This is a genomic window from Clostridium fungisolvens (genome assembly GCF_014193895.1).
Taxonomy (GTDB): Bacteria; Bacillota; Clostridia; order Clostridiales; family Clostridiaceae; genus Clostridium_AR; species Clostridium_AR fungisolvens.
On record NZ_BLZR01000001.1, the window covers coordinates 4671382 to 4786724 of the forward strand.

Annotated in this window: 97 protein-coding genes and 1 other annotated feature (2 of these 98 only partly in view); of the genes, 27 read left to right on the forward strand and 70 right to left on the reverse strand. The window is 31.4% G+C overall.

Going from position 1 to position 115343, the window contains the following annotated elements; translation table 11 throughout:
- The 7 genes from bsdtw1_RS20720 to bsdtw1_RS20750 form a co-directional block, all read right to left on the reverse strand.
- Positions 1-2916 carry the 5' portion of a S8 family serine peptidase gene (locus bsdtw1_RS20720; protein WP_280514173.1) on the reverse strand. The gene continues 1092 nt to the left of window position 1, outside the view, so 2916 of the gene's 4008 nt are visible here — the first part of the coding sequence; it begins with the start codon at positions 2914-2916; the stop codon falls past the left edge of the window.
- Between the two features lie 102 nt (positions 2917-3018).
- Positions 3019-3708 carry an XRE family transcriptional regulator gene (locus bsdtw1_RS20725; protein WP_183279387.1) on the reverse strand — a complete coding sequence of 230 codons (690 nt, stop codon included), beginning with the start codon at positions 3706-3708 and terminating at the stop codon, positions 3019-3021.
- On the reverse strand, positions 3709-4074 hold the full coding sequence (locus tag bsdtw1_RS20730) for a DUF3783 domain-containing protein (RefSeq protein ID WP_183279388.1): 366 nt from the start codon (positions 4072-4074) through the stop codon (positions 3709-3711).
- Positions 4075-4137: 63 nt separating this feature from the next.
- Positions 4138-4650 (reverse strand): peptidylprolyl isomerase, encoded by a 513-nt coding sequence (locus bsdtw1_RS20735; protein WP_183279389.1) that lies wholly within the window; start codon positions 4648-4650, stop codon positions 4138-4140.
- A gap of 306 nt (positions 4651-4956) precedes the next feature.
- Positions 4957-5226: an STAS-like domain-containing protein gene (locus bsdtw1_RS20740; RefSeq protein ID WP_183279390.1), complete on the reverse strand. Its 270-nt coding sequence runs from the start codon at positions 5224-5226 to the stop codon at positions 4957-4959.
- Positions 5227-5357: 131 nt separating this feature from the next.
- Entirely contained in the window at positions 5358-6134 is a 777-nt protein-coding gene (gene murI, locus bsdtw1_RS20745) for a glutamate racemase (protein WP_371874740.1), read from the reverse strand.
- Positions 6135-6395: 261 nt separating this feature from the next.
- Complete coding sequence (locus bsdtw1_RS20750; RefSeq protein WP_183279392.1) at positions 6396-8483, reverse strand: glutamine synthetase III family protein; 2088 nt, start codon at positions 8481-8483, stop codon at positions 6396-6398.
- Between the two features lie 700 nt (positions 8484-9183).
- Between bsdtw1_RS20750 and bsdtw1_RS20755 the strand changes: the two genes are divergently transcribed.
- Together bsdtw1_RS20755 and bsdtw1_RS20760 are read left to right on the forward strand one after the other, a co-directional pair.
- Positions 9184-11091, forward strand: coding sequence for a type I glutamate--ammonia ligase (locus tag bsdtw1_RS20755; protein WP_183279393.1), 1908 nt, complete (start codon positions 9184-9186; stop codon positions 11089-11091).
- 169 nt (positions 11092-11260) lie between these two features.
- Positions 11261-12379 carry an HD-GYP domain-containing protein gene (locus bsdtw1_RS20760; RefSeq protein ID WP_183279394.1) on the forward strand — a complete coding sequence of 373 codons (1119 nt, stop codon included), beginning with the start codon at positions 11261-11263 and terminating at the stop codon, positions 12377-12379.
- 274 nt (positions 12380-12653) lie between these two features.
- On the opposite strand, the gene bsdtw1_RS20765 is transcribed toward bsdtw1_RS20760, so the two are convergent.
- The 3 genes from bsdtw1_RS20765 to carA all read right to left on the reverse strand — a co-directional run bounded on the left by bsdtw1_RS20765 (position 12654) and on the right by carA (position 17499).
- Positions 12654-12929, reverse strand: coding sequence for a YciI family protein (locus bsdtw1_RS20765; RefSeq protein WP_183279395.1), 276 nt, complete (start codon positions 12927-12929; stop codon positions 12654-12656).
- A gap of 277 nt (positions 12930-13206) precedes the next feature.
- Positions 13207-16416, reverse strand: coding sequence for a carbamoyl-phosphate synthase large subunit (gene carB / locus bsdtw1_RS20770; RefSeq protein ID WP_183279396.1), 3210 nt, complete (start codon positions 16414-16416; stop codon positions 13207-13209).
- A gap of 33 nt (positions 16417-16449) precedes the next feature.
- Positions 16450-17499, reverse strand: a complete 1050-nt coding sequence (carA, locus tag bsdtw1_RS20775; protein ID WP_183279397.1) for a glutamine-hydrolyzing carbamoyl-phosphate synthase small subunit — start codon at positions 17497-17499, stop codon at positions 16450-16452.
- A 1160-nt stretch (positions 17500-18659) separates the two neighbouring features.
- Here carA and bsdtw1_RS20780 point away from each other — a divergent pair.
- Positions 18660-19178, forward strand: a complete 519-nt coding sequence (locus tag bsdtw1_RS20780) for a hypothetical protein (protein ID WP_183279398.1) — start codon at positions 18660-18662, stop codon at positions 19176-19178.
- A gap of 209 nt (positions 19179-19387) precedes the next feature.
- On the opposite strand, the gene bsdtw1_RS20785 is transcribed toward bsdtw1_RS20780, so the two are convergent.
- From bsdtw1_RS20785 to hisS, 3 genes are all read right to left on the reverse strand, one after another.
- Positions 19388-20011, reverse strand: a complete 624-nt coding sequence (locus bsdtw1_RS20785) for a DNA-3-methyladenine glycosylase (protein WP_183279399.1) — start codon at positions 20009-20011, stop codon at positions 19388-19390.
- 202 nt (positions 20012-20213) lie between these two features.
- A complete protein-coding gene (gene tyrS / locus bsdtw1_RS20790) occupies positions 20214-21425 on the reverse strand; it encodes a tyrosine--tRNA ligase (RefSeq protein ID WP_183279400.1) in 1212 nt (403 codons plus the stop codon).
- Positions 21426-21771: 346 nt separating this feature from the next.
- Positions 21772-22039, reverse strand: a binding site (T-box leader).
- Positions 22040-22233: 194 nt separating this feature from the next.
- Positions 22234-23547, reverse strand: a complete 1314-nt coding sequence (gene hisS / locus bsdtw1_RS20795) for a histidine--tRNA ligase (RefSeq protein ID WP_183279401.1) — start codon at positions 23545-23547, stop codon at positions 22234-22236.
- Positions 23548-24150: 603 nt separating this feature from the next.
- Here hisS and bsdtw1_RS20800 point away from each other — a divergent pair.
- The gene (locus tag bsdtw1_RS20800) at positions 24151-24384 is read left to right on the forward strand and encodes a DUF2164 domain-containing protein (protein WP_183279402.1); all 234 of its coding nucleotides are present in this window, start codon (positions 24151-24153) and stop codon (positions 24382-24384) included.
- A gap of 208 nt (positions 24385-24592) precedes the next feature.
- Here bsdtw1_RS20800 and bsdtw1_RS20805 read toward each other — a convergent pair whose 3' ends face one another.
- Complete coding sequence (locus tag bsdtw1_RS20805) at positions 24593-25627, reverse strand: hypothetical protein (RefSeq protein ID WP_183279403.1); 1035 nt, start codon at positions 25625-25627, stop codon at positions 24593-24595.
- Positions 25628-25637: 10 nt separating this feature from the next.
- A complete protein-coding gene (locus bsdtw1_RS20810) occupies positions 25638-26654 on the reverse strand; it encodes a phosphodiester glycosidase family protein (RefSeq protein ID WP_183279404.1) in 1017 nt (338 codons plus the stop codon).
- A gap of 417 nt (positions 26655-27071) precedes the next feature.
- Here bsdtw1_RS20810 and bsdtw1_RS20815 point away from each other — a divergent pair, with 417 nt between their 5' ends.
- On the forward strand, positions 27072-28346 hold the full coding sequence (locus tag bsdtw1_RS20815; protein ID WP_183279405.1) for an MFS transporter: 1275 nt from the start codon (positions 27072-27074) through the stop codon (positions 28344-28346).
- A 105-nt stretch (positions 28347-28451) separates the two neighbouring features.
- On the opposite strand, the gene bsdtw1_RS20820 is transcribed toward bsdtw1_RS20815, so the two are convergent.
- The 6 genes from bsdtw1_RS20820 to bsdtw1_RS20845 all read right to left on the reverse strand — a co-directional run bounded on the left by bsdtw1_RS20820 (position 28452) and on the right by bsdtw1_RS20845 (position 32776).
- Positions 28452-29627 (reverse strand): ABC transporter permease, encoded by a 1176-nt coding sequence (locus tag bsdtw1_RS20820; RefSeq protein ID WP_183279406.1) that lies wholly within the window; start codon positions 29625-29627, stop codon positions 28452-28454.
- Positions 29620-30351: an ABC transporter ATP-binding protein gene (locus tag bsdtw1_RS20825; RefSeq protein WP_183279407.1), complete on the reverse strand. Its 732-nt coding sequence runs from the start codon at positions 30349-30351 to the stop codon at positions 29620-29622. Before bsdtw1_RS20825 ends, bsdtw1_RS20820 begins: the two co-directional genes overlap by 8 nt.
- Positions 30352-30368: 17 nt before the next feature.
- Positions 30369-30896 (reverse strand): DUF2812 domain-containing protein, encoded by a 528-nt coding sequence (locus bsdtw1_RS20830; RefSeq protein ID WP_183279408.1) that lies wholly within the window; start codon positions 30894-30896, stop codon positions 30369-30371.
- A 22-nt stretch (positions 30897-30918) separates the two neighbouring features.
- On the reverse strand, positions 30919-31242 hold the full coding sequence (locus bsdtw1_RS20835) for a PadR family transcriptional regulator (RefSeq protein WP_183279409.1): 324 nt from the start codon (positions 31240-31242) through the stop codon (positions 30919-30921).
- Positions 31243-31425: 183 nt separating this feature from the next.
- Positions 31426-32202, reverse strand: a complete 777-nt coding sequence (locus bsdtw1_RS20840) for an SDR family NAD(P)-dependent oxidoreductase (protein WP_183279410.1) — start codon at positions 32200-32202, stop codon at positions 31426-31428.
- Between the two features lie 133 nt (positions 32203-32335).
- Positions 32336-32776: a GNAT family N-acetyltransferase gene (locus bsdtw1_RS20845; RefSeq protein WP_183279411.1), complete on the reverse strand. Its 441-nt coding sequence runs from the start codon at positions 32774-32776 to the stop codon at positions 32336-32338.
- 557 nt (positions 32777-33333) lie between these two features.
- Here bsdtw1_RS20845 and bsdtw1_RS20850 point away from each other — a divergent pair.
- Entirely contained in the window at positions 33334-33492 is a 159-nt protein-coding gene (locus bsdtw1_RS20850) for a hypothetical protein (protein WP_183279412.1), read from the forward strand.
- A 135-nt stretch (positions 33493-33627) separates the two neighbouring features.
- On the opposite strand, the gene bsdtw1_RS20855 is transcribed toward bsdtw1_RS20850, so the two are convergent.
- Positions 33628-34500: an SDR family oxidoreductase gene (locus bsdtw1_RS20855; RefSeq protein WP_183279413.1), complete on the reverse strand. Its 873-nt coding sequence runs from the start codon at positions 34498-34500 to the stop codon at positions 33628-33630.
- A gap of 195 nt (positions 34501-34695) precedes the next feature.
- Between bsdtw1_RS20855 and bsdtw1_RS20860 the strand changes: the two genes are divergently transcribed.
- Positions 34696-35112, forward strand: coding sequence for a hypothetical protein (locus bsdtw1_RS20860; RefSeq protein WP_183279414.1), 417 nt, complete (start codon positions 34696-34698; stop codon positions 35110-35112).
- Positions 35113-35200: 88 nt separating this feature from the next.
- Here bsdtw1_RS20860 and bsdtw1_RS20865 read toward each other — a convergent pair whose 3' ends face one another.
- The gene (locus bsdtw1_RS20865; protein WP_183279415.1) at positions 35201-35836 is read right to left on the reverse strand and encodes an FMN-dependent NADH-azoreductase; all 636 of its coding nucleotides are present in this window, start codon (positions 35834-35836) and stop codon (positions 35201-35203) included.
- Positions 35837-36032: 196 nt separating this feature from the next.
- Here bsdtw1_RS20865 and bsdtw1_RS20870 point away from each other — a divergent pair, with 196 nt between their 5' ends.
- Positions 36033-36341, forward strand: coding sequence for a winged helix-turn-helix transcriptional regulator (locus bsdtw1_RS20870; RefSeq protein ID WP_183279416.1), 309 nt, complete (start codon positions 36033-36035; stop codon positions 36339-36341).
- A gap of 33 nt (positions 36342-36374) precedes the next feature.
- Here the strand turns inward: bsdtw1_RS20870 and bsdtw1_RS20875 are convergent, their stop codons facing one another.
- From bsdtw1_RS20875 to bsdtw1_RS20890, 4 genes are all read right to left on the reverse strand, one after another.
- Positions 36375-37448, reverse strand: a complete 1074-nt coding sequence (locus bsdtw1_RS20875) for an AI-2E family transporter (RefSeq protein WP_183279417.1) — start codon at positions 37446-37448, stop codon at positions 36375-36377.
- Positions 37449-37718: 270 nt separating this feature from the next.
- Positions 37719-39428: a hydroxylamine reductase gene (gene hcp / locus bsdtw1_RS20880; RefSeq protein WP_183279418.1), complete on the reverse strand. Its 1710-nt coding sequence runs from the start codon at positions 39426-39428 to the stop codon at positions 37719-37721.
- A gap of 366 nt (positions 39429-39794) precedes the next feature.
- Complete coding sequence (locus tag bsdtw1_RS20885; protein ID WP_183279419.1) at positions 39795-40712, reverse strand: pseudouridine-5'-phosphate glycosidase; 918 nt, start codon at positions 40710-40712, stop codon at positions 39795-39797.
- A 2-nt stretch (positions 40713-40714) separates the two neighbouring features.
- Positions 40715-41803, reverse strand: coding sequence for a PfkB family carbohydrate kinase (locus bsdtw1_RS20890; protein WP_183279420.1), 1089 nt, complete (start codon positions 41801-41803; stop codon positions 40715-40717).
- 292 nt (positions 41804-42095) lie between these two features.
- On the opposite strand from bsdtw1_RS20890, the gene bsdtw1_RS20895 reads away from it, so the two are divergent.
- Positions 42096-42815 carry an EcsC family protein gene (locus tag bsdtw1_RS20895; RefSeq protein WP_183279421.1) on the forward strand — a complete coding sequence of 240 codons (720 nt, stop codon included), beginning with the start codon at positions 42096-42098 and terminating at the stop codon, positions 42813-42815.
- Positions 42816-43057: 242 nt separating this feature from the next.
- Here the strand turns inward: bsdtw1_RS20895 and bsdtw1_RS20900 are convergent, their stop codons facing one another.
- From bsdtw1_RS20900 to bsdtw1_RS20935, 8 genes are all read right to left on the reverse strand, one after another.
- The gene (locus bsdtw1_RS20900; protein ID WP_183279422.1) at positions 43058-43741 is read right to left on the reverse strand and encodes a glycosyltransferase family protein; all 684 of its coding nucleotides are present in this window, start codon (positions 43739-43741) and stop codon (positions 43058-43060) included.
- Positions 43738-45327, reverse strand: coding sequence for a bifunctional glycosyltransferase family 2 protein/class I SAM-dependent methyltransferase (locus tag bsdtw1_RS20905; RefSeq protein WP_183279423.1), 1590 nt, complete (start codon positions 45325-45327; stop codon positions 43738-43740). The genes bsdtw1_RS20900 and bsdtw1_RS20905 overlap by 4 nt, the downstream gene beginning before the upstream one ends.
- A gap of 319 nt (positions 45328-45646) precedes the next feature.
- The gene (locus bsdtw1_RS20910; RefSeq protein ID WP_183279424.1) at positions 45647-47686 is read right to left on the reverse strand and encodes a methyl-accepting chemotaxis protein; all 2040 of its coding nucleotides are present in this window, start codon (positions 47684-47686) and stop codon (positions 45647-45649) included.
- A gap of 423 nt (positions 47687-48109) precedes the next feature.
- On the reverse strand, positions 48110-48412 hold the full coding sequence (locus tag bsdtw1_RS20915) for a PTS sugar transporter subunit IIB (RefSeq protein ID WP_183279425.1): 303 nt from the start codon (positions 48410-48412) through the stop codon (positions 48110-48112).
- A gap of 297 nt (positions 48413-48709) precedes the next feature.
- On the reverse strand, positions 48710-48949 hold the full coding sequence (locus bsdtw1_RS20920) for a hypothetical protein (RefSeq protein ID WP_183279426.1): 240 nt from the start codon (positions 48947-48949) through the stop codon (positions 48710-48712).
- A gap of 281 nt (positions 48950-49230) precedes the next feature.
- The gene (locus bsdtw1_RS20925) at positions 49231-49971 is read right to left on the reverse strand and encodes a MurR/RpiR family transcriptional regulator (protein ID WP_183279427.1); all 741 of its coding nucleotides are present in this window, start codon (positions 49969-49971) and stop codon (positions 49231-49233) included.
- Between the two features lie 98 nt (positions 49972-50069).
- Positions 50070-51086, reverse strand: a complete 1017-nt coding sequence (locus tag bsdtw1_RS20930; protein ID WP_183279428.1) for a homoserine dehydrogenase — start codon at positions 51084-51086, stop codon at positions 50070-50072.
- Between the two features lie 28 nt (positions 51087-51114).
- Positions 51115-52299 carry an MFS transporter gene (locus bsdtw1_RS20935; protein WP_183279429.1) on the reverse strand — a complete coding sequence of 395 codons (1185 nt, stop codon included), beginning with the start codon at positions 52297-52299 and terminating at the stop codon, positions 51115-51117.
- 221 nt (positions 52300-52520) lie between these two features.
- Here bsdtw1_RS20935 and bsdtw1_RS20940 point away from each other — a divergent pair, with 221 nt between their 5' ends.
- Positions 52521-53099 (forward strand): HDIG domain-containing metalloprotein, encoded by a 579-nt coding sequence (locus bsdtw1_RS20940; protein WP_183279430.1) that lies wholly within the window; start codon positions 52521-52523, stop codon positions 53097-53099.
- Positions 53100-53253: 154 nt separating this feature from the next.
- On the opposite strand, the gene bsdtw1_RS20945 is transcribed toward bsdtw1_RS20940, so the two are convergent.
- The 16 genes from bsdtw1_RS20945 to cysC all read right to left on the reverse strand — a co-directional run bounded on the left by bsdtw1_RS20945 (position 53254) and on the right by cysC (position 71834).
- Entirely contained in the window at positions 53254-54363 is a 1110-nt protein-coding gene (locus bsdtw1_RS20945; RefSeq protein ID WP_183279431.1) for an FtsW/RodA/SpoVE family cell cycle protein, read from the reverse strand.
- Positions 54364-54565: 202 nt separating this feature from the next.
- A complete protein-coding gene (locus bsdtw1_RS20950; RefSeq protein WP_183279432.1) occupies positions 54566-55915 on the reverse strand; it encodes a 6-phospho-beta-glucosidase in 1350 nt (449 codons plus the stop codon).
- A gap of 256 nt (positions 55916-56171) precedes the next feature.
- Positions 56172-56693, reverse strand: coding sequence for a DUF1648 domain-containing protein (locus bsdtw1_RS20955; RefSeq protein ID WP_183279433.1), 522 nt, complete (start codon positions 56691-56693; stop codon positions 56172-56174).
- A 251-nt stretch (positions 56694-56944) separates the two neighbouring features.
- Positions 56945-59140 carry a DNA topoisomerase III gene (locus tag bsdtw1_RS20960; RefSeq protein ID WP_183279434.1) on the reverse strand — a complete coding sequence of 732 codons (2196 nt, stop codon included), beginning with the start codon at positions 59138-59140 and terminating at the stop codon, positions 56945-56947.
- A gap of 170 nt (positions 59141-59310) precedes the next feature.
- Positions 59311-60216 (reverse strand): HD domain-containing phosphohydrolase, encoded by a 906-nt coding sequence (locus bsdtw1_RS20965; RefSeq protein ID WP_183279435.1) that lies wholly within the window; start codon positions 60214-60216, stop codon positions 59311-59313.
- Positions 60217-60293: 77 nt separating this feature from the next.
- Positions 60294-60755, reverse strand: a complete 462-nt coding sequence (locus bsdtw1_RS20970) for a hypothetical protein (RefSeq protein ID WP_183279436.1) — start codon at positions 60753-60755, stop codon at positions 60294-60296.
- A 228-nt stretch (positions 60756-60983) separates the two neighbouring features.
- On the reverse strand, positions 60984-62357 hold the full coding sequence (locus bsdtw1_RS20975; RefSeq protein ID WP_183279437.1) for an APC family permease: 1374 nt from the start codon (positions 62355-62357) through the stop codon (positions 60984-60986).
- A gap of 431 nt (positions 62358-62788) precedes the next feature.
- Positions 62789-63442: a YczE/YyaS/YitT family protein gene (locus tag bsdtw1_RS20980; RefSeq protein ID WP_183279438.1), complete on the reverse strand. Its 654-nt coding sequence runs from the start codon at positions 63440-63442 to the stop codon at positions 62789-62791.
- A 400-nt stretch (positions 63443-63842) separates the two neighbouring features.
- Positions 63843-65642, reverse strand: coding sequence for a GTP-binding protein (locus bsdtw1_RS20985; protein WP_183279439.1), 1800 nt, complete (start codon positions 65640-65642; stop codon positions 63843-63845).
- 16 nt (positions 65643-65658) lie between these two features.
- Positions 65659-66540: a sulfate adenylyltransferase subunit CysD gene (gene cysD / locus bsdtw1_RS20990; RefSeq protein WP_183279440.1), complete on the reverse strand. Its 882-nt coding sequence runs from the start codon at positions 66538-66540 to the stop codon at positions 65659-65661.
- A gap of 65 nt (positions 66541-66605) precedes the next feature.
- The gene (locus bsdtw1_RS20995; protein WP_183279441.1) at positions 66606-66920 is read right to left on the reverse strand and encodes a 4Fe-4S dicluster domain-containing protein; all 315 of its coding nucleotides are present in this window, start codon (positions 66918-66920) and stop codon (positions 66606-66608) included.
- A complete protein-coding gene (locus bsdtw1_RS21000) occupies positions 66904-68592 on the reverse strand; it encodes an adenylyl-sulfate reductase subunit alpha (protein ID WP_183279442.1) in 1689 nt (562 codons plus the stop codon). The genes bsdtw1_RS20995 and bsdtw1_RS21000 overlap by 17 nt, the downstream gene beginning before the upstream one ends.
- Before the next feature lie 20 nt (positions 68593-68612).
- Entirely contained in the window at positions 68613-69365 is a 753-nt protein-coding gene (locus bsdtw1_RS21005) for an ABC transporter permease (RefSeq protein WP_183279443.1), read from the reverse strand.
- Entirely contained in the window at positions 69322-70161 is an 840-nt protein-coding gene (locus bsdtw1_RS21010) for an ABC transporter ATP-binding protein (RefSeq protein ID WP_183279444.1), read from the reverse strand. The genes bsdtw1_RS21005 and bsdtw1_RS21010 overlap by 44 nt, the downstream gene beginning before the upstream one ends.
- A 16-nt stretch (positions 70162-70177) precedes the next feature.
- Positions 70178-71203: an aliphatic sulfonate ABC transporter substrate-binding protein gene (locus bsdtw1_RS21015; protein WP_183279445.1), complete on the reverse strand. Its 1026-nt coding sequence runs from the start codon at positions 71201-71203 to the stop codon at positions 70178-70180.
- 19 nt (positions 71204-71222) lie between these two features.
- Positions 71223-71834, reverse strand: a complete 612-nt coding sequence (cysC, locus tag bsdtw1_RS21020; RefSeq protein ID WP_183279446.1) for an adenylyl-sulfate kinase — start codon at positions 71832-71834, stop codon at positions 71223-71225.
- Positions 71835-72274: 440 nt separating this feature from the next.
- Here cysC and bsdtw1_RS21025 point away from each other — a divergent pair, with 440 nt between their 5' ends.
- The 3 genes from bsdtw1_RS21025 to bsdtw1_RS21035 all read left to right on the forward strand — a co-directional run bounded on the left by bsdtw1_RS21025 (position 72275) and on the right by bsdtw1_RS21035 (position 76186).
- Positions 72275-73300 carry a branched-chain amino acid aminotransferase gene (locus bsdtw1_RS21025; RefSeq protein ID WP_183279447.1) on the forward strand — a complete coding sequence of 342 codons (1026 nt, stop codon included), beginning with the start codon at positions 72275-72277 and terminating at the stop codon, positions 73298-73300.
- Between the two features lie 83 nt (positions 73301-73383).
- Positions 73384-75390, forward strand: a complete 2007-nt coding sequence (locus bsdtw1_RS21030) for an alpha/beta hydrolase family protein (protein ID WP_183279448.1) — start codon at positions 73384-73386, stop codon at positions 75388-75390.
- A 154-nt stretch (positions 75391-75544) separates the two neighbouring features.
- Positions 75545-76186, forward strand: a complete 642-nt coding sequence (locus tag bsdtw1_RS21035; RefSeq protein WP_183279449.1) for an exosporium glycoprotein BclB-related protein — start codon at positions 75545-75547, stop codon at positions 76184-76186.
- Between the two features lie 188 nt (positions 76187-76374).
- On the opposite strand, the gene treR is transcribed toward bsdtw1_RS21035, so the two are convergent.
- The 3 genes from treR to treP form a co-directional block, all read right to left on the reverse strand.
- A complete protein-coding gene (treR, locus tag bsdtw1_RS21040; RefSeq protein WP_183279450.1) occupies positions 76375-77085 on the reverse strand; it encodes a trehalose operon repressor in 711 nt (236 codons plus the stop codon).
- A 121-nt stretch (positions 77086-77206) separates the two neighbouring features.
- Positions 77207-78865, reverse strand: a complete 1659-nt coding sequence (gene treC, locus bsdtw1_RS21045; protein WP_183279451.1) for an alpha,alpha-phosphotrehalase — start codon at positions 78863-78865, stop codon at positions 77207-77209.
- Positions 78866-78945: 80 nt separating this feature from the next.
- Positions 78946-80376 carry a PTS system trehalose-specific EIIBC component gene (treP, locus tag bsdtw1_RS21050; RefSeq protein ID WP_183279452.1) on the reverse strand — a complete coding sequence of 477 codons (1431 nt, stop codon included), beginning with the start codon at positions 80374-80376 and terminating at the stop codon, positions 78946-78948.
- 490 nt (positions 80377-80866) lie between these two features.
- Between treP and bsdtw1_RS21055 the strand changes: the two genes are divergently transcribed.
- Positions 80867-81514, forward strand: coding sequence for a hypothetical protein (locus bsdtw1_RS21055; protein WP_183279453.1), 648 nt, complete (start codon positions 80867-80869; stop codon positions 81512-81514).
- Positions 81515-81715: 201 nt separating this feature from the next.
- On the opposite strand, the gene uppS is transcribed toward bsdtw1_RS21055, so the two are convergent.
- Both uppS and bsdtw1_RS21065 read right to left on the reverse strand, forming a co-directional pair.
- The gene (gene uppS, locus bsdtw1_RS21060) at positions 81716-82357 is read right to left on the reverse strand and encodes a polyprenyl diphosphate synthase (RefSeq protein ID WP_183279454.1); all 642 of its coding nucleotides are present in this window, start codon (positions 82355-82357) and stop codon (positions 81716-81718) included.
- Positions 82358-82459: 102 nt separating this feature from the next.
- The gene (locus tag bsdtw1_RS21065) at positions 82460-83347 is read right to left on the reverse strand and encodes a DMT family transporter (protein ID WP_183279455.1); all 888 of its coding nucleotides are present in this window, start codon (positions 83345-83347) and stop codon (positions 82460-82462) included.
- Between the two features lie 221 nt (positions 83348-83568).
- Here bsdtw1_RS21065 and bsdtw1_RS21070 point away from each other — a divergent pair, with 221 nt between their 5' ends.
- Positions 83569-84474, forward strand: a complete 906-nt coding sequence (locus bsdtw1_RS21070) for a Gfo/Idh/MocA family protein (RefSeq protein WP_183279456.1) — start codon at positions 83569-83571, stop codon at positions 84472-84474.
- A gap of 191 nt (positions 84475-84665) precedes the next feature.
- A complete protein-coding gene (locus bsdtw1_RS21075; RefSeq protein ID WP_183279457.1) occupies positions 84666-85439 on the forward strand; it encodes a MurR/RpiR family transcriptional regulator in 774 nt (257 codons plus the stop codon).
- A 135-nt stretch (positions 85440-85574) separates the two neighbouring features.
- Here bsdtw1_RS21075 and bsdtw1_RS21080 read toward each other — a convergent pair whose 3' ends face one another.
- Together bsdtw1_RS21080 and bsdtw1_RS21085 are read right to left on the reverse strand one after the other, a co-directional pair.
- Complete coding sequence (locus tag bsdtw1_RS21080) at positions 85575-87011, reverse strand: HAMP domain-containing sensor histidine kinase (RefSeq protein ID WP_183279458.1); 1437 nt, start codon at positions 87009-87011, stop codon at positions 85575-85577.
- A gap of 10 nt (positions 87012-87021) precedes the next feature.
- Positions 87022-87714: a response regulator transcription factor gene (locus tag bsdtw1_RS21085; protein ID WP_183279459.1), complete on the reverse strand. Its 693-nt coding sequence runs from the start codon at positions 87712-87714 to the stop codon at positions 87022-87024.
- 235 nt (positions 87715-87949) lie between these two features.
- On the opposite strand from bsdtw1_RS21085, the gene bsdtw1_RS21090 reads away from it, so the two are divergent.
- From bsdtw1_RS21090 to nifJ, 8 genes are all read left to right on the forward strand, one after another.
- Positions 87950-88252: a hypothetical protein gene (locus tag bsdtw1_RS21090; protein ID WP_183279460.1), complete on the forward strand. Its 303-nt coding sequence runs from the start codon at positions 87950-87952 to the stop codon at positions 88250-88252.
- A gap of 14 nt (positions 88253-88266) precedes the next feature.
- Positions 88267-88863, forward strand: a complete 597-nt coding sequence (locus bsdtw1_RS21095; protein ID WP_183279461.1) for a hypothetical protein — start codon at positions 88267-88269, stop codon at positions 88861-88863.
- 346 nt (positions 88864-89209) lie between these two features.
- Entirely contained in the window at positions 89210-90169 is a 960-nt protein-coding gene (locus bsdtw1_RS21100; RefSeq protein ID WP_183279462.1) for a CobW family GTP-binding protein, read from the forward strand.
- A gap of 412 nt (positions 90170-90581) precedes the next feature.
- A complete protein-coding gene (locus tag bsdtw1_RS21105) occupies positions 90582-91223 on the forward strand; it encodes a GTP-binding protein (RefSeq protein ID WP_183279463.1) in 642 nt (213 codons plus the stop codon).
- Positions 91224-91356: 133 nt separating this feature from the next.
- Positions 91357-92397, forward strand: coding sequence for a permease (locus bsdtw1_RS21110; protein WP_183279464.1), 1041 nt, complete (start codon positions 91357-91359; stop codon positions 92395-92397).
- 1 nt (position 92398) lies between these two features.
- Positions 92399-93142, forward strand: a complete 744-nt coding sequence (locus bsdtw1_RS21115; RefSeq protein ID WP_183279465.1) for a TIGR03943 family putative permease subunit — start codon at positions 92399-92401, stop codon at positions 93140-93142.
- A 435-nt stretch (positions 93143-93577) separates the two neighbouring features.
- Positions 93578-95290 (forward strand): methyl-accepting chemotaxis protein, encoded by a 1713-nt coding sequence (locus bsdtw1_RS21120; protein ID WP_183279466.1) that lies wholly within the window; start codon positions 93578-93580, stop codon positions 95288-95290.
- A 194-nt stretch (positions 95291-95484) separates the two neighbouring features.
- A complete protein-coding gene (gene nifJ / locus bsdtw1_RS21125) occupies positions 95485-99009 on the forward strand; it encodes a pyruvate:ferredoxin (flavodoxin) oxidoreductase (protein ID WP_183279467.1) in 3525 nt (1174 codons plus the stop codon).
- Between the two features lie 73 nt (positions 99010-99082).
- Here the strand turns inward: nifJ and bsdtw1_RS21130 are convergent, their stop codons facing one another.
- From bsdtw1_RS21130 to ltaE, 6 genes are all read right to left on the reverse strand, one after another.
- On the reverse strand, positions 99083-99250 hold the full coding sequence (locus bsdtw1_RS21130; protein ID WP_183279468.1) for a CDIF630_02480 family spore surface protein: 168 nt from the start codon (positions 99248-99250) through the stop codon (positions 99083-99085).
- 426 nt (positions 99251-99676) lie between these two features.
- A complete protein-coding gene (locus tag bsdtw1_RS21135; protein ID WP_183279469.1) occupies positions 99677-101995 on the reverse strand; it encodes an SH3 domain-containing protein in 2319 nt (772 codons plus the stop codon).
- A 215-nt stretch (positions 101996-102210) separates the two neighbouring features.
- Positions 102211-103227, reverse strand: a complete 1017-nt coding sequence (locus bsdtw1_RS21140; protein WP_183279470.1) for a dienelactone hydrolase family protein — start codon at positions 103225-103227, stop codon at positions 102211-102213.
- Positions 103228-103364: 137 nt separating this feature from the next.
- Positions 103365-104504 carry an amidase domain-containing protein gene (locus bsdtw1_RS21145; protein ID WP_371874741.1) on the reverse strand — a complete coding sequence of 380 codons (1140 nt, stop codon included), beginning with the start codon at positions 104502-104504 and terminating at the stop codon, positions 103365-103367.
- Between the two features lie 120 nt (positions 104505-104624).
- On the reverse strand, positions 104625-105521 hold the full coding sequence (locus tag bsdtw1_RS21150; RefSeq protein ID WP_183279471.1) for a M15 family metallopeptidase: 897 nt from the start codon (positions 105519-105521) through the stop codon (positions 104625-104627).
- Positions 105522-105929: 408 nt separating this feature from the next.
- Positions 105930-106964 carry a low-specificity L-threonine aldolase gene (gene ltaE, locus bsdtw1_RS21155; RefSeq protein ID WP_183279472.1) on the reverse strand — a complete coding sequence of 345 codons (1035 nt, stop codon included), beginning with the start codon at positions 106962-106964 and terminating at the stop codon, positions 105930-105932.
- A 163-nt stretch (positions 106965-107127) separates the two neighbouring features.
- On the opposite strand from ltaE, the gene bsdtw1_RS21160 reads away from it, so the two are divergent.
- Positions 107128-107388, forward strand: a complete 261-nt coding sequence (locus bsdtw1_RS21160; RefSeq protein ID WP_183279473.1) for a thioredoxin family protein — start codon at positions 107128-107130, stop codon at positions 107386-107388.
- 300 nt (positions 107389-107688) lie between these two features.
- Positions 107689-108681 carry an L-glyceraldehyde 3-phosphate reductase gene (gene mgrA, locus bsdtw1_RS21165; RefSeq protein WP_183279474.1) on the forward strand — a complete coding sequence of 331 codons (993 nt, stop codon included), beginning with the start codon at positions 107689-107691 and terminating at the stop codon, positions 108679-108681.
- Positions 108682-108840: 159 nt separating this feature from the next.
- On the opposite strand, the gene bsdtw1_RS21170 is transcribed toward mgrA, so the two are convergent.
- The 5 genes from bsdtw1_RS21170 to bsdtw1_RS21190 all read right to left on the reverse strand — a co-directional run bounded on the left by bsdtw1_RS21170 (position 108841) and on the right by bsdtw1_RS21190 (position 114136).
- Positions 108841-109917 carry an ABC transporter permease gene (locus bsdtw1_RS21170; protein ID WP_183279475.1) on the reverse strand — a complete coding sequence of 359 codons (1077 nt, stop codon included), beginning with the start codon at positions 109915-109917 and terminating at the stop codon, positions 108841-108843.
- Positions 109918-109919: 2 nt separating this feature from the next.
- The gene (locus tag bsdtw1_RS21175; RefSeq protein WP_183279476.1) at positions 109920-111056 is read right to left on the reverse strand and encodes an ABC transporter permease; all 1137 of its coding nucleotides are present in this window, start codon (positions 111054-111056) and stop codon (positions 109920-109922) included.
- A 1-nt stretch (position 111057) separates the two neighbouring features.
- Positions 111058-112002 (reverse strand): ABC transporter ATP-binding protein, encoded by a 945-nt coding sequence (locus bsdtw1_RS21180; protein WP_183279477.1) that lies wholly within the window; start codon positions 112000-112002, stop codon positions 111058-111060.
- 293 nt (positions 112003-112295) lie between these two features.
- Positions 112296-112952 (reverse strand): response regulator transcription factor, encoded by a 657-nt coding sequence (locus bsdtw1_RS21185; protein WP_183279478.1) that lies wholly within the window; start codon positions 112950-112952, stop codon positions 112296-112298.
- Between the two features lie 20 nt (positions 112953-112972).
- A complete protein-coding gene (locus bsdtw1_RS21190; protein WP_183279479.1) occupies positions 112973-114136 on the reverse strand; it encodes a sensor histidine kinase in 1164 nt (387 codons plus the stop codon).
- 153 nt (positions 114137-114289) lie between these two features.
- On the opposite strand from bsdtw1_RS21190, the gene bsdtw1_RS21195 reads away from it, so the two are divergent.
- Positions 114290-114715, forward strand: a complete 426-nt coding sequence (locus bsdtw1_RS21195; RefSeq protein ID WP_205245291.1) for a Fur family transcriptional regulator — start codon at positions 114290-114292, stop codon at positions 114713-114715.
- Between the two features lie 265 nt (positions 114716-114980).
- Here bsdtw1_RS21195 and bsdtw1_RS21200 read toward each other — a convergent pair whose 3' ends face one another.
- On the reverse strand, positions 114981-115343 hold the end of the coding sequence (locus bsdtw1_RS21200) for a Ger(x)C family spore germination protein (RefSeq protein ID WP_244638201.1). It continues 765 nt past the right edge of the window; only the last 363 of its 1128 coding nucleotides appear in the window; its start codon lies beyond the right edge, outside the window; it ends in the stop codon at positions 114981-114983.

Consider the following 115343-nt stretch of genomic DNA (forward strand, 5'->3'; position numbering starts at 1 on the left):
ATGAGATCCTAAGTTTGTGCCAAGCGGTAAGTATATTACCATTGGTCTTCTAAGGCTTATTGCTAAATTATACAGATATTTTACAGCTAATAAAACATCAACATTACCATACCTTCCAGGAGCCTGACCATATGCAAAATAGTAATCTAAAGAACCTTGAGGGGCCTCCCTAACCTTTACAACAGCCAATGTAGCTCCAGGTGCTGCACCTATAACTTCTGGATTCTTACCTCTTGCAGCTGCAAGTCCCGCCATGTGAGTACCATGCCCTATTTCATCCTTAGAAGGAACTATTGCATATGGATCACTTCCAGCTCTTTTAGCTTTTATTGCACTATTTATTTGCTGTTCTGTGTATTCTGTACCGAAAGGGAACCCTGTTGGTATTCCATTTGGAGTTTGTATAGTTTCATCCCATATCCTCAGTATCCTTGTAGTATCGTCCTCTTTTATAAATTCATCATTTAGATAGTCTATTCCACTGTCTATAATACCAATAATTACTCCTTCTCCATCTAGAGGAAGATAGACATTATTGTGGAATAAAGTAGCATCAGAAGCTTCTACTGGCGATATTGCGGACAAGGTAAATATTCTTCCTGTATCGATATTTATTACTTCTGGTACATTATTTACAATATCATTAATTTTACTTATTGGAGCTACGAGAACAGCATTGTATTCATCCAAAATCAGTACATCAGCATCACCATACTTTTTGATGGCATTTTTTATGTCGCCTTGATACTCTATTGCAAAATATCTATAGTTAGGGTTTAAAAATAAATTGCCATCTGGTCCAGCTATAGCATTACTTATATCTGTAGAACTACTACCATTTTGTGTGCTCTCCATTTGACTACCTTCTTGGCTCATACCAGGTGTAACTTGTAAACTTCCAGTCTGCTGATTTCCTATTGATCCAGTTGCACCAATCGCATTTTGATCTGCATTTTGCCCAATTGCTCCTTGGGGCATACCAGACTGCTGACCTACAAATGTTAAGCCAGTATTCCCTGTTATATTTGAATTGCTTATCTGGCTTCCAGTAGTTTGCTGATTATTCTGGCCTACTACTCCAACTGTGTTTTGTTGCGTAGCCTGAGATTCTACCGATCCTGTAGCAGTTTGTAGATTATTTGGGTTTGCACTTTCCTCGGCATTCTCTTGTCTACTTCCTCCATCTCTCATATAACCTCTCCCTTCGTGCGATGCTCTTAGTAAAGTTAAAGCATCATATGCACATATAGTGCCATATCCCCAACTAGGGTTAGGATAAGCAACATCTGTTCTTTCTCTTTTAGCTGATCTCATAATATAATATTTCAATCTATCACCAAATAGAAAAGGATCATTTCCCTTTACAACGCCCCATTGAAGTAACAGCGCACATATACCAGCCACATGAGGTGATGCCATAGATGTTCCTGTCTTAGAATCAAAACTTCCTCCCTCTACTGGAGCCAATATACCTTCCCCAGGTGCAGATATATCTGGTTTATTAAACGAAACATTTAGGAGTCTTCCCCTACCTGAAAAAGGCGATAAGTTGTTAGTTTTGTAGTCATAACTTCCTACTGATATAGCCGCCTCCACAGTAGCTGGTATTCCTAATGTGTTAAATACATTAGGTTGTAAAAACCTAGTGTTTGGATTTAAGGTCTCAGTAATTGGTAACCATATATCATAAAGCCCTCTATATTGATTTAAAGTTTTTAATGTTATAGTCCATTCACCTGCACTCAAGGATTCTCCTACAGGAACAAGACTTATGGTTATTTCTCCCGCAATGTCAAATGGCCTTGGTCCTGTATTATATACCAGACATCTATTGCCACCAACCGTTGTTTCCTTATATCCTTCACTTAAAATTATTTCACTAGTTCTTATACCAGATGGGGTGGTTAAAACAAGCGATAAATTACTAAGAAGTGGTTTATATAATTGTAATGTTAATGTTGGTTCTCCCTCTGAAACTGAAAGAGATATATTTATCTGCTCTCTAAGTTCTCCACCTACATGATGAGCTGCTTCTCCTTCATTACCTGCTGCTATAACTATAGCTATTCTTTCTAAAGTACAAACTGTCTGTATATACTGTTCAAACAAACTAGTACCATTATGTGCGCCATCATTAGTGCTTAAGCTAATATTTATAACTAAAGGTTTTTTTAGTTCATTTGATCGGTCAATTAAAAATCTTATTCCTCTCATTATTTGAGTACTTAAAGCATAGTTAGCAAATCCATAGCGAGTTGTTCTTACCATTGCTATAGAACTCTCATATGCTACACCGTAGTACTGTCTATCAATATTCCCTCCAGCACAAGCTATACCAGCAACGTGCGTTCCATGGCCTATTGGATCTGTGACATCAACTACAGATAGTGGATTACTTGAGCGCAGAGCTTGATTTATCATATTTCTATCATATACTTTTCCTTGAGCTGTAAGATCATATATATAGTCTATTCTTGTAGTTCCATCCTGGTTTCTGAATGCTGGATGAGTATAATCTATCCCTGTGTCTATAAAACCTACTAGCACACCTGCTCCAGTAACATTATATTCACTATATACTTGCGGAACACATGCCGCTCTGTTACTATTCGCATCTGAGGTGAACAGAACCTTTGGTAATTCTGCGTATTGAACACCTTCTAATTCAGAAATCTTATTAATATCCACAGCCTTAATTGTTACTATACCAAACCCAAACCCTAGATTTTCAAGTTTCCCTCCGATTTTATCCACAGATTGCACAACTTTATCCACATTATCCCCAAATAATACGACAACCTCTATACTACCTTGGTTTATCTTTTCATTCTCCGATATCTTTGATAGTTTTCCTATTAATTCATTTGGTACATTAGCTAATAGGTTAAGTGTTGCGTCAACTTTACCGCTATCTATAGTAAATTCCTCCTAAAAATATCTCCATATACTAAGTTATTCAAAAAATAATAGAGTAATGCACTGCATTACTCTATTACTTAATAAAAATTCCTTCGTATTTTATAAAACTATCTCTAGTCTGTCTAATTTTCCTATTAACTTTATGTCTTTAACATTAGCAGTCTCAGTTTTTACTGAGCCTTTATTACTTATCAAAAGGACTTTTGAGCTATCTAGTTTCTTAACCTGTCGTATAATCCTACTATCATTAAGCTCTATCAAGCATATAGAATTGTTTTCAATATCCTTAATGCTATGACAAAAAGCTAAGTCCCCTTCAGTTATTCTAAAACCTGCCATATCATCATTTTCGATTTTTAGATAAAACACCTTATCTACACTATGTCCCTCAATCTTATTTGAATGAAGCACCATTTCCTTGTATCCAGATGTTTTTGTCATAGAATAATCATAAATCGGAACATTCTTTAAAACTGAACCAAAAGCTTGATTCCAAACCTCATCTGTTTCGCCTTTAGGAGCAGCTTCAGATTTCTTAGGTTCGTAAACCTTTTTTACAATTTCTCTTTCTTTCTTCAAATCTTCATCTGTTACAACCATGTTGACATCATTTAGGTCTGTATTAAGTACCTTAGCAATCTTTTCTATAAGAGCTTCATTAAGTATTCTTTTACCCATTTCAACTTCATTTATAAACTTTTCTGCTACTCCTAGCTTTTTAGCTAATGTTTTTTGAGTAATGCCAGCATTAATTCTAGTCTGCTTTATCTTATCTCCTACCCTACTCAATTAAACTCTTCCTTTCTGCTTTTTATACCATTCTCGTTCTTCAATTAGGTGCTCAATTAAATAACTAAAAGTCCATTCACTAGAGGTTGGCGTAACCACCGCTAATATGGATTCCTTCACTATGGCTCTAACTATCTTTATATATTCCTGTAATTCTTTATCTTCAAAATTGTTAAATATCAGAACCTTTTCCTGCGGCAAGGCTTTGTCTACAGTCTCAAACTTTAAGCCCGAAATTAAGTCTTTAATTTTCATATCAACCATCTCAGTAGTTATAACTATTATCTTATTATTCGTAAGCTCTAACTGCTTTAATTCTTCTTTTTCTAGCCCATAGACTAAAATACATTTTTGGTTTTCTAACATTTTGGCTCACCTCCAGTTTAAACTGATATTATATATTTTATTTGGAACTGTTTTATCTATATATTATAGTGTTTCAGGTTCTCCAAGATCATCTGCGCCTTCAACAGTCACTTTTTCCATAACTTGATCTTCATATGGCTTATCGCTGTAATCTGTTTTTGTTGCCACAATACCATCAACTACATCAAGTCCCTCTGTTACTTTACCGAAAGCTGCATATTGGCCATTTAGGTGTGGAGCATCAGCTACCATTATGAAAAATTGACTTCCTGCTGAATCAGGATGCCCAGATCTAGCCATTGAAAGAACTCCCTTTGTATGTTTCAAATCATTCTTGAAACCATTAGCTGCAAATTCGCCTTTTATTGAATATCCAGGACCTCCAACACCTATACCTTGTGGATCTCCTCCTTGTATAACAAATCCTGGTATAACTCTATGAAAAATTACTCCATCATAAAAACCTTTTTTAATAAGAGATACAAAATTTTTAACAGTGTTAGGTGCAACCTCTGGATATAGTTCTGCTTTTATTACCCCGCCCTGTGCCATTTTTATTGTAACTATTGGATTCATAAATAATTCTCCTTTCAAAGTACGGAAATATAATCTATAGTATTGACATTATTTCCATGTTAAATTCTACATAGGTAAATTATATAATACTTTGTACTGTAATATCAATAATTCTATAGATAGATATACTGTATTGAGTAAACTGTCATTTAAGTCTTAAGTCTGTTCGCATAATTATATACAGATATAATTAATGTATAAATTCCTAAAGAATAAAAAAGTAATGGAGCATATTTAAGTTATCCCCCTTAAACATGCTCCATTACTCACGCAGTATTTTAAATTATATTATATTCAAATTTATGATTAATTAAATGTTGTTCCTCTAACAACTCTTGAATAATCCTTAAAATTTGACAAGTTTTTAACATTAATATGCGAAATAATAAAGTCTCTTCCATTCTTGTTTATTAAATCTGTAAATAAACAACATAAGAATGTGGTTGGAATTCTTTCGAATCCTTCAAAATCTAACTCGATGTCTTGACCTATATTCTCTTGAATAAACTCTCTTAGCAGTATAGCATCCTCAACAACAAAATTTCCCCCTAAAAACTCTCTAACATTAACTTTCATATGACACACCCCTTGATATATATTGATAAGAATTTATATTCTTTTTTTATAATTTTCAGATAATTCATCCTCTATATATAATATATCAAGAACTGATTATTTTGTCAATAATTTAACAAAGTTTTTTTACATTATTTTAAGAGTTTATAACTAAGTTCAATCACTTTATTTTCCTGAAGTGAGTTATATATGGTTATCTCTCCCTTTCTACCTTTATCCCCCAATATACCTCCCTTTCCAAGTCTCCTTCTAAGCTCCTTAGCAGTGCCTTCACTTCCATCAATTAGTAAAGCTTTATTTCCAAGAACCTTAGCTATAGCGTTTTTCACAAAAGGATAGTGTGTGCACCCTAAAACAACAGCAGATATAGTATCTTTGTCTATGTCGATAAACTTCTTGCTTAAGAAACTTATCAACTCATCTCCTTCAGTAATTCCAGATTCTATAAGCTCTACAAGTCCCGCACAAGGAAGTGGAATTATTTCAGCCTCTTGTGCATACTTCTTCATCAAAGTTTTGAATTTTTTCTCAACAAGAGTCATCGGTGTAGCCATAATTATTATTTTTCCATTGTTGCTTAATTCTACTGCTGGCTTAAGTGCAGGTTCAATGCCTATTATAGGAATATTTTTATAATAAGCTCTAAGATCTTCTATAGCAGCAGAAGTTGCTGTATTACAGGCTATTACTATAGCTTTAACTCCTTTACTTATTAAAAATTCCACAGCATTAAATGTAAGTTCCTTAACTTCATCAACTGTCTTCGTTCCATATGGGGCATTTATAGAATCTCCAAAATATATGTAATCTTCCCAAGGCATATACTCTATAGCCTTTTTCATTACGCTCAATCCACCTACTCCAGAATCAAAAAAACCTATTGGTTTTATACTTTCATTGTTACTCATACTCATCACTCCAACCTAATAGTTTCTAAAATTATTTTATTACTTTACAGCTAATAAATCTATACAAAGTCACAACTTTAATTACTAATTCATACATGTGAACAAAATACACGTCTACATTATGCTTTAAGTCTTTACTCATATATATCCACAGATATAATTGAATTATAAATTCTTAAGGAATAAAAAAAGTTCCCACAATATTAAACTACTGTGAGAACTCTTTTCTAATTTATATTCAAATAAATATATAATCTAATATTATACGTTAAATAGTAATTCACCGTAAGTTGGTAAAGGCCATACATCTTTATCAACTAAAGTTTCTAGTGTATCAGCAACAGCTCTTACAGCTTGCATCTTTTCGAACACATCAAACTTGTAGAAGTGAGCAACTGCATAAGCATCTCCATCTAAAGCTTGTGCTTTTTCAACTGATGCTTCTAACTCAGAAATATTTTTCTTTAGTGCTACTGCTAATCCATCTACTTCAGCTAAAAGCTCGCTTTGAACCCCTGCAGATACTCCAGCAGCCTTAACAGCACTTATTGATTTAGCTAAGCTTGTTTCAAACTTAATAACTGCAGGTAGTATTTGACGTTTAGCAATTTCAAGTGTTGTTTCAGCTTCTATATTTGTAGTCTTAGCATATATCTCTAAGTTTACATCATAACGAGCATGCATTTCTAGCTTGCTTAATACACCGTGCTTTTCCATTAATGCTATATTCTTTTCTGATATATATGCCTTTGTAGCTTCAACAGTTGTCTTTGTATTTGGAAGACCTCTCTTTTCTGCTTCAACTACCCATTCATCAGAATATCCATTTCCATTAAATACTATCTTACTATGCTCTTTAACAGTTTCAGTTAAGATAGCATTTATTTCAGCATCTAAATCTGTAGCTTTTTCAAGTCTATCAGCAACTTCTGAAAGAACTTCAGCTACTATTGTGTTTAATACAGTATTACAGTCAGCTATGCTTCCTGAAGATGGAACCATTCTGAACTCAAACTTATTACCAGTGAATGCAAATGGAGATGTTCTATTTCTATCTGTTGGATCTTTAACTAGTTTAGGTAGAGTTGCAACTCCTAAATCTAATTCTCCAGCTGATAATGATGAAGTAACTTCACCCTTTTCAATTTGTTCTATTAAATCTTGTAACTGATCTCCTAAGAACACTGATATTATAGCTGGTGGTGCTTCATTTGCACCTAATCTATGATCATTTCCAGGATTTGCAGCTGAAGCTCTTAATAAATCAGAATATTCATCAACAGCTTTTATAACTGATGTTAAGAATAATTGGAATTGCTTACTCTTATGTGGTGCATCAGTTGGATCAAGAAGATTTTGTCCATCATCAGTACTCATTGACCAGTTGTTGTGCTTACCTGAACCATTAACTCCTGCAAATGGTTTTTCATGAAGTAAACATACTAATCCATGTCTTAATGCAACCTTCTTCATAACATCCATAGTAAGTTGGTTAGTATCAGTTGCTACATTTGTAGTAGTAAATATTGGTGCTAACTCATGTTGTGCTGGTGCAACTTCGTTATGCTTAGTCTTTACTGAAATACCAAGCTTCCAAAGTTCCTTATCTAAATCCTTCATGTAGTCGGATATTCTTTCTTTTAAAGACCCAAAATAATGATCTTCTAACTCTTGTCCCTTTGGAGGCTTAGCTCCAAATAAAGTTCTTCCTGTATATATAAGATCTGGACGTTTGTCATATAACTTCTTGTCCACGATAAAGTATTCTTGTTCAGGTCCTACTGTAGTTGTCACTTTAGTTGCTGTAGTATTTCCTAGAGCTTTTAAAACTCTTATAGCTTCTTTTGAAAGAACTTCCATTGAACGAAGTAATGGAATCTTCTTATCAAGTGCTTCTCCAGTATATGAAACAAATGCAGTTGGTATATATAAAGTCTCATCCTTAACAAAAGCTGGTGATGTCATATCCCAAGCAGTATATCCTCTTGCAGCGCAAGTAGCTCTGCTTCCACCTGATGGGAATGAAGATGCATCTGGTTCACCTTTTATTAATTCTTTTCCTGAGAACTCTAATAGAACCTTACCATCCTCTGTAGGATTAATGAATGAATCATGCTTTTCTGCAGTAATGCCTGTCAATGGTTGGAACCAGTGTGTAAAGTGAGTAGCTCCTTTTTCAACTGCCCAATCCTTTAATGCCAAAGCTACAACATCTGCTACAGCTAAATCAACATTTGCCCCTTTTTCTATTGCCTTCTTTAATGCCTTATAAGTAGCTTTAGGAAGACGTTCTTTCATTATTGAATCATTAAATACATTTTCACCGTAAAATTCACCAAAATTGCTCATCGTAATAGCCCCTTTCGTATTCAAAACCTTTTTTTACACAAAACGTGCCTATCTTTTAATTTGCTATAGAAATTATAGCATCTTAAATATTGGCTAACAGCACTTTGGCTCTAATATGTATATAAATCGCTTATTTTTATAAAATTAATAATTTGTAATGCTTTACTTTTTTGTATTGACAAATTTATAACTTATTAGAGTTTTTTTTACTGGTTTTCTTGATTTTTTGTCAGCATTTCATTGACACTAGAGGTTTCCATATACTACAATTTTTTTATGATATAAAAATTAAGTAGCTTTTTTCATATTAATCTATTAAAGTTTAGCATCCTAAAGATATGAATATCATAAAAATTATATTATATAGGATCAAATTTAATATTACATTACACTAAATCGTTTGTATCACTAGCAATTACCTATAGAGTTCCTCTACGAAAACTTAATTTATACTTGTTCTAAAATCATGCACCTATGACCTTTAGGGTGTATAAATTAATAATTGAAGTTGGAACCCTATATCTAGGGCTTCATTACGAAAACAAAAGTTATTTCTTTAGTTTCCTCTATCGTTTTAAGAGGAGACTTTGAAAATATAAGCTCTATAACCAAAAGATATACCTATATCAAATTTAAAACGGAAGGAAGTGAACTTGTACTTACGTGCTATTATACATAACATCGATAAGTACAAAATATTATGGCAAAAGATCTTATTTATACTATTCCTAGTGATAAGCATAATAAAGAAGATTTATTAAATTTATTAAGTTCCCATCCAGAAATAAAGTTTGTATCAATAGTTGGTATCGACTTATCAGGTAACGATACAGATGAAAAGATTCCAGTAAGTCTATTTAAGGACGATATAGAGTCATTTTTAAACGGCACTGCTGTTCAAACTGACGGTTCATCAGTAGTTCTACCTGAAATAGCTACATTAAACAACGCTAAGGTAGATATGATTACAGACTTAGATGTAAATTGGTTTATTGATTATAACTATGAATTCTTAGATCCTGAAACTAACAAACCTGTTGGAACTTTAAGAATACCTTGCTTTCTTCATCATGAAGGAGTTGCTGTTGATTCAAGACATATATTAAAATCTGCAGTTGATACTTTCAAAACTACATTATTAGATATATTTATAAAAAAACCAGAAACTCTTAAACCTTTTGGAATAGTGTCAGATGATATAGACCAAATCGTAATAACTTCTGCTACTGAACTTGAATTTTGGGTAAAAACTCCTAATGATAAAGTTGAAACAGAAGAATTATCAACATCTCAGATATTACAAGAACAGTATTGGACTAGAACTAAGGGTGTTGTGAGAACAGCGCTAGAGCAAAGCTTAATTTTAATGGAAAGTTACGGCTTCGAACCAGAAATGGGTCATAAAGAAGTGGGTGGAGTTAAAGGTAAGTTTGATTCATCAGGTAACTTCAATCACGTAATGGAGCAGTTGGAGATAGATTGGAAATATTCAGATGCCTTACAATCTGCAGATAATGAGTTATTCATAAGAAATCTTGTAAAAGAGACCTTTAGAAGAAACGGCTTAGATGTTACTTTCCTTGCAAAGCCAATTGAAGGAGTAGCAGGAAGCGGAGAGCATACTCATCTTGGTGTTAGTGTTAAACTTAAAGATGGAAGAAGAATCAATCTTTTCGCTGCAACTAAAAATGACTTCCTAAGTGCTATAGGTTATGGCGCTATAATGGGACTTCTTAAAAACTATGAAATTGTAAATCCTTTTGTTTCTTCAACAGCCGATTCTTTGAGAAGATTAAAACCAGGTTATGAAGCTCCAGTTTGCATAGTTACTTCATTAGGGCACAGTCCTGAGGTCCCATCAAGAAACAGAACTATCTTAGCTGGTCTTGTAAGAGATCCTCATAGCCCTTTAGCAACAAGATTCGAACTTAGAGCACCAAATCCTCATACTAATACTTATTTAGCCATGAGCACATCCTATTTATCTATGTTAGATGGCATATTGTATGCTTTAGAAAATAACAAGACAGAAGGACAATTGCTTGCTGAACTTTCCAAAAGGGCTGGCGAAGATGCCGATTATTTAGAAAAAGATAGAGCGTACAGGGCTGAAGAAGATGTTTTTGAAGATTTCACTCAAGAAGAAAGAGATGAATTCTTCGGAAAAGCACCTGCTACTGTTTACGAAAACCTATTAGCTTTAGATAAATATCCTAAAAAGGTTGAAGTATTAAAGAGAAATGATGTATTCACTGATAAGCTTATAAATAGCTTTAGACTTGGAGTAACTAAGAGATGGACTACAGAAATAACTAGCAGAGTAATTTCTGAATATGCTAGTGAAATAAGAAGCTTTAAATCTCTACACTCACTTGATAAAGCACTAGACCTAGATATATCAAATTGGATGGCAATAAATGATTTGAGACACTATATAATGAAAGATAGCTACACAAACAAAAGTCTATTTACAAAGATTAAGGAAGCTATCGTAGCTGACGATCTTGAAGCTGCATCAAATCTACAAATAGAATTAGACGATAAAATGTCTTTATTAAGATATTTATATAATTCATATAAGAAAAATTTATTAGATATAGACATTTAGATTAATACTAATTAGAATAAAAAAGAAACCTATAATTTATAGGTTTCTTTTTTACTGTAAAGGAAAGTGCAAAATTTATTAATTATGTGACTTTTTAATAAAAGTATACAAGACTCTTTGCAGTGTTTGTAGTATAATTGACTATATATCTTAAGATGAGGTGTAGGAAATGAGACTAGTTCCTATTGAATGTGTAAGAGATGGTTGTTATTTAGGAAAAACTTTATTTGACGAAAATGGACGGACTCTTTTAAAAGAAGGAGTTAAATTATCGACTCCTTTAATAAAAAGGATAAAAGATATACATATTTATTCGCTATACGTAATGGATGAATATAGTGAAAAAGAAATTGATGATATAATAAAGCCTGAGTTAAGACAAAAATCAATATCTTTAGTTAGAGAGACTTTTAATAATGTAGAAAGAATATACTCAAATCTTCATAATTCATCATTGAATAAAAACAAAAAGAATATTCTTCTAAAACAAAAAGAAGAATATCTGTCCTCTATTCATGGGCTTGCTGAAGAATTATTAGAAAATATACTTTCGAATAAAAACATAATGATAAATTTAGTTGATATAAAGACAATGGATGCGTATACTTATCAACATTGTGTTAATGTTGCTATATTATCCTTAGTTCTAGGTATTGGTCTCCAACTTCAGAAGCATGAACTTCTAGATCTTTGTATTGGCGCCTTGCTTCATGATATCGGAAAAGTCTTTATACCTAAAGAAATACTTTTAAAGGAAGGTCCTTTAAGCTACTCAGAATTCGAGATAATGAAAGATCATCCTAAAAAAGGATATTCTTATTTAAAAACTGTACATAATATATCTTCTTTCTCTAGAATGGTAGTATTACAGCATCATGAAAGAGAAGATGGCCTTGGTTACCCTGACGGTAAAAAAAGCTCAAAGATTAATAAGCTTGCTAAAATTGTCGCAGTAGCTGATGTTTACGATGCATTAACCTCTGATAGACCATATAGAAGAGCACTTTGTCCAAATGAGGCTTTTGAATTTATACTAGGAAACGCCGGCTCTATGTTTGATTATGATATAGTTAAAGCTTTTACTAAGATACTAGTTCCTTATCCAGAAGGCACTATAGTAAAACTAAGTAACGGAGATATCTGCGCAGTGGAAAATACACCGCCTGACTATCCACTTAGACCTGAAGTTAAAGTTATTAAAAGTCAAAACGAATCTTCTGTTGGCTCTTTAATAAGCTTGGTAAAGGAATTATCATTAGTTATACTATCAATTGAATATGAAGTATAAGGATGTATATGATGAAAATCTGACAGGCGACATAATTTTATTTTTTACTGTTTACCCTAAATAGCTATTCTGACCAATTGATATTGCTAGGTTTAGTTACCAAAAAATTTTATACTGGTCTTAACAGTAAAAAAGGCTTTTTATAATGCACTTATATGTATTATAAAAAGCCTTTTTATTCTTAATGTAAAGCTCGCTTACTGACACCCTTGTCAACTATATCTATAATATTATAAGCCTTGAAAAATCCCTACGGTGTAATATTGTTAAGTCATTAATTGTTTAAAGCTATATAGTTGTTACTTAATATTTCAAATGAATAAAAATCTGTGCCCACAAAAGGATTATTGTTTATTATTTCTTCAGCTTCTTGAAAGCTATTTGCCTGAAATATAAAAGTCCCTCCGTTTTTATTATAGGTTCCAGCACATAATAAATATTTTGATAGATTCATCTCTCTATACTTTGCATTTGTATCTTTAATTCTTTTCTTCTCAACATTATCTAACTTATAGTTTATCTTAACAAATATTCCACCATTCTTTTTCATCTCATAAGTCCTCCCTTTTTCATCCTTACCTAATCATATGAGCTTGTACACATTTTTATGCATTATTTTTTCTCGAACATACGTTTGATTATATTGTAGCGAACATGCGTTCATATGTCAATATATTAAATTATATTTTTCAACATATTATTCCATATATCTTACGCACTCTATGTTGAATTTTAAAGAATATTGTAAAAATAAAAAAACACCTAGGTAAACCTAGATGTTTCTATTGTAATAAGGTTAACTTGAAATAACCTTACTTCGGTAAATATTACTTTGCCATATTGAACACTTCAAGATCTCTTTCTTCAATCTTACTTGTTTTAACTTTCACTAAAGCCTTAAAGGTATCTAAAGCTGTAATAACTCCTATATTTCTTTCTATAGCCGCTCTTCTTATATGGAAGCCATCTCTCTTAGAATCATTACCTTTAGTTGGAGTATTTATAACTAAATCAACTTCTTTATTCTTGATAACATCTATTATATTTGGATGATTCTCATTTAGTTTCCTAACTTCTCTAGCATCTATACCTGCAGATCTTAAAAGTTCAGCAGTACCAGATGTAGCTATAAAATCATATCCAACATCAGAAAGTGCTTTTGCTATTGGAAGGAATTCTTCTTTATCATGCTTATTTATAGTAGCAAGAACAGTTCCCTTACTTTTACTTAGGGTATACATATACGCTCCTACAAAACCCTTATATAAAGCTTCTTCTAGAGTTCTACCTACTCCTAATACTTCCCCAGTAGATCTCATTTCTGGCCCTAGAGAAACTTCAACCTTCGGAAGCTTTTGAGTAGAGAATACTGGAACCTTCACAGATATTAAACTTGGTTCTTTGTATACACCAGTTCCATAACCTAAATCCTTAAGTTTAGCTCCAAGCATTATTCTAGTAGCTATATCCACTATAGGTACTCCACTAACTTTACTTATATATGGTACTGTTCTTGAAGCTCTTGGATTTACTTCTATTACATACAACTCGCCCTTAAATTCTATAAACTGTATATTTATCATTCCTTTTATGCCTATAGCAAGAGCTAGCTTATTAGTGTATTCTAATACTTTATCTTTTATATCTTGACTTAAGTTCTGACTTGGATACATTGTTATACTGTCACCTGAATGTACCCCAGCTCTTTCTAGATGTTCCATTATTCCAGGTATAAGAACATCTTCTCCATCAGATATAGCATCAACTTCTATTTCTCTCCCCATAAGATACTTATCTATCAATATAGGATTCTTTCTATCTTTTTCGAAAGCATTGTTTAAATAGAACTTCAACTCTTCTTCATCATGAGTTATTTCCATTCCTTGACCACCAAGCACATATGAAGGTCTTACTAGTACAGGGAATCCAAGCTCTCTTGCTTCATTTACCCCTTCTTCAACACTCCAAATTCCTTTTCCTTTAGGTCTGTATATTCCTAATTCTTCAAGTAGCGCATCAAACTTTTCTCTATCCTCAGCTAAATCTATCTGATCCGCTGTAGTCCCTAAGGTCTTTATATTCTTTTCTTTAAGGAACTTTGCAAGCTTTATAGCTGTTTGCCCACCAAATTGAAGTATTACTCCTTCTGGTTTTTCTTTTTCAATTATATTAAATACATCTTCTTCTGTTAATGGTTCAAAGTATAATTTATCAGATATATTAAAATCTGTGCTTACAGTTTCAGGATTATTATTTACTATTATTGTTTCTATACCAATATTTCTAAGTGATTTTACACAATGAACTGATGCGTAGTCAAATTCTATTCCCTGTCCTATTCTTATAGGTCCAGATCCTATTACCATAACCTTTCTTCTATCACTTACTTCCACTTCATCATAAGTCTCATAAGTTGAATAATAGTATGGAGATAAAGCTTCAAATTCGCCACCGCAGGTATCAACCATCTTATATACAGGTTTTATATTCCATATATCTCTCAATCTATAAATATCATCTGGTGAAACTTCTAGAAGATCTGCAATCCCCTTATCTGAGAAACCTTTCCTCTTAAGTTTATATAACCATTCCTTATCTAAATCACCTATTTTAGAGATTCTTAGTTTTTGCTCCTCATCAACCATCCACTTAAATTTTTCTAGGAAGAACAAATCAACGCCTGTTATCTCAACAATTTTATCCATCCTATAATTTCTTCTAAGCATTTCTGCTAGAGCAAAAATTCTTTCATCATCAGGTGTTATTACCATCTCTTTTAAGTCTTTCATAGAGAGTTCTCTAAACTTTTTAAACTCTAAAGAATACTTTCCTATTTCTAAAGATCTTATTCCTTTAAGAAAAGCTGACTCAAAATCACTTCCTATAGCCATTATTTCTCCTGTAGCCATCATCTTAGTTCCTAAAGCTCTATCAGCACTTTTAAACTTATCAAATGGCCATTTTGGAATCTTAACAACTACATAATCTAATGAAGGTTCAAAGCATGCATATGTTTTTTGAGTAACCGCATTCTTTATCTCATCAAGTGCATAGCCTAATGCCAGCTTTGCAGCAACCTTAGCAATTGGATATCCAGTTGCCTTAGAAGCTAACGCTGATGATCTTGAAACTCTAGGATTTATTTCAATTACTGCGTATTCAAAGGATTGTGGGTTAAGCGCAAACTGAACATTACAACCACCTTCTATTCCTACTGCATTTATTATATCGATGGAAGCACTTCTAAGCATTTGGTACTCTTTATCAGATAAAGTTTGACTAGGAGCCACAACTATACTATCACCAGTATGTATTCCTACAGGATCAATATTTTCCATATTACATACTGTTATACAATTTCCGAAACTATCTCTCATTACTTCATATTCTACTTCTTTCCATCCCTTTACACTCTTTTCAAGCAACACTTGGCCTATAGAGCTTAACTGTATACCTAATGATAGAATTTCTTCTAGTTGTTCTTCATTATTAGCTATACCACCGCCAGTTCCCCCTAGGGTATATGCTGGTCTTACTATTACAGGATAACCTATTGTTTTAGCAAATTCCTTTCCAGCCTCTAAGTCCGTTATTATCTCACTCTTTATAACAGGCTGGCCTATTCTATGCATCATCGCTCTAAATAACTCTCTGTCTTCCCCTTCTTTTATACCTTCGACAGAGGTACCTATAATTTTTACATTGTACTTATCTAGTATCCCTTTATCATAAAGTTCAACAGCTAAATTTAGACCTGTTTGTCCGCCCATTCCTGCTAAAAGACTGTCAGGTCTCTCTTCAGCTATAACTTTCTCAACAAACTCTATAGTCAGCGGTTCTAAATACACCTTATCTGCAACTTCGGCGTCCGTCATTATAGTTGCAGGATTAGAGTTTATTAAAACCACTTCTAATCCTTCTTCCTTAAGTGCTTGACACGCTTGAGTTCCTGAGTAATCAAACTCTGCTGCCTGACCTATTACTATCGGACCTGAACCTATTACTAATACTTTTTTAATATCTTTTTTAATTGGCATAATGGCTACCTCCTAAGTGTTCTTCACTAATAGTTACTCTGCAAATTTTATGAACTCATCGAATATATAGTCACTATCTTTTGGTCCTGGACTAGCTTCAGGATGGAATTGTACAGAAAAAATAGGTAAGACTTCATGTTTCATCCCCTCTATAGTTCCATCATTCACACTTATATGAGTGGCCCTTACGTCCTTTGGCAGTACATCCACATAATATCCGTGGTTTTGAGAAGTGATATACACTCTATTCTTATCAATATCTTTTACCGGATGATTACAACCTCTATGTCCAAATTTAAGTTTCTTAGTTTTTCCTCCAAGACTTAGAGCTAATATCTGGTGCCCAAGACATATACCTACTATAGGCTTCTTTCCAACAATATTTTTAACATTCTCTACTATATCTGATAGATCTTCTGGATCTCCAGGTCCATTTGATAAAAATACAAGGTCTGGATTAACCTTCAGTACTTCTTCTGCTGAAGCAGTTGCAGGAAAAATTGTGACTCTGCAATTTCTTTTCACAAAGCTATTTATTATATTCTGTTTTACACCAAAATCCATTATAGCTATATGTTTTCCGCTTCCATAAAATTCATAGATTTCACTTGTTGTAACATTCAAAACTGCATCTTTATTTGAATAAAGCTCTGTTTTCTTAAGAGCCTCTTCTGAAGAGATTTCATCTAATGTTATTACACCCTTCATTGTTCCATTTTCTCTTAATATTTTAGTAAGAGCTCTTGTATCTATTCCTTCAAGTCCAATTATCTTATTATTATTTAAAAAAGTTTCTATTTCTAATTCACATCTAAAATTACTTGGTGAAGCACATTTTTCTCTTACGATAAATCCTTTAACCTTAGGATAAGAAGACTCCATATCTTCAAGATTTATTCCGTAGTTTCCGATCAAAGGATAAGTCATAGTAACTATCTGTCCATAATACGATGGATCTGTAAGCACTTCTTGATATCCTGTCATTCCGGTATTAAATACTACCTCTCCAACACTTTCTTTTAAATATCCAAAAGCTTTTCCTTCAAAAACAATACCATTTTCTAATATAAGCTTTGCTTTCATTATAGTCCTCCTTATAATCCTTTAGGGAAAATACACTTATACAAGTGAGGTTCCTGCCGAACTTATTCATGTATATTTATTAAATCATATTGCATAATTATTCGTCAATAACAATTTATGCATGTATTTTATGATTTATTCTAATAGTAACTGTATACTTTTGCTTTGCTCTATAGGAATCTGTTTTAAATATGCTTTTAACATTTTTATAAACTTTACATCCTTTACCTAACTTTACAATTTACCATATAAAACTCAACCTACTTATATCTAAAAATTACAGTATCGTTGTATATAGATCAGTTATTAAGTTTATAGTACCTGATATGCAGCAAATAAATGTTGTATAAGCTTATCCTATTTAAACAAAACAAAAGGATATCTAAGAGATTAATAAAAAAACACTAATCTCTTAGATACCCTATATATTCAGCAGGATATTCAATTATAATCAAAGCTATTTGTTTAATTTCATGACAAAAAACGTATGCCATATAATCATACCCCTTTCTGGCCTCTCTGGACCAATTTAAAGTGTATTATCTACCTTATTATTTGTTATTTATATCTATTCTAGTTTAACCTATAGTACATGTCAAGAAATAAAAGTTTTTATTTTTGTTGAAATGATTAAAGATTACCCAAATAGGTAATCTTTAACCATTAACAATATTATACCTTGCCTATAGGTATTTGTAACTCTTTTTGTCCTATTGAGTCCATTATATTATTATCTATAGCAAGCATTTTGTCAATGTGATTATTATCATATAAATAAAGTTCCTTTCAACAAAGACAAAGCATTATTGTATATTTATGCACTTTATTTGATGTTTGTGCACTTTGTTTATAAAAAATAATATTTATTTTTCCAATTAAGTTAAATATATCGTCTTAGTACCTATTAGAAATATCACCGCAATATTCTATATATAGACGAACCACTATATAATTGAATTTATATTTTCAAATATCCATTTCAAAGCCCAGAGGAGTTTTGAAAATAGATTTGGGGTTGAGGTGTTTCATCTTTATTAATGCTTTTATACTTATTAATCTATATATACTAATAAGCTAGCTGGTTTTTTTAATATTGTGTAACTTAAGTAGTATAAATTTCATATTCTTATAAAGAGATAAATTTTTAAAGGGAGATCAAGATGGATTTCTTTAATAATGATTACTTCAATCCAAATAGTCACTTTAGATTTTATGACGATGGAAGCAGTATAGACGAAGTTGGAGAATATGAAGTAGATGTTAGTTTTACTTATGCTCCAATATATGAGAGCTTAGAAGAGGATATGAGAGGCCCCTCTGATAGACCAACTCCACCTCCAGCTCCAGTAAATACACCTCCAATGGCTCCTCCTCCTTCATTCAATCCTTCAAAGAATGACCCTAAAGCTAAAGTTCTTGCAGGCTCACAATATCCTGAAGGGCCTCAAGCTTTTGGTGGACCTCAAACTGGAGGAGGCAATGTAAAAGCAGTAAGTCCAATTTCCATACGCCCTTGCCTATTTAGATATACTTATATATGGCAGAATAACGGAAGATCTTATTGGGCTTACCTGACATCAGTAGATCGTTACTCAGTTTCTGGATGGAGATGGATGTTCTATAGATGGGTATATTTCGGAATAGACATAAGAAGAATAGATACATTTATATGCTATTAAATAGTTATAAGGAGAAGAATATATTTTCTTCTCCTTATAAACTTCAGTTTCTTAAACAAATATCCATTCCATGTCTTCTATACCCTGACAGTAAAAAATATATCCTGTTCTTTTATCGAAAATAATTATAGGACCCATATAATCACCAGCATATTTATATTTTTAATTAACCTTATCTTTTAAATCCACTTAAATATATAGATGCATTATCATTTTTTAGAAACCCACTTATTATCCTTAATATAGAATCTCCAAGGAAAATGCACAGCTTCTTCCGCATAATCTATACCGATTCTAGTAGTTTCAACAATATCTTCATCCGATATAGTTTTATTGTCTGAAGGTTCTTCTAAATATAACTCCTCGCTTTCAGTCATATCTACCCAGTTATCTTGCTTGTTTATTGCAAAAGCAATACATAACTTTGATGGACCATTAGTAAGAGCTTTCACTTGAGCATTAGTTAGAGAATCAATTGTTTTATCAAATCTCCTTTTAGCCATTTCTTCAATACCATCTACAGGCTCTATTGCTCTTATGAGTACACCTTCTGCAGTTCCTTCTTCTTTTGTTATTATATTAAAACAATGATACATTCCATATATAGAAAAAACATATACAATTCCAGGAGGCCCGTATAGAGGCTTAACTCTCTCTGTCATCTTCCCTCCATATGCATGTGAGGCCTTATCTATAGCACCTATATATGCCTCAGTTTCGACTATTATTCCTTTTAGAAATGTTTCTCCTACCTTCCTTACTAATATTTTTCCTAGAAGTTCTTTCGACACTGTAATGGCATCTCTTGCATAAAAATCTTTACTTATCTTCATGATACTCTCCCGTTAGCCCAAAGATAATTGGTATTTAAAATTATAAATTATATCTATCAACATTTAATAAGCATCAATTTATTTTAAATTATATAACATTTAAATATACCTTTATTATCTTTTTATCATAATAATATTATCCATATATTATTTTTAAAAATATAAATTTTATGATTAATTATTCCCTATAATCAAGTAAATATTATATAAGTTTTACTTTTACAAACCTTAACTTACCGACTTGAATTATATCACCATCACCTATCGATACCTCTAAGCTATTAATAACCTTTTCTCCATTTATCTTTAGCCCTCCACCTGTTATAAGCCTTTTAGCATCATTCTTACTCTTACATAATCCTTTTTCAAATAAAAATGAGATTAAATCTTTATCTAACAATTCAGCCTCTACTTCAAGCTTTTCTACATCTTTAGGAATACTTTTTTTCTGAAATATATTTATGAATTCTTGCTCTTCTTGTTCAGCAGCTTTTTCTCCATGATATAATCTAACCAATTCTTTAGCTAAGCTTATCTTAATATCTCTAGGATTTACCTTACCACTATTTAATTTACTTCTAATTTCATCAATTTTATCAGGATGTATATCCGTAGTTAGCTCAAAGTATTTGATAATATTTTCATCTGGTATAGACATAGTCTTTCCAAATATATCTTTAGCACTTTCATTTATGCCAATATAATTTCCTAGACTTTTACTCATCTTTTCTTTTCCATCAACACCTTCAAGTAAAGGCATAAATATAGCAACCTGGCTTTCCATATCAAAATCTCTTTGAAGCGTTCTTCCCATTAGTATATTGAACCTTTGATCTGTGCCACCTAGTTCAATGTCTGCTTTTAAACTTACAGAATCATATGCTTGCATTAAAGGGTAGAAAAACTCATGGATAGAAATACTTTGGTTACTTTCAAATCTCTTTTTAAAATCATCCCTTTCAAGCATTCTAGCCACTGTTGATTTTGCTGCTAGATTTAATACATCTTCAAAATTCAACTTTGAAAGCCATTCGCTGTTAAATCTAACTTTTGTCTTATCTTTATCTAATATCTTAAATATTTGCTCTTCATAGGTTTTGGCATTTTCTATAACCTGCTCTTTAGACAATTGCTTCCTAGTTTTTGATTTTCCAGTAGGATCACCTATCATTCCTGTAAAATCCCCTAAAACTATAATAGCCTCATGCCCAAGTTCTTGCATCTGTCTTATCTTCCTTAACACAACCGCATGCCCAAGATGTATATCTGGTGCTGATGGATCAAGTCCAAGTTTGATCACTAATGGTTTATCTTCTTTTATCGACTGCTCTAACTTTTGTCTTAGATCCACTAAACTAATAATCTCATCTGCCCCTTTAGAAATTATTTTTATTTGCTCTTCTATATTAATCATATTAATCAAGTTAAGTTCAAAATAGTTAGTTGCCTATTTACATTTAAAGATTTACTTTTTCTATAAAGAGAACTAACTTATACTTAACTACACCTCCTAAATTTAAATTTATTTAACTACTTTCTAAATTTATTCAAATCAAACTTCAAGCTCAATACTTCATGGAAATGAAAACTTCATATTAAATAAAGTTATACATACTTAAATGTATGAGCTTAATCTAATCCAACCTATTTATAAAATTACCTGCAGAATAACTTTATAAAATTAGTTGGTAAATAAAGAATTCGCTAAATTGAGATATAATTTCCTAAAGAATAAAAAAACTCCCGTCCTCTAGATTGCTCTAGAGGACGAGAGTATAAACTTCGCGGTACCACCTCAATTTATTAATGCCTTACGACAATAACCTTTTCGAGTACGATGTAAAAAAACATGAACATGATACTCTAGCACTATAACCTGTGCAGGATAGGGAAAACAGCCTACTACCTTATAAGGATTTGGTGTTCAGCTCATAGATGTATTCAAAATAAATTCTTTGCTTCTTCACACCAACCAGAAGCTCTCTTAAAAAGAAATATATTTTTACTCTTTCTACTCATAGCCTTTTTTATATTTTTTTATATATTATACTCAAGCATTCAAAACTATTCAACTATTTTTTTGAATAATTTACATAAAAAGTTTTCTAAAACTTCTTAAGCCCGCATTAACACTATATATTTATATAAATATATAAATTTTTCTTTTTATAATTATATGTTATAACAATATAAGAACTTTCATTATTACCATCATATATTTTTTATTTTCTTAACTCCTCTATAACTTCATCAACAGATTTTTTAGCTTGCTCTCCAGAAAGCATTGATTTTACAGTCAATACATTATCCTTTATTTCGTCATCTCCTATTAATACTACATAAGGAATTCCTAATTTATTTGCATAGTTCATCTTCTTTTGAAGCTTTCCACCCTCAAAATACACTTGAGTTATTATACCAGCTGCTCTTAGCTTATTTGCTGTTTCTAGGCTGTAATTCAAGTCATCATTCATCGGTATTATGATAACATCACAAAGAGTTTCTCTATCCTTAGATTTTAATAGTTTTGCTTCTCTTAGTTGATAGAACAATCTAGTTAAACCTATGGATATCCCAACTCCAGGGAGCTTCTGATTTGTGTAATACTCTGCTAGATTTTCATATCTACCTCCAGAACACACAGAACCAATTGACGGATAATCATCTAGTATAGTTTCATACACTGTTCCAGTATAGTAATCCAATCCTCTTGCAATCTTTAAATCAATTATATAATTTTTTTCTGGCACACCAAAGCACCCTATATATTCTATTACTGACTTTAATTCCTTTAATCCGTCTAAGAATACTTCATCTTCTACACCAAGTTGCTCTAAAGAGTTAATAAGTTCACTGTTATTTCCTGAAAGCATTATAAACTTCATTATGGAAGTGACTTGTTCTTCACTTAGAGTGTTGGAAAGTTCATCTCGCACACTCTCTTCTCCAATTTTATCTAGCTTATCTATTGTTCTTAGAACATCACCAGCCTCGGATATGCCTAGAGCGTTAAAGAAACCATTTAATATCTTCCTGTTATTTATTCTTATCTTAAAGTTTTCAAAACCTAACTCTTTAAATATGGAATATATAACTGCAGGAATTTCTGCATCATTTACTATACTTAACTTTCCATTGCCTATTATATCTATATCACACTGGTAGAACTCTCTGAATCTTCCCTTTTGATTTCTTTCTCCCCTATAAACCTTACCTATCTGATATCTTCTAAAAGGAAAATTTAATTCACCCATGTGTTGTGCTACAAATCTAGCAAAAGGAACTGTAAGATCAAACCGTAAGGATATATCAGTATCCCCCTTGTTAAATCTATATATTTGCTTTTCTGTTTCCCCTCCACCTTTAGCAAGCAAAACTTCACTTTTCTCCATAATTGGGGTATCCATTGGTACAAATCCGTATTTCTCATAATTCTTCTTTATGGTATCAAGCATAAAGTTAAAATCAATTTGATCCTTCGGAGTAAGTTCCATAAATCCAGGTAATATTGATGGTTTAACAAAATTTTTCTCCATTTCTTCTCCTCCTGTTAATATTATTTATTTGGAAAACAAAAACACCCACTAAGGATTTATACCTAGGTGGGTGTACTATTTATCACTCAAGCACCATAGATACAAAATCCTCAACAAGATTAGACCTGTATCTGTGGTTTTTTAACCAAGAACAAGTCTTCTATCTATGGTAATGTAGTTTTACTTGTGAATTAAAACTTATATTAATCATAAATCATTATCTCCAAACTTAATTTCCACAATTTTAACATATTAGGATTTAATATTCAAGTTGTAAATGAACCATTTCATAATTAAATTTATATTTTCAAATTCTCCTATCAGAACCCAGCGAAGTTTTAAAAATATATTTCGAATTGAAGTGCTTCATCTTTATTTTGATAAGTTTCAATGGGAAGTAGTTTATCTATAAATATTTAATCTTAGAATATTAATCTTATATTGATTCTATAATAATCAATATCTTATAATTATATACAGACTTTATTAAAAGCTATCAGCGAAAAATCATGTTTTAAATATATATCGAACCAATGGTTATCTATTAGTTAATCAAAAGGACACTATACCCAATATATTTTCATTTTAAAGGAGAAAATAACATTGAGAAAAGAAAAGAAAATTACACTAAGCAAAGAAAGCAGAGATTCAATGATTTCATCCATACAAGAATTTTTCCATAATGAAAGAGATGAAGAGATAGGAAACCTAGCTGCATCTGCAGTATTAGATTTCATTGTTGAGGAGTTATCTTCCGAGTTCTATAATCAAGGAATTAATGATGCCTATAGATACATAAGTGAAAGAACAGAAGATATGCTTGGACTTCAAAAGTAATCTTACCACTGTAGAAACAATATATTTCCAGGAAATAAAAAAGCTCACTGAAGCTAATTTCTTCAGCGAGTTTTTTTTGCACATCTGCCTTTCCGGATGTATATAAAAAATCATATTAATTCTTTGAGTAAGCTCATTAAAGCATCTGGTTAATAACCACTTAATTTCAGCCCACTGCTTTAACAGCATCTTTAAATTATTTCACCTATTATTCAAGATCTATTACTTTAGAATTCCCATCAACATTAGAAAGAATTCCTTTATCATTTATATCTAGCAAAGTACCTTCATATTTGACTGTCTTTTTAGTAATAGCATCAGTTACGCTTTTATTTGAATTTTTTATAAACACTCTGCCCCCGGCAGTTATGAATATATCATTCTTATCCACTTTAGAATCTAATTTAATATTTTGCCACTCACTTACTGATTTATCAGCATCTCCGTAGATTATTTCCTCTATTTGATCAGCTTTTCCTTTTCCTATAAAAACTGAATTATCACTATGTCCTATTATAGTACCTTCACTTAAATTTTTAATTTTAGTTTGCTTAGAACCTGTATTAAGCTTTACCATATTCGTTTGCTCATAAAGTAGATTCGCATTTACTGGGTCAATGTCTATTGCACCTATTCCAACGAGGTTAGATTTAACCTTTTCTAATTGGGACATAACATTTATTTTGTATATATCAGCTCTATTAGATGATTTTCCTATCTTAAAATACATTACATTAGAGGAAGTAGCAAATGCCATATCTTCAATGTTATCTTTACTGCTAGATAAATTAATTATATCTTTTTTCAGATCCAAGTCAGTAAGCTCCACTTTTTCATCTCTAGATGCGTCATATTTATGAATATCTATATAAGGCTTACTTTTAGAATACTTTGTTTTCTCAGCTATTATGAGAAAATCTCCATCTGTTACCCATTTAGTATAATTAACTTCCATGCTTTCTTCTAACTTAACAGTCTTTATATCTCCTTTAGTCCTATCCCCTACTTTTAAGGCGCCATCTTCCATGAATGCAATATAGGCACCATCATGAGACATCTTGACGTCTGTAGCATCACTAGGAATATTTATATCTTTCATATTACTGATTTTCTTCTTTTCTACCTTTTCAGCCTTAACAGTAGTTTCTCCACCAAGATATACCTTTTCGAAGTATAAAAACACTCCATTTTGTATTATCAGTGCAATAACAGACCATAGTAAAAACACCCTAAATTTCTTCATAATCAATCACCTATTTCTCCACATAGAAAGCTGTGGCTACCTTTCTCTCACCAGACCAAACATTAGGCGAGTTGATAACATCTCCATCATAGTACATAGTACTTGAATATCCACCATCAAGCTTCCCAGCATTTACAGCACCTCTAGACATCATTATCTCTTGAACATCATATAAGGTTGCTCCTATTTTACTTACACTTTTTCTTCCATCTATAACTAGAAGTAATATAGTTCCATCCTTTTTCTGACCTATAGCAGTTCTAGGGTTAAAACCATCTTCAAGTTTATTTTTAGCCTTGATCTGTCTCTGACCATTTACTATAAGCGGAACTTTATCAAAACACATAGCTTCATTAACATTAAAGCTTTTTAAATCATTTATACTATAATCTCCAACTAGAAGCACACCATTTTTAGTTATAGCAATTGAGCTTACAGGAGTTTTATAGTCTATATTTTCTTTTGGATATATTACCTTACCCTCAGAAATTACAAATCCACCAGGCACTGCACCTGTACCTTCATACATCTTACCGTCTGGTGTCTGATCGCTAAATGCTCCTCCGTTAATAGCTGCAATAGCATTATGATCCTTTGCAAGCTCACTAGTTTTTTCACCAACCTTACCTAAATACTTGGTCATAGCTACTTTAACTTTCTTTGGATTTTTTATTTCTAGCATATATCCATCATATTTATCTGTGTGAAAATCATACCTTGTTATATCATTTCCAGAGGCATTATTTATCTTTATCAAACTTGTATCTTCCTTCATTGCAGAAGCAACAGCATCTGTTTTATCCATCATTTCATTGATAGTGGACTGAGGTATAAACTTAGTTATAAGATAACTATGTCTTGTAGCTAATACCGTTCCTAAAACCATCTTTCTAACATCACTATAAGGTCCAAATAATAATAATATAGGTGAAGTTATAACCATAAAACCTATTATATAAACAATAAACAAAGCAAATTTCTTATATGAAAATTTAGTCTTGTTCTTTTTTCTTCTTTTCTTATTCATAAAACCATTCCTTTCATCATAAGAATCCAACTTTCTAAATATACCAAAGTAACATTTAGGTTTAATTACATTTTAATTACATATATAAAATTTAATAAATATTTTACTTTTGCTATTCTCTCTTATTATATTGGCTAATATCTGGAATATAGTTATGTAACTAACTGTTACATAACAATGTTTTCAATCATTAATCACCAAATAAGTATAGAACAAAGTAATTTGAATGTACATAGTAATATTCTGAGCTAATATTAGTTATATATATAATTTGCATTATTATTCCATATTTAATATAATTTTAATAATTAGTTATTAAATTGTTAACAGACAAATTCTCCCCTCATATCTAATTTATTATTCACCATAATTAATCTCTATAAAATAAATAAAACTCTATATTGAAAGGAGCCTTAAATGGAACAAAACACAGACATTTCTTTACAAGAAGAAAAAATTAAGATAGGTTATAAAGACTTACTTAAAGAAAAACAATTTCTAAAAAACACCATTGCCAATAGTGTATCCAGATTTGGTGATGGAATAGATACAATTGCTTTCTCATGGCTTGTGTATCAGGTAACAGGTTCTACAGCACTGGTAGCTGCTCTGTTTGCAGTAAATGGTTTGCCTAATTTATTATTTGGAATGGTCTCAGGTGTTGCTTCAAATTACTTCAAAAAGAAACACGTAATGGCCATATGCGACTTGGGTAGAGGTCTTTGTGTGTCCTTGATTTCTTTACTTTTTATCACTGGAAATCTCAGAGCTTGGCATCTTTATGTAGTTACATTCTTCAACTCATCTTTTGAAGCTTTTAGAGGTCCAGCCTCAACTGCTGCTTCTCCACTAATACTCCCAAAAGAAAAATTTGATGTAGGCACTTCACTTAGTTCATCCTTAACCAATACACTTCAAATCATAGGCCTTACCGCTGCCCCCTTATTTATCGCTATACTAGGGGTTGGTGGAGCAATATTAATAGACGCATGTACATTCTTTGTTTGTGGATTTATAGTTTTAACTTTGAAGTATACTGATTACCTAAAGAAAAATACAGATAACAGTCCTAAAGTTTATCTTAATGATTTAAAAGAAGGTTTTTCTTATGTAATTAAGGATAGTTTTGTGCTAAGCATATGTATCTTTGGTGCATTGGTTAATGTTTTTATGACACCACTTAATGCTTTCCAAGCACCTTATGCAAAGGATGTGCTAAACAGAGGTTCAGAAGTACTTTCCTTTATTGAGGTTCCTATACTTATAGCTATGTCATTAGGTGTATTGTTTATACCTAAGGTTAAAGAGAAGATAGGCGGAAGACTCATGCTTTTGTCAGGCACTGCAATAGTTGGATTAACATACTCCACCTTCGCTCTCTTAGGCCATCTTCCAGCTTACTTATTATATCCATCATTAGCTATTAATAGTTTCCTTTTAGGTTTAGGTGCTATTTTAGTTAACATGCCTCTCCAAATATCCCTATTTACTAAAATAGATAGAGAATATCTTTCTCGAGTTGCTTCTATTATGAATGCGCTAATGCTCTGTGCTACACCATTAGGTTCATTTATTTTTGGTATGATTTCATCTGTAGTTTCGATTAAGCTATTATTCTTCGCCTTAGGTATAGTAGTAATTATTTTATCTTTGACTCAAACTTTAAATAAAGCTCTTAAAGGGCTTAATTAAATAATAAAATTCAACGCAAAGAAAGTTAACAAAAAAGTTTGAGCTTATATAAAATTCAGCTCAAACTTTTTTTATAAAACAATATATAGATGAACCACTTCATAATTAACTTCTAAATATAACTTCTTCTCTTGAGAACATTATCTTTACAAAAAGAATTGATAAAATAACATAAACAATATGCCAAGCAGCTACTACTAATATATGCTGAGTATTGAATATGCCTACTAAGAATTCTTTCATCAGAACTACTACATTAACTATAGGTATATTAAAATATATCCACTTAACAGTCTTAGCATCCATCATAAATGGTATATAGGATAATATAAATACTGGAGCTGTTATTCCACCTAAAAATGAATTAGCTTCTTTTATTGATTTAGCATATATACTTATAGCCATTTCTACAGCACAAACTGATATAAGAACGAAGACCGAAAATAAAGCTATTAAAACTAGAGCTTTAGGGGTTACGTTTAAAGCATTTCCTAGCTTAAAGTTATACTTTAGCGAGCCTCCCATTGCTGTCATACTAGCAACTAAGGCTATTATAGATACTGTAGCAAGAGTAGCTAGTTTTCCCCACATTATGGACATTCTACTTACAGAAGTTGAAAGCAGCGGCTCAAAAGTTCCCCTTTCTTTCTCTCCTGCGATAAAGTCTGCTGCTATAGTTAAAGTAGGAGTAAGCATAAATATTATTATGAAGGTTGGAAGCATTCCAATCATAACTGATCCTAAACCTTGATCTGAATCTTTTACATTTTCAGTAGTAACTTGCTGTATATCAAAAGGATTTAAGAAATTTTTCTCTAACCCTTTACTTTCTATTCTCGCATTTACTATAGATTTATAATAGCTATCAAAAATAGCTCTTATACTAGAAGCTGCCATAGATGATTTATTTGAATCTTTATCATATACGAGCTTCAAAGTTGTTGGTTTAAAATCATTAATATTTTGATCAAACTCATTAGGTATATCTATTATAAGAGATACATCTCCCTTTTTAAGTTTTTCATCCAAATTATCATCATAATGAAGAGTAATATTCTTCTGCTCTTTCAGTATACTTACTATAGCTGAGTCCTTATTTCCCTTAATTCCTAGATCTAGCTTCTTTTCAATATCACTTTGCATATCCTTCATCATATAGTTAACTAATCCAAACATCACTGGATAGATCAATATAGGTAGAAGAATACTGAATATGATTGTTTTCCTGTCTCTAAAGATATCTATTAGCTCTTTTTTATATATAGTAAAAAAGTTATTCATCTCTTTCACCTCCTATTAGATCCACAAAAACTTCTTCTAAATCATCATTGTTATATTTCTTCTTTAACTCAGCAATGGTTCCTTCTTCAACTAGTTGTCCTTTATTTATTATAACTACTCTATCACATAGCTTCTCAACCTCTCTCATTGAATGACTTGAAAAGAGGATTGTCTTATTTTCTCTTTTACACTTCTTTATAAAGTTATGAATTATCCTAGTAGCTCTTACATCCAAACCTGTTGTAGGTTCATCAAATAACATAATTGATGGTGAGTGGACAATAGCTCTAGCGATGGACACTTTCTGTTTCATTCCTCTAGAGAACTTACCAACTCTTTTATCTATATATTCTCTCATATCAAGTTCATCAGCTAATTCATTAATCCTTTTATCAGCTTCCTCTTTACTAAATCCATAAAGATTAGCGAAGTAAGACATATTTTCTCTCGCTGTTAATCTATCATAAAGCCCTACATCTCCACCAAACAATATGCCTATCTCTTTTCTTACCTTATCTGGATCTTTATTTATATCAAAACTGTTTACTAACACAGTACCAGCAGTAGGTTTTAGTAGAGTAGATACCATTCTCATTGTAGTTGTCTTACCAGCACCATTCTCACCTAGAAGACCTACTATTTCACCTGGATTCACAGTAAAACTAAGCTTACTTACCGCCTTTGTCTTCTTGAACTCTTTTGTAAGTTCCTTAACCTCTAACATATATCATCTCTCCCTAATTAAAATCTTTTTCGTAAAGCTCTATGCTTAAGAAACATCTTTATATTTCCATAAGTTAAAAGTATCATTAACAATGCCCAAAAAGTTGCTAATGCAGGACTTTCTTCTGCAGTTCTTATAATTGATGCGAACATACATAATTCTGAAATAGTAACTAATCCTATTAATCTTTGAACACGTCTTATCATTTCAGCCTTTGATTCTTCATCATTAAAAATTTCCATCTTATCTTCGCTATAATTTTCATTTTTGAAATAGAACCAATTCATGCATCCTGTTACATACTCCCACTCTGATTCTGCAAATATTGTAAGATAATTATCTTCTTCATATTTGCTTAATCTTCTATAATCAAGCTTATATACAACATCCTTAGGTTCACACACTCTGAATGTAAATATGAATAGTCTAGCATCTATTAACTCGTAACCTTTTAAGCTCATTTCCCTTAACCATTTTTCTTCTTCTTCGTGCTGCCATACAAAAAACACTTTAAATCTTTTAATATATTTATTTACCTTTACCATCTTAACCTCCATAATATAAATGCTATAATCCAGTTACTACTCTTTTACCATTTTCATAAAGTAATTCAATTCTTTTATGCTCTAATTTAACTATCTCTTTTCCTAATTCAGTTAGTGAATAGCTTTTTCTTCTAGAATCAAATTCATTAATTACTTCTACTATTATCTCTTCCTTAACTAACTTACTTATGGCTCCGTATAATGTGCCTGGTCCAAGTTTAACCTGCCCGTTGGTCATATCCTCAACCTTTTGCATTATTCCATATCCATGCATAGTCTCTGCTAAAGATAAGAGTATATAGTATGTAGCCTCTGTCAAAGGAATATATTTCTTAGCATTTTTCATTTACTTCAGGTCATCCCCTTCGTTAGTAGATATTATATCGCCTTCCGATATATCGTATACTGATATATTATTCCATTTTTTTCATGTTGTCAATGATTTTTCATAATAAATAGGTCGTTAAACCTAGCACAAAATTTATGTATTTTCTTAGTAAAGCAAAAAAATAGAAGCTACTTCTAGCCTCTATTTTGTATTAACACTTCTTATTATTTTTCTTATAGCACTTCGTGGAGCAACCCTTAACGCTTGAATCATAAACTTATTTTTAAGTCCAGGTATAACAATTAGTTTTCCTTTAAGATAATTTTTATAACCTATATATGCTACAGTTTCAGCATCCATCATATATTTTTTAGCTTTTTCAGACTTCATAACTTCTGCACGGCTTTGAAAATTAGTCTTTACAGGTCCAGGACAAAGTGCTGTTATTTTTACATTAGTATCCTTAAGCTCTTCTCCTAAAGCTTCAGTTAATGATAATACATAAGCTTTGGTTGCATAATAAACAGACATCTTAGGCCCTGGTACAAATGCTGCTGTAGATGCCACGTTTAAAATCCCACCCTTATCTAATTCAATAATTCTAGGAAGAAAGCTTTTAGTAAGTCTAGTTAATGCATATATATTAACCTTAATCATATCTAAATCTTTTTCTGTATCAACTTCATGAAAATGTCCAAAAGAACCAAAACCCGCATTGTTCACTAAGTTTTCCACAGTTAAGTTATTTTCATCAACAAATTTAATTACTTTTTCCACATAAGCTTCTAGTTTTAAATCTGCTTCTACAGAATGAACCTTTATAGAATTTATTTCTTCAAGCTCAGCTTTTACTTTCTTTAATCTTTCCGTATCTCTTCCAACTATAATTAAGTTATTTTTGTCTTTTGCAAAAAGCTTAGCTAATTCATAGCCTATACCAGAGGTTGCTCCAGTTATTAACGTATAATTATTCTTCATTATTTCTCTCCAGTTTCGATATGAGAATTCTTTCTAGGATTCCAACTTCAACTATTAATTTATACATGCCCGAAAATCCCCAAAAGCCGGGATTTTCGAACAAGTATAAATCAAGTTTTCGTAGTGGAATCCTTTATTCATATCTCATTTTGATATGAGGAATTCCTGCCTCCATGTAAACCTCAGATTTTCTCTTAAATCCTAAACCTTCGTATAAATTTACTACATACTCTTGCGCTGATAATGTTATATTATCTTCATCCAATTCACTTTTTATAAATTCAATTGCTCTTACCATCATCTTATTAGCAAGTCCAATCCTTCTGTGACTTCCTGTAACCAGCACACGACCTATAGAAGGGTCTTTGTATGCTACTCCAGCCTTAAGAATCCTACAGTAAGCAACTACTCTCCCACTATCCATTGCAAAAAGATGATAACAATCTTTATCCCTATCATCCAAATCCTGCTCCTTAACTTCCTGTTCGCCTATAAATACTTCGTTTCTCGATTTTACGATTTCATAAAGTTCTTCTATAGTTAAATCCCTAAAATGTTTTATAATCCACTCCATTTTATTTCTCCTTTTAAAGTTATTGAATTTATCTTTCCACATTAAATATTGTTGCTAAAATTAATTTTATCGGACTAATATTATTGAAATTAAGATGTTACTACGGAGATACTATATGAACAAACAGTTAGAATAGTTATGTTAAATATTATTGTTAAAATTAAGTGGTTATGCAGGAGATGCTATATGAGCGAGCTATTAGAATTAAATGATTTTTTCAGATGGAATAGCGTTTAAAAAATGTACTGTTCGAACGTAGTGAGTTTACATTTTTAGCTATGGAATATGACAAAATCATATTAATTCTTTGCGTAGGCTCATTAAAGCATTGGATGAATAACCACTTAATTTTACACATTGCTTTAACAGTTCCGAGGGTTAAAGTATCGGATGTAGTGACATCTTAATTTCATCATAGTCATAGAACACAAAAAATTTATTATATCCTATTTTACTAATTTTTTGTTAGTAATTCTATAGCTTAGTGTAACTCTCTTTTTATTCTAGTTTAAATAGCTGAGATTAATCAAATAATAACTTTGAAAGGAGTGTTGATTATGGGTAAGAGAAAAGGTATGCATGAAAAACAAATGGAGTCTGCAAGAAAGTTCCTTGAACATAATGTTGGTATAACTGAAATAATGAATCAAACAGGACTATCTCAAGAGGACGTATTAAAAGAAAAACATAATATGGAGAGAAGAGCTGACGATTAATTTATTACTTCCTGATATCAATGATAGATATCAGGAAGTATATTATTATATAAATAAAGTATTTTAATAAAAAACTACTTAAAAAATATTTAAATGCTGAGTTTACATACTGTTTAGATATATATAACTATAATATTATCCATTGACTATATTGCCACCATTAACATGTATAGTTTGACCTGTTATATATGATGCATCATTAGAAGCTAAGAACACATAAGCTTGAGCTAATTCTACTGGTTGACCTGCTCTGCCCATAGGTGTATCTGATCCAAAGCTTTTAACATCTTCTCCGGAAAAACTTGCAGGTATAAGTGGTGTCCATATTGGGCCTGGTGCAACTGAATTAACTCTTATTCCTGTCTTTGCAAGACTCTGGGATAGTGCTCTTGTGAAGCTTACCAAAGCTCCCTTGGTTGATGAATAATCTATTAAGGTTTCATTACCCTTATAAGCTGTAATGGAAGTGGTATTGATTATATTCCCTCCACATTTTAAATGTGGCAAAACTGCCTTGCTCATATAAAACGCTCCAAATACATTAGTTCTAAAGGTTTTTTCTAGTTGATCTGCACTTATATCCTTAAGACTATTTTGTACATGTTGTTCTGCTGCATTATTAACTAAGATGTCAATTTTGCCCCATTGATCCATTACCTTCTTTACTACTTGACCACAGAAATCCTCATAGCCTATATCTCCACTTATAAGCATACATTGAGCTCCACATTTATCTATTATGCCCTTTGTTTCTTCTGCATCATCTTCTTCATGTAAGTATACTATGGCAACTTTAGCACCTTCTTTTGCAAAAGCTATAGAAACTGCTCTTCCTATACCACTATCTCCACCGGTTATTATAGCTACTTTATCTTTTAATCTATTAGAGGATAGATTATATCCTTCCATTTCAAAGATTGGTCTTGGATTCATTTCATTTTCAAAGCCTGGCTGCCTATCTTGGTGCTGTGGTGGAAAACTAGTTGGGAACTTATGATTTTTATCCATTTATATCACCTCTAAAAATTATTTATAATTGCTATATAAGTCTTAATTATTATTCCTTTTAGCTTAAATTTTTATCCTTTTCATAAAATGTTTAATCATTGAATTTCATATTACTTAATCCTTTATTACAGAATAATTCTAGTATATAGACATATAAATATAGAAAAAATATATTTGTAGAAAGGAGTGATATAAGTGGAATATAAAAGAATACTCGATAGCGGTGATTTAAAATCCAGAATAGAGAATACTATAACTGAATTTTATTGGGTTAATAAGATAGACATTAATGCTAAAAATGATCCTTTTTCTGCAATTGTATATGTAGATCCTAAGCTAGTACAATATGATGAGGTGCTTGAATTCATACACTTTCTAGGTGATGAAGAAGACACTGCAAGATGTACAATATGTGATACTCGAGCAGTAATGTCATTAAGAGAAGGTTTTGAAAGTGGAAAAGAATTCGAATATCTTATAGGATTGAATGAACTTAAAACAATACTTACTAGATCCTATGACTTACCTGATAGTAAATTCATAGATGCTATAGTTAAAGTTCACGAAGATATCCATATATTGATAAAAGATAGAAAGCCATTACCAGTGTAATAGTATTTAATATATTTTTAAAATTATAAAGTGTGAGTGTCAATATAAAATGACCGCTCACACTTTAATTATTTTCATGATATTATTTTTAGAAGTTCTTAGCAGCTTCTTTTGCATTTTCTATAGCTGCATTTTTAATTTCTTCAGCTTTGTCTGGAGCATAGTTTGCACCTTCAACTATTACAGATGAATAGTCTGTAATTCCGAAGAAACCAAGAACAGATTTTATATATCTATCTCCTAGCTCGAACTCAGCAGTTGGTCCATAACTATATATTCCGCCTCTAGCTTGTATGTGTATAGCTTTTTTACCACTTAATAAACCTACTGATCCGCTTTCAGTATATTTAAAAGTCTTTCCAGCTACCGATACAGCATCAATGTAAGCTTTTAGCATTGGAGGAATTCCAAAGTTCCAAAGTGGCGATACAAATACATATTTGTCTACCTTTATAAATTCATCAACTAGGGCACCTAGAGTTCCTACCTTTTGTTGCTGCTCTAGTGAAAGTTCATTAAAGGCTACTCCACCTGCTAGTTTTCCCCAAGCTTCAAAAACATCTTCATCTATAAGAGGTATATTATCCTTATAAACATCTATATTAACAACTTCATCGTTAGGGTTAACCTTTTTATATTCCTCAATAAATTCTTTTGCTACAGTTAAGCTGTATGAAGCCTTAACTGGTTTTGGATTTGCAGTAATAAATAAAACTTTTGACATAATTAAATCATCCTTCCTTATACTAAATATATATTTTCTAAACTCTAATAATATGCTTGTATTTTGATACTAAATTTTATATAATTATTATACTTAATTAATAATTATTATCAGCTTACTTTATGTAACTATATTAATATATCATACTTACTTTTGTCAAGTATATATGATAAAATAAATTTGGGAGATGATTATTATGGATAAGTGTCAACTTTGCCCTAAGTTTGAAGCAGCCTTTTCCCTACTTGGTAAAAGGTGGTCTGGCTTAATAATAAGAACTTTACTAAGTGGTCCAAAGAGATTTTCAGATATATCCGAAACAATTCCTAATATGAGTGCAAGAATGCTTACAGAGCGCTTTAAGGAATTAGAAAAGGAAGGTATCATAAAGAGAACCGTATATCCTGAAATCCCAGTAAGGATAGAATATGAGCTTACTGACAAAGGAAGAGATCTTGAAACAGCAATGGATGAAATTCAGAAATGGGCTGAAAAATGGAGTTAAATCGGCAGGTTACTGCCGATTTTCCATTTAAATTCATTTATCTTTATCGTATATAATTTTATTATCAGAAGTTATTAAATTTAGATTTACTAGTATAACCTTAAGCACTGCATACACTGGTACTACTGCAAAAGCACCTAATGGACCAATTAAAGTAGCGGCAGCTATAACCAAAAATATATCGGTCAGTGGATGTATCTTCATTGCTTTTGACATTATTAAAGGAACCACAATTCTTCCTTTAACCCCTTGTGCAATCATAAATAATACTGTAAGCTTTATTATCATATGAAGACCAACACTTATGGCAATAATATACGGTATTATCATTGAAACAAAGAATCCCACAAAAGGAATAAAGGCTAATATAAATGTAGTTGAAGCTAAGATAAGAGCACTAGGCATTCCTACTACTTTATATCCTATATATACCATAACTGATAAAGATAATGCTACACAAGCCTGACCAGTAACATAGGAAGATAGTACCTTATTACTTTCGCTCATAATTGAGGACACCTTATCTTTATACCTATCTGGAACTAACTTGATAATACTTCCTGTAAACCTTAATCCATCCTTTAGAAGGTAAAATATTATTACAAGTATAAGTAATAATACAGAAAACAAATTCATTGCGTAACTAAATACTCTCATACCTCTCTTTCCAAGCATGTATAAATATGTTTCTACATATCTCACAATCTTTTCATAAACCCATCCAAGATCTAAGTTTTTTGTAAAATAATCATTAAAGCCCTTTATTAATGAATCACTCTGCAAAGTATTTGATACTTTTGAGATAAGCATCTGAAATTCTCTTATCAAACGCGATCCTAAAAACACAAAAAATCCAGATAGTACTATAACTGTAATTATTAAAGTCAACATAGCCGCAATCCCGTTTTTTGTACCCTTTTTTAAAAGGAAATCATTTAATGGTTTTACTAGATAAAAAAAGAATACTCCTATAATTACTGGTACAAGTACAACCTTTGCAATTTTATGGGCAAAAATTATTAGTGTTGGTACTTTGCTATAAAGAAATATCGCTAGTAAAACTAAATTTATTATTAAAAGATTATATATTATTTTTTTCCTCTTCATAATTTTCTCCTAAAGTTTTTATAGTTTAACTAATATTAGTGTTTTCCATAGCTTTAGTTTGTATGCCTAGTAATATTTATAAATAGTTTCATGTATCATAAATATAACAATCATCTATTTTAAAAAAACAAAAAGGAAGACTACTTATCATAGTCTTCCTTATATAAAGGGTGAGATTATTATTCACGAAGATCCGGGGAGATCTTGCTTAAAATTTAAGGGGATACTTAAATTTTCGTATACTGCATGAGATTAATACTTAATTTTTAATTATTGTGCTAGGAACATAGCCATATCATCATCAACATTTGTTATTCCACCGATACCAAAGTTCTTAACTAAAACATTAGCAACATTTGGTGAAAGGAATGCTGGTAGAGTTGGTCCTAAATGTATATTCTTAACTCCTAAGTATAGTAATGATAACAATACTATAACAGCTTTTTGTTCATACCAAGCTATGTTGTATGATATTGGTAACTCGTTAATATCAGCTAATCCGAATACTTCTTTAAGCTTTAATGCTATTAATGCTAATGAGTATGAGTCATTACATTGTCCAGCATCTAGAACTCTTGGAATTCCTCCGATATCACCTAAGTTTAACTTGTTATACTTGTATTTAGCACATCCAGCTGTAAGGATTACTGTATCCTTTGGAAGTTTTTCAGCAAATTCTGTGTAGTAGTTTCTGCTCTTAGCTCTTCCGTCACAACCAGCCATTACGAAGAATCTCTTTATAGCTCCACTCTTAACTGCATCAACAACTTTATCTGCTAAAGCAAATACTTGTTCATGAGCGAATCCACCGATGATTTCTCCTGTTTCTATTTCAGTTGGTGAAGGTAATTTCTTAGCTTGTTCTATTAATGCTGAGAAATCCTTTATTCCATTTGCATCAGCATCTATGTGCTTAACCCCTGGGAATCCAGTTACACCTGTAGTGTATATTCTATCCTTGTATGAATCTTTTGGAGTAACTATACAGTTTGTAGTCATAAGTATTGGTCCATTGAACTTTTCGAACTCTTCATTTTGTTTCCACCAAGCATTTCCGTAGTTTCCTGCAAAGTGAGTGTACTTCTTGAATGCTGGATAGTAGTGAGCTGGAAGCATTTCACTGTGAGTATAAACGTCTACTCCAGTACCTTCTGTTTGCTCAAGTAATTGTTCTAAATCTCTTAAATCATGTCCACTTATTAATATACCAGGGTTATTTCTAACTCCTATATTAACCTTAGTTATTTCAGGATTTCCATAAGTCTTAGTGTTAGCAGTATCTAATAATGCCATACCTGAAACACCAACTTCACCAGCTTTTAAAGCTAATGCTACATAATCATCAACTGTTTTTGTATCATCTAGTAATTCAGCTAATGCTTGAGCCATGAAAGCAACAACTTCATCATTTTCAAATCCTAATGCTCTAGCTTGCTTTACGTAAGCTGACATACCTTTTAATCCGTAAGTTGTTAATTCTCTTAATGATCTTATATCTTCATCCTTTGTTGAAAGAACACCTACAGTTTCAGCTTTTTCATTGAACTCATCAATGTTAGTTGAGAACCAAGTTGTTGCTTCTGGAAGCTTGCTTTCTTCTTCTCTCTTTAATCCAACGAAAGAAAGTATCTTAGTTAACCAGCTTTCATTTGTTACTCCAACATTTCCGCCTGCTTTAGCTACTTCAGCCTTTAGCTCTTCTCTTAAAGCTAAACCTTCTCTTATTCTTGATATAAATACATCTCTATCAAAGTTTGCGTTTGTTATTGTTGCAAATAAACTATCAACTATGAAGTTGTCAGCTTTCTTACTTGTAACTCCAACTTTTCTTCCTTCATTGTTTACTACTGCAAGACCTTTAACAACATATATCAATAAATCTTGTGATTTTGCTACATCTTCAGTCTTACCACATACACCTTTTATTGTACATCCTTTGCAGCCAGCTGCTTCTTGACATTGATAACAAAACATACTCATGAACGTAACCTCCGATTAATTTATTTATTTAAAATTTTTCGTACCATCTTCCGTATGACTAATTGAAGTGGCATTTATTTGTTTGATCTCTTCTCTACATTTCAAATTATACTAATTTACTCTACATTAATCGGTAACTTAAGTTACGAAATAAAAACTTTTTATAATTTTTATAAAAAAGTTTTGTTTATTTATTTCAAAATATACTGCCAACATAGGCATATCGCCATTTTAGCATAAGTTTATAACCTTAAATAGTAAAACTCCCAGTCTTTCAAATGCTTTATATTAGCATTTATATACTGAGAGTTTTATTATAAATTTATTAACTAGTTTCTTTCTAGTATCAGTTTATGTTTAAGAATATTATTGAAGTTTAGCTAATTCTACTGCAAGCTTAGCTGCAACTTCTGCATTATTAAACACAAGCTTAATATTTGAATCTAAAGATGCTCCACCTGTAATCTCTTTAACTTTAGCAAGTAAGAATGGTGTGCTTTCTTTTCCTTTTATTCCTTTTTCCTTTGCTTCTTTTAGTGCATTCTCTATAGCATTATTTATAGTGTCATAATCCATTTGATATTGCTCATGTATAGGGTTAGCTATTACTACTCCGCCATTTAGTCCAAGATCCCATTTAGCCTTTATTGCTTCAGCAAGTTCCTTTTCATCTTCTACTTTGTAATCAACTCCAAAGCCACTTTTTCTTGTATAGAAAGCAGGAAGCTCTTCAGTCTTAAATCCAACTACAGGAACCCCATAAGTTTCTAAATATTCTAATGTTAAACCTATATCAAGTATTGATTTAGCACCTGCACAAACAACAGCTACATTTGTATGAGCAAATTCTTGTAAATCTGCTGATATATCAAAGGTTTCTTGAGCTTCTCTGTGTACTCCTCCGATTCCACCTGTGGCAAATACTTTTATACCAGCTAAAGCTGCTATTATCATAGTGGAAGCAACTGTTGTAGCTCCATCAGCTTTTTTAGCTATTATGAAAGGTATATCTCTTCTTGAAGTCTTTATAACATTTCCTGCTTTACCTAAGTGATCTATTTCAGCTTCTGTTAAACCAACTTTTAATACTCCACCTAATATAGCTATTGTAGCTGGTACAGCTCCATTATCTCTTATAATTTGTTCCACTGCTAATGCAGTTGAAACATTTTGTGGGTATGGCATACCATGTGATATTATAGTAGATTCTAAAGCTACTACTGGTTTACCTTCTTCTAAAGCTTTTTTAACCTCTGGATTAATGTCTAAATATTTTTCTAACATAATTAAAATTCCTCCTCAATTAACTTATATATATTATCCACTGTAATATTAGGGTTTATAGTATCTTCATGACTAAGTGCAAGTATCGCTGCTGCATTACCGAATATAGCCTTTTGTTTTATACTCAAATCATTGAGTTCTCCATATACAAGTCCGGCCATAAATGCATCTCCAGCTCCAGTTGCATTTACTACTTTTATAGCTTTTCCTTCAATGTATCCATCTTGTTTTCCATCAGTATAATAAGTTCCCTTTGAACCAAGACTTATAAATACATTTTTCACTCCTGCATCTATGAAATATCTCCCAACCTTTTTCAAACTACTGTCATCTTCTATTTTTATACCACTTAAGATTTCAGCCTCTAACTTATTAGGTTTTATAGTGTGAAATACCCCTATTATATCTTTAACCTTCATGGATTTTGCAGTAGAAACAGTGTCTAAGAATAATTTACTTTCTTTATAGTTACTTGCTATATATTTGATTACATCTTCATTGAGATTTGTGTCAATTACCGTAACTTCTGAATTCTCCAATACATGCTTTTTACTTATCAAATAATTAATATCAAGTTTTTCAATAACATCCATATGAGATATTGCAACAGCCATATCTCCAGTTTCATCTAGGATTGATAGATAAGAAGAGGTGCTTTGCCCTTGAGCCACCATTATCTCCTTAACATCCATTCCTATGTGTCTTCCTTCATCAATAATCTTTTGACCGTAAACATCCTCACCAACCACTGATAAAAATTTCGTATGGATTCCAAGTCTAACCATGTTTTCAGCAATATTTCTTCCAACTCCACCTAAAGAATGTTTAACCACACCTATATTAGAGTCTTTGTATATCAATTTACTGCTAGGAAAGCCTTGAATATCTATGTTGGCTCCGCCTACAACTGTAGCATATTGATTTTCCTTTACCACATATCCTTTTCCTAATATACTGCCTTTTTTTATTAAATTAGTTATATGCACTGCTGCTGAAGACCTAGTAATACCTAAGATATTAGCTAATTCTTTTTGTGATATCATAGGATTTTTTCTTATTATCTGTAATATTTCTTGTTCTCTGTTCGTCATAGCACCACCCTAACATATGCTTATTTTATTAACTTTTGCTTACTTAAATCTTATCACTTATTTATATGGCTGTAAAGGTTTATATATATTAATTTTTTTAAATTTTCTTATATCCTGGTTTTAAATTTATACATGTTTATAGTATTTCTAACTCAAGTATTAACATCAAGATGAATATTTAATACTATATAAGTATAACCTTTAATGTTACACTTAATAAATGCTTTTTGTTCGTAAATATACGTGTTATTCTACCTAACATAAGTTGTGTTATAAAGGAGATTAATTTTATATGAAACACTATATAGATCAAGCAAAATCTGAAGTGAATCAATGGAAAGTTAAAGTTAATAAAAAACCAACAGTTATAGATAACCTAACTAGAAAAAGTCAACAAAAGATAAACAGTATACTTCCAGAAAAATACCACACTATCATGACAGAAGCTATAAAAAATATATCTAAAGCGGTTATATCCGGCTCAGAGTTTATAACAAAAAAAACATATAGTAACATGAGCTTTTATGATAGAGAAGAATTAGTAAGAAAGAAAATTGAAACATATAAAACCACAGCTATGCTAGAGGGGGCCGGAACAGGTGCCGGTGGCTTTTTGGTAGGTCTAGCTGATTTTCCACTTCTACTAACTATAAAATTCAAGTTTTTATTTGATGTAGCTTCTATATATGGTTTTGATGTAAGGGATTATAAGGAAAGACTATTTATTCTTCATGTATTTCAATTAGCCTTTTCAAGCAAAAATCATTCAAACAAGATATTTTCTGAGATTGAAAATTGGCAAGAATATTCAAGATCATTGCCTTCTGATATAAACGAATTTGACTGGAAGACCTTCCAACAAGAATATAGAGATTATATAGATTTAGCTAAATTACTACAGATGCTTCCTGCTGTGGGTGCTTTTGTAGGAGCTTATGTAAACTCAAAGCTTTTAGATAAACTAGGCGAAACTGCAATGAATTGTTATAGGATGAGAGTAATTTATAAATAAAAGTAATTCCTTAAATTTATTTAGAAATACTTTTCAGGATTTAATAATGAAAGACAGATTATATGCAAAAGGGTTCCTTTGTCTAAACTAATTTATAGTTGTTCGAAGACCTTAACTTCTGAAGATCTTCGAGTTTATATAAATTAACAATTTAGCTAGGAACCCTTAATTAAACATTTGCATATGTTTTAGGAACATATATAGTATTAAAACCTTCTTAAACATATATCCTTCCAAATAGCTTAGGTAACTTTCAGAGGGTTTATTTCTTCTGCATACTCATCAAGCAACTTTTTTCTACTATCTTCATAGCTAAAATCCAACTCAATTCTTCCACAATCATGTATACACCAAATTGACTGCTGCTTTGGAACCACAACCTTATAGCCTTTCCTTTTGAATTCAATACTATGCGATACATCATAAAAGTGCCATCCTTGAAATATATCTTCTCTCCATGGTATATCATACTGTGTTATCATAATTAACCCATCTATAGCTGCTGCTTCTTCATATATATCTTTTACTTCATTAAAATTGATGATCTCCATGCTTCCAATATGACTATCTGCAACTTTACCAAAGCAGTCACTTGCCTCCCACCATACTCCATTAGTTGGAATTGTCTTGCACCCAACCATACCGATCATCCCTATATTCTTATTTAGATTAAATATGTGTAAGATATCCTGTATAAAGTTTTTATTCACTATAAATACATCTTGATGCATAAAAACCTTGTACTTTGCATCTGACCTTCTAATCCCTTCATTATAGGCACTTGTTATTGAGTTGAAGTCCTTAACTTTAACGAATTCTACTTCTATATCTTCTGGGGTTATTAGATGTTCCACATAAAACTTTGATTCTTCATATAATTCTTCATCATTTACAGAGGTTATAAATGCAATTTTTTTATCATTCATCTTTTTTCCTCCAAATATATCTCCTTCATGATACTTCTTAACTTATCTTTTAAAATTATATGTTTCTCAATAGCTCTATCTATATCTTCCATTGATAGTTTTTTAGAAAAAAATAATTGAGCAATTTTTCCTACACTATTCTCACCATCAACATCATATTCTATTCTCCTAAGTATAAAGGCTAACCTCCGTTCCATACCATACTCATTATTGTCTACTAAAAAAATATATCTAGAAGACAAATACTGAATTCTCATATCCTGTTTTGATACAGATAATAATAGCTCTATGAACTCCTCGTCTTCTTTGCTAGTTTCTCCAAGTATCCCCTCTGCCCTGATGTTATAATACCTACAATCAACAAGAAGTTTATATAAGTCATTGAAGGTAAAGAAACTTACGTTTTCACTACCTAAACATCCATCATCATATCTCCAACTGCCATTAATAAGTTGTTTTATCTTCGAAAAGTACATAGCATTTGGAACTATTAATATTAAACATCCCTGGAGCTTAAGATATTTCTTAATAATAGTAAAAAGTCTTTCCGGATTATTAAGATATTGAACAACCTCACTCATTATAATGTAATCAAAAAATCTTTCCTCATAGTCAAATTCAATGTTTTCTACATCTCCTACCTTCATATTCATGAAGGTCCTGGCAATAGAGGCAGCTGAAGGATTTTGTTCTATTCCAAAGAGGCTTGCATTTTTATACTCGTCTCTTATCTTTAGACAGGTTGCTCCACATCCACAGCCAATATCTAATATATTCATTGTGCTATTATCAATATTAATTATTTTACTTAAAATTTCATATCTTATAAGAGTCATACTGCTTGGATCAAATCCCCACTTTTCTACAAACTTTCTGTAGTTTTCATACATGAGGTCATTTGTTTTACCTTGATCTTTTTTAAACGAAGCACTACCATAATGATGAATAAAGGTATCTTTACATAACAAAAGTTTGTAGCCAGCTTTTATTATTCTATATGAATAATCATCATCCTCATAATTTCCGGGTGTAAATCTTTCATCCAGTAATCCTACTTTGTTAATAACCGATTTTTTTATGAACATACAAAAACCAATTAACTTAATCCTCTGCTCCCACCTTTTTTCATCTGAAACATTATACTTACCTGCAAATTCAATGAGCTCATCGTAATTGGTATATGTTGTAGGTATTGTCTGATAATAAGAACAGTTATTAGTTACTGCTCCAACGGCCCCTATACTCTCATCGCTCCACAAAGCTGAAGATAGATTATTGAGCCATCTTGGAGTAACTATAACATCATTATTTAATAACAAAACACTATCTCCTGTTGCAATATTTATTCCTTGATTACACCCTTTAGGAAAACCCATATTGAATTCATTAAATATACATTTAATATCAATACATCTTTTTAACCAATCTTTCGTTTCATCCGAAGAATTATTATCTACAACTATGATTTCATAATCCAAATGCTCTGTATATTTCCTTATACTATCTATGCATTTTTTTGTATATTCTATATTGTTGTAAGTAATTATAATTATACTAGTCTTATGTGCCTCTATATTTCTATTCAAGCCTCATCAATCCCTTATAAAATAATCAATAATATAATATGTTTACTTGACAAAGTTGCTAATAAAAATTCCTCCGAAGTTGTAGATGAACCACTTCGTAAGTTAAACAAAGAAGCTCAGTACTGCAATTAATTATCGCAATACCAAGCTTCTCATTTATTGTATATATAGATATAACATCATTTTAAAAAAGTTTGGGATCGAAGTGTTACATCCTTGGATGTACCACTTCTTAATAAAACTTATATTTTTAAATTCTCTCACCAGAAACCGTGAGAGCTTTAAAAATAAGTTTCTGATCGAAGTGTTACATCCTTAATTAAATTTTGAACTTATCTACATCTTCTTCTAACCCATTAGATAATTCCTTCAAGTTAGCTGCTTTCTCATTAAATGAATCCATACTTGCAGCTACCTGTTGAGTGGCTGCTGAAACCTGCTCTGTACTTGCCGCAGTTTCTTCTGATATAGCCGACATATTCTGCATTTTATCCATTATGGAATCCTTATCTTTATTTATACCATTTATTGATTGCTGAACAGTACCGATCATCATCGCTAACTTGTCTATAGCTCTAGATATCTCATTAAATGTTTCTTTGGTTTCTTTTACTGCATTACCTTGTTCTTCTATTGTAGCCTTAGCTTCAGTAACAGATTTCACCGCAATCATTGACTTTTCATTAACCTGTTCTATAAGAACCTGTATATCTTTCGTTGATTGAGTAGACTGCTCTGCCAGAGTTCTAATTTCGTCAGCTACTATAGAGAATCCTCTTCCTGCTTCTCCAGCTCTTGCTGCTTCAATTGCTGCATTTAATGCTAGAAGATTTGTTTGTTCTGCAATACTGTTTATAGTCTTTGTTATTTCTTGAATATTTAAAGATGAATCTCTCATATCCTTTACTGCTAACTCTATTTTATCTGATGCGTTACTTGTGTCCACAGATTTATCTGAAAGTGCATCCATAACTACTAATCCATTTTTAGTCATCTTATCTGTATCAGTTGATACTCTAGTCATATTGGTTGTTTGTTCATATATGTTTTGAAGTTTCTTAACCAAAGCATCAAGCTCAGATACGCCTGTTTCAACATCTCTTGCTTGTTGCGTACTACCACTAGCAACTTGATCTATAGTTTTAGCTATATCCTCTATGGTATTTGTTGTTTGCTCACTAATAGTTGAAAGATCTATAGAGGTTTTATTTATAGTATCAGTTGAATTTTTCACGTTTGCAATAAGTGCACTTATACCCTTAGTCATTTCATTATAGCTCTCTGCTAAATCTTCAAACTCATCCTTAGAATTAATAGATAACTCATTAGTCAAATCACCCTTTGCAGCTCCGTTTAGCGCAAATCTTAACTTCTTAATATTTTTATTAATTATTTCACTAAATAAAAAGGCTACTATTACATTTACAATTAAGGCACCAGCCAAAAATAAATAAAGTAGATTTGTTAGCACTTTTGTATCAGTATTTATTTCATTCTTTTTCATGGAAGCCATTATCTTCCAACCAGTAGTGTCATTAGTTATGTAACTTGCAAATTTTGTTTCACCAGTTTTTGTATATATGTATTCAGCTAGTCCACTCTTAGAACTTTTAACTTCATTCCAATATGTCTGCTTAGTTGTATCATCTTTTCCTAAAAGAGTCTTATCAGGATGAGCTATCATGATACCATTTTTATCACTTACATATACATAGCCCTCATTACCTAAGGTTATCTTTGACATATTGTCAGCTAGCGTGCTTAAGTTTATATTTATCGTAACTACTCCAACAGTAGTACCGTCTTTAATTACAACTTTAGAAGCAGATACTATATTATTTCCTGTTCCTAAAGACTTATAAGGTTCTGAAAATGCAACCTTTCCCTTGTTATCCATGGCATTTTTATACCACTCTCCTGCAGTAGGATCATAATCAGCTGCAAAGTTCGTTTCGGGATAAGATATTAATTTTTTATCAGTAGTAGAAAAGATTATTTGTTCAATATCTTTATTACTTTCTTTTACTTGTTTTATTACATCTTTTGCATACTCTTCACTTTCTGGATGCGTACTTAAATTTACAAGGTTATAGTCATTTGAAAGCATAGTTGTACTTGAAACAATTCCATTAAAATAGTTGTCTAATGACTGATTTACTAGACCAACTTCTTGATTTGTTGTAACCTTAAATTTGTTCAAAATTATGTCATAGGATTTTTTATATGCTGCCACACCATAAGTAACTAAAGGAATTTGACATATGAAAATCATCATAAGTATGAGCTTTACCCTTATGCTCCTAAACTTAAATCGCTTTTCACCATTTCCATTTTTCTTTTGCTGCTGATCCTTTTTCATTAATTTTCCCCCTTAAAAATATATAACTGTACCAAATTGATAGAAATTCAAGTGTAAACTAGCTCTTAATTTTAAAACTTAAATCAGTTGTATTGCCTAAGTATAATTTCCCCTCTAAAATCATAACCTTACATAACATGACTATACTAATATATCCGCCCCCTTATAAAAACAATAAATTTAGACTTATATCAACATTTACATATATTTATCGACACTATAATAACATTTTTAACTACTGGAAACAAATAATTTAATTAATTATTTAATACAAAAAAAAAATTTATTAAAATCAAAAATACTTAATAATAATTATTATATAAATAAAAAATCGCTAAGTTATTTCTTAGCGATTTTTTACACATCTGCTTTTTGATACAAACAGGAAAACTTGGCAGCCGAATACTTTATTTTTTAAGGATTCTATTTTAATAGAGCTAAAGTTTTGTCTAGAACTACCTTACCATCCATCATACTGTAGTCCTTCATATCAATTACCACAACAGGAACTCTACCTTTTATTATTTTATCAACTTGCCCCTTTAAAAATTTAACTTGAGGACCAAGAAGAACCGCATCTACTGTACTGCTTACATTTGCGCACTTCGAGATGGGTAAAGCAAATATCTCTATATCTATATTTTTATCGTTTGCAGCACTCATCATTTTGTTAACTAATAAACTTGTAGACATCCCCGCTGCACAAACAATCAGTATTCTCTTCATAAAATCCCCCCTAATAGAACGAAACAAAATTGTATAAGTCAATTATATATTCGCAAATTTGCCAATGTAAATGTTTTATAGCTTTATGTAACAAGTATATTGTTTTGTAAAATTATAATTTTAAGAAACATGATGTTACAAAAAAAGTTGATGAAGTGCCTTCCTTCAGTGATTTTTTTACGCATCTATATTACCCGAAAATCTATGTATATTCCTAATTTTATCTTAAATTTAAATTTTATACTATAACATACAGTAAAAAATAAAAGGATGCTATTATACACCCTCTTAAGTTTATTATTTTACATATATTGCGAAATACAATGCCATTCCGAACTTTGACTTATTTTTAAATGTTGTCTTTAAGTATGATTCCAACTTATCTTTTGGAAGACTTGTTTCTACATCCATTGTTGCCTTAATTTTGCTTACATTTTCTTTAATGGTGCATTTTATATTATCATCTTGATAATTATCAAAAAACTCCACCAACTGCTTTAACTGTGCACAATTTAGTTCTGCTACATAAGTATTCATCTACATTCCTCCTAAGATATATTTATAAAATAAACCTAACTAGTCTTGTAAAGATAATATACAGCTTGTACTATATACATTTTTGTATATGTCTTTTGTATAAACCTTATATATACTATTCTTTAATTCTAAGTTTTAGAATTAAAGATACAAATTAGAATATTAAAAATACTCTATATAAATTATTATATAATTTGTGAATATCTATGTAAAGGTTTTAAGAAATATAGTTATATATAACTCAAATTGTAAAATGATACATATAAAAAACATGTTGTTATTTAAAGCAACAATCTATTGACTTCTCTAGCTAGTGCTTCAATTATGTATACAGTAGGTACCTGAGAAGTAACATCTCTATACTCTAAAGCATTATCCAAAAAGTTTTCTGTACTTATGTAATAAGATATATTAACATCAGAAAGTTTTGACAAAGTTGAACTTTTTCTATTTGTTATAGAAATAATCTTGCTTCCTTTAGATTTCAATAAATTAACAAGTCTTAAAGATGAATCAGTTTCCCCAGAAACCGAGAGTGCTATAGTTACACTATTACTCACCATTTCCCCTATAAGTGGAAAATAAGGGTCATCTATATGCATTGCAAACTTTCCTAAACTTGACATATATCGCGCTCCATATCCTGCTATAAAGCCTGAATTGCCAATTCCTATAAAGATTACATTATTATAATCAGCTATAAGCTGAGCAGCTTTCAATATACTTTCATCCAAATCTCCATTTAGAGATCTCTCCATGAACTCTTCTATAGCGTTGATACTATTATCAAGAATTTTACTGTTATTTTCTTTCACATGCATCTTTAACTTAACTTTAAAATCAGAAAACCCCTCACATCCCATATTTCTACAAAACCTAAGTATAGTAGTTGTGGAAACGTGAGTTTCCTGTGCTAATTCCCTTATTCTCATATACATTACTTTATTCATATTTTCAATTACATACTTATATAGATCTAACTCTAGCTCATTTAAATTCGCAATATTTTCAGCACTAAACACATCAACCACTCCTTAATTAAATAGTACCTCTTTACTTATGTAATTTCAAAGGTTAATTTACAGATATAAGCATATAATTTTGTAAAATAAAAATATTACTATTTATACATGTTTATTATATCTTTAAGAACAGCAGCTCCAGCACCAATAGGATCGGATGCCCCTCCTGCACAAAATATTTCACCCATTTCATCTGTCTCATAAATTATACACTTATTTGTACCATTTACTGATGCCATTATCTTTCCATTTAGTACTTTTACTGGCCCAACTTTCATGGATATTTCCTCATCAAAGATACTTGCTTCTGCTATTAGTTTTATCGTTTGTCCATTTTCATATGCAATCCTAATATCATCATTTGTTAATTTATCAATTCCAGATATATGCACATCATTAATATCATACGTCTTGTTCAATACTTTATTCACTATTAATACAAGTTTACAAGCGCTATCAAATCCACTTATATCTAGTGTAGGATCTTTCTCTGCTATGCCCCTCCTTTGAGCCTTTTCTAAAGCCTCTTCAAAGGATATTTTATTTAATGTCATTTCAGATAGTATATAGTTGGTAGTTCCATTTAATATTCCCTTAATTGACTTTAAATTTGATCCACTCAAGCAATTTTCTCCTACATCTAAAGTTGGAAGAGCTGCCGCTGTAGCGCCGCTATAATTTAACTTAACACCTTTTTCTTTAACCTTATCTAAAATACGCTTGTAATTAGTTACTAATGCACCTTTAGATGCAAAAACTAAATCCATCCCCTGATTCAGAGCCTCTAAAGAATAGCTTAATCCAGGTTCACCGCTATTTAAGTCTGTTGGAGTTGCTTCAACAAGTATATCTCCTTTAGGAATAACTTTACCATGTAAATTCAAGCCTTTAACTTTAGCATATTCTTTGAGAGCAGAAGATCCTTTGCCACACTTCACCAAGAGCTCTAAATCTATACCTTGTTCTTCAAATATCTGACCTTGTGCTCCAATTACTGATATAACTTGTAGTTCTAAATCATATTGATTCAATATAAAGTTTTTATTCTTTGATATAATTTTGCAAAGTTCTACTGCCACATTGCCATATCCACATATTACTATAGATCTTTTCAAAAAAATCCCCCCAAAATTCAAATAAATCTTATTCTATCTTCCCATCTAAAATGTTTTTTAATTTAGATAGAAAATACCCTGATATCAATGGTGTAGTACCTATTATAATTAAATATATATTTAAAATATTATAATGCTTAAACATAGACAGTAAAACTACAAGAACAATAGTACTAATTATTCTTCCCAAATTAAGCACTATATCTTTATTTATCATATACTCTACTCTTAAATCTCCCTCATGGGATTTATCTATTACATTAAAGGTAGTAGATGATAATTGAATCATAAAAAATGGTATAAAGAACGAATCTATCACTGTATAAATGAGCAATATCATATAATTTATTCTATAGGAAAGCAGCAACGCACCTATTAATGCTGACATACCTCCAATGAATATGGCCATTCTTCTCCTTTTAGGCTTTATTATTCTCTGCACCAACATATAAGATAAGGATGAAATAAATGCACCTATAAGAGATAACTTACCAAGAGATAATTCACTACCTGTATTTTGAAAGATTAACAAGTTCACTATAAATACTATAATAACATCTCTAAAGCCCCAACACATAGTAGCTTTTCGGATCATGCCCCAATCGTTATTGTTTTTTAAAAAAGCAACCCTTAAGTTTAGTTTACTGCCACAGTTCTTACACTTTAAGGTAAGGCTTATAAGCATTAATATTATAAACAAAACTAAAGTTATAGCAAAGACTATAGTGTATCCTTTTATTCCCTGAAATCTACTTATTATATACGCTGAAGTTATAGGCGCAACTATACTGGCAAATCCGCAACAACTACCATTATAACCATTAAAGGTATCTCTATTAGTAGGGCATGTAAAATCAAAACTCAACGTATTAAAAGCTAGCCAATAGAAGCCACACGCAAACCCATATATAACTCCTAAAGAGTATATAGCTCCAACTCCATTCTTCCCTATTAATAATATCAATACATAAAACACAGCATATAATAATAATCCTATTCTTAAAGCCCATATGCCATTCTTCTTTTTAGCTATATATCCCGCAATTATAAAAGAGACAGGTGTAAATATATAATGCATTAAATTATATATTGCTATTACAATAAAATCTCCAGTTTCTCTCCAAAAAAATATATTAGCAAATATTCCAGACAACCCCATACCTAATGTAAAAATCGTACTTACTACTAATAACAATTTTGCCTCTTTACACATTTTGCCCTCCTCTGTAATCATAAAACTGTATATGTTGCAATAATATTTAGATAATATAGCTTACAACTCATCTTTATTATCTACATTCTTTTTTATCACATTCATAAGATCTCTTTGAAAAACTTGACAAATACTTATATTATTACTAATATTTTATGTAAATTAAATTTTTTTTAACGTTAAGTACTTACTTATTGTAATTAAGAAAGGGTGATTTACAATTGTCTGAAAAAACTCCAACTAGAGAAGAAGCTTTAATTCTTCTAAAAGAATTTAATAAAACTGAAAGTCTATTAACACACGCTTTAGCAGTAGAAGCTGTAATGAGACATTTTTCTGAACTTTATAATGAAGATTCTGAGAAGTGGGGTATTATTGGATTACTTCATGATTTGGATTACGAGATGTATCCAGAAGAACACTGCTTTAAAGCAAGGGAAATACTTGAAGAAAGAAAATGGCCTGAAGCTTATATCAGAGCTATCCAAAGTCATGGTTATGGTCTAGTGAATGATATAGAGCCTATAGAAACCATGGAAAAAGTTCTTTATACTACTGATGAACTTACAGGACTTATAACAGCAACCTGTTTACTTAGACCAAGTAAGAGCGTTTTAGATCTAGAAGTTAAGTCTGTAAAAAAGAAATGGAAGCAAAAAGGTTTTGCAGCCGGAGTTAATAGAGAGGTTATAACAAAAGGTGCAGAAAAACTAGGAGTAGAAATAGATAAGATTATAGAAGAAACAATTAAAGGTATGCAAAAAGCAGCAGATGAGATAGGCTTAAGAGGTGCAGTTTAAATATAATTACTATAAACCGTAGCTAATAAATCTATCAAAATATTAAATATATTATCTTAATATTTTTTAGTTTTTCTAAAGGTCAAAAGGGAAATATATTGTACAGACACAGCACAAATGTCTATATAATATATTTCCCTTTCAGTTATCTTATTTAAAAAACAATCTTTTTCCTTCTCATTCCTATATTTAAAACTAAAGCAATTGATACAACTGTAGTAAGAAGTGAACTCCCTCCATAACTAGTTAGTGGCAGCGTTATTCCAGTTATAGGCATAATACCTATAGACATGCCTGCATTCTGCAAAATGGCGAAGGTAAAATAAGTAGCCATACCTACTGAAAATATCATACCAAACCCATCCTTCGCTTTTTTAGCTATTGCTATAATTCTATATATTAAGAATCCATAAAGGCTTAACAGTACAATTGCTCCCAAAGTACCAAAGTTTTCTGTAGTAACTGCAAATATGAAATCTGTTTGAGGTTCTGGCACATTATTTGCCACATAATTAGCATTTGCTTGGTTTTCAACAGTGAACTTCTTTCCAAAGAATCCACCTGAACCAACTCCAGTCATTGCTTGGAGTAATTGATATCCATCCCCCAATGCATAAGACTCTGGATCTAAAAAAGCAATTATCCTGCCTTTTTGGTAGTCCTTAATAAAATGTCCTGAATTCCATATACCAACTACAGATATAATGACGATTAAAATTCCTGCTCCTAAAATTTTAAGATTAAGATTTGCAGCAAAGGCTATTCCGAGTACTATAAAAAAAAGTACCATAGTCATCCCCATATCTGGTTGCTTAATTATAAGCACCATAGGTATGGCACAGTATATACCTAGTATTATGAGATTTTTTATATTATTGACCTTAAACTCCATATCTTCGAGCTTTACACCAAGCATCATAATTAATGCAATTTTAGCTATCTCAGCTGGCTGTATATAAAAACCAACATGAATCCACCCTGTGGCCCCATTTATTGTTTTCCCAAAATAAAGTGTATATAAAAGTAGTATCATACACAACCAATAAAATATCTTCACATATATCTTTAAATCTACATAATCAATTAACAATACTATGTAGGATATGGCCAAAGATAATATAAGCCACTTTACCTGTTGACTTCCTTTACCACTACAAGTCGCAATATTATATGCTCCAAATAAAACAATTAATATGACAGTAATTATAATGCCAAAATCCAGTTCCTTTAGTGTTTTTCTATCTAAAAATAAGCTCTTTATCAACTTTGTATCACCTCTCACAAAACACCTTAATATATATTATATACCTTTTTAGGTAATAATAGTATAATGCATATTATTTCCACATTTAATCTTAGTATTGAAATTAAGGTGTCGGATGTAGCGGCGCCTTAATTTCAACATAGTTAAAGATAAAAGTGCTCAAGCAAATAGCTGGAGCACTTTTATCTTTAACTATCTTATTTTATTTATTCTCTAATTTATCTATAACTTGTTTAAATTGAGGTAAATGATTTTTATGAGCAACTAACATCTCATCTAATAATTCTTTACCTTTTAAATCATCGCTAACTAGAGGATTTGTAACCATCGCCAATAAAGCAGTGTCATAATTTCCAGTGTACGCAGCCTCTGCTGCTAATCTTTCAAAGGATTTAATTTGTGCAGTAAGCCCTTGTACAACAATTGGAAGATCTGTTACCGTTTCAACAGGTTTTGGCCCCTCTTTTCCAACATAACAACTTACTTCAACTGCAGAATCCACATCAAAATGACTCAAAGTATTACCATTTCTTGTGTTCACAGCTATTACTGTATTCTTATCATTATATATTGCGTTTATTACATTACATGCAACATCTGAGTAATGAGCGCCTCCTCGTTTTGATAATTGCTCCGGCTTTACAGCTAAATTAACATCCTTATATAGTTCAAACAGTTCCTTCTCCACTTGCATTACAACTTCAGCACGAGTTTGCCCTTTAGAATAGCTTTCTAATTCTTCCTTAAGCATATCTCCTCTCTTATAGTAATATCTGTGATATGGGCAAGGTATAAGTTTCAAAGCTCTAATAAACTCAGGTTCCCACTGCATAGCCTTTATATTTGCCATAGTCGGACTCTCATTGTTTGGATCAAGTAGCTTTTCCATAACTTCATCAGTTATGTCCTTACCATCTAAGTAAACTCTTTCACCATATACCATATGATTAAGTCCAGCAAAATCTATCTTTATTCTTGAGTGTTCTACTCCAAGTAATGCTGCTATTGAGAACTCAAGCCCTATTGGTACATTGCATACGCCTATAACTTTTTTATGTTCTCCATACCTTAATAATGCTTCCGTAACTATTCCAGCAGGATTTGTAAAGTTTATAAGCCACGCATTTGGGCAGAGCTCTTTCATTTCCTTGGCAATATCAAGTATAACCGGAACTGTTCTCAAAGCTTTGAGCAATCCACCTGCTCCATTAGTTTCTTGTCCCAAAAATCCATGACTTAAAGGAATTCTTTCATCCTTAGCACGAGCTGGGAGTAAGCCTACACGAAGTTGAGTTGTAACAAAATCAGCTCCTTTTAATGCTTCTCTTCTATCTAACGTCATATGGATTTCCATTGGAACTCCAGCTTTTTCTACCATTCTTTTAGCTAAGTTACCTACTATCTCTAATTTTTCTTTTCCTTCTTCGATGTCCACCAACCAGTATTCTGTAACAGGAAGTTCCTTATATCTCTTAATCAAACCTTCAACCAATTCTGGCGTATAGCTTGACCCTCCCCCTATAGTAACTATCTTCAAACCTCTCTTATCCATTTTACACCCTCCTAAAACATAAGTAATCGTATTCATTTTTGTAATGTTTAATCTTTATTTATATATTAATACGACATACATTGATTTTATTCCTTAATAATATTATAAATCACCTTATTTATTTTGTGGTTTCTATTTATGAAAATTTTTAATATTTAAAATCCAAAATTCCAAATCGAAGCCACATTCCCACTTAAATATAAGAAAGCTATAAAACAAAATTGTTTTACAGCTTTTTATTATTATGGTTTAGATACTATTTATAGTTTAATGACTTTCTAACAAAATAAACTACTGTTCCAAATATAGTTAATATAAACAATGGCAAAATGACTATTCCTAGGTTGTTTGTATTACCCAATGCTACTGCTAAGGAATTATACTGCATTATTGATAGGTAGGCCAATAGCTCAGTTTTTATAAAAATCATAAGTTTTCTCGCATTACTATATTGATCTCTTGCGTTTATCTCATTTATATCAACTACATAGTTGAAAACATGAGGAAACTTACTCAATGTAGTCAATAAAACATAAAAGAATATTGATATTATGGGCATTATAAGTAAAGTATTCTTACTACCCCAGCCATCAGGTTCTCCTGTTATTCCAAAATGAGTAGCTATATGCTGTGGTATTCTATCCCAACAGGCTGTAAGCATTCCTATTACTACAATTATAGATGCAATTGATATTATCTCTAATATTCTTTCTAAATTTGAATAAGGTATCTTTAATATAGGCCTTTTATTACTTCCATTCCCAAAAGATTCAGTCATGAAGCTCATCTCCTAAATATATCTTTAATAGCTTTTATATTTAAAATATATTGCTTAACTTTACTTTAGAAACCTGTTAGACTGCTTATATTAGAAGTTACATATAAAGTTAAGTTATACTATAAATTAATAATAATTGCTATATGATATAATTTCAAAATCTATATCCTTAAAAATATATTGATATTAAGCAGTATTTTTTCATTTTGTTCATTGAAGTACTAAACTTAAACATTAGCTTCAAGTATATACTATTCTTCCTTGCCAAACATTGACATAAGATCAGCAAAAGCATTGTTTATTGGAGCATCGCTTTCTTTTTTCATCTTCTTCATTATGTTTGAAACTTCTTTTTTATTTACTTTATCTGATTTCTTATCAAATCTCTTATTAAAGGAAGTTGCTTTTTCTCTGAAGCTGCAATTAGTATTTGCACATACATATATTTGACCTTCACCTTGGCCCCTAAGTTCAAGCTTTTTGTGACACTCTGGACATCTAGCATTTGTGAACCTACTTAAGTTCTCTCTGTGACCACATTCTCTATCCTGGCAAACTAGCATCTTTCCGTTCTTTCCGCTTACTTCTAGCATATACTTGCCACAATCAGGACATTTCTTACCAGTAACATTATCATGCCTAAACTTATCACTACTTCCTTTAACATCTTGAACTAGCTCTTTTGCATAGTTTCTCATTTCTTCTGTGAAAACCTTAGGATTTTTCTTGCCCTTACTTATAAGATCAAGCTCAAGCTCCCACTTAGCAGTCATTAAAGGTGACTTAAGTTCTTCTGGCACTAATTCTATAAGCTGCTTTCCCTTTGAAGTTGGAATTATATCTTTTCCACTCTTCTCAATATAAAACATGTTATATAGTTTCTCTATTATATCTGCTCTAGTAGCAACTGTTCCTATTCCACCAGTTTCCCCTAGAGTTTTAGCAGAAACCTTATCTACAGCCACATACTTATGAGGCTTCTCCATAGCTGAAAGTAAAGTACCTTCATTAAATCTTGCTGGTGGTTTAGTTTGTTGTTTCTTGCTATCAACTGACAATATAGGAAGTTTATCGCCCTTCTTTACAACAGGTAGCTCTTGGCTATCTTTTTCATCTTCATCATCTGCAAGATCGTCAACTCTATCATAAACCTTTTTCCAGCCCTTTGATTTTATTACATTACCTTTAGCAACAAAGGTTTCTCCACTTATATCTGTAACTATTGTTGTCTGTACATACTCATATGGAGGCAGCATAACAGCTAAAAACCTCTTAACAACTAAGTCATAGATATGTCTTTCTTCATTACTTAATACAGCTAGATTAACTTTTTCTTCTGTAGGAATAATGGCATGGTGGTCACTAACCTTGCTATTATCTACAAAACCTTTATGAGCATTTATCTTACCGTTTAAAATCTCAGTGGCAGCAGCTCTATAATTACTTATAGAAATAGCTTTAAGTCTTTCTGGCAAAGTAGCCACTATATCATTAGAAATATACCTTGAATCTGTTCTAGGATAAGTAAGTATCTTGTAGTTTTCATATAATCTCTGCATGATTGATAAAGTTTGCTTTGCTGAATATCCAAATATTCTATTTGCATCTCTTTGAAGCTCTGTTAGATCATAAAGAGCAGGAGAAAACTGCTTTTTATTACTCTCCATTACATCAACTACATTTGCTTCTTTTCCCTTTATAGCTGAAATTATTTTGTTTACCTTATCTTCTTCGAAAATACTTCCATTGTTGTTTTTATCTCTCCAGCTAAGAGTGAAACCTTTTGTCTTTGCACTTATATTAAAATAATCTTTTGGCTTAAAATTCTTTATTTCTTCTTCACGATTTACTATCATAGCTAAAGTAGCTGATTGGACACGTCCTGCAGTGAGCTGTGCATTATGCTTACATGTAAGCGCTCTAGTTATATTAAGACCTACAACCCAGTCCGCCTCTGCTCTACAGGCAGCTGCTTTATAAAGGTTGTCATATTGAGATCCTGGTTTTAGATTCTTAAAGCCTTCTAATATAGCTTTATCTGTTTGAGATGATATCCATAATCTTTTTATAGGCTTGTTTACTCTAGCTTTTTCTATAATCCATCTTGCAACCAACTCACCTTCACGTCCAGCATCGGTTGCTATTACAATTTCAGTTACATCTTTTCTATTTAACTGCTCTTTAACGGCATTAAACTGCTTACCACTTTGCTTTATGATCACAAGTTTTAAATGTTCTGGAAGCATAGGAAGATCTTCTAATTTCCAACTTTTATATTTATCATCATAAGCTTCTGGATCTGCAAGGGTAACTAAATGTCCCAATGCCCAAGTAATTATATATTTTTCTCCTTCTAAATATCCGTTACCTTTCTTGCTACACTTTAGAACTCTTGCAATTTCCCTAGCTACTGATGGTTTTTCTGCTAGTACTACTATCTTACTCATATCAACAACCCTTTCAGTTTTTCTATGCTTATATTACCACAAAGAACTCTTTTTAACTACTAATTATCAAGTCTAACTCTTTATAACGTAAAAATAATAGAAAGGCAGCCTAAACTGCCTTTCTATTATATATTAAGCAAAACTTTTTATTAAACTCTTAGACGTATTTTTTATATTAAACCTTCTTCTTTAAGAACTTCTTCTAACTTAGATATAATCAACTCATCGTAGTGTTTCCCAGCCAAGGCTTTAAGCTCCTTTAAAGCATCGCCAGGCTCCATCCCTTTTCTATAAGGACGATCAGAGGTCATAGCGTCATAAGAATCTGCTACACCAATTATTTTAGCTTCCATGCAGATCTCATCACCCTTTAGTCCTAAAGGATAACCGCTTCCATCTAATCTTTCATGATGCTGTCCTATTCCAAGAGCTGATTCTTTTATAAAGGTATCCTTTACTATATCTTCGCCATCCTTAGGATGTTTTTTGATGTACTCAAATTCCTCTTCAGTGAGTCTCCCTGGTTTTTTAAGAACTTCATCTGGAACATTTATCTTTCCCAAGTCATGAAATGCTGCAGCATAATTCAAACAAGTTATCTTTGCATTTGATAATAATAACTTCTCACCAATTTTCACAGAATATTCTTTTACTCTTTCCCCATGAGCGTGAGTATACATATCTTTCTCTTCAACCGCATTTCTCATATATTCCAAGTCCTTCATCTTATTACTTATTAAGTGAAAAACTGGCTTATCACTCACATAAAATATCTGAACATCGGTTATCGTCTTGAAAAAAGCCTTATTTTCTAAATCCTTTGAAAAATAATAATCACCACTTTTTAGTTTTACCATTTCTCCATCGAGCTCTAATACCAACTCACCTTCTAATATATAAAAAAACTCCATTAGTTCAGAATTATCTGCTGGATATACAAAAAAGATTGTATTTTTATCAATCTTTTGAAGCATAATTTCTGTTTGTCCACTATTTGCTAATAATGAAAGCTGCGTTTTATTACTTAAAACTTTTTCTATATAACTACCTTTACGATTTAAAAATATTCCAGACATAATTCCTCCTAAACCAGGTATACGATTATCAAAATTAGAAGATTTATATATTTAAATTACTGTCTAATATTGTACTTTTAGTCCACCACGTGAACCGGATCTATCGCAATAATTTCACCGCCAATATTATAGTCAAAATATTCCTTCTGAACCTCAACTCCAGCTGCTGTAGCTTCTGCCACCATCGCATTAGCTAAGTCCTCAGTTTCATTATATAAATCTAAACAAAGCTTGTCTATCTCTTTGTTAGCTTCTTCTCTTAAATCAGCAATTTCTTTATCAATTTCAGCTATTTTATCCTGTTGTCCTGCATAATTAGCCTTTTCGCTCTCTAACTCCACTACTTTTTTATCGAACTCTATATTGATTTCTGAACCCTTTACTTGAGCATTATCTATTAAAACTTGTATTTGTTGGTTAGTTTGCTGAATTTTTGCAAGAATGTCTGACTTATCATCAGTTGTTGCTGCAAAAGCATTGTGTCCTAATCCAAAAGAAACTAATAAAAATGTAAATAAGAATGCAATTAATTTTTTCATTTTTCTCCCCCTATAAGCTACTTTCTTTTTGTTCTAAGAGTTTAATATGTCCTTATTAATTTTACTTTATTTTAAAGTATTTAGCAATTTTTACTATGGAAAATATATGATTTAATTTAGTTTATAAACAAGTAATTTATTTGTTGTAATTTGTATTTTATTGGATAAAAATACACTATCCAATACTAATTTGTTGTTTTAAGTATTGATATAGTGTATTTTGAATAACTATTTATTTAAACTACTGTTTTTATAACCATAAACAAAGTATATAATTAATCCTAGTAGTAGCCAAACTACAAATCTTATCCATGTTTGAATTGGCAAGAATGACATAAGATATCCACAGAATATAACTGTTAATATCGGAGTAAATGGTACTCCAGGGCATTTAAACTTTCTTTCTATATCAGGCATAGCTTTTCTTAAAACTACAACCCCAATGGAAACTAGAACGAATGCAAATAAAGTTCCAATGTTACAAAGTTCCATTATAACGCCTAGTGGTAGGAACCCTGCCATAATAGCAGTTATTATGCCTGTTATTACAGTACAAAGGCCTGGTGTTCCAAACTTCTTATTTACCTTTGCAAATCTTTTTGGAAGTAATCCATCTCTAGACATAACCATAAATATTCTTACTTGTCCATATAGTGTTACAAGCAAAGTTGATATCATTCCTATTACAGCTCCAACACCAACTAAAGCTGATCCCCAAGTTATACCTATAGTAGATAATGCACCTGGTAAAGCGTTGTCAATATCTATACTCTTGAATGGTACTATTCCTGTTAATATCAAAGATACTGCGATATATAGAACAATTACCGCTATTAAACATATAGCAAGTCCCATAGGTACATCCTTCTTTGGATTTTTAGTTTCTTCCGCTGCAGTTGATACAGCATCAAATCCTATAAATGCGAAGAATATTATTGATGCTCCTGTCATTATTCCCTTTGTTCCAAAAGGTGCAAAAGGATGATAGTTTGCCACGTTTATATGAGTTATACCTAATACCACAAATACAAGTATTACGAATATTTTAATTCCTACTATTATATTATTTATCTTAGCACTTTCAGAAACACCTATGTATAAAACCCAAGTAATTATAAGAGTTATAATTACTGCAGGTAAATCAACTATACCACCACTTATAGGTGCTGTTGTTAGCGAAGCTGGGATAGCTATACCATAATCCTTTAATATACCAACTAAGGTTCCCGACCAACCTGAGGCAACTGCTGCTGCAGAAACTAGGTATTCTAATATCAAATCCCATCCTATTATCCAAGCTATTATTTCACCGAAGGCAACATAGGAGTATGAATATGTACTACCTGAAACAGGAAACATCGATGCCAATTCGGAATAAGTAAGGGCACATAAAGCACTAACTATAGCTGCAACTATATAAGATATTGTAACAGCTGGTCCAGCAAGCTGAGCACCTTGTCCTGTAGCTACAAATATACCAGTTCCAACTACAGAACCAATACCTAAAGCAGCCAAATCAAAAGCTGTAAGTTTTCTTTTAAGACCACTATGCTCTGTTGCTTCATTAAAATCATTAATTGTTTTACGTCTGAATATGTTCAAGATCATACCCCCATTTATATATTTTACACTCAACAATTTTTTCAAATATGCTATGTTATTTAAGCGCTTTATCAGTATATTAGATTAAAGCACCTCATAAATTATAAATACTATATTATAATTATACAAATGAAAATCACGCCTATTCTTGTCGATTTAAATTCATATTTGTCTGTTAATCCAATTTATGTCTTATTTATTAACTTAGAATTAATGATTCTTAAAATTCCTCTTTTTCTCAATCTTAAAAATTAATTATTTACAGACTGTACTTTTTCTTGTATATCCTTGATTTATTGTGTGTTTTACCATATCAAAGTTAAAACAAAAAAAGGATGATATATAATCATCCTAAAAACTCTAAAATCCTCTGCATCATGCATAAAATTTCACATCTTTGCATATTTGTATTAATTTAATCATCCATTTATCTAATAAAGATTATTTTTTACAAATAGGATATCATCTACAATATATCTATGTTTTACTTTAGACACATCAAATTTAAATAACTTGAAAATAAACTGAACTGCATGACCAACTGAAAATGCCATTATCAACGTTCCAATTCCTACAAATCCGCCTAGCAAGTATCCAACTACAAGCGCGCCTATTTCTATGATGCTTCTTACTACTCTAACTGATTTATTTGTCTTTCTGGTCAATGCTACCATAAGACCATCTCTTGGTCCGGCACCTAACTCTGCACCTATATAAAGGAAGGTAGCTAGTGCTATAACCATAACACCGCAAAACATCATAATAACCGAAACAACAAAGTTTGTGCTGATTGGTATTAATCTATTAAGCATTAGGATATCCATGAACTCTCCTATAAATATCATATTGAATATAGTTCCCCAACCTATTCTCTCACCTAAAATAAAGTTTATCAGTATAATAACAAAACCTACTGATATAGTTGCATGTCCCATAGTAATATTTAAGGTCTTTGATATTCCTTGACCAAAAACATCCCATGGAGATAGTCCAATATTAGAGTTTATAGCCAAGACTAGTCCAAAGGCATATAAAAAAAGCCCGAAGAAAAGCCTAACCATTGTGAATATTATCTTTTTTATCATTGTAAATAGCCCCCAAGTATATAAATGTTATTAATATGTCAATAGTGCTATTTATAACATTGTATATAAATAACACTATATTTTATGTAGAGATATTCTCTTTAAGTTACTTACTCTTATATCAAAGTACATAGAATTATAGTAGCTTGTGCTCTAAATTTGATTGATTTCTTCATTAAATCACCACTTTTATCCTAAGTTTTTATAATGACATTAACTTAAATGACTTTACTTGATATTATATACCACACCAAGTTCATGGAATTATATAAATACATTATAAAGGAAAGCAACTTTTTTCTCAAAACATTTAATATATAGTAAAAAAGAGTGAATCATACTTTCCTTAACAGTAAAAAATGCAAAGGATATATTGTCCCTTGCATTATAATTTTAATATTTAAAAAGGTTTAAAGATTATACCTCTATCTTGTAGCAGTGCTTTTATCTTCATTACTGCCACTTCCACTGAGTCATAACTTTGTATATGAAGATCATATTCAAGATCTGTAGTTACCTCTTCTCCTACCCAAACCTTTATTATTTTATCAGAGTCTACAGCCGTTTCAATTATCTCAATATCATCTCTGCTAAGTTCTACTGCTGTCACAATAGGAATAGCTCCTGAATCAACTAAGATATTTGACACCTCAGATAATCTTCTTAAGTGCTCTTCGTTGTTATCATTTTCTGTATGCTTAATGTCTGCATCCACCCCATATAACACATTACTTATACCTAGGAAATAGACAATTCTACCGTCATTAAACAACTTTCTTTCAAGCTCCTTTGCAATGGACTTCTTGCCTACATCCTTTTGCCCTGTTATACAAATTAAAGCTTGTTTTTGCCCATATTTTTCTGCTCTTTCTTCCTTTGAAATGCTGCTGTTTTCCCACTTGTTGTTTCTAACGATAACCTTGTCTCTTAACCATGCACTGTCATCTTCAAGATCCTTTAGGATTATTCCTCCTCCAGCTATCTCATAGTTATCTACAATTACGAATCTGCTTGTTTGAGCTATTTCATGAGCTAAATCATAGGCTATTGGTTTTTGTGCTCTAAGTATACATTCGGCTACATCATGTCTATCTATAGAATCCTTTACCTCATTTTCTAAATTTGATGCATCTATGACCTTAGTTATTTCTTCAATTCTTACTGGAACTTTTGCTGTACCTACCTTTAAAAGATAATCTTTACCCTTTACCATCGATTGTCTTCCAAGCCAAAATAGGTTAACCTTTATCCTGTTACCAACCTTAGGTTTAGGCTCATTTGCTAAAGTAACCATTTCTCCTCTTTTTACGTATATTTGCTCAGTAAATGTGAATCCTATAGCAGAACCAGCTCCTGCACTTTCTGGTACCTCTGCATTAAAAATTTCAATAGAATTAACCTTATTCTTTTTACCAGAAGGATAGAATACAACTTCATCCCCAACCTTAATGCGTCCTGTCTCAATAGTTCCAGCTACAATTCTTCTATTGTCTCCATCTCCTGTAAACTTATATACAGCCTGTACTGGCATTCTGAAAGGTTTATCATCTGGAAGTTTTTCTTTTTCAAAACCATCTAAAATATCTAACACCGATTGTCCGCTGTACCAAGGTGTCTTTTCAGATGCAGATACTATATTTTCACCGAAAAATCCACTTACTGGTATATAATATCTTGGTTCAACATCTATCTTATTTAAGAATTCTGTATATTCCTTTACTATATTGTTGAAAACTTCTTCACTATAGTCTACAAGATCCATTTTATTGATTAATACAACTACATTTTTTATACCTAACATAGATAACAAGTATCCATGTCTTCTAGAGTTCTCTTGAATCCCCTCATTAGCATCTATTACTAACAAAGCAACCTCTGCTCTTGAAGCTCCTGTTACCATATTCTTCAGGAATTCTATATGTCCTGGTGCATCTATAATTATATAATCTCTCTTATCAGTCTTAAAAAAACATCTTGCTGCATCAATTGTTATACCTTGCTCTTGCTCATCTTTTAACGCATCAAGCAGGAAAGCATATTCAAAAGGCTTTGAATTTCTTCTGCATCTTTCTTTAACCTGTTCAAGCTTTCCTTCTGGCAGTGAATTTGTATCTGCTAAAAGTCTTCCTATAATAGTACTCTTTCCATGATCAACGTGTCCAACAATTACTATATTCATATCTTCTCTGACAAAACTCATTTAATAGCCCCCATTCCTACATATATCCGTTCTTTCTTAATTCTTCTAATCCGCCGCCATCTTCTTTATCCTGAGCTCTTCCTGATCTTTCTGCTATGTTTGCAAACTTTCCAGTCTTAAGCTCTTCAATTATTTCATCAACGTTTTTTGCTGTAGATTCTACAGGAGTAGTACATGGATAGCAGCCTAAAGACCTATATCTCTTACCTTCTCCTTGATCAAAATAAAGTGATACCATTTCAATATTTTCTCTTTTTATATATTCCCATATATCAAGTTCTGTCCAGTCTAATAATGGATGTATCCTTACATGAGTACCTGGAGCAAAATCAGTTTTATATTGATTCCAGAATTCTGGTGGTTGCTCTGCTACATCCCAATCATTATTCTTGTCTCTTGGTGAGAAGTATCTTTCTTTTGATCTACTTCCCTCTTCATCTGCTCTTACCCCAACAATTATTCCAGTAAAAGGTTCTGTATTTTTATCAATCTCATATTTACCAATATCATGATTCATTCTGTATCTTGGCCAACTACCATTAAGGGTATTAGTTAAAGCTTCAGTCTTTAGCCTCTTACAGCACTCTAATCTAGTCACATTACCATCTGGAAAGGTTTCTTTTTTATCAAGAGCTTCTTTATTTTCTCCGTATATCATATCGAGCTTCCACTTTAATGCTAGCCTATCCCTATACTGTATCATTTCAGGTATTTTATAATGTGTATCTACATGCACAAGAGGAATTGGAACATGTCCAAAGAAAGCCTTTCTTGCAAGCCAAAGAAGTACTGTACTGTCTTTACCTATGGACCAAAGCATCCCTAAGTTTTTAAACTCACTGTATGCCTCTCTTAATATATGAATACTTTTATTTTCTAACTTATCTAAATGATTCAATGTAATAACCCCCTAGTCTACTTGTTAAACTTAATACAAAATTTATTAAACTTATTAGCTTTATGTTAGTATTTATTGGATTCTTTTGTGTTTATCCTTACAATATGCTTATTGTCTTCAGTATCTGTGATCTCCCATTGCCAGTACTGCCCATCTCTTTTCACCTGCATTGCTCCTCCAGCTCCTCCAATATCATTTCCTAAGAAATATGTGATTGCAGAACTGCCACATTCTTTTAAGCAAGCTGTACATCCCCAACAGGCATCTTCATATTTTATATAAGCTTTTTTGTCTTCATCTTTATAGATTAAGCTTCCAGGACAAACCTTTATACATTTTCCACATCTTATGCATTTTTCTTTATCAATTCTTATGCTCATATGATTCATCCCTTCCAACTAAATCTCTAAATATAATATCTACTGTGCCGTTTTTATAAATGGAATTTACATACTTCATCCAATGCTTATCATCTCTATTTGGATAATTCTCATTTTCCTGATAACATCTCCATCTAGTTTCTTTTCTTGCTCTTAGATGCTCAATAAGAACTTTAGAAACATATAACCTATCTATTATTTCAAAGATAAACATTAACTGATGTAAGTCTTCAGCTTTAAGTGTGTATGCTAAATTCATTAATTCTTTTATCTTCTCTGCTGCAATGTTTAGTTCATTTTCATTATATATATAGGATTTTGATATACCTCCAGCATACTCATCCATAACAGCTTGCATCATTTCTTCAACTTGTTTTATTTGGTACTTAGAATGTTCATTTTCAAAGAAGCCCTTTATAAAAGCTGTCTTCTCTTCTATAGCTTCACTATCTAATTTATTGGTTGGTCTACCCTCTATATTTTTAATTATAGATTCAGCTGCTATCTCTGCTTCAGCAAAACATCCTGTAACGTATTTCTTTGGACTTCCACCTGCTACATCACCTATAGCATATAGACCTTTCATTGTCGTCTTTCTATCCTTATCTATCCAATAACCGCCTGCAGTATGTCCACCAACTATATAAGGTTCAGTTCCTTCAATCTCTACATTTTCTTTAGATGGACCTGTAGACCTCTCAAGCCATCTTAAGGTTTGAGCTGGCGCCATATTTAAATAAGCCTTAAATAAATCTTTGTCTAATTCTTCCGAGATACCCTCAGTCTTTAAATAGCATGGTCCATTTCCAATCTTATTTTCCATAACAGTTGCATACAGCCTTATATGAGTATTAGGTTTTCCGTACTTTGATACATAACTTTCTCCTAAGGAGTTAATCTGTTCAGCCTTTACCCCTTGTGCTATTGTTCCAGTAGGTGCTATAGTGTCTTTGCATCTTAAAGCTATAAATCTCATTTCAAAAGAAGTCATTTCTGCTCCGGCTTTTATTCCCATCGCATAACCTGAACCAGTATTAAAAGGACTGTACCACATCTTATGGCTCGAGAAACCTGGATTATTAGGCTTATATATTCCAGCGGCACCTCCTGTGGCACATATTACAAACTTTGAATAGATAACATATATAACATCTTCATCTAATGAGAACCCAATAGCCCCAACTACTTCATTCTCTTTAATAAGGTAGTCAACTATATTCACTCTATTTAAAACAGTTATATTAGTTCTTTTATTTACTTCATCAGCTAAAAGAGGTTTAATATTTTCACCATTTATTTTTACGCTTCTCTTACCTCTTTGAATATAGTTACCAGCTTCATCTTTTAATATAGGAAGTCCCATATCTTCAATCTTCTTAGTTACACCATTCAATCTCTTGGCAATACTATAAACTAAGTCTTCTCTTATTACATTTTCTGAATCTCTTTTTACATACTCAACAAAGGATTCAGCAGTCTCACCTTTTCCTATATATGCATTAAGTGCATTAACTCCTGCGGCAAGACATCCGCTTCTCTTTATATTAGCTTTATCAGTAATTATAACTTTTAAATCAGACTTTTCAGTAATGGTTAGAGCACTGAAACATCCTGCAGTTCCCCCTCCGATTACTAATACATCTGTTTCTAATATTTCCTTTCTAAAATCCAATTTATAGCCTCCCTTATTGCCTAAATTTCAGTTTTAAGTCCCCACTTTTGTCTTATGTTTGCCTCAATTCTGCCAAAAACTATTTTATCTAGTAGAAGCCCTAACCCAATTATTACTACCATAACAGCTACTACTTGACTTATATCTCCTACATCTCTTCCTACCATTAACACATAACCTAAGCCTTTTGAAGAAGAAATCATTTCTCCGGCCATTAGAGCTCTCCAAGCAAAGGACCATCCTTGTTTCATTCCAGCAACAATCCCCGGAAGAGCTGCAGGTATAATAACATTAATATATAACTTAAGACCTTTAGCTCCCATAGTCTTTGCAGCTTTTATATAAAGTGGATATACATTATTTATAGCACCTTCAGTAGCTATAGATATTGAAAATATTGAACCCATGGCTATAACAAATATGATGGATTGCTCGCTTATTCCATACCAAAGTATGGCAAAAGGCACCCAACAAATACTTGGTAAAGTCTGCAACCCAAGAATTAAAGCTTTAATATTATCCCCGATATACCTAAAACGGACTATAAAAAGACCTAAGGATAAACCTATAACTACTGATACTAAATAACCTAACAAAAGTCTCCCCATACTTGCCCCAATTGCTATAAATAAAGTATTGTCCTTAACTAGGTTAAATAAGCTTTTAAAAACCTCGAAAGGTGATGGAAAAGTATATGGTTTCCATATAGCAAAAACATCAACTCCAAGCTTATATACCAGTTCCCATATCGCTAGCAGAAGAATATAAAACATTACCTTTTTCAATACTCCAATCATTGTCGTATTCAGCTCTTGCAATCCTCTCAACCTCCTCTCTAAGTTCCTCCATAACCTGTGCTGCTATATATGTTAAATTTACATCTTCAACTTTTCTTGGTCTTGCGAGATCTATATTAAACTCTCTTTTAACTTTTCCTGGATTTGCAGACATAACGAGTACTCTATTACCTAAAAGCACTGCTTCTTCAACACTATGAGTTATAAAAATTATTGTTTTTTTAGTCTCAAGCCAGACCTTTTGAAGTTCTGTCTGAAGTATATTCTTAGTCTGACTATCTAAAGCGGCAAAAGGCTCATCCATAAGTAAAACTTCTGAGTCTAAGGTCAATGCTCTCACAAGAGCTACCCTCTGCCTCATACCTCCTGAAAGCTCATGAACATATGAATTCTGGAACTTAGTTAGATGAACCATTTTGAGGTAATGAAGAGCTCTCTCTCGTCTCTCCTTTTTTGGAACTCCAGCTATCTTCATTCCAAATTCAACATTATCTATTACCTTTAACCATGGAAATAGTGCTGACTCTTGGAACATAACGGCCCTATCTACCCCAACGCCTTTTATCTCATTTCCATTTAAGCTTATCTTTCCTTCAGTAGGACTCTCTAGCCCTGCAATTATATTTAGCAAAGTAGATTTTCCACAACCTGATGGCCCCAATATGCATACAAACTCACCTTTCTTACAAGTGAGGTTAATATTATCTAACGTGTAGGTTTCTTTATGCTTAGATATAAATTTCTTATTTACTCCTTCAATTACGAGACTCAACTACTTTTCCCCCTTCTTATTTTGTTTTAGCTTGCTGGCTTTCCTTAATAACTTTATTTAATGGATCTAAATCATATAAATTAGTTAAATCCGGTTCCTCTCTTATAAATCCAATTTCTTTTGATAAAGCCGCCATCTCTGTAATAGAATCCTGTATAGGGTAATTTGTTATCACTAATCTTTTAAATGCTGTGTCTAGAACATCTTTCTTTAGTGGCTTTTTAGTAAGCTTATCTAACTGTTTGTTTATATCATTCTTAGCTGCCTCTGGATTCGAACTTATATAATCCGTCATCTTCACGTGAGCTTTCAAAAAATTAGAGACCACCTCTGGATGTTCCTTCATAAAATCTTTTCTTACTACTACCACTGCAACCGAGTAATTACCACCTCTCCAAACATCTTTATAATCAAGAATGACTTTGGCTCCAGCTTCTTTTTCTAATCTAGCACCCCAAGGTTCTGGAACTAAAGCTGCATCTATCTTGTGCTGCGTTAAAAGAGTTTTAATTAGAGAGTTCTCTGCCTGTACTACATCAACTGTTCCACCAGCCGTTTTGTCTTTTAATCCATTTTCCTTTAATAGTGCTCTTAATGATAAATCTTGAGTATTACCGAATTGAGGAATTGCGACTTTTTTTCCTGAAAGGTCTTTTACACCTTTTATTGAGGAATCTTTTGCTGCAAGTAAAACTGCTCCTGCACTAGAAGCTCCAGCAATGATTTCAATGGATCCCTTAGAATTTATATATCCGTTTAATGCAGGCCCTGGTCCTATATATCCTATATCTATACTTCCTGCAAGAAGAGCTTGCAGTTCATCTGGACCAGCATTAAATTGTTTCCAGCTAACGCTATATTTATCACCTATAGCCTTCTGAAATTCTCCATTGTTCATTCCTACTAAAGCTTGAGCATGAGTTATATTAGAGAAAAAGCCAATTCTGACTTTAGAAGTGTCTTCGCTTTTTGATGAGCATCCGAAAAGCCCCAATACCATTACAGATGTCATTACAGAAGCAAGGATTTTTTTTATATTCATTTTTAGCCCCCCAAGTACTTTAGCTCGTTATTAGATATCTTCTTTCTTTTAGATAAGCAACTATTTGCTCTACACACTGATCTATAGAAGCTTTATGTGTATAAATTGTGATTTCAGGATTATTAGGTTTCTCATAAGGTGAATCAATTCCTGTAAAATCTTTTATAAGTCCAGTTCTTGCTTTTTTATATAACCCCTTTGGATCTCTATCCTCACAAACTTCTAAATCACAGTCCACAAAGACTTCTATAAACCTATCACCTAGTAATTCTCTTATACTATCCCTATCCTCTCTAAAAGGAGAAACAAAGGTAGCCAAGGTTATAATTCCTGCATCCACAAAGAGCTTGGATACTTCCTTTACTCTTCTTATGTTTTCAATTCTATCTTCTTTAGAAAACCCAAGTCCCGCATTTAATCCATGTCTTAGATTGTCCCCATCTAATAAATAGGTTAAATAAGAATCATTATGCAGCTTTACACTTAATGCGTTTGCAACTGTGGATTTACCAGAACCTGAGAACCCAGTAAACCATAATAATATCCCTTTTTGATTTAATAGCTGTTCCCTATCATCTCTGCTAATACTAGTATTGTGCCAAACTATATTAGCATTATTGTTAATATTCATAGCTAAGCCCCCCCAAATTATTTTTGTTATGAAATTAACATTTACGCTCAGATTAGCCGAGTAAGCCCCAAATAAGTACCGAAAGCAATAAATCATAGAACCTTCTGTAATTTATTAATCTTAATTACCAACTATTCCGATAAGTTTTGTTTTATTAAATTAAGTATATTAGAGGATTTAATTGAAATCAATATATTTTTTGATAATTAATAAACAATTTAACTATTTTTACTGTAAATCAGTTAAAAAATAGGCTATTTAGTTGAAATATCCTTATTTACAGTTAAAACTTGTATACTTTGGTAATCATGCTGCATATTTAAACATAACCTATCTTAATTACTTCGAAAGGAAAAAGTTTATTTTACATTATAACTAAAAGTGATAAAATTATATAATAGGAATTTAAAAGTATAATTTATAGAACAGGGGGCTTTTTAATGTCTAAAGAAGTAAATATCGATTGGAGTACATTGGGGTTTAATTATATCAAAACAGATTTCCGTTATGTTTCTAAGTGGAAAGACGGAAAATGGGATGATGGGGCACTTGTTGAGGATAATATGCTTTCAATAAGCGAAGCTTCAACAGCCTTACATTATGGGCAACAATGCTTTGAGGGATTAAAAGCATATAGAACTAAAGAAGGAAAAATTCAACTTTTCAGACCAGATCAAAATGCAAAAAGAATGGCTGCTAGCTGTAACAGATTATTAATGCCAGAAATATCTGAAGAAAAGTTTATAGATGCTTGTATTCAAGTCGTTAAGGCAAATGAACACTATGTTCCTCCTTATGGTACTGGGGCAACATTATATCTAAGACCTTTCGTAATAGGTGTTGGCAATAACATTGGGGTAAAACCTGCACCTGAATATATATTCTGTGTATTTTGTATACCTGTAGGGGCTTATTTCAAAGGTGGAATAACTCCTGTAAACTTTATAATTTCAGATTATGATAGAGCAGCACCTTACGGTACTGGGGCAGCTAAGGTTGGTGGAAACTATGCTGCAAGTCTACATCCTCATGAACTAGCAGCAAAGGGTGGCTATGCAGATTGTATTTATCTAGATCCAGCAACACACACAAAGATTGAGGAAGTTGGAGCTGCTAACTTCTTTGGTATAACAAAGGATAATAAATTTGTAACACCTGATTCACCATCCATACTTCCTAGCATAACTAAGTATTCCTTGCTTCATATAGCTAAAGAATACTTAGGCCTAGAAGCTGAAGAAAGAGATGTATTTATAGATAATATAGACGAATTCAAAGAAGCAGGGGCTTGTGGAACTGCGGCTGTAATAACACCAATAGGCGGAATATTCTATAAGGATGAACTTCATGTGTTCCATAGCGAAACAGAAGTAGGCCCAATTACAAAAGAACTTTATGATACACTTTCAGGAATTCAATTTGGCGACAAAGAAGCACCTGAAGGATGGGTTGTAGAAGTTAAATAAATCATTTTACTAAGGGAAAGGTTATTATAACTTTCCCTTTTTTCACAAACACTGCTGGTATAAATTTAATGAGAGGTTAATATATGGAAAAAATTAAAATTGATGATTTTACCAAATATACTTTTTTATCTGCAATAAAGCATTCACCTGATGGTAACTATGCTTGTTTTGTAGTACATCAATCAGATCTTGAGGATAACAAATATCTGTCAAACTTATGGGTTCTTGACTTAAAAAACAATTTTAAATACAGACTTACAGCCTTTGATTCTGAAAAGAGCTTTTTATGGCTTGATTCTGAGAATATAATCTTCCCTTCTCAAAGAGATTCTAAAGATAAAGAAAAACTTAATGGCGGAGAAGAATTTACTCAATATTATAAAATTAACATTCATGGAGGAGAAGCTGTTAAACTATTTACTATTCCTAAGTCTGTAAACTCCATAAAACAAATTAACAAGACACTGTACGTATTTACTTCAGACTATAATCCTAATAAAACTGATTTAAGTTATTTAAGTTCTGACGAAAAACAAGAAGAATTAATTAGAAGAAAAGAAGAAGAAGATTATGAAATACTTGAAGAAATACCCTTTTGGCTAAATGGTGGTGGCTTTACAAGAAATCAAAGAACAAGACTATATTTATTTGATGCCGAAACACAAAAAATTGAAACTATTACAGACCAAGATACAAATGTTGATTTCTTTGATTTAGACATAAGTAAAAGCAAAATTGTAATACTAAGTTACCGCTTTAAAGATAAAATGCCTCTTACAAATGAAATATCAATATATGACTTAAAAGAGAAAGCGCTCACTTTATTGCCTCAGCCATTACCGATGAGCAATAGATTTGCAAGCTTTATATCTGCTAAAAAACTTATAGTGGCAGCAACAGATATGTGCGGATACGGTATTAATGAAAACTCAAAGTTCTATGCCATTGACTTAGACACCTTTGAACAAAAATGTATTACACCTGACTTTGATAAAGCTTTAGATAACTCTGTAGGTTCAGACTGCAGATATGCTGGTTCAATAACAATGCAAATTGAAGGAGAACATTTATATTTTATAACAACTGAAAATGATAGTTCTTTATTAAACAAGGTAGATGTAAATGGAAATATAGAAACTTTAACTTATGGAAATGGAACTGTAGATGGCATAAGTATAAGTAAAAATAGTGTATTATTCATAGGAATGACTACTGATTCTCTTCAAGAAATTTATACTATAGCTAATAATGCTACTGAAAAATTAACTACCTTTAATGATTGGGTTAAATCAGAAAAGTTTATCTCTTCTCCAGAGACAGTAAGTATTGAAACTGATTCAGGTGTAATAATAGACGGCTGGGTTATTAAGCCTGTAGATTTTGATGAAACCAAAAAATATCCTGCAATATTAGATATACATGGCGGTCCTAAGACAGTATACGGAACAGTTTTCTTCCATGAAATGCAGTACTGGGCTAGTGAAGGCTATGCAGTATTTTTCTGTAACCCTAGAGGAAGCGATGGAAAAGGCAATGCATTTGCTGATATTAGAGGAAAGTACGGAACAATAGATTATGAAGATATCATAAAATTCACTGATGAGGTGTTAAAAAGATATCCTTTTATAGATTCGTCAAGAGTTGGTGTAACCGGAGGTTCTTATGGTGGATTTATGACCAACTGGATAATAGGTCACACTGATAGATTTAGTGCTGCTGCCTCTCAAAGAAGCATCTCAAATTGGACTTCTTTTTTTGGCACTACAGATATAGGTTATTTTTTTGGACCTGATCAAACTGCAGCAACACCATGGAGCAATTATGAAAAAGTATGGTTTCACTCCCCACTAAAATATGCAGATAAAGTAAAAACACCAACGCTATTCCTACATTCTAACGAAGATTATAGATGTTGGATTCCTGAAGCACTTCAAATGTTTACCTCATTAAAATACCACGGAGTAGAAACAAGACTTTGTATGTTTAAGGGAGAAAATCATGAATTGAGTAGAAGCGGCAAACCTAAACATAGGGTTAGAAGACTTGCAGAAATAACGCAATGGTTCGATAAATATCTAAAAAAGAACTAAAATCACTATTTTCACGATTATCTGACAAATCAATACACAAATTCCCTTTCCTATTTATATACTATACTATAGAATAATCTATCCAAACATCTAAATATATAAAGTACCTTTTATGTATTTAGATCATTATATTTTTAAGGAAGGGATTTTTGATATGTCAATTTATGACGATTTTAATAGATATGACTTTTGTCCAAATGATCCTGGTTATCCAGATGGTCATCATCATAAAGATCACTATACTCCTTGTCCTACTCTTAGCCGTATTCGTAGAGTAAATACTAGAACCTTAGGTGGGGGGATAATACCATTCGCATCAGATGCTTATACACCAATTATTCTTACTACCCTAGCAGGTGCTCTATTTAGTAACGCTACATTAGTAGCTTTCGGGACTTCCGTTTCCGGATTTCCTCTTTCAAATAACGGTACAACATTAACTATACCTGCTGTTACGGGTAATGATGCTTTTTCAATGCCTCGCTCAGGAGTAATTACTTCTATAGCTGCGAATTTTACAGTTACAACTGCAGTAACTCTTACAACCCCAGTAACCATTGTAGCTCAATTATTTAGAGCAAATTCTTCCACATTTACAGCTATTCCAGGAGCTTCAGTTAACTTAGGTCTGTTACAAGGTTCTTTATCAGTTGGAGATTCAGTCAGCGGAATAGCTAACTTTGCTGCACCAGTGGATGCTGGTACACGTGTTATGATGGTATTTTATGCAACAAATCCTACTGGAGTTGCAAGTACTATTAGGGGATATGCTAATGCAGGTACTGAAATAAAATAAATCAATTTATCACAATGATATAATGACTCGTTCATTGGAATCGTATCCCCAAAAATATAATTTTCTATGAAAACTTATATTAAGACAGACTTAACTTGTTTAAATGTTACCTTTTAATTAATAAGGAGACTCTGAATAACCAGAGCCTCCTTCTGTATTGATGTTATAGAACTTCAATAACATTGTACCTATCTTCTTCTAGCAAAATCTACAAATCTAAATCTATCTGGCCTATGTCTAGATTCTGTATACTGAAATAAACTAGTATCTTCTAGATAGACGTAATTTTTAACAACAACTATCATATTGAAGTTTTCAAAATCTAAAACTTCTTTATCTTCTTCTGTAGCCTGCTGAACTGTAAATTCCTTCTTAGCATAACTAATCTTTAGACCTAAAGTATTTTCTAGATATTCATATATGGAATTCTCGCAAGTTTCCTTTGTTAAGTCAGGAACAAATCTTTTATTAAAATAATCTTTATCTAGAATGATCTTTTTGCCACCTATCTCTCTAACTCTTACTACCTTCCAAGCTTCATCATCCTCTGATAATTCCAGCTGTTTCATTATAAACTTGTCTCCACTTATAAGTTCTAACTCTTTTAATATAGTATTAGAGCCACTTCCCATCTTTCCTGCAAGCTCTTTGAAGCTAGTTAGTCCCGACATAGGAAAATCAAACTTATTTACATCAAGAACGAAGGAGCCTTTTCCTTTTATCTTTTGTATGCAGCCATTTGTCTCTAACAGAGCAAGAGCTTTTCTTATAGTATCTCTTGATACATTATAAGCTTCCATAAGTTCGCTTTCAGAAGGAAGTTTTGAGTTAGGTTCCATCTTGCCAACTTCTATTTTATTAACTATATCATTATATATAGCTAGGTATTTACTATCCATATTATATCACCGTAAATATTTTAGCATTTATATATATAAGTTTCAACAAATATACTTTTTCATAAATAATATAATGATTTTTAGATGTTAAATTTAATAACAGTATTGGCTATTTGTATCTTTATCCGTTTAAATAATACACTATAGACTCATATGGTCTTAACTTAATATGATTTCTTAACTCTTGTGAATCTTCGTAATTAGATAGTAATATAGTAGATTTCTTATCATCTATTCTATATTCACTAGGTATATCAACTAAGGTTTCATGTCCATAAAAGTTATTCATAACAATGAGCCTTTTGTTTTCATATTCTCTGACATAGGCGAAAACTGATTGATGCTTTTCTAACATCGGTATATACCTTCCGTAAGATATAACATCATATTCTTTTCTTAAAGATATCAATTTCTTGTAGTGATAAAAGATAGAATCATTTTCTTTTAATGAATTTTCAACATTTATCCTATTATAGTTATCACTTAAAGATATCCAAGGATCTCCTGTAGTAAACCCACTATTTTCACTACAATCCCACTGCATAGGAGTTCTTGAATTATCTCTAGATTTACATTTAAGTATATTTAATATTTCCTCTTCACATTTTCCACTATTTTTAAGTATGTTGTAATAATTTATTGATTCAATGTCTTCATAGTACTTTATATCATTAAAATGAGGATTGGTCATTCCAAGCTCTTCCCCTTGATATATATAAGGTGTACCTCTTAGCATATGAATAGCTGTAGCAAGCATCTTGGCAGATTGTTTATGATATTTTTCTTCGTTGCCAAAACGGCTAACTATTCGTGGCTGATCATGGTTGCACCAAAACACAGCACTCCATCCATTATTTCTTTCCATACCTAATTGCCAACTATTAAAAATATCTTTCAACTTTAAAAAATCAAAATCCATCAAAGTCCACTTATTACCATCCTTGTAATCAACCTTTAAGTGATGAAAATTAAAAACCATTGACAGTTCCTTTTCTTCTGGATTTGAATAACTTATACAGTTATCAATATCAGTTGAAGACATCTCTCCTACAGTCAATATGTTACCTTTAGTAGCAAAGGTTTTATTATTTAATTCTTTTAAATATTCATGTATTCTTGGTCCATCAGTATAAAACCTTCTGCCATCCCCTTCAAAATCATCTTCGTATATATCCGGCTTAGAAATCAGGTTTATTACGTCTAATCTAAATCCACTTACCCCTTTGTCCATCCAAAACTTTACTACTTTATATATCTCATCTCTTACATGAGGATTTTCCCAATTTAAGTCAGCTTGAGTTTCATCAAATAGATGTAAATAATATTCATCATTTACCTTCTTCCAGGCACTTCCCCCAAACTTAGACTTCCAGTTAGTAGGTTCATAGCCATCTTCTGTTTCCTTAAAAATATAATAATCTTTATATTTCTCCTCATTCTTTAGAGCCTTTTTGAACCATTCATGTTCAGTGGAAGTATGGTTAAATACCATGTCTAGCATCACACCAATATCTCTATTGGAGCATTCTTCAACCAACTTTTCAAAATCCTTCATTGTTCCGAATCTTTTATCTACACTACAATAATCAGCAACATCATATCCATTATCCTTCTGTGGAGAAACATAAAATGGAGTAAGCCATATATAATCTATACCTAACAATTGTAAATAATCAAGTTTCTCTATTACTCCGCCTAAATCACCTAAGCCATCTCCATTAGAATCCTTAAAGGATTTAGGATATATTTGATAAATTACGCTTTTTTTAAAGTCTTTCATATAATCTGCTCCTTTAAAATAAGTGTTAAAGAGGAAGGAGTTTCCCCCTGCCTCTCTTCTCACTTTAATTTCAAATTCTATTAACCATTTAAACTTGCTTTATCTCTTACTGCTTTTCTCTTTGAAAGCGCTATTGTTAGTACAAATGGTACTGCTATTGCCACAACCATACATAAAGCGAAAGTAAGCATGTATTGTGGTTTTATTGATAAAATCCCTGGAAGTCCTCCTACTCCAATTGAGTTAGCCATGACTCCTGATCCAACAGAGATAACTGCTGCAATTGCAGACCCAGTCATAGCTGCTAAGAATGGATATATATACTTTAGATTAATACCAAACATTGCTGGTTCAGTTACCCCTAAGTAACATGATATACATGCTGGTATAGATACTTGCTTTTCTTCTTCATCATGTCTGTTTATGAAAATCATAGCTAATACTGCTGATCCTTGAGCTATGTTGGACAAAGCTATCATTGGCCACAAGTTTGTACCACCTAATTGACCCATAAGTTGTAAATCTATAGCATTTGTCATATGATGTAAACCTGTAATTACTAAAGGAGCATAAGCAAAACCAAATACTGCTGCAAATAACCATCCAAAAGAAGAAGTTAAAGCATTATATACTACATATGATATGCCTGAACCAATCTTCCAACCAATTGGACCTAAAACTGTATGAGCTATTAATACAGTTGGTACAAGTGATAAAAACGGAACTACTATCATTGATATATATTCAGGAATAACTTTACGAATATTTTTCTCTAATATTGCAAGTAAAAATCCTGCAAGTATTGCTGGTATTACTTGAGCTTGATAACCAATCATTTGAACCTTAGCAAATCCAAAGTTCCAAACTGGAATTTCCTTAGCTCCTGCCACTGCATAAGCATTTAATAATTGAGGAGACACTAAAGTAATACCTAATATAATACCCAATATTTGAGTTGTGCCCATTTTCTTAGATATAGACCATGTTATTCCTACAGGCAAGAAGTGGAATATAGCTTCGCCTATAAGCCATAAGAATGAATGCACGCCTGCCCAAAATTGTGATACTTCTATTATTGTCTTAGTTCCTCCATCAAGGAGCTTGATATCTCCTATTACATTACGGAAACCTAAAATCAAACCACCTACTACTAATGCTGGTATAAGTGGTGTAAATATTTCCGCAAGGTTTGCTAGTAATCTTTGCATAAAGTTCATATTTCCCTTAGCTGCTACTTTTGCTTGCTCTTTACTTACTCCATCTATGCCTGCTACCTCAACAAAATCATTGTAAAACATAGATACTTCATTACCTATGATAACTTGAAATTGACCTGCTTGAGTGAAAGTTCCCTTTACGCTCTTTAAACCTTCAATCTTCTTCAAATCCGCATTTTTAGGCTCAGCTAATACAAATCTCATACGAGTAGCACAATGTGTTACAGCTGATATATTTTCTTTTCCACCTACATATTCTAATAAAAGTTTTGCATCATTAGAAAACTTAGCCATAAAATAATCCCCCCGACATCTTAATATAAATAAGTTTATGTTTAAAAATTAATTTAGTAAATGATTACATAGACTTCAAATAAAAAATTCGTTCAATAATTCCTTTTTAAAACAAGAAAACATTTTCATTTATCGCAACCTATACGTACAAGTTTGTCTATGTTTTAATTATATGCTGTACGTACAGGTTCGTCAATATATATTTTTTATATTTCTCAATTTATTTTCCTTAACCAAATATCATTTTTATACGTGTTGAATAATTAGTTGCATCAGACTTAACCACAATCCTATTGCTTCTTTTATAAAACACTAAATATTTTGTAATATATTCAAACGACATTTGTATACCTTTTAATTAATATTTAGTAACAATTTGTTCAAAATCATCACATCAAATTGACACAATAATAAAATATAATTTCTTTAGACAAGCAGTTTATATAAAAATATTCAAGTTAAAAATAATAGAAAATTAAGGAGTGAAAGCATGATAAAAAACATATTATCTAAAAAACTTGTGATGGTAGTTTCAGCTTTAAGTATCACAGGATTGTTACTTACAGGATGTAGTAGCTCTAATAAAAATACACAAGCTAATGCAGCTACTCAAAATCAACAAGGGCAACAAGGACAACAAAACGGAAAGAATTGGGCAGCAAATTCAGAAGAAAGAAAGAAACAAATGGAGGATAGTGTAAACTCACTTGTATCCGATGGAACTATTACTAAGGATCAAGGAACTAAAGTTTTAGAGGCATTGACCTCATTTACGCAAAGACCAAATGGGCAACAGAATAATAACAATAATAATAATAATAATGGTAATAGCCAAGGTAGCGCTAACAACAATACACAAAATAATAATCAACAAAACCAAAACAATCAAAATGGTCAACAAGCACCAAATAATCAAAACGGACAGAATAAAGGGAATAGAGGCAACTTCAACGCACTTAATCAACTAGTTTCCAATGGTACAATAACACAAGCACAAGCTGATAAGATTATGGAAAAAGTAAGAGCAAATATGCCTCAAAGACAAAATAATAACAACAGCAATGGTGCTACAAATAACAATAATAGTACTAATAATAACTCGAACAATAATACAAGCAATAACAGTACAGGCTCATAATATAATTGTTTAATAATTCTTAAAGAGAATTACAGAAAAATAGTGCAGATAATCTCACCTATTCTGAGATTATCCACACTATTTTTTATTTTTATCCACAAATTTAACTCTATTCATCCTTATAATGTGTATAGATTTATATTTGTTAACATCTTTAACTTTACTAATTCTAAATAAAATCATTAAAATAATGATTTTATTTTATCCACCAAGAGTTATGTCTTGATCACTATACCAGTTCAATGCATTGTAGAAATGCTCCGGCTTAAAATCTGGCCAATATTCATCAATAACATAAAAGTCTGAGTAAATAGACTGTACAGGAAGGAATCCACTAAGCCTTCTCCTGCCACCCCATCTTATTATTAGATCTACTCTAGATACATCATAAGATTGTATTTGATTATTGATGTTATTACTTCTAGATTTTGCTCCTTTAAGATGGTCTAAATCCCACTTCCAACTATAATTCACTAAGAAATTAACCTTCATACCTCCATTGCCAAATGTTTTTCTTACTGTATAAGGCAATAGCTCCTTAGGAAACATATCAGACTTTGTATTTCCTACTACAAGTAATTCTGCATCTTGATTTGAAAGAATCTTTACAGCATTAATACAAGCCTCTGTAAATGCTTTTCTTTGTTCAGCAGGCCTTTTGGTATTATCAACAGTGAAACCATAATAAGTTACTTCTTTTATCCCAGCGTTTTTGCACAAAGTAAAAAGTTCTAATCCAGGATCTATTCCTGAAATATATCCATTTTCCTTAGATAGCCCCTTATCTACAGCCCATCTTCTATTCCCATCTGGAATTATTCCTACGTGATTTGGTATTCTCATAAACCCACCTCAATAATATATAAGTCTAAATATGAATCATATACATATTATTGCCAACGTACCAAAAACTAACCATAGATATTTGTTATACAAAAACTTAATTTATTTTTCAAAGCTCTGTGCTGGTAGTTTACCTATTCTTTCTACTAAAAATGTAGATAAGAGTACTATAGTACCTCCGATTATCTGAATAACAGTAATAGATTCACTTAATAATAAAGTTGAAAAAACTACTGCTGATATAGGGTCTATATAACTAAGTATAGCTATAGAATGGCTTTCTAAACCTTTCATAGAAGTAAAGTATAATAGATAAGCAATACCTGTATGTATAACTCCAACGATTAATACAAACATAATACCCTTAATCCCTAGTGATGAAACCTTTTCTATTTCTCCTCTATAAATTATAAAAGGTAAAAGTGTTATTGCTGAAACTACAAGCTGAATTAAAGTAGTATCAAACCCTGATAAACCTTTTATAAACTTGTTTGTTAATACTACTGTTGCATATAAAGCAGCTCCGCTAAGCCCATACATTATACCTTTAATGTTTTGTGAAAATCCACCTGCACTTTCACCAGAATTCAATATCATGACTATTCCAATCAACGCTGCTATTAGACACGCTAATTTACTTCCTGTAAGCTTTTCCTTAAGTATAAAAGGTGCTGCAATTATGACAAACATCGGTGCAAAATAATAACTTATAGTAGCTATTGAAACAGTGGTATACTTATATGCCTGAAATAATAATATCCAATTGAATCCTATAGCTATACCTGAAAGTATTAATGGAATTGCATTTTCTCTTATTTTTGATACAGAAACTTTTTGCTTTCCTATTATGCTAAATGAAAATAAAAATAGACTTCCTATTGTAGCCCTTAAAAAAGCAATCTCTAGAGATGGTAAATTTATATTTTTCACAAAAATCCCTATGCTTCCGAAAATAATCATTGCTAATAATATTTTTATCTTATCATTCACTTTTTTAGCCCCCAATTCTAAATAATTTCTTCTTATGTTGTCTACAAACTCTTAAAAATCTCTCAGGTAATGGATTTTCAAGCCTTTATCATGTCAAATTTTCTTAATTAGCCCCAGTGTACATACCTATATAATACTTTACATTATATATAACTGTTTGTCATTGTAGTTTAGGTGATTTATAATTATTAAAGTAAAGATTTTTACTAGGAGGGATTGTTATGAGAATTGGAGTTATAGGCTTAGGTGGAATTGCCCAGAAGGCATATTTGCCTGTTATAACAGCGAGAGAGGATATAGACCTTGTGTTTTGTACAAGGAATAGCGAAAAATTAAAAGAACAATCTAAAAAATATAGAATTTCTGAATACACAACTTCAATAGATGATTTAATAAATTTAAAGATTCAAGCTGCTTTTGTTCATACAGCAACTGAATCTCATTTTGAAATCTGTAAGAAACTACTTATGTCAGGCATACACGTTTATGTAGATAAACCAATTTCCTACTCTTATGAAGAATCAAAACAACTCGTAGACATCGCAAACAAGTATAATAGAACTCTAATGATAGGTTTTAATAGAAGATTTGCACCTATGTACTCTTCAATTAAAAATGAAGAAACCGCCAATATAATTTTAGTTCAAAAAAATAGAGTGCCTAGCCCTCAGGATATAAGAACTTTTATACTTGATGATTATATACATGTGCTTGATACTGCAAGATTTTTAATGGGTGGAAGTATATCTGACCTTCAGGTAAATGGATTAATAAAGAATGATAATCTATATAATGTAGTTGCAAAATTATCGAATAAAAATACTACTTCAATTGCCTTGATGAACAGGGATAGTGGCATGTCAGAAGAGCTTGTTGAATATATGTGTCCTGGAAAAAAAATTGTTGTAAAAGATATGGCTATAAGCTCAAACTTATCTAATAATGAAGAGAGTTTAAGAAAATTAGGAGACTGGGATACAACCTTATATAGAAAAGGTTTTTATCAAATAATAAATCATTTTATAGATTGTATAAGAGATGGTAAAGAAACTAATATCTCCTTAGAAGATGCACTTCTTACACATAAAATATGCGAAGATATTATAGAAAAACTTATGAAGCTATAGTTCCTTTTTATAATTATATAAATTTAACTTCTTACTACACTTATTTAAAGAATAAATAAATGTAGTGTCAAAAATAGCTTTATAATTTAAGAATACACATAATCCATCAATATTATAGTAGATTTAAATTATATATAGTAATAATATTACCTAATACAAAGGCTAAAAATTAATGCAATGGTGGTGAAAAAATGAGTGATGTCGTTCATAAGCTATTATTAATAATTAATACCAGTAATGAAAAAGATATTGACTACAATATTTCTTGGATAATGCTTCAAAATATAAATAAAATATCAAGTATGAGTATAAATCAGCTAGCTGATTTATGTTACGTCTCCATATCTACCATAAGTAGATTTTGTAGAAAACTAGGTTGCAACAGCTTTTATGAATTTAAAAATATGCTAGTATATGATGACAATGAATATTTTGATCCAAGAAATAAAAGCATAAACATGAACATCAATGAGGATGCCTCTGATCTGTTTTTTATGGCTAAGAAAAATATAGACTTGGCTACTGAGACGTTGAAGATTGAGGAAATTGACCAATTAGTTCAGGATATACACGATTATCCAACTGTATCACTTGTAGGTTTAAATACAGGACAAAGCATTACTCTTGATTTTCAGAGTGAATTAATGGTACTAGGTAAATTTGCAACAGTTTTTGTAGATATTGATAAGCAACTAGATAATATAAAATCCTTAGATGAAAATTCATTGCTAGTTATATTTTCAATATCAGGTGGCTGCAGCTATAATTCAAGACTTAGTGAAGCATTAAAGCAAAGTAAAGCAAAAAAAGTATTAATTACTCAAAATCCAGCTACCCCTCTGCTTGAGTACGTAACTAAAGTAATTCTTTATGGAAATGAATACTTCCCTTTTGTAGGAAGATATGCTTTTTTATATGTTAAAGATCTTATTTTAATGAGATATAGATTCTTATACGAAGTATAAGAATCTATATATTAACACATTAATGTAGCAATTTAATTATCGAAAACTAATAAAGATAGATTATTTAGTTATAGTTCATGCAATGAAAAAAGCTATCTATAATACATAATTGAGTTTCATATATTATGAATTCAATTATGTATTTATTTTTTGCAGTGGCAATATCATATTAAAATTTGCTCCTCCGCTTATATTATTATCAGCAGTTATTATACCATTATGTTTCTGTACAATTGTCTTTGTGATTGCTAACCCTAATCCATAATTTCCACCTTTTCCTTTAAAGAACCTATCAAATATATGCTCCTTATCTTCCTTATCAAAACCTGAACCATCATCATTTATATCTATAACTATCGCTTCATCTTTCTTTTCTAAGGAAATATCTATTATCTTATTGGAATATCTAATGCAATTAGCTAATATATTAATGATTGCTCTCATTAATTTCTCTTCATCACAATATAAAAACAACTCCTCATCGCAATGTGTAAATAATATTTCTCTTTCATTTTTTATAGTAATACCTTTAATCCTATCAATTGAACTGCTTATTAATTCTTTCATATCTACCTTTTCTAAATTAAAATCATCTTGCATAGCATCTATTTTTGATAAATACAATAGATCTTCAACTAAGGTAGATAGTCTCTTGCTTTCTTCTATTATTATTTCTATAGCTTTGTTTTTATCCTCTACAACATCAAGTCTAATACCTTCTGCATATCCCTGTATCGACATCAAAGGTGTTCTAAGTTCATGAGATGCATTCTGCATGAAAGTTTTCATAGTATTATCATAAGAAGAAAGTTTTGCAGCCATAAAACTCATAGTCTTTGATAGCTCTGTAAGCTCCTCATGTTCAAAATTAAACTCTTTTACCGTGTAGTTTCTTTCTGCAATATTCTTTGCATACTTTATTACATCATAAATTGGATTGCTAATCTTCTTAGCCAATTTTGTTGATATACTTAAAGAGATTATAGCCATTATTATAAGTATGGAAAAAAGTAAAAAATTCACCTTCCTTGTGACTTCATCACTCTTAGACAAATCTGAATATACAATTAGGTAACAGCTATTATTTTGCAGCTTAATAGGATATGATACAGCCTGATACTTATTGCCACGAATATTCAAGTTAATCACTACACCTCTATTAATATTAGATATTTGATTTTTTTTTATTTTGGTAATTAACTCACTTGAAGTATCTTTATCTTCTTGATTAATATTTTCATTAGGATATATTATATTTTTGTCTTCATTTATAACTATATATTTAATATCCAAGATAGAGTTGGCTCTTTTTAGAATTGAGTTTAGTCTTGAATTACCCCTCTCATTTACCTGCAAGTTCTGCAACTCATCTAAACCTAAATTAGTTGAATTTTGATTTATTGATTTTTGTAATATCTCTCCGGTTGTAATAATTTGATTCCTTGTTTCCCTTCTCACATAAATTCTTAAAGCTAAATCAAATATAATAGCCGTTAGTAACATAAATATTAATATTATTATTAGATGAGAAGTGAAGATACTTTTATTTATAGACTTCTTTGCTTTACTCACAATAACACCTCTATTCAGCTATTTTCATTATAAATCCATATCCCCAAAGTGTTTCTATTCTTAAGTTTGAATTTGCATTAGCTAACTTTTTACGTATTCTCTTTATCATATCATCAGTGGCCCTTGTATCCACTTCACTATCAAATCCCCAAACCTTGTTTAATAATTCTTCTCTACTTATTCCTTTATTAGCATTCTTACAGAGGTATCCCATCAAATTAAACTCCATTGGAGTTAGTTTTATTTCATTACCCTTACACTCAACAAATCTCCTATCTAAGTAAATATTTATATCACCTACACGAATTATCTCAGTACTAAAATTGCTTTTATCAAATTCCATTCTTCTAAATATGCTTTTTACTCTAAGCACAAGTTCCACTGGACTAAATGGTTTAGTCATATAATCATCACTGCCAAGCATAAGCCCTGCAATCTTATCTGATTCACTGTCTTTTGCCGAAATTATTATAATTGGTATATTACTATGCAACCTTATCTTTGAGCAAACTTCAAGACCATCCATACCAGGCATCATTATATCTAATATGACCATATCTGGCGTCCTTTTCATGAACTGCTCAAGCAAAGAACTTCCATTAGAAAAAGTTTCTACATCATAACCATCTTTTTTTAAAAACATCTTTATCAAATCTTGTATTTTGACCTCATCATCTGCAATATATATTAGCTTCTCTGCCATTATTAAATCACCTCTTTATCTATAGAAGACATGCAAATTTAAAAATTGATTTAAAACTGAAGTTATAAGTCTTTATATAAATTTTTATTTTGATTATATCATAGTGTATATGGTTCTTTGTTAACTAAGTAATCTTGCCACAATTTTGCCACAAAGTTTCAGAGACTTATCCTAATATCAGATGTTATACTCTAATCATACAGTTAAAACTTGAAGTTACATAGGAGGTTTCAAATTGAAAAAACTTTATTTTATTCTAATTATTATGTTATCAGTATCATTGTTTATAGGATGTACCCGTAACAAGCCAATAAACTCTGCTAGTGGTACAAACAAATCAAATATAAGTAATAAAGAGTCTACTGCAACTAACTCCAATTCTTCTAACCCAAACAGTTCTACTTCAAAGACAGATAGTAATAGCGATGTTGCACAAAAGATAGATAGTTCTATGAATAAACTTGATAGTGTAATGAACGAGTTAGATGACAAAAATGATATAAATGAAACCGAAAATTTAGTAAATACCATGAATTAAGGGGGATTATAAAAATGAAAAATTTAAAATTAAAATTAGTGTCTTCATTAGTAGCATTATCAATAATAATACCTTCAACCCTAGTAAGAGCAGATGAGTTAAATGTTTCTGCTAGTAAACTAAGTAATCTTGTAGAAAAGAAAGCTCAAGTGATATCAAACATTGAAAAAAGAAAAGAGTATAAGACTTTAATCTCCTCAAAGAAAGATATCATCAAACAAAATCACGAAACCAATCAAGCCTTACGAAAAGAAATACTTTCAAAAAAGGAACAGGTAAAAACATTATTAAAGGGTATAAAGGCCAATAAAAGCCAGATTAGTAGTGAGGATCTAAGCAAAATAGGATCTCAACTAGATTCTATAAAAACTCAACTTTCTTCTCTTTCATCTACATCAGGAACTATAAAAACTTCATTTAAGACTATAAAAGATGATTTCAAAAGTAAAAATTATGATCCTATAGAAGGTGAACTTAATAATATTATATCCATTCAAAATAAGAGAACCGATTTACTAAAACAACTAAATGATGCAATGTCTTCACTTATCACTACAGTTCAAAATTCTACATCAACTCAAAATTCTACATCAACCAATACTGCATCATAAAAGAACAATCTGCTATTAATCTCAAGTATTGATAGCAGATTTTTTCTATCTAATAGATCAATATTACTTTTTAGTTATATGAAACATTATCACCATATTTTTTTCATATAATTATCAATAAAGTCCAAATAAGTATTTTGATTTTCATTAAGAGTTAGCATAGTCAGCAACTAAGTTTTTTAAAATAGAATTTATCTATTCGGCTAAATAGATAACTTCTATAAATGTTGATAATCATAATTTGTTAACTTTTTGTATATAGTATACAATGCAAATCATTTGCATTGATTTAATTTTTTCATAGGTTTAGAATATAAAAGTAGATCTTTAGAAAGAGGGGATTTCTTTGAAGGTAAAGGTAGATTTGTTTTCTGGTTTTTTAGGTGCAGGAAAAACTATGCTTATAAAAAAGCTTATAAGTGAACAACTAAAGAATAATAAGATTGCAATAATAGAAAATGAATTTGGAGAAATAGGTATTGATAGCAGTTTTTTAAAAACTACTAAAATAGATGTTAAGGAAATAAATGCAGGTTGCATATGCTGTAGTGTTTATGGAGATTTCACTGAAGGAATTAATGAGGTAATTAGTAAATATAATCCTGAAAGGATTATAATTGAACCTTCAGGAGTTGCAAAGCTTTCAGAAATACTATCTGTATTTAAAGAACCTAATCTAAAGGATAAGGTTACTATAAATATGATAATGACAGTAATAGATATAACAAAATATGATATGTACGTATTAAATTTTGATGATTTTTATAAAAATCAAATAATAAATGCTAAAACTATAATATTGAGTAGAACTCAAAATGTGACCAAAGATACGGTAGTACAAACAGTCTCAAAGATTAGAGAATTAAATAAAAACGCAAATATAATAACAACTCCATGGGATAATTTAAAGGCTGAAGACATAATAAATATCGCTGAAGGCGATGCACAAAAGCAACTTATTGAGAAAGTAAATCTTCTAAGAAATAGTTCTGCTAAAGTTTCGCTTAAAAGCTCAACAACAAGATCTACTGGAGAAACCTTTAAGACTATAGGTATGGAAACACCTAAAGTATTTTCAAAAAGCACTTTAGAATCTATTCTCACCAGATTAAATGATAAAAATATCTATGGAACAGTTCTAAGAGCCAAAGGAATAATAGAATCCTCTAGCAGTAAATGGTTAGAATTTGACTATGTGCCAGGTGAATTCGAGATAAGACCTTCCCTGCCAGATTATTCAGGCAGAGTATGTGTTATAGGAAACCAACTTAATTCAAGCGAGATAAAAAAGCTATTTGAGGATTAACCTTTGTTCTATAATTTATATTTGGGTATATATTTAGGGTTCCCCTACAAAATCAGTTTATGCTTGTGAAAACTCTGAGAATCCATCAACCTTCTCACAACCATAAACTAACAATTGTAGTTGGAGCCCTATAATTAATGCTAAAAATTTATTTTTTATGATAACTAAAGGGTTCCCATGTCGAAACTTAATTTATACTTGTTCGAAAATCTCGGCTTCTGGAGATTTTCGGGCATGTATAAATTAATAGTTGAGCTAGGAACCCTATATAAGTTTCCATCATGAAGTTATATCTCTAAAGATGTACCACAATTAGAAATTAATTATTATGTAACTTATTCTTATATGGGTGTACTATAATAATATATTATTAATTTATACAAATTTTTAAGTTTAAAGGCGTGATTACACTATGCAAACTAAAGTAGATATTGAAATAGTTACTGGCTTTATAGGCTCTGGTAAAACATATTTTATAAATACACTTATAAAGAACACTTTTCTTTTCATGGAAAAAGTACTAATTATTCAAAACGAACAAGGTGTAAGCCAAGTCGAAGATAGCATTATAAACAGTAAGAATATAGTCTTAGAGCAGTATAATCCACAATTAAAACTGAATTCAGACTATATTAATTCCATGATAGATAAATATAGACCTCATAGGATAATAATAGAATACAATGGCACTAAAGATCTTCTTGAATTAGTTGATACTATTTCCCAGGAATTAACTAATGTTTGTAAGATTAGTTCAATTTTCTATATATCTGATATTAATACATACGGTATGTTTCTATCTAATATGCCTGGGCTTATTCTTCCGTGCATATACCACAGTAATCTAATAATACTAAATAATTGTTCTAATATTGCTAAGGACAAGCTCAAGGAAATAAAATCTAATATCAATAAACTAAATAGAGATACTTTTATAGTAGATATAGATAAAATGGATTCTCTTGAAAAAGAGCTACAGTACATGGCCATCTTAGATGGAGGATTTCTTAAACTATTAAGAATCTCTTTAAAAACAGTTTTGTCTAAAATATAATTTACTTTAGCGATTATTGATGTACCACTTCGTATTAAAATTTATATATTCAAATTCTCCTCTCAGACCCCAGAGGAGTTTTGAATATAGATTTCAGTTCGAACTGGTACGTCTGTAGAAAGTGGTGTTTACAATGGAATATAGAGAAACTTCTAAGAAAAATTATATAAACCAATTATCAAAATTAGCATTTATTCCATTAATAATATTGATAATATTATTAATGTTAAAATTTAAGATTGCCTTAAATGGAAGAACTATAAAAAACTTTTCTGCGATTTTTATAAGTATAATTTTAGAGGCAATGCCATTTATATTTATAGGCTCTCTTATATCGTCTTTCATACAACTTTATGTATCTGAAAAGACTATAGCTAGGATTTTACCTAAAAATAAATTTTTGGCTCTGTTATCTGCTTCTGTAATAGGCATATTTTTTCCAATATGTGAGTGTGCCATAATTCCTATAGCAAGGCGACTTATAAAGAAAGGTGTACCAGTGGGAGTTGCTACTACCTTTATGTTAGCTACCCCTATAATAAATCCAGTGGTACTAATGTCTACATATTATGCTTTTAATCATAGAATATCTATATTATTTATAAGAAGCATTGCTGGAATCATAGCTGCCATAGCTATAGGATCCATTATAAGCATATTAGAACGAAATAACTCAGATTTGCTTAGAGAAGATATTTATGATGATAATGATGATCTTTGCGGATGCGGTGAATCTCATACTGCATCTAAAAACAAATCAAAACTATCTTCACTGCTTGATAATGTTATCTCGGAATTTTTCGATATAAGCAAATTTCTAATTTTCGGAGCAATTTTATCTGCAGTATTCCAAGTTCTAGTATCAAGAGATAGTATAAATGTATTGGCTAGAAATCCTTATATTTCGGTACTAGCTATGATTGGATTAGCCTTTATTCTTTCAATTTGCTCTGAAGCAGATGCTTTTATAGGGTCTACGTTTGTAGGACAGTTTACTACTGGCTCCATCATAGCCTTTTTAATATTTGGCCCTATGCTTGATATAAAGAACACCTTGATGCTGGTTGGAGGCTTTAAAAGAAAGTATGTAATTACTTTGATTATAAGCATTGTTATCATTTGCTTTATCTTAGGTTCTTTAGTTAATTTTATAGAAATAATGAAGGTGATCTAACATGAAAAGATTTAATTTTAATGAATTTGTAAAATTTATAACTTTATTTCTACTATCATTATTTCTTTACAACCTTAATGCTACTGGCAATATAAAATTATTTATAACTCCTAAACTAATATTTTATGTGAATATGTTTCAAATAGCATTAATAATTCTGACTCTGTATCAGTTAAAAAAATCTTTTACAACCGCTACTTATAAAAAATCTAGCAAAGTTCATCTTCTGTTCCTATTTACTATCATAGTAGGTTATGGTGCAAGCAAAGCAGGAATTGATACCACTATAGTTGACAATAAAGGTGTAAAGGCAATAAATAAGCTAGCCAATGTCTCTGGAGAACTTACTGCAGAAGAAAGAGCAAAGAAACTCCCACTTAATATAACTACCGAAAATTATGTAGCTTCATTATCAGATATGTTTCAACATGTATCTGAATACAAAGGTAGACAGGTTACTATAAGTGGATTTATACACAAAGAGCAAGGTCTAGATACCAATGAATTTGTAGTTTCAAGATTATATATGAGCTGCTGTATAGCTGATTCACAAATTGTTGGGCCTATAGGCAGAATACGTGATAGAAGTATTGATCTTAAGGAAGGACAATGGATTACAGTAGTTGGTAAAATCTCTGAAAAAGACCAGGTTCAAGACGGTCAGAAAACTGTAACACCAGTTGTTGTAGCTGATAGTTTCCAAACAATACAAAAACCTTCTGATCCTTATGTTTATTTAAAATAAATCATATATCTAAAACTAATCTCTTTTAGATTTATCTAAAGGAGATTTTTTTATTTTTTAGAAACTTATAACTTAATTATATCTATGGATAAATATGATAGGGTGCCAACTTCTAAAAACTAACCTTATACATATATCTGCCAGATAAAGACCCCATCTGCTTCCATGTAAATGAATAAAGATATAACATGCCATTATTTACATTGCACGCAATTGATAATTATTGTTAATTAGTATTGTGTTTTAATTAATATGCTAATATACTTAATATAAGCCATCATAAAGTATTAAAATATTATAGTTAAATCAATAATTTTATGGAGACAACTCCAAACAGAATGGCTTAATTAGTTAAATCTAAATTAAATAAAAACTTTATAAAAATTAGTAGCAAGATTGATGAAATATTAAATAAAAAAGATCGGAGATTAAATTATGAAATTATTCAATAATCTATCTGTTAAAAGTAAACTCATATCTGGTTTTTCAATAGTTATTGTATTTATGGTGGCTATAACCTTAATTAGTCAAATAAACTTAAGTAAAATAAATCAAGCATCCAGTTCAATGTATAACGAAGAACTTCAGACCTTGAAAAGCCTAGAAATCACTAATGCCAATACAATGCATATTAGACTAAGCGTAATTAACTTAGTTGAAGCAAGAGACAAGTCAAAAGTTGCTTCAACACAAGAAACGATATCTTCATATAGAGAAGAAAATAATAAGATTTTTGATGATTTTTCAAAAACCAACTTAACTGCTGATGAAAAGGATGTATTTTCAAAATTACAGAGTGAATTGTCAGATTATAGAACAGCTTGTGATAATACAATAGCTCTTGTATCAGAAGGAAAATATGATGAAGCCGCTATACTTAGTACAAGCACTGCTGATATTAGAAATAAACTTACAACTTCTATAGAAAAATTAGTTAATGATGTAGATAAAAGTGCCGTGATTAAAGAAACTAATAATAATACTATATATAAAAATTCTCTAATAACTGTAGTATCTATTTCAGTTGCAGCTATAATAATTGCAATCATACTTTCTACAACTTTAACACTTACAATCTCTCGTCAAATAAAGAGAATATTAAATTTCGCACACTATCTAGGCGGAGGTGACTTATCTCATACTATAGAAATTGACAGTAAGGATGAGTTTGGAAACCTTGCAAGTGAATTGAATAAAGCTAACAACAATGTTAAAGAATTAATTTCTAAGGTTATCAACGATTCAGAAACCTTAAGTGCATCTAGCGAAGAGCTAGCTGCTTCAACTGAAGAAATTTCCGCAGTAATGCAATCCATAAGTCAATCTACTGATGAAATTGCTAAAGGAGCTCAAAATCTCAGTATGGTGTTTGAAACTGTAAGCTCATCTTCTGAAGAAGTAACTGCCACTACAAATGAATTAGCAAATAGAGCTGAAGGTTCTCTGAAATCAGTTAGAGAAATCGATAAAAGAGCAATTTCAATTAAAGAAACCGCTTCAAAAAACATTAAAGAAAGCGCAAATATCTATGAAGAAAAAAGATCCGGGTTATTATCAGCTATTGAAGAAGGTAAGGTGGTTGAAAAAGTTAAAATTGCAGCTGATTCTATCGGAGCAATAGCAGAACAAACCAACCTGTTAGCACTTAATGCTGCCATAGAAGCAGCAAGAGCCGGAGAGCAAGGCAAAGGCTTTGCCGTTGTTGCCGATGAAGTGAGAAAATTAGCAGAACAATCTTCAGAAGCTGTAGTTAGTATACAAGCTATGGTTAATCAAGTACAATCAGCCTTCAGTAAGCTTTCAGAAACAGGGTCAGGCATGTTAGATTACATGAACGATGTAGTAAAACCAACTTATGAATTTCTAATGAGCACCGGTATCCAATATGAAAAAGATGCAGCTTTTGTTAATGATATGTCTGAAGAGATTGCTTCTTCCTCAAAACAGATGAATACTGTTATGGATCAGGTGAGTGAATCAATACAAAATCTTTCAGCTACAGCAGAAGAATCTGCTGCAAGCTCTGAAGAGATACTTAGCAGCATTACTGAAGTTACTGAATCAATCGACGATGTATCAGCTGCAGTTCAAAACCAAGCAATATTAGTTCAAAGCCTTAATAATATGGTTCAAAAATTTAAAATATAAAATAGTGTATTAATCTAGGAGTATTATTTGGAGCATTAATTCCAAATAATACTCTTTCTTATAGCCTTTCTTATTTATATAAATTTTAAAACATTCCTGCTATTTTCTTTATTTTTTATGCATTTATTAGTAATAACTAGTAGATACTATGAAAGTACGCATATTCAGATCGATATTTAAAGGAGGTACTTTCTGTGACTAAAGTTATGAAAACAATGGATGGAAATCAAGCTGCTGCTGAAGCATCTTATGCTTTTACAGACGTTGCAGCTATATATCCAATAACTCCTTCCACACCAATGGCAGAAGGAGTTGATGAGTGGGCTGCTCATGGAAAAAAGAATATATTTGGTCAGCCTGTTAGAGTAGTTGAAATGCAATCAGAAGCTGGAGCTGCTGGGGCAGTACATGGCTCCTTAGTTTCTGGAGCTTTAACTACTACATATACAGCTTCTCAAGGATTACTTCTAATGATACCTGTACTTTATAAAGTAGCTGGTGAATTATTACCTGGAGTATTCCATGTAACAGCTAGAGCTATAGCTACTCATGCTCTATCTATATTCGGTGATCATCAGGACGTAATGGCGACTAGACAAACAGGGGTTGCTTTACTGGCATCTTCGAATGTTCAAGAAGTAATGGATTTAACAAATGTAGCGCATCTAGCCTCAATTAAAAGTAGAATTCCATTCTTACACTTTTTTGATGGTTTTAGAACATCTCACGAATATCAAAAGATAGAACCAATAGCTTACGATGATGTTGCAAAATTAGTTGATTACGATGCGATAAACCAATTTAGATCTAGAGCTCTTAATCCTGAGCATCCAACAATAAGAGGAACTGCTCAAAATCCGGACATATACTTCCAGGAAAGAGAAGCTGCAAATAAATTCTACGAGCAAGTTCCTGATATAGTAGAAAACTATATGAGAGAAATAGAAAAAATTACTGGAAGAGCTTATCATCCATTTGATTATTACGGAGACCCTAATGCAGAAAATATAATAGTTGCTATGGGCTCAGTTTGCGATACTATAGAAGAAACAATTGACTACCTTAAAGCAAAAGGTGAAAAAGTAGGTGTTGTGAAAGTTCATCTTTATAGACCATTCTGTCAAAATTACTTTATGAATGTTATTCCTAAAACCGTAAAGAAAATTTCAGTTTTAGATAGAACTAAAGAGCCAGGTGCTCCAGGTGAACCTTTATATCTTGATGTATGTAATGTTTTCTATAACAATGATATGAAACCTACTATAGTTGGTGGTAGATATGGATTAGCATCAAAAGATACTACACCATCTCAAATACTGGCAGTATTCAATAACTTAAAACAAGGTCAACCTAAAAACGGATTTACTATCGGTATAGTTGACGATGTCACAAACACTTCTCTTCCAGAAGAAGATATTATAGATACTACACCAGAAGGAACTATTAGCTGTAAATTCTGGGGCTTAGGCTCTGATGGTACTGTAGGTGCAAATAAAACTGCTGTAAAGATTATAGGAGATAATTCTGATTTATATGCTCAAGCATATTTCTCATATGATAGTAAAAAATCTGGAGGAAGCACTATATCTCATTTAAGATTTGGAAAACAAAGAATCAAATCTCCATATCTTATATACAATGCTGACTATATTGCATGCCACAACAAATCATTTATATATAATTTTGATGTATTAAAAGGATTAAAAAAGAATGGTTCCTTCGTACTTAACTGTCCATGGACTGGCGAAGAATTAGAAAAAAGATTACCTGCTACAATGAAAAAATATATAGCAGAAAACAATATAAACTTCTATGTTATAGATGCTATTGCTATCGCTCAATCAATAGGGCTAGGCGGAAGAATAAATATGATAATGCAATCTGCTTTCTTCAAACTAGCTAACGTAATTCCTGTAGAACAGGCAGTTGATTTACTAAAGAAATCAGTTGAAAAAACTTATGGCAAAAAAGGTGAAAAAGTAGTAAAAATGAATCAAGCTGCTATCGATGAAGGTATTGGAGCGCTTAATAAAATTAATATTCCTGACTCTTGGAAGACAGCTACTGATGACTTAGGTCCTATAAAAGATGAACCTGACTTTGTTAAGAATATTCAAAGACCTATGGCTAGACATGAAGGCGATGAACTTCCTGTAAGTGCATTTAATGGTATGGAAGATGGAACCTTCCCCGTTGGGACTACTAAATATGAAAAACGTGGTATAGCAATTACTATTCCTGAATGGCAGATAGACAAATGTATTCAATGTAACCAATGTGCTTATGTATGTCCACATGCAGTTATAAGAGCCAGTCTTTTAGATGAAGACGAAAAACAAAAAGCTTTAGATACTTTTGAAACTAAGAAAGCTGTTGGTAAAGGACTTGAAGGCTTAGAATTCCGTATACAGATAAGTCCTCTTGATTGTACTGGTTGTGGTAACTGTGCTGATATCTGTCCTGCACCAGGAAAAGCTTTAATTATGAAGCCTGCTGATGAACAAATCGAGTTACAGTCTGAAAACTGGGAATTTGCTATGACAGTTACAAATAAAGATAGCTTAATGGATAAAAAGACTGTAAAAGGAAGTCAATTTGTAAGACCTCTATTAGAATTCCATGGCGCATGCCCAGGTTGTGGAGAAACTCCATATATAAGACTTTTAACTCAATTATTTGGTGATAGAATGATGATAGCAAATGCAACAGGATGCTCATCAATTTGGGGTGGAAGTGCTCCAGCAATGCCTTATACAACAAATGCTTTAGGAAAAGGTCCATCTTGGGGTAACTCTTTATTTGAAAATAATGCTGAATATGGTTTTGGTATGTACTTAGCTGTAAAACAAATGAGGTCTAGAATAGCTCAACTTATGGATGAGTACTTAAAGAGCGGAAAAAGTGAAAATGTTAAGTCCACTTTCAATGCTTGGTTAGAAGCAATGGAAGATGGTGATAAATCTAGAGAAGTTTCAGAAAAGGTTCTAGAAGCTATACAATCAGAAGACTTTAATAGTGATCCAGCACTTAAAGAAATCTTAGATAAAAAAGACTATCTGGTTAAAAAATCTCACTGGTTCATAGGTGGAGATGGATGGGCTTATGATATAGGTTATGGTGGTCTAGATCAAGTAATCTCTAGTGGTGAAGATGTTAATATATTCGTTATGGATACAGAAATTTACTCAAATACAGGAGGTCAATCTTCTAAATCTACGCCAACTGCTGCAGTTGCTAAGTTCGCTGCTGGTGGAAAGAGATCCAAGAAGAAAGACCTCGGTGCAATGGCTATGACTTATGGTAACGTGTATGTAACACAAATAGCCATGGGTGCAAATATGAATCAAACTATAAAAGCTATAGCTGAGGCTGAAGCTTACAAGGGTCCTTCATTAATAATAGCTTATGCACCATGTATAAGTCATGGTATAAAAACAGGTATGGGAACTAGTATGGCTCAAGAAAAGAAAGCTGTTGAAGCAGGCTATTGGCATCTTTATAGATACAATCCGCTTCTTAAAGAAGAAGGAAAAAATCCATTCGTATTGGATTCAAAAGAGCCAACAAAACCTTACAAAGAATTCCTAAGTAGTGAAGTTCGTTATACATCATTGATGAACGTATTCCCTGATGCTGTTGATCATGCATGGGAAATAGCTGAAAAGGATGCTAGAGAACGTTATGAGACTTATAAACGTCTAGCAGAGCAGACTTATTAAATGTCTTTAATAAATTAAATACTAATATCAATAAAATTAAAAAGAGAGAACCTCAGGTTCTCTCTTCTAATTACTACTTTTGATTTGTATCTACCCACTCTTTAGCATTTCTCACATCTAATTCACTTGGAATTTCAACATTAGATACTTCTTTAGTTTCTGCTATATTGGCCCATGCAGCTGTATCATGTCTCTCTATAGGTTTTGCCATATCATGTTCCTTATATCTATTATCAGCCATAATAATTAATCCTCCTCTAAAAATTTAATTTTTACACGCATTAACCTTAATTAATACGTCTATGATTATTGGTTTAAGCTAAACTCAGCCTAAGAAAGTTTTAAGCTTTAATATATTTTATATATAATATATTGTTGCTTAAAAAAAATTTAGTATTCATTTACGTATTGGCTGCTTTACACGTAATTACCTATTGCCACAGGCAAAATTTAAAATTATTATATTAAAAATTTAATATTTCCATAAAATCTTACTCTATAAGACTATTAAAACTTTTAAATAAAAAATATATGACTATCTTAATATTTACGTATAAAATAAATAAACAAAAAAGTTACCCATAAATTAATATGAATAACTTTTATTCGAAAAATTTAATTTGATTTCAAAACAATGCTTAATTACAAACTTAATCATAAACTATAGTTAGTTTATTACTCTTCTTACTCTTCCAATCTTACTCCATGGTACATCTACAACTCTTACAAAGCTCTTGGAATTTGGAGCCTCAATCCATTTTCCGTCACCCACATACATACCTACATGACTTATATCAGAATAGAATAATAAATCTCCAGGCTTAACCTCATCTTTGCTTACTTCCTTACCATCATTAATTTGATCGTAAGTAGTTCTTCCTATATTGATTCCTGCTTGTTTAAATCCCCATTGCATAAGACCAGAACAATCAAAAGCTTTGTAACCCTTATTAATAAATTGAACCGGTATGCTATCATACATTCCGCTAGCAGCCTGACTAGGAAATGCTTTCTTAAGCAAGTCAATAAGGCTTGAGGTAATTTCTTGTCCATATCCTCCATATATATAAGGAGTTCCTATTTGGGTCTTTAACACATTATATACTTCTTGGAATGCATTACTTGTAGTTTCACTTCCTGACGTATTTGTTTCAGATACTACCTTTACATAAGCCTTGCTTACATATCCTGTTTTTCCATTGAAGTCTATATTGAACCAATCACCAGAACTGCTTAATATTTTAAATGTTTGATTAGGAAGTATATATGCTACTACACTTGAATCGCTACTTGCTTTACTTCTTAATCTAAGATTTGTTGTAACGTTATAAACCATACCAGTTTGAACTGTTACTTGTGGAGTTTGTGGCTGCTGCGTTGTAGGAGCCTCAGTTGATGGTTGCTGTACTACAGGTGTACTTTGAGTATCAGTTGGTTTTTGTTCAGTAGTACTTTTCGAAGTCTCTGTAACTTTTACATACTGCTTACTCACATAACCAGTTCTGTTAGCAACCTGTATATAATACCATTCTCCATTAACATCTTTAATATCAATAGTTTGTCCATTGTATAAGTAGCCAATAATAGCAGAACTTGTGTTGGCAGTCTGTCTTATTCTTAAAGTAGTACTTATATTTATAACTTGCCCTTTAGAAGGTTTCTCCACAGTATTTGTAGGCTGATTATTTTGTTGGTTTGTAGCAGTACTTGATTGATTAGTATTATTATTTACATTCTGATTATTGTTAGCTGTCGTACTTGTGTCAGTAGTAGCGCTAACTTCCTTAACATAATCCTTATGAACATATCCAAGTTTGTCATTAAACTTTATATAGTACCAATCTCCACTTTTTTCTTTTATATCAAAAGCTTGTCCATTGTTTAAATATCCTATTACAGCCGATCCTACATTAGCTAATTGTCTTATTCTCAAACTAGTACTTACATTTACAACTTGTCCTTTTGATTGAGTGATAGTTGGCTGCACTATTGAAGTTTGAGTAACTACTTGCGTACTGCTACTAGTAGAAGCTGGAGGCAATACTACAACAGTTGTATTTGGCGTTTCTTTCACATAATCCTTGTGGATATATCCTAGTTGTCCGTTCATGCTTATGTAATACCAGTCACCCGCTACTCCTTTTATATCAAACGTCTGCCCGTTGTTTAAATATGATATAACTGGAGAATCTGCTGAAGCACTTTTCCTCATTCTAAGATTAGTACTTACATTTATAACTTGTCCTTTTTCCGAGCCAGCTTGTTTTATATCAGCAATATTAGTATTACTCTTGGTTGAAGTATTTACTCCAATTGCTCTCCCAATAATGGAATAAATTCTTTGACCATATGTATCTCCAGAATTTAATGCTTGCTCGAAAGAACTATAAGCAGTAGTATCATATCCTGGATATGCCCACTTACCACCTAGTTCTTCCAAACTCTTCGCACTACCTCTAGTAACAAGCTGAAATCTCGGGTCTACCTTTTCATTTTTCAACGGCTCTGTTGATGCATAAGCCTTTAGATGCTGAACTTGAGCTCTAAGTCCTTCTCTTACATCCTTAAACTTACTTCGACTTTGATCTGTCCCTACAGCACCTATACCAGCAAAATTATTATCTTCTGCCGTAACTATCCCTTTACCATCATTATATCTAAAGTATCCAGTCTCTAAAAAAGCTTGGGCTACTACTATATCTCCTCTTACGCCTTCTGCTTGAGCTTCTTCGTATGCAATATTAACAAAATCATCTATAGAAATAGATAATTTATAATTACTCATATTCAAAGACTTAAAGTAATTTATCATTTGTTCTTTGCTTGCCTCTGAGCTTCCCATAATATTATGGTAGCTTATGGAATTAACTTGAGCTGTTTGAACTTGAGTTTGTTCTGTAGCATGAACGTATTGATTTGTAAACCCAATTGTAGATGCTATGGCAGATGTAGCTAATAACAACTGTAATATCTTTTTTCTATTCAACTGATTGTTCCCCCCACTAAAAACATTTATTACCCTTTATATATGTGCCAAAATACCACTAATTATGAAATTTTCGAGCATACATAAAGATAAATATGCTGCAAAACTATGATGAATTTTATTACTTCTTATTCAATTATAACTTATAAAGAAATATTTGTGTCCAATTTATGAAAAAAAGTAGTAAATTTAACCACAAAATTTCATATTTAACTTTAATCTTCATTAAAAAAGAAATCTTTATCAAGCTTAAGTTTCTTTTTAACCTGTTTTAAGCTTATTTTATCTGCAATATTTACTTTATATAAGATATATTGAGCTAGTAATATTTCAAAAGGTAACCAGCTTCCATGGGTCATAGGTAGTATATATCTCGATGCTCCCTTCATTTCCTTAAAAAGCGACATTCTGCTCCCAATAGGTATAACCTCATCCAACAATGCATCTATAAAAGTTACTCTTTCTTTTTTCAGATTACTTGCATAGGATAGGGGATCAATTTTAAAAAGCGGATGTATTTCATCATTGTTAATCAGCTCGTTTAACGACATCGCTCTAACACTTGGTAACTGCCTTTCATAGGTTTCAAACAATCTTTCTTTATCATATAAATAGTGTATATCTCTATGATCATCTTTAAATAATTTTCTTGCAAAACCCGCCGCTGGTGATTGATGTATTATCTTAGGAAAATAACCTCCTGTAGTCATAAACATAGCTTGATCTATTCTTTTATCTAAGGAAGCTACAATTGATGAAAGCATTCCCCCTAGACAGTATCCCATTATACAATTATTTTTTGTCCACACTTTCTTTTGCTCGAGATAATCAATTGTACTCATAACATCCACTACAGCATGTTGCCAAAACTTATACATTACCCTTATCTCAGGATACAGAAAACTTCTTCCACTTACTGAATCATTTTCAACTCTTGTATAGTTTCCAGGTATCACTGGTATGGAGCAGTAAACTCCTGCAGAGGCTAAATGAGCTCCCATCCAAAGTAAAAACTTTATATTACGACTCCCTAGTCCATGAAGCAGAATAGCAGACGCTTTTACTTCCTTCTTGGGTTCAAAATTATATACCTCTACAGTTTCAGTTCCAGGTGCAGGAGAGCTGTATAAGGTTCTAAATCTTGTATAGTTAGCCCTATAGTTACTTCCTTTTAATATATATCCTTCAACACATTTTATAGTTTTTTTATTATAGTCAAAATCTATCTTCATTATGAAATCATCTCTGATAAAAAAGTATTCTACATACCATTTATATGAATAATAATATTAATAGGTTCATTTATATGTAAATAAATGAACCTATTTATTAATGAACAACTATATTATTTAATTAACATTACGTCTTTTTAATAATGAACTCTTACAAGCCAGTATTTTATCTTTTTATCACTCCAGCCCAAATCCCAAGGAACGTTGTTTCTATCGGTATTGTGGCAAGTAACTAAGGCATACCCTTTAGAGTCAGCCCCGGTAACAACTGAAATATGATTTATGTCTCCCTTTTTTTCGTATGCAACAAAATCTCCTGGAAGCAATTTATAAGATGCTTTATATACTTTTTCATAGCTTCCATATGCTATAACCGACGCTCTTCCACTTCCCACCATATAGTTTTTAAACCCATCCGCATTGAGCCAAGCTCTTGTAGCACCACTACTATCATAGCCCCAAGCTCCATTCTTTTTAAACTTACCACCTTCATATAGTATCTGTGATGCAAAGTTCGCACAATCTCCACCTTCTGGGTTATAGTCTCTATATTTTTTATTATACTTAAATTCAAAAATCTCTTCACTTGCTGCTCCGCAATATCTAAATGCATAATCCATTGCACCTTTTCTTCTCTCATTCAGAGTAGAGAAATCTCTTGGAGGCTGCGAAAGTATATGAGTCTTTATAGAGTCTACTTTAAGTTTCTCTAAATCCAAAGAGTCTCCAAAGGGATCCTTATACCATTCTTTATTTATAATCCACTTATCTCCTAACTTAGCCAAACTCATTATATGATATGTGCCTATTCTAAAGCTGTTTAATACATCAGGTTCATTGTCGTAGATATATTTGTATTCAGTAGAACAAATAAAATTAATAGAGGCCTTAGTTTGATCTCCTCTCACCTTTCTTACAACAACCTTTGGAACTATTTCTACAAACTTAGCACCCTGCTTTTCTTGCCAATTGTGAAGGTATTGATCTTTTTTTTGCTCATACTCATAAGCCCAAGTGCCATACTTAGTTTTCGTATCGTATAATTCCTTCACTAAATTCATATTACCATCTATTATTGCTTTATTTCTATTATTAAAGATATCCTGTACTATTGTGGTTGCTTCTTCTTTTGTAATTGGCTTAGCACCTTCGTTTGTACTAGGCTCAGCATTAACTTGCTTTATACAAAAACAAGAACTAAGAATTGTAAAAATCAAAAATAAACTGGATATCTTTATAATCATCTGTTTTCCATAACATATTTTCTTTAGCATCATAAAACCACCTTTTACACTAATATTTAAGTGATTTAAAAATATAGATTTATCATTCTGTCCTTAGTTCTTATCATAAGACTTGATGATACTTTTTATACATTGTAAAATACATTAATATAATCATAAACTTTTTTCTATTATATCTATGAACGACTTTATGCTCTGATCATTGGTTGGTACCTTCCCCCACCAGTTATCATACTTGTCATCTTTATTTCCAAAATATTTAGCCTTAATTAGAATTTCCGGTCTGTACTCGTAGTGAAGTATATCAAAATGTCTCCACTTTCCTCCCCATATAAAATTATTAGCTTCGAATATCTTAGGTATCTCCTTTGTATATCCTTTTATTCTCTTATCTCCTTGTTCTAAAGAAGCCCATTGCCAATAGTCTCTTGAATCTCTGTTAAGATCTATTGCAATACCAAAAGCATGAGGACTTAATCTTCCTGTTCCAGCTATTATTCTATAATTATAAGTTCCATTGAATGGGTAAATATCTGATGATGCCTTCCCATTAGACTTTGTCAATTCATTTAAGGACTTTACTACTGTATTTAGACTACTTGCAGCATTATTTTGTCCATTAAACTGCATTCCTCCTGCCACTGACTTTAAATTTTTTTCTATTTCACCTTTACTATGCCCATATACGTCATGTAATAATTCATAAACTCTCATTCTTCCAGGATCAAATTTATCTGCTACAACTCCATCTATTGATTCAAGTGGATAAATTTGTTCAAGCATATCTTGAAGATCGGGATTAGCTAGCTTTTGCTCAAAAGTTTTTTGCTTTTTGTCATCATAAATTATCTTTTTTCCTGACTTCATGACAATATATATATTATCATTATTCTTTTCTACTCCTGTTATATAAGAAGGATATGCCATCATAAGGGTAAGTAAATCTTGTTTCATCGTTATATTATAATCAACTTCTTTTACCTTACCTCTAGCCTCATAGGAAAACAGTAAACATACCATTAGTATTACTAGAATTATTCTTTTTTTCATAAATATCATCACCCCTACTAAATATTTAGAATAGTACTAACAATTTTATTTAAAATTATGTCTAAGATTGTTATTTAGAGAGTTCCTGTATGGAAACTTAATTTATACTTGTTCGAAAATTTCGGCTTCTGGGGATTTTCGGGCATGTATAAATTAATAGTTGAGTTAGGAACTCTATAAAGATGAAACACTTCAATCCGAAATCTATTAAAATTCATTAATATAGAAAAAAGTCTTAATGTTATAGTTTCTAACATTAAGACTTTCATTTATATATTTTCCACATACTAAATTCGTATGTGTAGATATATTTACCACCGTTTCCAATACCATATTTATAATTCTTTGCGTATTTAATTAAAGAGAAAGATGGCGTGATATATAAACTTCAAATATTGTTAATTAAGATTAATTATTCAAAAAATTTTTCAAAGTATTTATAACATAATCTATATCTTCTTTTGAAATCCAGTAATGAGTAACAAATCTTAGCTTTCCGCCTTCTTGTCCATTTATTTTTATATCACTATCATTAAAATACTTAACTAATTTATCTGATATATCTTCAATATTATCTATAGTAAAGAAAACCATGTTTATATCTAAGTTATCTCTATCTACTTTAATTCCCTCAATTTTATCCAGTTCATCTGCTAGATATACTGCATTCCCATGATCCTCACTAAGTCTCTTAGTCATATCCTTTAAAGCAATTAAACCTGCTGCTGCTAAGAAACCAGCTTGTCTAAGTCCACCACCCATTAATTTTCTCTTTTTTCTAGCCTTATCTATAAATTCCTGACTACCCGCTAGCATAGATCCTACTGGTGCACAAAGACCTTTTGATAAACAGAACATTACCGAATCACAATATTTTGTTATTTCTTTAGCTTCAACCTTCAAGAATGATGCTGCGTTAAATAATCTAGCTCCATCTATATGAACTTTAAGATTGGCTTCTTTTGCTATATTACTTATCGCTCTCATATAATCTAAGTCTACTACAGCTCCATTTGAATAAGCATTTTCAACACAAATCAATGATGTTTCTGGAAAATGAATATCTTCAGTTCTTATAGTACTTCTTATTTTTTCTAAATTCATTCTTCCTCTCTCTGTTGGAAGAGCTCTTAATTGCACACCCGCTATAACAGCTGCAGCTCCAACTTCATGAGCTACTATATGACAATCCTCACCTAGAATAACCTCTTCTCCTCTTCTACAATGAGTAAAAAGTGCTAATTGATTACCAAAAGTTCCACTTGGTACAAATAATGCAGCTTCCATTCCTACTAGTTCTGCAGCATATTTTTCAAGTTCATTTATTGTAGGGTCATCGCCATATACATCGTCTCCAACCATTGCTTTGAACATAGCCTTTCTCATTGCTTCTGTTGGTTGTGTTACTGTATCACTTCTTAAATCAATAAATCTTTTTGACATAACCTGCCTCCCCAAATACAAAATTAAATGTTCTTATAGAATAAGTAATTACTATTAAATATAGATGTACATCTTTAATAATAACACACTATAATATTGATAAAAACTTAAATAGAGAGGTATAATATATAAAAATTACTTATTATTAAGGTGGTGAAATTCTATGAGACCAGTACTATTTTTTATGATGAAATCATGCCCTTACTGCAAACAAGCAATAAACTGGATGAAAGAGCTTGAACAAGAAAATCCAGCATATTCAGATATAGAAATAAAAACTATTGACGAAAACTTAGAGCCAGATTTAGCAGATCAATACGATTATTATTACGTACCAACTTATTACATTAACGGTGAAAAGGTACATGAGGGCGTTGCTACAAAAGAAAAAATAAAGCAAGTATTTGATACTGCATTATTATAGAACATAGGATTATCTTTATAAATGAAAAAATACCTTTCAGCAGAATAGGCTCGAAGGGTATTTTTTATTGAAAGCTTTTTAAAATATGCACTTAAATATCAATTAGCATTTTATATAATATTTATATAGATAAACTACTTCAGTCATTAACCTCAAAGTAAAGCTTTCGAATTGAAGTGGTATATGTAAAATATATACTTTATATATGGCTAATGGTATAATGTAAACATTATCAATAATATTTTGAATTTTTATGTAAGACTATCCTTAATAAATATTCATATTAAAGGGGGAAAACTCATGGCACATACTCCATCAAGCTCAAGATACACTAATATGAAATATAATAGATGTGGAAAAAGCGGTCTAAAACTGCCTGCGATATCTCTTGGTTTATGGCATAACTTCGGTGGCGTAGACACTTTAGAAAACCAAAAAAGATTAATAACCACATCCTTTGATTTAGGAATAACACATTTTGATTTAGCAAACAACTATGGACCACCTCCAGGATCTGCTGAAGAAAACTTTGGAAGAATTCTTCACTCTGAGCTTTCTGGTTATAGAGATGAGCTAGTTATCTCTACAAAAGCTGGCTACGGAATGTGGGCAGGTCCTTATGGTGACTGGGGATCAAGAAAATATTTAATATCAAGCTTAGATCAAAGCTTGAAGAGAATGAATTTAGATTATGTAGATATATTCTATTCTCACAGACCAGATCCAAATACTCCTGTTGAAGAAACTATGATGGCTTTAGATCAAGTAGTTAGACAAGGTAAAGCTTTGTACGTAGGTATATCAAACTATAGTGCTGAACAGACAGCAAAGGCATCTAAGATATTGAAGGAGCTTGGAACTCCTTGCCTTATTCATCAGCCAAGATATTCAATGTTTGATAGATGGATTGAGAACGGACTTCAAGAAGTTTTAGAAGAGGAAGGAATAGGATCTATAGCATTTTGTCCTCTTGCTCAAGGACTACTTACAAATAAATATATTAATGGAGTTCCTCAGGATTCTAGAGCCGCTAACCCAACTTCTCCGTTCCTAAATTGTGATGCAATAACTGTAGAAAAGGTTGAAAAGATAAAGAAGCTTAATGATATAGCACAAAACAGAAATCAATCTCTTGCTCAAATGTCACTTGCATGGGTTTTAAGAAATGGTAAAGTTACTTCTGCACTTATAGGTGCAAGTAAAGTTTCTCAAGTTATAGAAAATGTTCAGGTAGTAAATAATCTAGATTTCTCTGAAGAAGAGCTTAGATTAATAGATGAAATAACTAAATAATTTATTTAAATATGTTTAACTTTTTATTACGGATGTATTACTCCGTAGTAGAATTTATATTAAAAGAACTCTGCTTACAACCCAGCAGAGTTCTTTTAATAACCTTAATACTTAGTTAGCATATCTTTTACTATAACAATCCAAGTTATTTAATACAAATTAAGCTATTCTCTTAACTTTAAAGGTTCCTGCAGTAAATAACACTAGTGAAAATAATACTACTACCAATGCATACTCTGGTTTTTGAGTATTTATTGATTGCAATGCCCAGTACTGAGGAGTAAACTTCGAAAATGCTGTAACAGACTTAGGCAAAAAGTCATAAGGCATAAAACTTCCACCTACAAAGCATGTAACTCCTACAATTATTTGTAATACTACATTGATATAGTTTTCCCTCTTTACTACTCTAGTTACTAGAATTCCAAGACTTAAGGATACTAATGCCAAACAAATTATATTTAGAATTGCTATGGGTGCTTTTGTAAGCATACTAGGGGAATTTACTAAAGCACTTAATATATAAATAAAACTATAAGATAATGCAGATATTATAAAAAGTGCCCCTAGTATAGCTCCTATTATAACTCTTGGTTTATTAGCTGTAGTAAAACTTCTCACAATTATATTTTGCTCATTTAGGTGAAATAGATCCATCGATATACCAATAGAGCTGAATAAAGCAAAGCTTATTATTAGATTAAGAACCATAGCATCTCCAAAATTAGTCTTATCTTTTCCTATAACTGAAATATTAGCTTCTTTATAACTTAAAGCTTTCAATGTTATATCTTTTCCGTTACTTTTAAACTCATTTTTTAGTAACATATTATTTATCAGTGAATCCGCATTTAATTGAAAATTTCCTAAATCAGAATTACTTCCAAGCTTATAAGAAATTATTTGAGGCTTTTCACCTTTTTCAATCTTATCAGAGAAATCCTCAGGTATTTCATAGAATTCACTTATATTTTTCTTTTTTAGCTTTTCTGTTGCCGTATCTTTATCATATATCTTAATCTTAGTATTAGTTTGTATTTCTTTAACGAATTCATTACTATAGCTTCCCTTATCACTATTTACAATAACATTCTCATTATCAGCTCCAATTAGACTCTTAAATAAAAAACCAAAGGATAAAACCACTATAAATGGAACAATAATAGTTGCTATAATAGTGCTTTTACTTTTAGTCAATCTCTTTAGATTACTTTTTAACAATATTAAAAAACTCATAGTTAATCCTCCCATGCAATATTAACTTTAACAAAGCTTACAACTAAAAATATCACAGCTACTAAAAGCATAAGAATAATTTGATTTAAGGCACCATAACTTCCTTCAATTATAGCCAAACTCTTATAAGAATTAAGTATCAAGGAATTAGGAGAAAAATTAGATATTATTTTTAGTACACTTGCATCAGTCATGTCAACACTATAGAAGACGCCTCCAATCATTAACGGTAAAGCTGTAATCACAGTAATTATTGAGTTACTTACTTTCTCACTTTTTACAAAAGCTATTATTAGACCTATAACAGATGCCTGAAGCAAGCTTTGAAAAATAACTGCAACTAATATCCATACTATCGAAGTAGTGAAAGCTATCCCTAAGATTTTATTTATCATCACATATACTATATTTATAAAAAATACTATTATAAAGGATGAACTTAAATATCCTGCTAAGTAATTAACTTTTTTGTTAGGGGTAGAGAAACTCCTTCTTAGTATTCCAACTCTCTTCTCTTTGTAGAACAATTTTACTAAGGTAAGCATTATCATAACTGACGAGAAACTAAACATTGATATGGTGTAATATTCTCTTGCTCCTAATGACTTGTAGCCTTCTATTATTTTTTCCTTAACGGAAGGAACTTTTTGTACTTCCTGAAGTTTTCCAATTATTTTACTTGTAAGTGCTTTCTTTTCTTCATCATTTAAACTAATAGAATCTATATTTTTGTAGATAACCTTATATTGATTAATATTTTCAGTAAAAGTTGTCATAAAGCCCTGAACCATATCTAATGCACTATCGGATCCAGTTACTTTTTCTATTGTTATATCATTAAAAGATTTATCTATTATAACTCTACACTTTATATCATCTTCAGTATCACTATCTATAAAGTTTTTAACTTCTTTTGTATTTAGCATTGATTCTAAAGCTTTGCCTTCTTGTGAAGTTTTGTCATATTTAAACTCAACCTTTACAGGTTCAAAGGAACTTTTACCAGCGAACAGATCCTGTTGCATAACACCATAAACATAAGCTGCTATCATAGGACAAATTATAAATAGCACAAATATTATTCTGTTCTGTCTAATAAAAGATATTAAGTTCTTTTTTATCTCTGTTACTAGATTCATTTTACTTCTCCTCATCCCTTAGATTTTTGCCTGTAAGTGTTAAGAACACTTCTTCTAGATTAGGTTCCTCTATTCCTATATTCCTTACTGCAACCTTGTACTCTGCTATAACGTCCAAGATTTCATTTATAGTAAGCGCTTCATTACATATCACTTTAATTTCATCACCTAAAACTTCAGTACCTCTTATATTAGGAAGCTTCTTTATTGCAAAGGCTAATTCCTCCAATCTTCCTTGAGCTTTTATCTTAATTACCTTATCACTTATTATCATTCTCTTTAATTCTTCTTTATTTCCAAATGCTACTTCTTTACCTAAATCTAATATAAGAATGTTATCACAGAGAAGTTCAACTTCTTCCATGTAGTGAGATGTATATATTATTGAGGTGCTATATTCTTTATTCATCTTCTTAACAACTTCAAAAATATGATTTCTTGATTGTGGGTCTACCCCTACAGTTGGCTCATCCATTATTAATACTTCTGGGTGGTGCATCATTGCTGCAGCTATATTTAGTCTTCTTTTCATTCCACCTGAGTACTTTTTTACTGGATTTTTCAGGTGATCTTTAAGTGCTGATATTTCTATAGCTTCGTCTATTCTATCCTTAAGCATCTTTCCTCTTAATCCATAGAGGCCTCCCCAGTATTCTAAGTTTTCCTTTGCATTTAAACCTTCAAATAATGCAATTTCTTGAGGAACTAATCCGATTCTTTCTTTTGCTTTAATTGTTTCTTTACTTATATCATTGCCACCTATCAATACTTGACCCTTATCCATTTTCAAGAGTCCAACCATCAAGTTTATTAGTGTAGATTTTCCGGCTCCATTAGGTCCAAGTAGTCCAAATATTTCACCTTTCTTTATGCTAAATGAAACATTATCTAAAACAAGCTTATCGTTAAATCTCTTTGTTATATTATTTACCTCTACTATATTCATTTCATTATCCTCCTTATATTGAACAGCTAAGACTCTTTTATTCTTCAAATCTAGCTGCATTTAATTCTTATCTATGAGTTAATTATATACTGCTTCCTATTTATTACATATTAGCCTTGGTCACCATATTGAATGACTTAAGTCATTTATACTTATGCTTTTTGATATTTTTAAACAGGTGTAGCTATACATTATGATTTTTATACTGGTCAATCACATTGAATAAAAGCACTCTATAGATGTAGTATATTTATAAAAATAATTGAGGTCAGGAATTTCCTGACCTCAAAATTCTACTTGATTAAGTTGTTCTTGAAAGCAAATATAGCTATTTGAGTCCTATCCCTTAAAGCTAATTTAGAAAGTATAGTAGTTATATTATTCTTTATAGTTCCTTCTGTAAGATACATCTTTTCGCCAATTTCCTTATTGGATAGTCCATTTGCTATTTCTTCTACTATAGTTAATTCTCTTTCAGTGAGCCCTGTTTCTTCTTTTAATTTTTCCTTTATTAAAGAATCATCTCTATCATTTTCTTTAACTACAAGTTTAGATACTATATCTGGATGGACAACTATATTTCCTCCAAAAGCTGCCTTTATTCCTCCATATATTAAGTCATAAGAGCTATCCTTGAGCAAATATCCAGATGCACCATTCTTTAGAGCTTCCTCAATATACTCGCTGTCTTTAAAGGTAGTTAGTATAAGTATCTTTGTTTCGGCATTTAGCTTTTTTATAAGTTTTGTTCCTAAAACTCCATCGCAATTATCCATTCTTATGTCCATTAGTACTACATCAACCTTATTTGATTTACAGAATTCATATGCTATATGGCCATCCTCGCATAAAGCCAATACTTCTATATCTTCATAAGTTGAAAGTATTATCTTTAAACCTTCTCTTATCAACTTTTCATCATCCACTATAATTATCTTTATCTTATCCAACTATACCCCCCCTAACATATTTATACTTCATCTAAACTAAGCTTACCTTTGTCCATAGTAACAATAAGTTCAAATCCTTTATTAATCTCAGTGAAGTATTCCACAGTTCCTCCCCACACAGAAACTCTTTCTTTAATACTAGAAAGCCCAACACCGGGCACCACATCATTACAGCCCTTCCCGTTATCTTTTAGATGCATCCTAAAATAATCATCTAAGAAATTTAAAAACACCCTTATCTCTGTTGCTTTTCCATGTCTTACTGAGTTTGATAGAAACTCTTGGATTATTCTATATATAACCATGGTTTGATCTGAATTTAGTTTCCATACATTATCAGATACTCTAAACCTAACTTTTACCGCAGTAAGTTTCTCAAAGTTTTTAATCATTTCAGAAATAGCAATTACGCCTTCATACTCTTCAAGCTCCCGTGGTTTCATAGCTCTTACTGCAGCTCGTACTCTTTCCATACTTTCCTTAGAGAATTGGCCCAGGCTTTTAGCCATTTGGCTAGCTGTTTCTCCATCTTTTTCTGCTATCTTTTCTATTGCTCCAAGCTGAATTATTATAGTAGATAATGCATGTCCAACATTGTCATGAATTTCCCTCGATACTCTATTTCTTTCCCTTAAAAGTGTTATCTCTTCTATTGTGTTTGCATAAGCTTCGAGTTCCATATTAACCTTTTTTAATTCTTCATCTTTTTCTCTTAATTTATCATATAAATCCTGAGCTTCTATTTTTCTATACTCTTCATTTTTAACCTTATCCAAAATTATAATTAAAGGTACGGCTACTATTGCCCATCCAAGTATTTTATCTAAGTTTTGGTTATATAATAAAGTAGTAACAAATAAAGCATAAAATATCCAATACATCTTTTTTAGGTTATATATTATATCTAATAGAGGTAACACAAAAATAAACTCACCAAATATACCACCTAAACTATATAATTTATATGCCAATAAAGTTTCAATAGTAATAGATATAATTATAAATGCATATTTCCTAGGCAACATGAAATATCTTACTTGATTATTTATTATATATAATAATAAAAATACTATATCAAAAACATCTATCCTATCTCCATTATGTGAAAAAGCTAATATGAATATAAAAATATATATGTATCTTAAAAATATTATTGATTCTTCCTGCTCAAATTTACTAGACATATATCCTCCTAAAATTTTCATATTATCTTTATATAGTACAACTTAATAACATTTATATCCAGTATGTTCCATTTACAATTTTTAAAAAATTTACTGCTATTAAATTAAATATGAATTTGTATTAATTACATTTTTATATAAGAGGTGATTAATTTGGTTAAAATAACTAATATTGAAGCTTACTTAAGAGAACATAGTATCAGCCCTTCCTATCAAAGAAAGAGAATTTTTGAATATCTAAATGAAAGACAAAATCATCCTAATGTAAATCAAATTTATGAAGAATTAGTTAAGGATATACCTACACTTTCAAAAACTACTGTATATAATACTCTAAACATGTTTGTTGAAAAGAAGCTTGTAGAAGCTATCACAATAGAAGGAAACGAAATAAGATATGACTTATTTAATCCAGAAGCTCATGGACATTTTAAGTGTGAAAATTGCGGCACAGTTTATGATATAGACATGGATATAAATATTTCTAATATTAAAACCTTAGAGGGTTTTCAAGTGAAAGAACAATCCTTTCATTTTAAAGGTATATGCAAAAATTGCTTATGTAATAAGGATGAATAATCAGGCCAACTTTTTAAATATAATTTTTTAGATATAGGATAGTTAGCATAAATTGCAACTATATCCTATATCTTTTTTATATAATATAATTCCAAATATAATCAATATTAATAGTGTAATATATATTGCAATATGATAATCATAAAGCAAACTAAATTTGAAAAAAATAAAAGACTGCGGGAGCAACTTAAAATTAATTATACAGATATTTTAACACCAATAAAAAGTTTGACTTATTTCATATACAACCTCTAACACTATGATATTAACGTATCAATCCATAATTGTTGATATCAACTTTAACATTAACATTAAAAGTTACATCTTTATATTCCTTTTCCCACTTAACTTTCTCCCAATAGTTATTATATTTTGAACGTATAATATCCCCTATCCCTAGAGGGTCACTTCCTACTTCTTGTGTATATTGCAATGTATTCTCACATTTCTCTTTGATCTCCCTAGCCAGTTCATCTTCAATGGATTTTTGAGCAGTTTCATCATATTTATTAAGCCACTTATATTCTGAAAGAATTACTTTAAAATTTAAAGATATGTCAATAGTCGGTTTATCATCTATAAGTCTAGCTTTAAGACTACGTTTTACTGTTTTAATATTAACAGCACA

Coding starts and splice junctions, on each gene's coding strand:
- bsdtw1_RS20730 (WP_183279388.1), bottom strand. CDS start 4,074: ATGTTAGAAAACCAAAAATGTATTTTAGTCTATGGGCTAGAAAAAGAA.
- bsdtw1_RS20735 (WP_183279389.1), bottom strand. CDS start 4,650: ATGAATCCAATAGTTACAATAAAAATGGCACAGGGCGGGGTAATAAAA.
- bsdtw1_RS20740 (WP_183279390.1), bottom strand. CDS start 5,226: ATGAAAGTTAATGTTAGAGAGTTTTTAGGGGGAAATTTTGTTGTTGAG.
- murI (WP_371874740.1), bottom strand. CDS start 6,134: ATGAGTAACAATGAAAGTATAAAACCAATAGGTTTTTTTGATTCTGGA.
- bsdtw1_RS20750 (WP_183279392.1), bottom strand. CDS start 8,483: ATGAGCAATTTTGGTGAATTTTACGGTGAAAATGTATTTAATGATTCA.
- bsdtw1_RS20755 (WP_183279393.1), top strand. CDS start 9,184: ATGGCAAAAGATCTTATTTATACTATTCCTAGTGATAAGCATAATAAA.
- bsdtw1_RS20760 (WP_183279394.1), top strand. CDS start 11,261: ATGAGACTAGTTCCTATTGAATGTGTAAGAGATGGTTGTTATTTAGGA.
- bsdtw1_RS20765 (WP_183279395.1), bottom strand. CDS start 12,929: ATGAAAAAGAATGGTGGAATATTTGTTAAGATAAACTATAAGTTAGAT.
- carB (WP_183279396.1), bottom strand. CDS start 16,416: ATGCCAATTAAAAAAGATATTAAAAAAGTATTAGTAATAGGTTCAGGT.
- carA (WP_183279397.1), bottom strand. CDS start 17,499: ATGAAAGCAAAGCTTATATTAGAAAATGGTATTGTTTTTGAAGGAAAA.
- bsdtw1_RS20780 (WP_183279398.1), top strand. CDS start 18,660: ATGGATTTCTTTAATAATGATTACTTCAATCCAAATAGTCACTTTAGA.
- bsdtw1_RS20785 (WP_183279399.1), bottom strand. CDS start 20,011: ATGAAGATAAGTAAAGATTTTTATGCAAGAGATGCCATTACAGTGTCG.
- tyrS (WP_183279400.1), bottom strand. CDS start 21,425: ATGATTAATATAGAAGAGCAAATAAAAATAATTTCTAAAGGGGCAGAT.
- hisS (WP_183279401.1), bottom strand. CDS start 23,547: ATGGAGAAAAATTTTGTTAAACCATCAATATTACCTGGATTTATGGAA.
- bsdtw1_RS20805 (WP_183279403.1), bottom strand. CDS start 25,627: ATGAAGAAATTTAGGGTGTTTTTACTATGGTCTGTTATTGCACTGATA.
- bsdtw1_RS20810 (WP_183279404.1), bottom strand. CDS start 26,654: ATGAATAAGAAAAGAAGAAAAAAGAACAAGACTAAATTTTCATATAAG.
- bsdtw1_RS20815 (WP_183279405.1), top strand. CDS start 27,072: ATGGAACAAAACACAGACATTTCTTTACAAGAAGAAAAAATTAAGATA.
- bsdtw1_RS20820 (WP_183279406.1), bottom strand. CDS start 29,627: ATGAATAACTTTTTTACTATATATAAAAAAGAGCTAATAGATATCTTT.
- bsdtw1_RS20825 (WP_183279407.1), bottom strand. CDS start 30,351: ATGTTAGAGGTTAAGGAACTTACAAAAGAGTTCAAGAAGACAAAGGCG.
- bsdtw1_RS20830 (WP_183279408.1), bottom strand. CDS start 30,896: ATGGTAAAGGTAAATAAATATATTAAAAGATTTAAAGTGTTTTTTGTA.
- bsdtw1_RS20835 (WP_183279409.1), bottom strand. CDS start 31,242: ATGAAAAATGCTAAGAAATATATTCCTTTGACAGAGGCTACATACTAT.
- bsdtw1_RS20840 (WP_183279410.1), bottom strand. CDS start 32,202: ATGAAGAATAATTATACGTTAATAACTGGAGCAACCTCTGGTATAGGC.
- bsdtw1_RS20845 (WP_183279411.1), bottom strand. CDS start 32,776: ATGGAGTGGATTATAAAACATTTTAGGGATTTAACTATAGAAGAACTT.
- bsdtw1_RS20850 (WP_183279412.1), top strand. CDS start 33,334: ATGGGTAAGAGAAAAGGTATGCATGAAAAACAAATGGAGTCTGCAAGA.
- bsdtw1_RS20855 (WP_183279413.1), bottom strand. CDS start 34,500: ATGGATAAAAATCATAAGTTCCCAACTAGTTTTCCACCACAGCACCAA.
- bsdtw1_RS20865 (WP_183279415.1), bottom strand. CDS start 35,836: ATGTCAAAAGTTTTATTTATTACTGCAAATCCAAAACCAGTTAAGGCT.
- bsdtw1_RS20870 (WP_183279416.1), top strand. CDS start 36,033: ATGGATAAGTGTCAACTTTGCCCTAAGTTTGAAGCAGCCTTTTCCCTA.
- bsdtw1_RS20875 (WP_183279417.1), bottom strand. CDS start 37,448: ATGAAGAGGAAAAAAATAATATATAATCTTTTAATAATAAATTTAGTT.
- hcp (WP_183279418.1), bottom strand. CDS start 39,428: ATGAGTATGTTTTGTTATCAATGTCAAGAAGCAGCTGGCTGCAAAGGA.
- bsdtw1_RS20885 (WP_183279419.1), bottom strand. CDS start 40,712: ATGTTAGAAAAATATTTAGACATTAATCCAGAGGTTAAAAAAGCTTTA.
- bsdtw1_RS20890 (WP_183279420.1), bottom strand. CDS start 41,803: ATGACGAACAGAGAACAAGAAATATTACAGATAATAAGAAAAAATCCT.
- bsdtw1_RS20895 (WP_183279421.1), top strand. CDS start 42,096: ATGAAACACTATATAGATCAAGCAAAATCTGAAGTGAATCAATGGAAA.
- bsdtw1_RS20900 (WP_183279422.1), bottom strand. CDS start 43,741: ATGAATGATAAAAAAATTGCATTTATAACCTCTGTAAATGATGAAGAA.
- bsdtw1_RS20910 (WP_183279424.1), bottom strand. CDS start 47,686: ATGAAAAAGGATCAGCAGCAAAAGAAAAATGGAAATGGTGAAAAGCGA.
- bsdtw1_RS20915 (WP_183279425.1), bottom strand. CDS start 48,412: ATGAAGAGAATACTGATTGTTTGTGCAGCGGGGATGTCTACAAGTTTA.
- bsdtw1_RS20920 (WP_183279426.1), bottom strand. CDS start 48,949: ATGAATACTTATGTAGCAGAACTAAATTGTGCACAGTTAAAGCAGTTG.
- bsdtw1_RS20935 (WP_183279429.1), bottom strand. CDS start 52,299: ATGTGTAAAGAGGCAAAATTGTTATTAGTAGTAAGTACGATTTTTACA.
- bsdtw1_RS20950 (WP_183279432.1), bottom strand. CDS start 55,915: ATGGATAAGAGAGGTTTGAAGATAGTTACTATAGGGGGAGGGTCAAGC.
- bsdtw1_RS20955 (WP_183279433.1), bottom strand. CDS start 56,693: ATGACTGAATCTTTTGGGAATGGAAGTAATAAAAGGCCTATATTAAAG.
- bsdtw1_RS20960 (WP_183279434.1), bottom strand. CDS start 59,140: ATGAGTAAGATAGTAGTACTAGCAGAAAAACCATCAGTAGCTAGGGAA.
- bsdtw1_RS20965 (WP_183279435.1), bottom strand. CDS start 60,216: ATGTCTGGAATATTTTTAAATCGTAAAGGTAGTTATATAGAAAAAGTT.
- bsdtw1_RS20970 (WP_183279436.1), bottom strand. CDS start 60,755: ATGAAAAAATTAATTGCATTCTTATTTACATTTTTATTAGTTTCTTTT.
- bsdtw1_RS20980 (WP_183279438.1), bottom strand. CDS start 63,442: ATGATAAAAAAGATAATATTCACAATGGTTAGGCTTTTCTTCGGGCTT.
- bsdtw1_RS20985 (WP_183279439.1), bottom strand. CDS start 65,642: ATGAGTTTTGTCAGAGAAGATATGAATATAGTAATTGTTGGACACGTT.
- bsdtw1_RS20995 (WP_183279441.1), bottom strand. CDS start 66,920: ATGAGCATAAGAATTGATAAAGAAAAATGCATAAGATGTGGAAAATGT.
- bsdtw1_RS21005 (WP_183279443.1), bottom strand. CDS start 69,365: ATGTTTTATATTCTTCTGCTAGCGATATGGGAACTGGTATATAAGCTT.
- bsdtw1_RS21015 (WP_183279445.1), bottom strand. CDS start 71,203: ATGAATATAAAAAAAATCCTTGCTTCTGTAATGACATCTGTAATGGTA.
- cysC (WP_183279446.1), bottom strand. CDS start 71,834: ATGAATATTAACAATAATGCTAATATAGTTTGGCACAATACTAGTATT.
- bsdtw1_RS21025 (WP_183279447.1), top strand. CDS start 72,275: ATGTCTAAAGAAGTAAATATCGATTGGAGTACATTGGGGTTTAATTAT.
- bsdtw1_RS21030 (WP_183279448.1), top strand. CDS start 73,384: ATGGAAAAAATTAAAATTGATGATTTTACCAAATATACTTTTTTATCT.
- bsdtw1_RS21035 (WP_183279449.1), top strand. CDS start 75,545: ATGTCAATTTATGACGATTTTAATAGATATGACTTTTGTCCAAATGAT.
- treR (WP_183279450.1), bottom strand. CDS start 77,085: ATGGATAGTAAATACCTAGCTATATATAATGATATAGTTAATAAAATA.
- treC (WP_183279451.1), bottom strand. CDS start 78,865: ATGAAAGACTTTAAAAAAAGCGTAATTTATCAAATATATCCTAAATCC.
- treP (WP_183279452.1), bottom strand. CDS start 80,376: ATGGCTAAGTTTTCTAATGATGCAAAACTTTTATTAGAATATGTAGGT.
- bsdtw1_RS21055 (WP_183279453.1), top strand. CDS start 80,867: ATGATAAAAAACATATTATCTAAAAAACTTGTGATGGTAGTTTCAGCT.
- uppS (WP_183279454.1), bottom strand. CDS start 82,357: ATGAGAATACCAAATCACGTAGGAATAATTCCAGATGGGAATAGAAGA.
- bsdtw1_RS21070 (WP_183279456.1), top strand. CDS start 83,569: ATGAGAATTGGAGTTATAGGCTTAGGTGGAATTGCCCAGAAGGCATAT.
- bsdtw1_RS21075 (WP_183279457.1), top strand. CDS start 84,666: ATGAGTGATGTCGTTCATAAGCTATTATTAATAATTAATACCAGTAAT.
- bsdtw1_RS21085 (WP_183279459.1), bottom strand. CDS start 87,714: ATGGCAGAGAAGCTAATATATATTGCAGATGATGAGGTCAAAATACAA.
- bsdtw1_RS21095 (WP_183279461.1), top strand. CDS start 88,267: ATGAAAAATTTAAAATTAAAATTAGTGTCTTCATTAGTAGCATTATCA.
- bsdtw1_RS21105 (WP_183279463.1), top strand. CDS start 90,582: ATGCAAACTAAAGTAGATATTGAAATAGTTACTGGCTTTATAGGCTCT.
- bsdtw1_RS21110 (WP_183279464.1), top strand. CDS start 91,357: ATGGAATATAGAGAAACTTCTAAGAAAAATTATATAAACCAATTATCA.
- bsdtw1_RS21115 (WP_183279465.1), top strand. CDS start 92,399: ATGAAAAGATTTAATTTTAATGAATTTGTAAAATTTATAACTTTATTT.
- bsdtw1_RS21120 (WP_183279466.1), top strand. CDS start 93,578: ATGAAATTATTCAATAATCTATCTGTTAAAAGTAAACTCATATCTGGT.
- bsdtw1_RS21130 (WP_183279468.1), bottom strand. CDS start 99,250: ATGGCTGATAATAGATATAAGGAACATGATATGGCAAAACCTATAGAG.
- bsdtw1_RS21140 (WP_183279470.1), bottom strand. CDS start 103,227: ATGAAGATAGATTTTGACTATAATAAAAAAACTATAAAATGTGTTGAA.
- bsdtw1_RS21145 (WP_371874741.1), bottom strand. CDS start 104,504: ATGATGCTAAAGAAAATATGTTATGGAAAACAGATGATTATAAAGATA.
- bsdtw1_RS21150 (WP_183279471.1), bottom strand. CDS start 105,521: ATGAAAAAAAGAATAATTCTAGTAATACTAATGGTATGTTTACTGTTT.
- ltaE (WP_183279472.1), bottom strand. CDS start 106,964: ATGTCAAAAAGATTTATTGATTTAAGAAGTGATACAGTAACACAACCA.
- bsdtw1_RS21160 (WP_183279473.1), top strand. CDS start 107,128: ATGAGACCAGTACTATTTTTTATGATGAAATCATGCCCTTACTGCAAA.
- mgrA (WP_183279474.1), top strand. CDS start 107,689: ATGGCACATACTCCATCAAGCTCAAGATACACTAATATGAAATATAAT.
- bsdtw1_RS21170 (WP_183279475.1), bottom strand. CDS start 109,917: ATGAGTTTTTTAATATTGTTAAAAAGTAATCTAAAGAGATTGACTAAA.
- bsdtw1_RS21175 (WP_183279476.1), bottom strand. CDS start 111,056: ATGAATCTAGTAACAGAGATAAAAAAGAACTTAATATCTTTTATTAGA.
- bsdtw1_RS21180 (WP_183279477.1), bottom strand. CDS start 112,002: ATGAATATAGTAGAGGTAAATAATATAACAAAGAGATTTAACGATAAG.
- bsdtw1_RS21190 (WP_183279479.1), bottom strand. CDS start 114,136: ATGTCTAGTAAATTTGAGCAGGAAGAATCAATAATATTTTTAAGATAC.